This is a genomic window from Pantoea sp. JKS000250, from assembly GCF_003201065.1.
In the GTDB taxonomy this organism is placed as follows: domain Bacteria; phylum Pseudomonadota; class Gammaproteobacteria; order Enterobacterales; family Enterobacteriaceae; genus Pantoea; species Pantoea vagans.
Window position 1 is genome coordinate 395460 of the sequence record NZ_QICZ01000001.1, and the last position, 115343, is coordinate 510802.

The 115343-nt window shown below is 53.3% G+C and carries 107 protein-coding genes, 2 tRNA genes, 2 other RNA genes and 1 pseudogene (2 of these 112 cut by a window edge); 54 read left to right on the top strand and 58 right to left on the bottom strand.

Features of this window, described 5'->3' with window-relative positions:
* Both cls and BY447_RS02020 read left to right on the top strand, forming a co-directional pair.
* On the top strand, positions 1 to 753 hold the 3' portion of the coding sequence (gene cls, locus BY447_RS02015) for a cardiolipin synthase (RefSeq protein ID WP_110330366.1). It extends 708 nt beyond the left edge of the window; the window shows 753 of its 1461 coding nt (coding positions 709-1461); its start codon lies off the left edge, out of view; its stop codon occupies positions 751 to 753.
* 45 nt (positions 754 to 798) lie between these two features.
* Positions 799 to 1122 carry an HI1450 family dsDNA-mimic protein gene (locus BY447_RS02020; protein ID WP_003853921.1) on the top strand — a complete coding sequence of 108 codons (324 nt, stop codon included), beginning with the start codon at positions 799 to 801 and terminating at the stop codon, positions 1120 to 1122.
* Positions 1123 to 1165: 43 nt separating this feature from the next.
* Here the strand turns inward: BY447_RS02020 and oppF are convergent, their stop codons facing one another.
* The 7 genes from oppF to BY447_RS02055 form a co-directional block, all read right to left on the bottom strand.
* A complete protein-coding gene (oppF, locus tag BY447_RS02025) occupies positions 1166 to 2167 on the bottom strand; it encodes a murein tripeptide/oligopeptide ABC transporter ATP binding protein OppF (protein WP_013358039.1) in 1002 nt (333 codons plus the stop codon).
* On the bottom strand, positions 2164 to 3177 hold the full coding sequence (locus BY447_RS02030) for an ABC transporter ATP-binding protein (protein ID WP_013358040.1): 1014 nt from the start codon (positions 3175 to 3177) through the stop codon (positions 2164 to 2166). Before BY447_RS02030 ends, oppF begins: the two co-directional genes overlap by 4 nt.
* A gap of 11 nt (positions 3178 to 3188) precedes the next feature.
* On the bottom strand, positions 3189 to 4097 hold the full coding sequence (oppC, locus tag BY447_RS02035; RefSeq protein ID WP_013358041.1) for an oligopeptide ABC transporter permease OppC: 909 nt from the start codon (positions 4095 to 4097) through the stop codon (positions 3189 to 3191).
* Between the two features lie 14 nt (positions 4098 to 4111).
* Positions 4112 to 5032, bottom strand: a complete 921-nt coding sequence (oppB, locus tag BY447_RS02040; RefSeq protein WP_013358042.1) for an oligopeptide ABC transporter permease OppB — start codon at positions 5030 to 5032, stop codon at positions 4112 to 4114.
* Between the two features lie 92 nt (positions 5033 to 5124).
* Positions 5125 to 6765 carry an oligopeptide ABC transporter substrate-binding protein OppA gene (oppA, locus tag BY447_RS02045; protein WP_110330367.1) on the bottom strand — a complete coding sequence of 547 codons (1641 nt, stop codon included), beginning with the start codon at positions 6763 to 6765 and terminating at the stop codon, positions 5125 to 5127.
* 154 nt (positions 6766 to 6919) lie between these two features.
* Complete coding sequence (locus BY447_RS02050) at positions 6920 to 8545, bottom strand: ABC transporter substrate-binding protein (protein WP_110331899.1); 1626 nt, start codon at positions 8543 to 8545, stop codon at positions 6920 to 6922.
* Positions 8546 to 9126: 581 nt separating this feature from the next.
* Positions 9127 to 9774, bottom strand: a complete 648-nt coding sequence (locus BY447_RS02055) for a YchE family NAAT transporter (RefSeq protein WP_033783264.1) — start codon at positions 9772 to 9774, stop codon at positions 9127 to 9129.
* Between the two features lie 459 nt (positions 9775 to 10233).
* On the opposite strand from BY447_RS02055, the gene adhE reads away from it, so the two are divergent.
* Positions 10234 to 12921, top strand: a complete 2688-nt coding sequence (gene adhE, locus BY447_RS02060) for a bifunctional acetaldehyde-CoA/alcohol dehydrogenase (RefSeq protein ID WP_107319800.1) — start codon at positions 10234 to 10236, stop codon at positions 12919 to 12921.
* Positions 12922 to 12990: 69 nt separating this feature from the next.
* Here adhE and tdk read toward each other — a convergent pair whose 3' ends face one another.
* On the bottom strand, positions 12991 to 13611 hold the full coding sequence (tdk, locus tag BY447_RS02065; RefSeq protein WP_033783265.1) for a thymidine kinase: 621 nt from the start codon (positions 13609 to 13611) through the stop codon (positions 12991 to 12993).
* Positions 13612 to 14019: 408 nt separating this feature from the next.
* On the opposite strand from tdk, the gene hns reads away from it, so the two are divergent.
* Positions 14020 to 14430: a histone-like nucleoid-structuring protein H-NS gene (hns, locus tag BY447_RS02070; protein WP_033732837.1), complete on the top strand. Its 411-nt coding sequence runs from the start codon at positions 14020 to 14022 to the stop codon at positions 14428 to 14430.
* Between the two features lie 76 nt (positions 14431 to 14506).
* Here the strand turns inward: hns and BY447_RS02075 are convergent, their stop codons facing one another.
* The 5 genes from BY447_RS02075 to rssA all read right to left on the bottom strand — a co-directional run bounded on the left by BY447_RS02075 (position 14507) and on the right by rssA (position 20015).
* A complete protein-coding gene (locus tag BY447_RS02075; RefSeq protein ID WP_013358050.1) occupies positions 14507 to 15514 on the bottom strand; it encodes an NAD-dependent epimerase in 1008 nt (335 codons plus the stop codon).
* A 14-nt stretch (positions 15515 to 15528) separates the two neighbouring features.
* The gene (locus BY447_RS02080) at positions 15529 to 16869 is read right to left on the bottom strand and encodes a UDP-glucose dehydrogenase family protein (RefSeq protein WP_013358051.1); all 1341 of its coding nucleotides are present in this window, start codon (positions 16867 to 16869) and stop codon (positions 15529 to 15531) included.
* Positions 16870 to 16891: 22 nt separating this feature from the next.
* Positions 16892 to 17800: a UTP--glucose-1-phosphate uridylyltransferase GalU gene (gene galU, locus BY447_RS02085; RefSeq protein ID WP_013358052.1), complete on the bottom strand. Its 909-nt coding sequence runs from the start codon at positions 17798 to 17800 to the stop codon at positions 16892 to 16894.
* Between the two features lie 193 nt (positions 17801 to 17993).
* Positions 17994 to 19010 carry a two-component system response regulator RssB gene (rssB, locus tag BY447_RS02090; RefSeq protein ID WP_013358053.1) on the bottom strand — a complete coding sequence of 339 codons (1017 nt, stop codon included), beginning with the start codon at positions 19008 to 19010 and terminating at the stop codon, positions 17994 to 17996.
* 99 nt (positions 19011 to 19109) lie between these two features.
* Complete coding sequence (gene rssA / locus BY447_RS02095; RefSeq protein ID WP_013358054.1) at positions 19110 to 20015, bottom strand: patatin-like phospholipase RssA; 906 nt, start codon at positions 20013 to 20015, stop codon at positions 19110 to 19112.
* A gap of 96 nt (positions 20016 to 20111) precedes the next feature.
* Here rssA and BY447_RS02100 point away from each other — a divergent pair, with 96 nt between their 5' ends.
* The 7 genes from BY447_RS02100 (at position 20112) to xthA (ending at position 23139) form a co-directional block, all read left to right on the top strand.
* Positions 20112 to 20567, top strand: a complete 456-nt coding sequence (locus tag BY447_RS02100; RefSeq protein ID WP_110330368.1) for a YchJ family protein — start codon at positions 20112 to 20114, stop codon at positions 20565 to 20567.
* 56 nt (positions 20568 to 20623) lie between these two features.
* Positions 20624 to 21472: a formyltetrahydrofolate deformylase gene (gene purU / locus BY447_RS02105; RefSeq protein WP_003852258.1), complete on the top strand. Its 849-nt coding sequence runs from the start codon at positions 20624 to 20626 to the stop codon at positions 21470 to 21472.
* Between the two features lie 145 nt (positions 21473 to 21617).
* Positions 21618 to 21702, top strand: a tRNA-Tyr gene (locus tag BY447_RS02110).
* A 39-nt stretch (positions 21703 to 21741) separates the two neighbouring features.
* A tRNA-Tyr gene (locus BY447_RS02115) sits at positions 21742 to 21826 on the top strand.
* 40 nt (positions 21827 to 21866) lie between these two features.
* Positions 21867 to 21994, top strand: a non-coding RNA gene (locus BY447_RS02120) — RtT sRNA.
* Between the two features lie 40 nt (positions 21995 to 22034).
* Positions 22035 to 22162, top strand: a non-coding RNA gene (locus BY447_RS02125) — RtT sRNA.
* A gap of 170 nt (positions 22163 to 22332) precedes the next feature.
* Positions 22333 to 23139: an exodeoxyribonuclease III gene (gene xthA / locus BY447_RS02130; protein ID WP_033783267.1), complete on the top strand. Its 807-nt coding sequence runs from the start codon at positions 22333 to 22335 to the stop codon at positions 23137 to 23139.
* Positions 23140 to 23172: 33 nt separating this feature from the next.
* On the opposite strand, the gene BY447_RS02135 is transcribed toward xthA, so the two are convergent.
* The 3 genes from BY447_RS02135 to BY447_RS02145 all read right to left on the bottom strand — a co-directional run bounded on the left by BY447_RS02135 (position 23173) and on the right by BY447_RS02145 (position 26142).
* The gene (locus BY447_RS02135) at positions 23173 to 23484 is read right to left on the bottom strand and encodes a YnjH family protein (protein ID WP_003852760.1); all 312 of its coding nucleotides are present in this window, start codon (positions 23482 to 23484) and stop codon (positions 23173 to 23175) included.
* On the bottom strand, positions 23481 to 25397 hold the full coding sequence (locus BY447_RS02140) for a DNA topoisomerase III (protein ID WP_110330369.1): 1917 nt from the start codon (positions 25395 to 25397) through the stop codon (positions 23481 to 23483). The genes BY447_RS02135 and BY447_RS02140 overlap by 4 nt, the downstream gene beginning before the upstream one ends.
* 193 nt (positions 25398 to 25590) lie before the next feature.
* Positions 25591 to 26142 carry an NAD(P)H nitroreductase gene (locus BY447_RS02145; RefSeq protein WP_110330370.1) on the bottom strand — a complete coding sequence of 184 codons (552 nt, stop codon included), beginning with the start codon at positions 26140 to 26142 and terminating at the stop codon, positions 25591 to 25593.
* Positions 26143 to 26315: 173 nt separating this feature from the next.
* On the opposite strand from BY447_RS02145, the gene sppA reads away from it, so the two are divergent.
* The 3 genes from sppA to pncA all read left to right on the top strand — a co-directional run bounded on the left by sppA (position 26316) and on the right by pncA (position 29902).
* A complete protein-coding gene (sppA, locus tag BY447_RS02150; protein WP_110330371.1) occupies positions 26316 to 28178 on the top strand; it encodes a signal peptide peptidase SppA in 1863 nt (620 codons plus the stop codon).
* A gap of 85 nt (positions 28179 to 28263) precedes the next feature.
* Positions 28264 to 29277, top strand: a complete 1014-nt coding sequence (ansA, locus tag BY447_RS02155; RefSeq protein WP_033783270.1) for an asparaginase — start codon at positions 28264 to 28266, stop codon at positions 29275 to 29277.
* Between the two features lie 16 nt (positions 29278 to 29293).
* Positions 29294 to 29902, top strand: coding sequence for a bifunctional nicotinamidase/pyrazinamidase (pncA, locus tag BY447_RS02160; RefSeq protein WP_110330372.1), 609 nt, complete (start codon positions 29294 to 29296; stop codon positions 29900 to 29902).
* 30 nt (positions 29903 to 29932) lie between these two features.
* Here pncA and BY447_RS02165 read toward each other — a convergent pair whose 3' ends face one another.
* Both BY447_RS02165 and msrB read right to left on the bottom strand, forming a co-directional pair.
* On the bottom strand, positions 29933 to 30214 hold the full coding sequence (locus BY447_RS02165; RefSeq protein WP_110330373.1) for a YeaC family protein: 282 nt from the start codon (positions 30212 to 30214) through the stop codon (positions 29933 to 29935).
* A 4-nt stretch (positions 30215 to 30218) separates the two neighbouring features.
* Positions 30219 to 30629 carry a peptide-methionine (R)-S-oxide reductase MsrB gene (gene msrB / locus BY447_RS02170; protein ID WP_013358062.1) on the bottom strand — a complete coding sequence of 137 codons (411 nt, stop codon included), beginning with the start codon at positions 30627 to 30629 and terminating at the stop codon, positions 30219 to 30221.
* A 340-nt stretch (positions 30630 to 30969) separates the two neighbouring features.
* Between msrB and gapA the strand changes: the two genes are divergently transcribed.
* Positions 30970 to 31968 carry a glyceraldehyde-3-phosphate dehydrogenase gene (gapA, locus tag BY447_RS02175; protein WP_013358063.1) on the top strand — a complete coding sequence of 333 codons (999 nt, stop codon included), beginning with the start codon at positions 30970 to 30972 and terminating at the stop codon, positions 31966 to 31968.
* A 74-nt stretch (positions 31969 to 32042) separates the two neighbouring features.
* Positions 32043 to 32936, top strand: coding sequence for a D-hexose-6-phosphate mutarotase (locus tag BY447_RS02180; protein WP_110330374.1), 894 nt, complete (start codon positions 32043 to 32045; stop codon positions 32934 to 32936).
* A gap of 2 nt (positions 32937 to 32938) precedes the next feature.
* Here the strand turns inward: BY447_RS02180 and BY447_RS02185 are convergent, their stop codons facing one another.
* Both BY447_RS02185 and BY447_RS02190 read right to left on the bottom strand, forming a co-directional pair.
* Complete coding sequence (locus BY447_RS02185; protein WP_110330375.1) at positions 32939 to 33790, bottom strand: aldo/keto reductase; 852 nt, start codon at positions 33788 to 33790, stop codon at positions 32939 to 32941.
* 72 nt (positions 33791 to 33862) lie between these two features.
* Positions 33863 to 34612: a MipA/OmpV family protein gene (locus BY447_RS02190; protein ID WP_110330376.1), complete on the bottom strand. Its 750-nt coding sequence runs from the start codon at positions 34610 to 34612 to the stop codon at positions 33863 to 33865.
* A 420-nt stretch (positions 34613 to 35032) separates the two neighbouring features.
* Between BY447_RS02190 and yeaG the strand changes: the two genes are divergently transcribed.
* The 6 genes from yeaG to BY447_RS02220 all read left to right on the top strand — a co-directional run bounded on the left by yeaG (position 35033) and on the right by BY447_RS02220 (position 43783).
* Positions 35033 to 36967, top strand: coding sequence for a protein kinase YeaG (gene yeaG / locus BY447_RS02195; RefSeq protein ID WP_003852739.1), 1935 nt, complete (start codon positions 35033 to 35035; stop codon positions 36965 to 36967).
* Between the two features lie 89 nt (positions 36968 to 37056).
* Positions 37057 to 38331 (top strand): YeaH/YhbH family protein, encoded by a 1275-nt coding sequence (locus BY447_RS02200; RefSeq protein WP_110330377.1) that lies wholly within the window; start codon positions 37057 to 37059, stop codon positions 38329 to 38331.
* A 248-nt stretch (positions 38332 to 38579) separates the two neighbouring features.
* Positions 38580 to 40307 carry a potassium/proton antiporter gene (locus BY447_RS02205; protein ID WP_033783277.1) on the top strand — a complete coding sequence of 576 codons (1728 nt, stop codon included), beginning with the start codon at positions 38580 to 38582 and terminating at the stop codon, positions 40305 to 40307.
* A 78-nt stretch (positions 40308 to 40385) separates the two neighbouring features.
* Positions 40386 to 40619, top strand: coding sequence for a DUF1480 family protein (locus tag BY447_RS02210; RefSeq protein ID WP_013358069.1), 234 nt, complete (start codon positions 40386 to 40388; stop codon positions 40617 to 40619).
* A 376-nt stretch (positions 40620 to 40995) separates the two neighbouring features.
* Positions 40996 to 42462: an undecaprenyl-phosphate galactose phosphotransferase WbaP gene (gene wbaP / locus BY447_RS02215; protein ID WP_110330378.1), complete on the top strand. Its 1467-nt coding sequence runs from the start codon at positions 40996 to 40998 to the stop codon at positions 42460 to 42462.
* A 127-nt stretch (positions 42463 to 42589) separates the two neighbouring features.
* Positions 42590 to 43783 carry a multidrug effflux MFS transporter gene (locus BY447_RS02220; protein WP_110330379.1) on the top strand — a complete coding sequence of 398 codons (1194 nt, stop codon included), beginning with the start codon at positions 42590 to 42592 and terminating at the stop codon, positions 43781 to 43783.
* On the opposite strand, the gene dadX is transcribed toward BY447_RS02220, so the two are convergent.
* Positions 43776 to 44846: a catabolic alanine racemase DadX gene (dadX, locus tag BY447_RS02225; protein WP_110330380.1), complete on the bottom strand. Its 1071-nt coding sequence runs from the start codon at positions 44844 to 44846 to the stop codon at positions 43776 to 43778. The two genes, BY447_RS02220 and dadX, sit on opposite strands and share 8 nt — an antisense overlap.
* Positions 44847 to 44865: 19 nt before the next feature.
* Positions 44866 to 46167, bottom strand: a complete 1302-nt coding sequence (locus tag BY447_RS02230) for a D-amino acid dehydrogenase (protein ID WP_013358073.1) — start codon at positions 46165 to 46167, stop codon at positions 44866 to 44868.
* 504 nt (positions 46168 to 46671) lie between these two features.
* Between BY447_RS02230 and BY447_RS02235 the strand changes: the two genes are divergently transcribed.
* The gene (locus BY447_RS02235; protein WP_013358074.1) at positions 46672 to 48207 is read left to right on the top strand and encodes a SpoVR family protein; all 1536 of its coding nucleotides are present in this window, start codon (positions 46672 to 46674) and stop codon (positions 48205 to 48207) included.
* A 41-nt stretch (positions 48208 to 48248) separates the two neighbouring features.
* Here BY447_RS02235 and fadR read toward each other — a convergent pair whose 3' ends face one another.
* Positions 48249 to 48968 (bottom strand): fatty acid metabolism transcriptional regulator FadR, encoded by a 720-nt coding sequence (gene fadR, locus BY447_RS02240; protein ID WP_013358075.1) that lies wholly within the window; start codon positions 48966 to 48968, stop codon positions 48249 to 48251.
* A gap of 471 nt (positions 48969 to 49439) precedes the next feature.
* Between fadR and dsbB the strand changes: the two genes are divergently transcribed.
* Positions 49440 to 49970 (top strand): disulfide bond formation protein DsbB, encoded by a 531-nt coding sequence (dsbB, locus tag BY447_RS02245; RefSeq protein WP_013358077.1) that lies wholly within the window; start codon positions 49440 to 49442, stop codon positions 49968 to 49970.
* A gap of 71 nt (positions 49971 to 50041) precedes the next feature.
* Here dsbB and BY447_RS02250 read toward each other — a convergent pair whose 3' ends face one another.
* From BY447_RS02250 to BY447_RS02260, 3 genes are all read right to left on the bottom strand, one after another.
* Positions 50042 to 50488: a YcgN family cysteine cluster protein gene (locus tag BY447_RS02250; protein WP_013358078.1), complete on the bottom strand. Its 447-nt coding sequence runs from the start codon at positions 50486 to 50488 to the stop codon at positions 50042 to 50044.
* Positions 50489 to 50553: 65 nt separating this feature from the next.
* Positions 50554 to 51213: a fumarylacetoacetate hydrolase family protein gene (locus BY447_RS02255; RefSeq protein ID WP_110330381.1), complete on the bottom strand. Its 660-nt coding sequence runs from the start codon at positions 51211 to 51213 to the stop codon at positions 50554 to 50556.
* A 317-nt stretch (positions 51214 to 51530) separates the two neighbouring features.
* Positions 51531 to 51806, bottom strand: coding sequence for a YcgL domain-containing protein (locus BY447_RS02260; protein WP_110330382.1), 276 nt, complete (start codon positions 51804 to 51806; stop codon positions 51531 to 51533).
* A 155-nt stretch (positions 51807 to 51961) separates the two neighbouring features.
* Between BY447_RS02260 and minC the strand changes: the two genes are divergently transcribed.
* The 3 genes from minC to minE are packed head-to-tail and all read left to right on the top strand — an operon-like array spanning position 51962 to position 53794.
* Positions 51962 to 52675, top strand: coding sequence for a septum site-determining protein MinC (gene minC / locus BY447_RS02265; protein WP_013358080.1), 714 nt, complete (start codon positions 51962 to 51964; stop codon positions 52673 to 52675).
* A gap of 33 nt (positions 52676 to 52708) precedes the next feature.
* The gene (minD, locus tag BY447_RS02270; RefSeq protein ID WP_003852716.1) at positions 52709 to 53521 is read left to right on the top strand and encodes a septum site-determining protein MinD; all 813 of its coding nucleotides are present in this window, start codon (positions 52709 to 52711) and stop codon (positions 53519 to 53521) included.
* Between the two features lie 3 nt (positions 53522 to 53524).
* Positions 53525 to 53794 carry a cell division topological specificity factor MinE gene (gene minE / locus BY447_RS02275; protein WP_008925314.1) on the top strand — a complete coding sequence of 90 codons (270 nt, stop codon included), beginning with the start codon at positions 53525 to 53527 and terminating at the stop codon, positions 53792 to 53794.
* A 53-nt stretch (positions 53795 to 53847) separates the two neighbouring features.
* Here the strand turns inward: minE and rnd are convergent, their stop codons facing one another.
* The 7 genes from rnd to BY447_RS23330 form a co-directional block, all read right to left on the bottom strand.
* Positions 53848 to 54969 (bottom strand): ribonuclease D, encoded by a 1122-nt coding sequence (gene rnd / locus BY447_RS02280; protein WP_110330383.1) that lies wholly within the window; start codon positions 54967 to 54969, stop codon positions 53848 to 53850.
* A 98-nt stretch (positions 54970 to 55067) separates the two neighbouring features.
* Complete coding sequence (fadD, locus tag BY447_RS02285) at positions 55068 to 56744, bottom strand: long-chain-fatty-acid--CoA ligase FadD (protein WP_146210981.1); 1677 nt, start codon at positions 56742 to 56744, stop codon at positions 55068 to 55070.
* Between the two features lie 205 nt (positions 56745 to 56949).
* On the bottom strand, positions 56950 to 57546 hold the full coding sequence (locus BY447_RS02290) for a Slp family lipoprotein (RefSeq protein ID WP_110330385.1): 597 nt from the start codon (positions 57544 to 57546) through the stop codon (positions 56950 to 56952).
* Between the two features lie 60 nt (positions 57547 to 57606).
* Positions 57607 to 58305, bottom strand: a complete 699-nt coding sequence (gene tsaB, locus BY447_RS02295) for a tRNA (adenosine(37)-N6)-threonylcarbamoyltransferase complex dimerization subunit type 1 TsaB (protein WP_110330386.1) — start codon at positions 58303 to 58305, stop codon at positions 57607 to 57609.
* Positions 58306 to 58349: 44 nt separating this feature from the next.
* Entirely contained in the window at positions 58350 to 60266 is a 1917-nt protein-coding gene (locus BY447_RS02300) for an ATP-dependent DNA helicase (protein WP_013358086.1), read from the bottom strand.
* A gap of 249 nt (positions 60267 to 60515) precedes the next feature.
* Complete coding sequence (locus tag BY447_RS02305; RefSeq protein ID WP_110330387.1) at positions 60516 to 61253, bottom strand: carbonic anhydrase; 738 nt, start codon at positions 61251 to 61253, stop codon at positions 60516 to 60518.
* 644 nt (positions 61254 to 61897) lie between these two features.
* Complete coding sequence (locus tag BY447_RS23330; RefSeq protein ID WP_013358089.1) at positions 61898 to 62065, bottom strand: hypothetical protein; 168 nt, start codon at positions 62063 to 62065, stop codon at positions 61898 to 61900.
* 341 nt (positions 62066 to 62406) lie between these two features.
* On the opposite strand from BY447_RS23330, the gene BY447_RS02310 reads away from it, so the two are divergent.
* Both BY447_RS02310 and BY447_RS02315 read left to right on the top strand, forming a co-directional pair.
* On the top strand, positions 62407 to 62766 hold the full coding sequence (locus BY447_RS02310) for a hypothetical protein (RefSeq protein ID WP_061062632.1): 360 nt from the start codon (positions 62407 to 62409) through the stop codon (positions 62764 to 62766).
* Between the two features lie 68 nt (positions 62767 to 62834).
* Entirely contained in the window at positions 62835 to 63179 is a 345-nt protein-coding gene (locus BY447_RS02315) for a RidA family protein (RefSeq protein ID WP_013358091.1), read from the top strand.
* A 12-nt stretch (positions 63180 to 63191) separates the two neighbouring features.
* On the opposite strand, the gene BY447_RS02320 is transcribed toward BY447_RS02315, so the two are convergent.
* A complete protein-coding gene (locus tag BY447_RS02320; RefSeq protein ID WP_013358092.1) occupies positions 63192 to 63386 on the bottom strand; it encodes a YoaH family protein in 195 nt (64 codons plus the stop codon).
* A 110-nt stretch (positions 63387 to 63496) separates the two neighbouring features.
* Between BY447_RS02320 and pabB the strand changes: the two genes are divergently transcribed.
* The 4 genes from pabB (at position 63497) to BY447_RS02340 (ending at position 68762) form a co-directional block, all read left to right on the top strand.
* Positions 63497 to 64876, top strand: coding sequence for an aminodeoxychorismate synthase component 1 (gene pabB / locus BY447_RS02325; protein WP_110330388.1), 1380 nt, complete (start codon positions 63497 to 63499; stop codon positions 64874 to 64876).
* Positions 64860 to 65423, top strand: a complete 564-nt coding sequence (locus BY447_RS02330; RefSeq protein ID WP_110330389.1) for a CoA pyrophosphatase — start codon at positions 64860 to 64862, stop codon at positions 65421 to 65423. The genes pabB and BY447_RS02330 overlap by 17 nt, the downstream gene beginning before the upstream one ends.
* A gap of 186 nt (positions 65424 to 65609) precedes the next feature.
* A complete protein-coding gene (locus tag BY447_RS02335) occupies positions 65610 to 66974 on the top strand; it encodes an L-serine ammonia-lyase (RefSeq protein WP_110330390.1) in 1365 nt (454 codons plus the stop codon).
* A gap of 225 nt (positions 66975 to 67199) precedes the next feature.
* Positions 67200 to 68762: an EAL domain-containing protein gene (locus BY447_RS02340; RefSeq protein ID WP_033783287.1), complete on the top strand. Its 1563-nt coding sequence runs from the start codon at positions 67200 to 67202 to the stop codon at positions 68760 to 68762.
* A 136-nt stretch (positions 68763 to 68898) separates the two neighbouring features.
* On the opposite strand, the gene BY447_RS02345 is transcribed toward BY447_RS02340, so the two are convergent.
* Positions 68899 to 70491: a TerC family protein gene (locus tag BY447_RS02345; protein WP_110330391.1), complete on the bottom strand. Its 1593-nt coding sequence runs from the start codon at positions 70489 to 70491 to the stop codon at positions 68899 to 68901.
* A 509-nt stretch (positions 70492 to 71000) separates the two neighbouring features.
* Between BY447_RS02345 and manX the strand changes: the two genes are divergently transcribed.
* The 4 genes from manX (at position 71001) to BY447_RS02365 (ending at position 74238) form a co-directional block, all read left to right on the top strand.
* Complete coding sequence (gene manX / locus BY447_RS02350) at positions 71001 to 71963, top strand: PTS mannose transporter subunit IIAB (RefSeq protein WP_095707096.1); 963 nt, start codon at positions 71001 to 71003, stop codon at positions 71961 to 71963.
* Between the two features lie 63 nt (positions 71964 to 72026).
* A complete protein-coding gene (locus BY447_RS02355; RefSeq protein ID WP_033733019.1) occupies positions 72027 to 72827 on the top strand; it encodes a PTS mannose/fructose/sorbose transporter subunit IIC in 801 nt (266 codons plus the stop codon).
* A 15-nt stretch (positions 72828 to 72842) separates the two neighbouring features.
* On the top strand, positions 72843 to 73688 hold the full coding sequence (locus BY447_RS02360) for a PTS mannose transporter subunit IID (RefSeq protein ID WP_033783289.1): 846 nt from the start codon (positions 72843 to 72845) through the stop codon (positions 73686 to 73688).
* A 91-nt stretch (positions 73689 to 73779) separates the two neighbouring features.
* Positions 73780 to 74238: a DUF986 family protein gene (locus BY447_RS02365; protein WP_033783291.1), complete on the top strand. Its 459-nt coding sequence runs from the start codon at positions 73780 to 73782 to the stop codon at positions 74236 to 74238.
* On the opposite strand, the gene rlmA is transcribed toward BY447_RS02365, so the two are convergent.
* The 4 genes from rlmA to BY447_RS02390 all read right to left on the bottom strand — a co-directional run bounded on the left by rlmA (position 74235) and on the right by BY447_RS02390 (position 77335).
* Entirely contained in the window at positions 74235 to 75044 is an 810-nt protein-coding gene (gene rlmA / locus BY447_RS02370) for a 23S rRNA (guanine(745)-N(1))-methyltransferase (protein ID WP_033783292.1), read from the bottom strand. The genes BY447_RS02365 and rlmA overlap by 4 nt on opposite strands.
* Before the next feature lie 137 nt (positions 75045 to 75181).
* Positions 75182 to 75391, bottom strand: coding sequence for a transcription antiterminator/RNA stability regulator CspE (cspE, locus tag BY447_RS02375; RefSeq protein ID WP_003852684.1), 210 nt, complete (start codon positions 75389 to 75391; stop codon positions 75182 to 75184).
* Between the two features lie 648 nt (positions 75392 to 76039).
* Positions 76040 to 77044, bottom strand: a complete 1005-nt coding sequence (locus tag BY447_RS02385) for an MBL fold metallo-hydrolase (RefSeq protein WP_110330392.1) — start codon at positions 77042 to 77044, stop codon at positions 76040 to 76042.
* A gap of 18 nt (positions 77045 to 77062) precedes the next feature.
* Positions 77063 to 77335 (bottom strand): YebO family protein, encoded by a 273-nt coding sequence (locus BY447_RS02390; protein WP_013358106.1) that lies wholly within the window; start codon positions 77333 to 77335, stop codon positions 77063 to 77065.
* A gap of 212 nt (positions 77336 to 77547) precedes the next feature.
* On the opposite strand from BY447_RS02390, the gene BY447_RS02395 reads away from it, so the two are divergent.
* A complete protein-coding gene (locus tag BY447_RS02395) occupies positions 77548 to 77784 on the top strand; it encodes a YobH family protein (RefSeq protein ID WP_033732884.1) in 237 nt (78 codons plus the stop codon).
* A 30-nt stretch (positions 77785 to 77814) separates the two neighbouring features.
* On the opposite strand, the gene kdgR is transcribed toward BY447_RS02395, so the two are convergent.
* Positions 77815 to 78606 (bottom strand): DNA-binding transcriptional regulator KdgR, encoded by a 792-nt coding sequence (gene kdgR, locus BY447_RS02400; RefSeq protein ID WP_110330393.1) that lies wholly within the window; start codon positions 78604 to 78606, stop codon positions 77815 to 77817.
* Between the two features lie 186 nt (positions 78607 to 78792).
* Between kdgR and BY447_RS02405 the strand changes: the two genes are divergently transcribed.
* Positions 78793 to 80163, top strand: a complete 1371-nt coding sequence (locus tag BY447_RS02405; protein WP_110330394.1) for an MFS transporter — start codon at positions 78793 to 78795, stop codon at positions 80161 to 80163.
* A gap of 340 nt (positions 80164 to 80503) precedes the next feature.
* Here the strand turns inward: BY447_RS02405 and htpX are convergent, their stop codons facing one another.
* The 4 genes from htpX to BY447_RS02425 all read right to left on the bottom strand — a co-directional run bounded on the left by htpX (position 80504) and on the right by BY447_RS02425 (position 84987).
* Positions 80504 to 81385 carry a protease HtpX gene (htpX, locus tag BY447_RS02410; RefSeq protein WP_003852678.1) on the bottom strand — a complete coding sequence of 294 codons (882 nt, stop codon included), beginning with the start codon at positions 81383 to 81385 and terminating at the stop codon, positions 80504 to 80506.
* 244 nt (positions 81386 to 81629) lie between these two features.
* Positions 81630 to 83669: a carboxy terminal-processing peptidase gene (gene prc / locus BY447_RS02415; protein ID WP_013358110.1), complete on the bottom strand. Its 2040-nt coding sequence runs from the start codon at positions 83667 to 83669 to the stop codon at positions 81630 to 81632.
* Positions 83670 to 83688: 19 nt separating this feature from the next.
* On the bottom strand, positions 83689 to 84390 hold the full coding sequence (proQ, locus tag BY447_RS02420) for an RNA chaperone ProQ (protein ID WP_013358111.1): 702 nt from the start codon (positions 84388 to 84390) through the stop codon (positions 83689 to 83691).
* A gap of 96 nt (positions 84391 to 84486) precedes the next feature.
* Entirely contained in the window at positions 84487 to 84987 is a 501-nt protein-coding gene (locus tag BY447_RS02425; protein ID WP_013358112.1) for a GAF domain-containing protein, read from the bottom strand.
* A 214-nt stretch (positions 84988 to 85201) separates the two neighbouring features.
* Between BY447_RS02425 and yebS the strand changes: the two genes are divergently transcribed.
* From yebS to rsmF, 3 genes are all read left to right on the top strand, one after another.
* A complete protein-coding gene (yebS, locus tag BY447_RS02430; RefSeq protein ID WP_013358113.1) occupies positions 85202 to 86446 on the top strand; it encodes a membrane integrity lipid transport subunit YebS in 1245 nt (414 codons plus the stop codon).
* A complete protein-coding gene (locus tag BY447_RS02435) occupies positions 86415 to 89048 on the top strand; it encodes a PqiB family protein (RefSeq protein ID WP_110330395.1) in 2634 nt (877 codons plus the stop codon). Before yebS ends, BY447_RS02435 begins: the two co-directional genes overlap by 32 nt.
* Positions 89049 to 89129: 81 nt before the next feature.
* Positions 89130 to 90557: a 16S rRNA (cytosine(1407)-C(5))-methyltransferase RsmF gene (gene rsmF / locus BY447_RS02440; protein WP_199226915.1), complete on the top strand. Its 1428-nt coding sequence runs from the start codon at positions 89130 to 89132 to the stop codon at positions 90555 to 90557.
* Between the two features lies 1 nt (position 90558).
* On the opposite strand, the gene BY447_RS02445 is transcribed toward rsmF, so the two are convergent.
* From BY447_RS02445 to BY447_RS02460, 4 genes are all read right to left on the bottom strand, one after another.
* Positions 90559 to 91206, bottom strand: coding sequence for a metallophosphoesterase (locus BY447_RS02445; RefSeq protein ID WP_110330397.1), 648 nt, complete (start codon positions 91204 to 91206; stop codon positions 90559 to 90561).
* Positions 91207 to 91495: 289 nt separating this feature from the next.
* Positions 91496 to 91687 carry a DUF1272 domain-containing protein gene (locus BY447_RS02450; RefSeq protein WP_110330398.1) on the bottom strand — a complete coding sequence of 64 codons (192 nt, stop codon included), beginning with the start codon at positions 91685 to 91687 and terminating at the stop codon, positions 91496 to 91498.
* Between the two features lie 150 nt (positions 91688 to 91837).
* Positions 91838 to 93196, bottom strand: a complete 1359-nt coding sequence (locus BY447_RS02455; protein ID WP_110330399.1) for an MFS transporter — start codon at positions 93194 to 93196, stop codon at positions 91838 to 91840.
* A gap of 133 nt (positions 93197 to 93329) precedes the next feature.
* Complete coding sequence (locus tag BY447_RS02460) at positions 93330 to 95360, bottom strand: choline transporter (protein ID WP_013358119.1); 2031 nt, start codon at positions 95358 to 95360, stop codon at positions 93330 to 93332.
* A gap of 256 nt (positions 95361 to 95616) precedes the next feature.
* On the opposite strand from BY447_RS02460, the gene betI reads away from it, so the two are divergent.
* From betI to BY447_RS02500, 8 genes are all read left to right on the top strand, one after another.
* Positions 95617 to 96210, top strand: a complete 594-nt coding sequence (betI, locus tag BY447_RS02465; protein WP_013358120.1) for a transcriptional regulator BetI — start codon at positions 95617 to 95619, stop codon at positions 96208 to 96210.
* A 14-nt stretch (positions 96211 to 96224) separates the two neighbouring features.
* Complete coding sequence (gene betB / locus BY447_RS02470) at positions 96225 to 97697, top strand: betaine-aldehyde dehydrogenase (RefSeq protein WP_110330400.1); 1473 nt, start codon at positions 96225 to 96227, stop codon at positions 97695 to 97697.
* 23 nt (positions 97698 to 97720) lie between these two features.
* On the top strand, positions 97721 to 99403 hold the full coding sequence (gene betA, locus BY447_RS02475) for a choline dehydrogenase (protein ID WP_013358122.1): 1683 nt from the start codon (positions 97721 to 97723) through the stop codon (positions 99401 to 99403).
* 429 nt (positions 99404 to 99832) lie between these two features.
* The gene (gene mdtJ / locus BY447_RS02480) at positions 99833 to 100183 is read left to right on the top strand and encodes a multidrug/spermidine efflux SMR transporter subunit MdtJ (protein ID WP_095707088.1); all 351 of its coding nucleotides are present in this window, start codon (positions 99833 to 99835) and stop codon (positions 100181 to 100183) included.
* The gene (mdtI, locus tag BY447_RS02485) at positions 100170 to 100499 is read left to right on the top strand and encodes a multidrug/spermidine efflux SMR transporter subunit MdtI (RefSeq protein WP_095707087.1); all 330 of its coding nucleotides are present in this window, start codon (positions 100170 to 100172) and stop codon (positions 100497 to 100499) included. The genes mdtJ and mdtI overlap by 14 nt, the downstream gene beginning before the upstream one ends.
* 200 nt (positions 100500 to 100699) lie before the next feature.
* Complete coding sequence (locus BY447_RS02490; protein WP_110330401.1) at positions 100700 to 101842, top strand: acyltransferase family protein; 1143 nt, start codon at positions 100700 to 100702, stop codon at positions 101840 to 101842.
* A gap of 158 nt (positions 101843 to 102000) precedes the next feature.
* The gene (locus tag BY447_RS02495; protein ID WP_013358126.1) at positions 102001 to 102261 is read left to right on the top strand and encodes a hypothetical protein; all 261 of its coding nucleotides are present in this window, start codon (positions 102001 to 102003) and stop codon (positions 102259 to 102261) included.
* A 116-nt stretch (positions 102262 to 102377) separates the two neighbouring features.
* Positions 102378 to 102563 carry a hypothetical protein gene (locus BY447_RS02500; RefSeq protein WP_013358127.1) on the top strand — a complete coding sequence of 62 codons (186 nt, stop codon included), beginning with the start codon at positions 102378 to 102380 and terminating at the stop codon, positions 102561 to 102563.
* A gap of 96 nt (positions 102564 to 102659) precedes the next feature.
* Here the strand turns inward: BY447_RS02500 and BY447_RS23335 are convergent, their stop codons facing one another.
* The 3 genes from BY447_RS23335 to BY447_RS02510 form a co-directional block, all read right to left on the bottom strand.
* Positions 102660 to 102797, bottom strand: coding sequence for a hypothetical protein (locus BY447_RS23335; protein ID WP_013358128.1), 138 nt, complete (start codon positions 102795 to 102797; stop codon positions 102660 to 102662).
* Between the two features lie 215 nt (positions 102798 to 103012).
* On the bottom strand, positions 103013 to 104035 hold the full coding sequence (adhP, locus tag BY447_RS02505) for an alcohol dehydrogenase AdhP (RefSeq protein ID WP_033783306.1): 1023 nt from the start codon (positions 104033 to 104035) through the stop codon (positions 103013 to 103015).
* 289 nt (positions 104036 to 104324) lie between these two features.
* On the bottom strand, positions 104325 to 104540 hold the full coding sequence (locus BY447_RS02510) for a hypothetical protein (protein WP_110330402.1): 216 nt from the start codon (positions 104538 to 104540) through the stop codon (positions 104325 to 104327).
* Between the two features lie 1557 nt (positions 104541 to 106097).
* On the opposite strand from BY447_RS02510, the gene BY447_RS23340 reads away from it, so the two are divergent.
* Both BY447_RS23340 and BY447_RS02520 read left to right on the top strand, forming a co-directional pair.
* Entirely contained in the window at positions 106098 to 106274 is a 177-nt protein-coding gene (locus tag BY447_RS23340; RefSeq protein ID WP_003854585.1) for a hypothetical protein, read from the top strand.
* A gap of 525 nt (positions 106275 to 106799) precedes the next feature.
* Positions 106800 to 108797, top strand: a complete 1998-nt coding sequence (locus BY447_RS02520; protein WP_146210982.1) for a hypothetical protein — start codon at positions 106800 to 106802, stop codon at positions 108795 to 108797.
* A gap of 31 nt (positions 108798 to 108828) precedes the next feature.
* On the opposite strand, the pseudogene BY447_RS02525 reads toward BY447_RS02520, so the two are convergent.
* The 5 genes and pseudogenes from BY447_RS02525 to BY447_RS02545 all read right to left on the bottom strand — a co-directional run.
* A pseudogene (locus BY447_RS02525) lies at positions 108829 to 109479 on the bottom strand (phage portal protein); the annotation flags it as partial.
* Between the two features lie 146 nt (positions 109480 to 109625).
* Complete coding sequence (locus BY447_RS02530; protein WP_110330404.1) at positions 109626 to 110075, bottom strand: hypothetical protein; 450 nt, start codon at positions 110073 to 110075, stop codon at positions 109626 to 109628.
* A 17-nt stretch (positions 110076 to 110092) separates the two neighbouring features.
* The gene (locus BY447_RS02535; RefSeq protein ID WP_323859478.1) at positions 110093 to 110758 is read right to left on the bottom strand and encodes a hypothetical protein; all 666 of its coding nucleotides are present in this window, start codon (positions 110756 to 110758) and stop codon (positions 110093 to 110095) included.
* A 522-nt stretch (positions 110759 to 111280) separates the two neighbouring features.
* Positions 111281 to 111604 carry a phage repressor protein gene (locus tag BY447_RS02540; protein WP_110330405.1) on the bottom strand — a complete coding sequence of 108 codons (324 nt, stop codon included), beginning with the start codon at positions 111602 to 111604 and terminating at the stop codon, positions 111281 to 111283.
* 2 nt (positions 111605 to 111606) lie between these two features.
* Entirely contained in the window at positions 111607 to 111846 is a 240-nt protein-coding gene (locus BY447_RS02545; protein WP_110330406.1) for a hypothetical protein, read from the bottom strand.
* A 403-nt stretch (positions 111847 to 112249) separates the two neighbouring features.
* Here BY447_RS02545 and BY447_RS02550 point away from each other — a divergent pair, with 403 nt between their 5' ends.
* Both BY447_RS02550 and BY447_RS02555 read left to right on the top strand, forming a co-directional pair.
* Positions 112250 to 112519, top strand: a complete 270-nt coding sequence (locus BY447_RS02550; protein WP_110330407.1) for a hypothetical protein — start codon at positions 112250 to 112252, stop codon at positions 112517 to 112519.
* A gap of 303 nt (positions 112520 to 112822) precedes the next feature.
* Complete coding sequence (locus tag BY447_RS02555) at positions 112823 to 113146, top strand: hypothetical protein (RefSeq protein WP_110330408.1); 324 nt, start codon at positions 112823 to 112825, stop codon at positions 113144 to 113146.
* A gap of 27 nt (positions 113147 to 113173) precedes the next feature.
* Here the strand turns inward: BY447_RS02555 and BY447_RS02560 are convergent, their stop codons facing one another.
* Together BY447_RS02560 and BY447_RS02565 are read right to left on the bottom strand one after the other, a co-directional pair.
* The gene (locus BY447_RS02560; RefSeq protein WP_110330409.1) at positions 113174 to 114289 is read right to left on the bottom strand and encodes a colicin-like pore-forming protein; all 1116 of its coding nucleotides are present in this window, start codon (positions 114287 to 114289) and stop codon (positions 113174 to 113176) included.
* Positions 114290 to 114600: 311 nt separating this feature from the next.
* Positions 114601 to 115343: the 3' portion of a tail fiber domain-containing protein gene (locus BY447_RS02565; protein WP_110330410.1), read on the bottom strand. The gene runs 505 nt beyond the window's last position; the window shows 743 of its 1248 coding nt (coding positions 506-1248); its start codon lies beyond the right edge, outside the window; its stop codon occupies positions 114601 to 114603.

Genomic DNA, 115343 nt, shown 5'->3' on the forward strand with positions numbered 1-115343 from the left:
ACCGGCAGCATGAACCTGGTGGATCCGCGCTTCTTTAAACAGAGCGCGGGTGTGGGCCAGTGGATTGACCTGATGGCGCGTATGGAAGGCCCGGTCGCGACCGCGATGGGCATTGTGTTCAGCTGTGACTGGGAGATTGAGACCGGCAAACGTATTCTGCCACCACCGCCCGATCGCAACATCATGCCGTTTGAGCAGGAGAGCGGCCACACCGTGCAGGTGATCGCCTCCGGTCCTGGCTTCCCGGAAGATATGATCCATCAGGCACTGCTGACCGCGGTTTATTCCGCGCGTGAACAGCTGATAATGACCACGCCCTATTTAGTACCGAGCGACGATCTGTTGCATGCTATCTGTACGGCCGCACAGCGTGGCGTCAGTGTCAGCGTGATTGTGCCGCGTCACAATGACTCGCTGCTGGTCGGCTGGGCCAGCCGCTCCTTCTTCAGCGAACTGCTGGAAGCGGGCGTGAAGATCTATCAGTTTGAAGATGGGCTGTTGCACACTAAAAGCGTGCTGGTCGACGGACAGCTGAGTCTGGTGGGAACCGTCAATCTCGATATGCGCAGTTTATGGCTGAATTTTGAAGTAACGCTGGTGGTGGATGATGCCGGATTTGGCAGCGATCTCGCCTGTGTGCAGGATGACTATATCGCCCGCTCACGCCTGCTGGATGGCAAGCGCTGGGCAAAACGTGCGTGGTGGCAGCGCATCGTCGAACGACTGTTTTACTTCTTCAGCCCTTTACTGTAAAACGAGCCAGATTGTGTAAATGGCCGCAGGCCGACAGGACAGACTATGGATTTGAATAATCGCCTTACCGAAGATGAAACGCTGGAACAGGCCTACGATATTTTTCTCGAACTGGCCGTCGACAATCTCGACCCGGCAGACGTCATTCTCTTCAATCTGCAGTTCGAAGAACGCGGTGGCGCAGAGCTGTTTGATCCCTCTGAAGACTGGAAAGATCATGTCGATTTCGATCTGAACCCGGACTTTTTCGCCGAGGTGGTCATCGGGCTGGGTGAAGCGGATGGTGAGCCGATCACTGATGTCTTTGCCCGCGTGCTGCTGTGCCGCGAGAAAGATCACAAGCTCTGTCATATCCTGTGGCGCGAGTAAGCATCAGATAACAAAACGCCGGGCAATTGCCCGGCGTTTTGCCTTATAGCGGATCGACCTTCAGACAGGAGACCGCATGGTGGAAACTGCCTTCCAGCAACGGCCGGGTTTTCGCACACTCCGGGCCGGCAATCGGACAACGAGTGCGGAACACGCAGCCTGACGGCGGATTAATCGGCGACGGCAACTCCCCTTCCAGCAGCTGAATCTGCTTATTCTTTTCCAGATCGGGATCGGGAATCGGCACGGCAGACATCAGCGCACGGGTGTAAGGATGCTGCGGATTGCTGTAGACCTCGCTGTAGGTACCCAGCTCCACCGCATGCCCCAGATACATTACCAGCACACGGTCAGAGATATGCTTCACCACAGCCAGATCGTGGGCAATGAAGATGAGCGACAGCCCCATCTCACGCTGTAACTGCTGCAGCAGATTCACCACCTGCGCCTGAATCGAAACATCCAGCGCCGAGACCGGTTCATCGCAGATGATCAACTTCGGCTCCAGAATCAGCGCACGGGCGATACCGATACGCTGACACTGACCGCCCGAAAACTCATGCGGGTAGCGGTTGATCAGGTTAGGCAGCAGCCCCACTTTCATCATCATATTTTTGACGCGGTCTTTCACTTCCTGCCGCGCCATTTTCGGATGGTAGGTGCGCAGTGGCTCGGCGATGATATCGCCGATGGTCATACGCGGGTTCAGCGACGCCAGCGGGTCCTGGAATATCATCTGGATATCGCTGCGCGCTTTGCGCCACTCCTCTTCACTCTGGCCGAGCAGATCGCGGCCTAACCAGGCCACCCGACCTTCTGTCGCTTTAACCAGCCCGATGATGGCGCGCGCCAGGGTCGATTTACCGCAGCCAGACTCGCCTACCACGCCCAGCGTTTCTCCCTCATAAAGGCGCAGGCTGACGCCATCCACCGCCTTCAGGGTTTTTGACGGCTGCCAGAACCATTGCCTGCCATCTTTGATGTCGAAATGGACTTTGAGGTCGGCGATTTCCAGTAACACTCTTTTTTCAGCTACGGTGCTCATACTAACTCCTCCACCGGCTTAAAGCAGGCACGCAGACGGCCATCGCCAAACGGCTCCAGCGGCGGAGCCTGGGTGCAGATATCCATGGCGTGCGAACAACGCGGCTGGAACGGGCAACCCTGCGGCAGACGCAGCAGATTGGGTGGATTACCCGGAATGGTGGTCAGGCTCTCGCCCTCCGCATCCAGGCGCGGCACTGCATTCAGCAGACCGATTGAGTAAGGGTGCGCAGGCTGATAAAAGACATCGCGGGCGCGGCCATACTCCATGGTACGTCCGGCATACATCACCAGCACCTTGTCGCAGATCCCGGCTACCACGCCAAGATCGTGGGTGATCATGATAATGGCGGTGTTGAATTCACGCTTCAGATCGTTGAGCAACGTCATGATCTGCGCCTGCACCGTCACATCCAGCGCCGTAGTGGGCTCGTCGGCGATCAGCAGTTTTGGCCGGCACAGCAGCGCCATCGCGATCATCACGCGCTGACGCATCCCGCCAGAGAACTCATGCGGGTACATCTTCATGCGTTTGCGCGCTTCCGGCATTTTCACCGCGTCCAGCATTCTCACTGACTCTTCAAACGCCTGTGCGCTGTTCATTCCTTTGTGCAGCTTAAGCACTTCCATCAGCTGCTCGCCTACCCGCATATAGGGGTTCAGCGACGTCATCGGGTCCTGGAAGATCATTGCAATCTGTTCGGCGCGCAGTTTATTGAGCTGGTTCTCAGGCAGGTTCAGGATCTCTTTGCCGTTGAACATCGCCGAGCCGCCAATGCGGCCATTTTTTGCCAGCAACCCCATCAGGGCAAAGGCCGTCTGTGATTTGCCGGAACCCGACTCACCAACAATGCCCAGCGTCTCACCCGCGCGCAGCGAGAAGTTCAGGTCATTAACAGCGGTCACATCCCCATCGTGCGTGCCAAAGGTCACGCGTAAATCTTTGACCGTAAGTAGCTGTTCGCTTCCCGCGCGGGCCGCCATCGCTGGCTGAAATTCATGAATAGTCATCGGGAAACTCCTTAACGATCTTTCGGGTCGAGGGCATCACGCAGGCCATCGCCGATAAAGTTGAAACAGAACAGCGTCACCACCAGGAAGCCCGCCGGCCAGAGCAGCAGCCACGGCGACACCTCCATCGAGTTGGCGCCGTCGCTGAGCAGTGCGCCCCAGCTGCTTAAAGGTTCCTGCGTACCCAGACCCAGGAAGCTCAGGAAGGATTCAAACAGGATCATGCTTGGCACCAGCAGCGAGGCGTAAACCACCACCACGCCCAGCACGTTCGGCACGATATGGCGCACCACGATTTTCCAGGTTGATACCCCGCCGACATGGGCCGCTTCGATAAACTCTTTACGCTTCAGGCTCAGCGTCTGGCCGCGCACAATACGCGCCATATCCAGCCACGAAACCATGCCGATAGCGGCAAAAATCAGCAGGATGTTGCGACCAAAGAAGGTCACCAGCAGGATCACGAAGAACATAAACGGGAAGGAGTTGAGGATTTCCAGAATACGCATCATCACCGAGTCCGTTTTGCCGCCGAGATAGCCAGCAATCGAACCGTAAAGCGTACCCACGATCACCGCGATCAGCGCAGAGGCCACACCCACCATCAGCGAGATGCGACCACCAATCGCCACGCGCACCAGCAGGTCACGACCCGATGAATCAGTGCCGAACCAGTGGCCTGAAGTGGTATCCGGCGGCGAGGACATCATGGCCCAGTCGGTATCGTCGTAGGTGAACTGCGCCAGCATCGGCGCAAAAATCACGAACAGGGTAATCAGTAACAGCACCAGCAGGCTGATTGAGGCAGCACGGTTATGAATAAAACGACGACGCGCGTCCTGCCAGAGACTGCGCCCTTCTACTTCCAGCTTCTCACTGAACGCATCAAGAGCTTCGCTGTTTTTCTTACTTAACATCATGGCGAACTCCGCTATCAGTAACGAATTTTTGGATCGATAACGGCATAGAGCACGTCAACAATCGCGTTGAAGACAATGGTCAGCAAACCGACCAGAATGGTCAGGCTCATCACCAGTGAGTAGTCACGGTTCAGCGCACCGTTCACAAACAGCTGACCGATGCCCGGCAGACCGTAGATCGACTCAATCACCATCGAACCGGTGATGATGCCGACAAACGCCGGGCCCATGTAGGAGATCACCGGCAGCAATGCGGGCTTCAACGCATGACGCAGCACAATGCGGCGCAGCGGCAGGCCTTTGGCACGCGCGGTACGGATAAAGTTGGAGTGCATCACTTCAATCATCGACCCGCGGGTAATACGCGCGATACTGGCGATATACGCCAGCGACAGCGCCACCATCGGCAGCAGCATGTAGTTCCACTGCCCGCCATTCCAGCCGCCGCCCGGCAGCCATTTCAGGCTGATGGCGAACAGCAGGACCAGCAGCGGCGCGACCACGAAACTGGGTATGACCACGCCGGTCATTGCCACCCCCATCACCGCGAAGTCCCACAACGTATTTTGTTTGAGCGCGGCGATGACGCCAGCGGTTACGCCCAGCACTATCGCCAGCAGGAACGCGGCCAGGCCGAGTTTGGCAGAAACCGGGAACGCATGTGCGACCAGATAGTTGACCGAATAGTCTTTGTATTTAAACGACGGGCCGAAATCGCCGTGCGCCAGCTGCACAAGGTAATCGACATACTGCTTACCAATGGGATCGTTGAGGTGATACTTCGCCTCAATGTTGGCCATGACTTCGGGTGCCAGCGTACGCTCGCCGGTAAAGGGACTACCGGGGGCCAGGCGCATCATAAAGAAGGAGATGGTAATCAGGACGAACAGCGTCGGTAGCGCTTCAAGCAAGCGACGCAGGATGAATTTTAACATTGCCGTACCTACCAGGCTGTTGCTTCACAACATATAAAAAATTAAAAAAGGCGGCGCCAGACGCGCCGCCACTGCTGATAGCCTGAAAGCTATTAGTGTTTAATGATGTAGAAGTCTTTAGACAGCGTTTTATCCAGGGGATCTTTACCGGTGTAACCGCCGACATAAGGTTTCACCAGACGCGTATTCACGTAGTAGTAAACCGGTACGATGGTGTTGTCTTTATCCAGGATCTGTTCAGCCTTCTGATAGTCCGCTGCGCGGGCTTTGGCATCCGGCGCTTTGATCGCATCACGCACTACTTTGTCAAACTCATCGCTCTTGTAGTGCGATGTGTTACTGCTGCTGTTGGACACCATGGTGTTCAGGAAGGAGGTCGGCTCGTTGTAATCCGCACACCAGGCCGCACGTGAAACATCGTAGTTACCCTGATGGCGGGTATCCAGGAAGGTTTTCCACTCCTGGTTTTCCAGCTTGATGTTCACGCCGATATTTTTCTTCCAGATCGACGAGGCGGCAATCGCCAGCTTCTTGTGCAGATCGGAGGTGTTATACAGCAGGTTAAAGGTCAGCGGTTTGTCGGCGGTGTAGCCCGCTTCAGCTAGCAGTTTTTTCGCTTCGGCGTTACGTTTGTCCTGCGACCATGTGAACCAGTCTGGCGGCAGAATGTCCATGCCGTCAGTGGATGGCGGCGTGTAGCTGTAAGCCGGTTTCTGGCCCTGCGCCAGCACTTTATTCACCATGATGTCACGATCCAGACCCAGCTTCAGGGCCGCGCGCACGCGGGGATCGGTGAATGGCGCTTTCTGGTTGTTGATTTCGTAGTAGTAGGTGCAGAGGTAAGGATCGACGTGCAGCTCTTTACCATTGTCGCGCTGCAGCTTTTTAAACAGCTCAATCGGCAGATTGTTGTAGGTCATGTCGCTGCCGTTCTCAGAGAAGTAACGGTTAACGTCACTGACTTCAGAACTGATTGGCAGGTAGGTGACCTTGTTCAGCACGGTGTGTGCGTTATCCCAGTAGTTCGGGTTACGGACCAGGGTGATACGCTCGTTAATCACGTGCGCGTCCAGTTTAAAGGCACCGTTGCCGACCCAGTTCTGTGGCTGGGTCCACTGCTCGCCAAACTTCTCAATTGCCGGTTTATAAACCGGTGACATGACGGAGTTAATCAGCAGCTTATCAAAATAGGGAACCGGCTCGCTCAGGGTGACTTCCAGCGTGTGGTCATCAATGGCTTTTACGCCCAGATCGGTAATCGGTTTTTTCCCGGCGATGATGTCATCGACGTTCAGGATATGACCATACTGCGGATAGCTGGCGTACGGGGACGCCGTTTTAGGATCGACCAGACGCTCCCAGCTGTAGACGAAGTCCTGCGCGGTCACCGGCTCGCCATTGGACCATTTGGCATTTTTACGTAAGTGGAACGTCCACACTTTGAAATCTTTGTTTTCGTAACTTTCCGCTACGCCCGGGATCGGTTTACCGTTGCTGTCATTGACCAGCAGACCTTCGTAAAGGTCGCGCGCCACGTTGTCTTCCGGCACGCCTTCAATTTTGTGCGGATCGAGCGACTGGACTTCATCGCCATTGCCGCGAACCAGCTCCTGTTTTGCAGCCAGCTCAACGCCCGCAGGAACGGTTGCTGCGAAAGCCGCATTACCTGCCAGGGCACTCACTGCGGCGAAAACGCCCGCTGCAATCAGGCTTTTTTTCGTGATGTTGTTCATTATTACACTCCAGTTTTATTATCGTCACCGTGGCGATGCTCTGCCCCGGCGTCCCCCGTCTCCGGGCTCCCTGGCTTGTTCCCAGGGAGATTGACCCCAAAATGGTCTGTACGCTGATGCGTGTCCCGACTGTCTCGCCGAAGCGGCGATCAGATCAGTGTTGTTTGATGAAATAGTACTTCAGGTCTGTCATGTCCTGCGGGTCTTTGCCCGTAAAGCCGCCAACCCAGGGCTTTACCAGGCGCACACTTACGCGGTAGTAAACTGGCACAATTGGTGAGTCTTTGTCGAGTTGTGTTTCAGCCTGCTGATACAGGCCGGCGCGCTGCGCCTCGCTGCCCGCCGTCAGCGTTTCCGCCATTAAGCGATCAAAGGTCGCGCTGCTGTAAAATGCGGTGTTGATCGAGGCGTTACTGATCAACATGTTCAGGAAGGTGGAGGGCTCATTGTAATCGGCACACCAGGTGGCGCGCACCACGTCATACTGGGCCTGATGACGGGTCTCCAGCATGGTTTTCCACTCCTGATTCTGCAGCGTCACCTTCGCGCCCAGGTTTTTCTGCCACATCGATGCGGCCGCAATTGCCTGGCGTTTGTTCTGATCAGAGGTGTTATAGAGCAGCGTAAAGGTCAGCGGATGGCTGGCATCAAAGCCCGCCTCTGCCAGCAGCTTTTTCGCCGCCTCATTACGCTGCGCCTGTGTCCAGGTGAACCATTCAGGCGGGGATAGCTTAATATCAGCCGTAAAGGGTGGCGTGAGGCTATAGGCCGGAATCTGCCCCTGAGCCATGATCTTATTAGCTATCACCTCGCGATCGAGGGTCATTTTCAGCGCGGCGCGCACTCGTGCATCGGTGAACGGCGCTTTTTTGTTGTTAATTTCGTAATAGAAGGTGCAGAGCAGCGGGCTGACCTTTACTTCATCGCCCAGCTCTTTGCGCAGCTTGCCAAACATCTCCGGCGGCACCGCACTATTGGTAATGTCCGTTCCGCCGCTGCGGTAGCGATTGATATCACTGTTTTCAGAGGCGATCGGCAGGAAGGTCCCCTGCTCAATCACCGTATGCGCATTATCCCAGTAATGGGGATTACGCTTCACGACGATTTTTTCATTCACCACCCAGTCGCTCAGCGTATAGGCACCGTTACCGATGTAGTGAGCGGGACGGGTCCAGGCGTCGCCCCACTGCTTAATGGCTGGCGCATAAACCGGTTTCATCGCCGTATGCGCTAACATCGCCACCAGATAAGGCACCGGTTCACTCAGCGTAATCTGCAGGCGATGGGCATCCAGCGCTTTCACGCCCAGCTGGTCGGGTGATGCTTTACCGGCAAGGATGGCATCGATACTGGCAAAATGAGCGGCCTGTGGATAGCTGGAGTAAGGCGACGCCGTTTTCGGGTCTACCAGACGACGCCAGCTATAGACGAAATCAGCGGCAGTTACCGGTTCACCATTGCTCCACTTCGCATCGTCCCGCAGAGTAAAAATCCAGACTGTGGGTTGTGGATTTTCCCAGCTTTTGGCGACGCCCGGCACAACCTGACCAAAGTTATCGGTGTTTACCAGGCCATCCAGCAGGTTATGAATAACATTGGATTCCGGCACGCCTTCGGTTTTATGCGGATCCAGTGAGGAGACTTCGCTTCCGTTATTGATCACTATTTGCTGTTGCGCTGCCAGAACCATTCCAGGCGGAACCGTGGCGGCGTAAGCCGGAGAAAAAGCCGTGAACAAAAAGAGTGCGATTGCTGACCGCTGTTGTTGCAAGTTTTTCATCCCAATCATGCGAAACGCCAACCTTTAATTAAGTATCCCGATAGGCTTAAGCAAAAAGCGTTCTCACTTTGGACTTTCGGAGAAAAAAATTACGCTGGGCCAAAAATTATCAGAAGCCGCGAAGGGGCGCCAAAGCAAAATAGCTAAAATGTTAACTAATTCTCTTTTATCATGAGATGTCAGGCAGCGAAAGTGTTAATTTTCGTCCTGAAAATATTATATCGATATGAAAAATAGGCTATTTAGCTGGAAAACTGCTTCCAGGGCGTTATGGAGCCACAAAAAGTGTCTGTTTTGGTATTTGTATTGATAAAAACGGCAAGGACGTGATGAAATTCAGGCTGAGTATTGAAGCATGGGGATTTATCGGGTTAAGTGGAAATCAGATAGCAGATTGTCGTGTGAAAATAGTGACATTATTTTGCAAAAAAAAGTCTGTGAGCAACCCCGCAGTAACGGAATTTATAATCGTCTGTTTTTATTAAGCAGGATGAATAACTGCATTGTTATGGTGCAATAAAACGCTTTACTGCACCACTTCAGGTCACCCTTTCGCTTCGCTGCATGAAATAAGTGAGTATTTAGTTCAGTAAGCCGGGGAAAATCGACTTCAAACCGGTTACGACAAATTCAATGCCCAGCGCCATCAGTAACAGACCCATAATTCGGGTAATGACGTTAATACCGGTTTGCCCAAGAATCCGCACCATTAATGGCGCAGCCCGGAACAACAGCCAGCAGCAGAACGCAAAAATGGCAATCGCCAGCGTGAATCCCAGCAGATTTATCCAGCTGTGGTAGCGGGTACTCCAGACGATGGTCGAGCTGATGGCCCCTGGTCCCGCCATCAGTGGTAATGCCAGAGGTACTACACCCACGCTTTCACGAATCGCGGTTTCTGACTTCTCCTGTTTATTCTGCTTATCCTCGCCCAGCTTGCCGCTGATCATCGACATCGCAATGGTGACAACCAGAATGCCGCCCGCAATGCGGAACGAGTCAATCGAAATGCCAAACACACGCAAAATCGCATCGCCGAGGAAAAGTGACGTCCAGAGAATAATGGCAACGGCCAGATTAGCCGTAAGGTTGGTTTTGTTACGCTCCGCCACCCCCTGATAACGCGTCATGCTGATGAACACCGGAATAATGCCTACCGGATTGACCAGCGCAAAGAGCCCGACAAAAAATTTTATATAGCCTGATAGATCTAACAGCGCTGGATTCACAACATAACTCCGTACCACAGGGGGAAAACGCGCCTAATGTATGTGAAAACGTGCAGAGACGCCAGATGTGCGCCTGGCTATTTATCCTGATGAACAGCAAAGCATTTAGCGCTTTCCGCCAGAGATTAAAAAGTGGCTGGATTTAGCCACTACCATAAGGGCTAAGCGCAGGAGCAGACCGGCTTAACAGAAAAGCAGTAAAAAGGGGTGCTGAAAGGTGTCAGCTTGCGCTTAAATTGATCTGCATCAAAATTGACCTACCCCAAACCAGGTAATCTTTTCTTAACGGAAGTATAAGCGTCAGCGAAAGAAAGCTCTTTAACGCCAGCAGAAGACTCGTTCAGTAAACAGTTGAAAATCCACGCGTTACCTGCCAGCCAGTCACGTTATTTCAGCGTGACTATACTCAGGACGCAGGATTGTTTACTAAAAAAGTTTAACTTCCTTCAGGAGAACACCATGGCCGTAACCAATGTCGCTGAACTCAATGCACTGGTCGAACGTGTAAAAAAAGCCCAGCGTGAATATGCCAACTTTTCTCAACAACAGGTCGACGCCATCTTCCGTGCCGCCGCCCTTGCCGCCGCAGACGCCCGAATCCCGCTAGCTAAGATGGCCGTTGCCGAATCCGGTATGGGCATCGTCGAAGACAAAGTCATTAAAAACCACTTTGCTTCTGAGTATATCTACAACGCCTATAAAGATGAAAAGACCTGTGGCGTGTTGGCCACTGATGATACGTTCGGTACTATTACCATCGCCGAGCCGATTGGCCTGATTTGCGGTATCGTCCCGACCACCAACCCAACCTCAACCGCCATCTTCAAAGCGTTAATCAGTCTTAAAACCCGTAACGGCATTATCTTTTCGCCCCACCCACGCGCCAAAGACGCAACAAACAAAGCTGCCGATATCGTCTTACAGGCCGCCATTGCTGCCGGTGCGCCTAAAGACATTATCGGCTGGATCGATGCCCCGTCTGTTGAGCTGTCAAACCAGCTGATGCATCACCCTGACATCAACCTGATTCTCGCCACCGGCGGTCCGGGCATGGTGAAAGCGGCATACAGCTCCGGTAAACCGGCGATTGGTGTCGGTGCCGGTAACACGCCGGTAGTAATCGATGAAACTGCCGATGTGAAGCGTGCCGTTGCCTCCATTCTGATGTCGAAAACCTTTGATAACGGGGTGATCTGCGCCTCTGAACAATCTGTCATTGTGGTTGATTCAGTTTATGACGCCGTGCGTGAACGTTTCGCCAGCCATGGCGGCTACATGCTGCAGGGTGCTGAACTGAGCGCTGTACAGAATATCATCCTGAAAAATGGCGGCCTGAATGCGGCCATCGTGGGTCAGCCTGCCTTCAAAATTGCAGAGATGGCGGGTCTCAGCGTGCCACCGAGCACTAAGATCCTGATTGGTGAGGTAAAACTGGTGGATGAGTCTGAGCCATTCGCCCACGAAAAACTCTCACCTACCCTCGCGATGTATCGGGCAAAAGATTTCCAGGATGCCGTAGATAAAGCGGAGAAACTGGTCGCCATGGGCGGTATCGGTCACACCTCCTGCCTTTACACCGACCAGGATAACCAGACTGAGCGCGTGCACTACTTCGGCGACAAAATGAAAACCGCGCGTATTCTGATCAACACCCCTGCCTCTCAGGGCGGTATCGGTGACCTCTACAACTTTAAACTGGCGCCGTCTCTGACGCTGGGTTGTGGCTCCTGGGGCGGTAACTCTATTTCAGAGAACGTCGGTCCAAAACACCTGATCAATACCAAAACTGTCGCCAAGCGAGCTGAGAATATGTTGTGGCATAAACTTCCTAAATCCATCTACTTCCGTCGGGGTTCCCTGCCAATTGCGCTGGAAGAGGTGGCAACGGACGGCGCGAAACGTGCTTTTATCGTCACTGACCGCTTCCTGTTCAATAACGGTTATGCTGACCAGGTGACCCGCGTGCTGAAATCACACGGCATCGAGACTGAAGTGTTCTTCGAAGTTGAAGCTGACCCAACGCTGAGCATCGTACGCAAAGGTGCAGAGCAGATGAACAGCTTTAAACCTGACGTCATCATTGCGCTGGGCGGCGGTTCCCCAATGGATGCCGCGAAAATCATGTGGGTGATGTACGAACATCCGGAAACCCACTTCGAAGAGCTGGCATTACGTTTCATGGACATCCGTAAACGTATCTACAAGTTCCCGAAAATGGGCGTCAAAGCACGCATGGTTGCCATTACGACTACCTCAGGTACCGGTTCAGAAGTCACACCGTTCGCTGTGGTGACCGATGATGCGACCGGTCAGAAATATCCTCTGGCTGACTATGCATTGACGCCGGATATGGCGATTGTCGATGCCAACCTGGTGATGGATATGCCGCGTTCACTCTGCGCCTTCGGTGGTCTGGATGCAGTAACCCATGCGCTGGAAGCCTATGTTTCCGTACTGGCGAATGAATACTCTGATGGTCAGGCGCTGCAGGCACTGAAACTGCTGAAAGAGAACCTGCCCGCCAGCTATGCCGAGGGTGCTAAAAACCCGGTGGCGCGTGAACGCGTTCACAATGCCGCGACTATCGCCGGTATTGCGTTTGCCAACGCCTTCCTCGGGGTCTGTCATTCAATGGCACACAAACTGGGTTCAGAGTTCCATATCCCACACGGTCTGGCGAATGCCCTGTTAATCTCGAACGTTATCCGCTACAACGCGAATGACAACCCGACCAAACAGACCGCGTTCAGCCAGTATGATCGTCCACAGGCGCGCCGTCGTTACGCTGAGATTGCTGACCACTTAGGTCTGAGCGCACCAGGCGACCGCACCGCGCAGAAAATTGAGAAGCTGCTGACATGGCTGGACGAGATCAAAACTGAACTCGGTATTCCGACCTCAATCCGCGAAGCCGGTGTGCAGGAAGCGGACTTCCTGGCGAAAGTCGACAAACTGGCCGATGATGCGTTCGATGATCAGTGTACCGGCGCGAACCCACGCTATCCGCTGATTGCTGAGCTGAAACAGATTATGCTCGATACTTACTACGGACGTGAATTTGTCGAACCGTTCTCAAGTGTCGCCGAAGCCGTAGCTGAGCAGCCGGTAAAAGGCGTGAAAGTTGAGAAGAAAGTGAAAAAAGTCTGATAGACCGCCTTCTGACTTTCTGATAAAAAAACCCGCCCAGGCGGGTTTTTTATTGCCTGAATGACGCGGTTAATTCAGCGGAGTCTGTGCGCCGTGAATCGCCTGTAACGATCCCTGCTCTATCGCCTGTTTGTAATGCTTACGGCAGACGGAGATATAACGTTCGTTACCGCCAATGACCACCTGCTCGCCTTCACTGAACGGTTTACCTTCGCTATCCAGTCGCAGCACCATGCTCGCCTTGCGGCCACAGTGACAAATGGTTTTCAGTTCAACCAGCTTATCTGCCCATGCCAGCAGATACTGACTGCCCACAAACAGTTCACCGCGAAAATCGGTTCTCAGGCCATAGCAGAGTACCGGAATATCCAGATCGTCTACGACATCAGAGAGCGCTTTAACCTGTTCCCGGGTCAGGAACTGACTCTCATCAACCAGCACGCAGTGGATTGGCTGCGCAGCATGTTCGGCGGCAATGTCGCTGTAGAGTGCGGTTTCAGCATTGTAGAGCATGGCCGGCGACGAGAGTCCGATACGGGAACTCACCTGCCCGGCACCGAACCGGTTATCGATCTCAGCGGTGTAGACCAGCGAACGCATGCCGCGCTCCTGATAGTTATAGGAGGATTGCAGCAGTGCCGTCGATTTCCCTGCATTCATGGCAGAGTAATAAAAATAGAGTTGAGCCATAGGAGCGTATCTTCATCAGGACTTAACGGAATGGCGCGCATATTATCACAAAGTGCAGGTAATACGTTGCGCTGTAGCGGTAATTAAAGCGTAACGGCTGAGTGGTTATTCCTCTTCGTGCTTCACAGGGTGCCGGTTATGTACACTTCACGCTGGATAAGTTTTGCTTATTTTACCCGCAACAAAAGGAATGACATTTTTGTTACTACGCTAAATACATTAAATTTATTGCATATCAGACCCGCGGAAACTATTTTTTATTTGCCATTACCGTGGAATTTTGAAGGTGATTATTTTAATTACTCTGGCAATTATCGTTCTGAATATTTTTTTAAGATTGAAGTTATTTAATGTCACCACTACTATTAGCGGGCAACACAACTTTTCCCTTATTCAGAGACCAGGACAATGAGCGAAGCACTAAAAGTTCTTAATAATATCCGTACGCTGCGCGCCCAGGCCAGAGAGTATTCCGTCGAAACACTGGAAGAGATGCTGGAAAAACTGGACGTGGTGGTAAAAGAACGCCGCGAAGAAGAGTCACATTTTCAGGCAGAAAATGAAGAACGCACGCGTAAGCTTAATCAGTATCGTGAAATGCTGCTGGCGGATGGAATCGACCCGAATGAACTGATTAACACGCTGACCGCCACTCCCCGCGCTGCGGCAAAAGGTAAACGCTCAGTGCGTCCGGCCAAATATGGTTATACTGATGAAAAAGGCGAGTCCAGAACCTGGACAGGTCAGGGACGGACACCGGCCGTGATTAAAAAAGCGCTGGAAGAACAGGGTAAATCACTGGACGATTTTTTACTGTAATGCATACGGCTTCGCCGCTTAAGCGTTAGCCTGATAACCAATAAAAAAGGAAGCCGAAGCTTCCTTTTTCTGTTAATCAGACGCGGTAGAAATCGCGATACCAGTCAACGAAGTTTTTAACGCCCTCTTCGACCCCGGTCTGCGGTTTAAAACCAATGGCCTTATACAGCGCTTCGGTATCCGCACTGGTTTCCAGTACGTCGCCGGGCTGCATTGGCATCAGATTTTTCTTCGCCGTAATCCCCAGGGCTTTCTCAATCGCTTCGATATAGTTCATCAACGTAACCGGCTGACTGTTACCAATATTGTAAACCCGATAAGGCGCAGAGCTGGTTGCGGGTGAACCGGTTTCAACGGTCCAGTTATCATCCTGCTGCGGAATAACATCCTGCAGGCGGACAATCGCTTCAGCAATATCGTCAATATAGGTAAAGTCGCGTTTCATCTGGCCCTGGTTATAAACATCTATCGCTTCACCCGCAATCATTGCCCGGGTGAACTTAAAGAGTGCCATATCGGGACGGCCCCATGGACCGTAAACGGTAAAGAAGCGCAGTCCGGTCGTCGGCAACTGATAAAGATGTGAGTAAGTGTGCGACATTAACTCATTAGCTTTTTTGGTCGCCGCATATAAAGAAACCGGGTGATCAACGCTGTCTTCGGTTGAGAACGGCATTTTGCGATTCAGGCCATAAACTGAACTGGATGAGGCGTAGAGCAGATGTTCAATTTTATGGTGACGGCAGCCTTCAAGAATATTGAGGTGGCCGATCAGATTTGAGTCTGCGTAGGCATGGGGGTTTTCAATGGAGTACCTGACGCCAGCCTGAGCGCCAAGGTGAATAACGCGCTGGAATGTGTGCTGGTCGAACAGTGACGCAATTGCGTCACGGTCCGCCAGATCCATCTCAATAAATGTAAAACCGGAATCAGCTTTAATTAAATCGAGACGAGCATGCTTGAGATTTACGTCGTAATAATCATTCAGGTTGTCGATACCGACAACCTGGTGACCGGCGGCCAGCAGACGCTGACTGACATGAAAACCAATAAAGCCTGCGGCGCCGGTGACCAGAAAGTTCATAAATCCCTCGTTAATTATGCAGTTTGAATAGACGCTCCGCGGCCGATTGCATAATAAACGAAACCGCGTTTGCTGATACGCTCTGGATCATACAGGTTACGACCATCAAAAATCACGGCTTCTTTCAGTGCATTTTTGATAACGTCGAAGTCAGGCGCACGGAAATTTTGCCACTCCGTACAGATGACCAGACCGTCTGCGCCCTGCAGTGCGGCTTCTTTGGTCCCCATCAGCTTCAGATCGCTGCGGTGACCATAGATGCGCTGCGCTTCATCCATCGCTTCAGGGTCAAACGCCTGAACAGATGCGCCTGCTTCCCACAGCGTTTCCATCAGCACACGGCTGGAGGCTTCACGCATGTCGTCAGTGTTCGGCTTGAATGACAGGCCCCAGAGTGCAAACGTTTTACCTTTCAGATCGTCACCAAAATGACGCTTAATGAAGGTAGGCAGCTTGTTTTTCTGGTTGTCATTCACATCTTCCACCGCCTGCAACAGACGTGGCTGATAGCCAATAGACTCAGCGGTACGGATTAACGCCTGCACATCTTTCGGGAAGCAGGAGCCGCCGTAGCCACAGCCAGGATAGATAAAGTGGTAGCCAATGCGGGGATCAGAACCGATACCCTGGCGTACTTTCTCAATATCCGCGCCTAAACGTTCAGCCAGGTTAGACATCTCGTTCATAAAGCTGATTTTGGTTGCCAGCATGCAGTTCGCGGCATACTTGGTCAGCTCTGCGCTGCGGATATCCATCATGATCATGCGATCGTGGTTACGGTTAAACGGCTCATAGAGCTCGCGTAACAGTTCGACCACGTCGTCGTTGTCAGTACCGACAACAATACGCTCCGGACGCATACAGTCATTAACTGCTGCACCCTCTTTCAGGAATTCCGGGTTTGAAACCACATCGAAGGTGATGTTGGCGTCACGCGCTTTCAGCGCTTCCGTCATTACTGCACGAACTTTGTCTGCTGTGCCAACCGGAACGGTTGATTTGTCGATAACCACTTTGTGATCGTTCATATGCTGCGCAATGGTGCGCGCTACGGCGGTCACATATTTCAGATCGGCAGAGCCGTCTTCGTCCGGTGGTGTACCAACTGCAATAAACTGCATAACACCATGGTTTACGCCCAGCTCAGCATCAGTGCTGAACTTCAGACGACCCGCTTCGTAATTGGACATTACCAGCGGAGTTAAACCTGGTTCGAAAATAGGAATGATGCCTTTTTTCAGATTTTCGACTTTATTAGCGTCGACATCAATGCAGAGAACGTCATGTCCGACTTCGGCTAACACCGCAGCCTGAACCAGACCGACATAGCCGATACCAAATACAGTGACTTTCATCGAGTTATCCTGTGTTTATGAATTACTTTTTGTTGCCAACTGCGCCATCGAGCCATTCAGAGAAATCTTTGCCCAATACCGGATGACGAACACCGTACTCAACGAAAGCCTGCATGTAGCCCAGCTTGTTACCACAGTCATGGCTCACGCCTTTCAGGTGATAAGCTTCGACAGTCTCTTTTTCCATCAGCATAGCAATGGAGTCAGTCAGCTGAACTTCGCCGCCTGCACCCGGAGGCGTTTTCGCCAGCAGTGGCCAGATGTCTGAAGACAGCACATAACGACCTACAACGGCCAGGTTTGATGGTGATTCTGACGCTTTAGGCTTCTCAACTACACCGACCATAGGTGCGCTGTCGCCTGGGTTCAGTTCTGCGCCCTGGCAATCAACAACACCGTACGCGGTAACATCGGCAACCGGCTCAACCATGATCTGGCTGCGGCCAGACTCTTCATAACGGCTCAGCATCTCTGCCAGGTTATCTTTGGTTGGGTTGGATTCATATTCGTCGATGATGACGTCTGGCAGGATGACCGCAAATGGCTCATCACCGATCAGCGGGTGTGCACACATCACAGCGTGACCCAGACCTTTAGCGATGCCCTGACGGACCTGCATGATGGTAACGTGTGGCGGGCAGATAGACTGGATTTCATCCAGCAGCTGACGCTTAACGCGTTTTTCCAGCATTGATTCCAGTTCGAAGCTGGTATCAAAGTGGTTTTCGATGGCATTTTTTGATGAATGCGTAACCAGCACAATTTCGTTGATGCCAGCAGCGATACACTCGTTAACGACATACTGGATTAACGGCTTATCAACCAGCGGTAACATCTCTTTTGGAATCGCTTTGGTAGCCGGGAGCATACGCGTACCCAAACCCGCTACCGGGATTACCGCTTTTTTTACTTTGGTATTATTGGCAGACATTAAGATACCTCTCTCATAGGCCGTTCAAGTTAATACTTGATATGTCGGTTTAAAATCGGAAATGAGTATATCAGTTAGTATCGAACGGATTTATCCTGGAAGGGACCAAACCGTCGAAATTAAGACTATTACCCAACTGTAAAGCTAAACTCTGGCCCTGAGATCAGCACCAGAATCTCACTGTTTTTTGCACTTATTCTTCCGTGGACAGCATCAGCCGGATACGACCGCCCGCGCCCCAGACGTGGCACTGCCAGTTGTCTGCGCGTTGACTGATTTGATTAAGATGGGTGCTGCCCATAGTGCCAAGCGGGACACCATTACTGAGCTGAATCTGATGGGCATGAACATGAAGCGTGGCGTTTAATCCGGCTGAAACCAGAATCAGATTTTTTAAACCGCGATGATAGTAACCCACCAGCAGCGGGAACTGACCGCTCAGGTTCGCCTGGCGCAGCAGCAGATTGACTTGTCTGAGTAGTCCATTCAGCTCCGGCAGACGCTGTTTTTGGCCCGTAAGCTGCTCCTGCAGCAGGCCATTAAACAGAGCACGCAATAATAGCGCCGCCAGCACGCCGTTATCACCGGCGCGCGTCACGTCGAGACAGTAGAACGCCAGATCTTTATCGGAGAGTGCCGCGATATCAAGTACCAGCCCAGGCTGCTCGGCCATCGTCAGCTGACGATAGTTAATCCGGCAGTTAGCAATGGTCTGCTGCACCGGCGGCTGGAGTTGCTTGAGCAGCTTGGCGGCTGCTTTTGGATCGCGAACCAGCGCATCCCAGTCCTGGAAAAGCTGCTCATCCTCTTCCACCTTTGAGGTGAACATTGAGGGATAAAGGCACTCATAAACCGCTTCACGGAAGCGTTCGAAGTTTTTGAGTGGCTTAAGCAGCACATCCTGCACCCCAAGACGCAGTACGTGGGCGATATCGGACATATTTTCAGTGGCCGAGATGATCAGAATCGGCACGACATTGCCACGGGTACGAATATGCTCAACGAACTGGATGCCACTCATACGGGGCATTTCCAGATCGCAGATAATCAGGTCGACAGTATGCTGTTGTAGTTGTGCAATTGCTTCCAGACCATCTTCCGCTTGTAACGTCACAGCACCCATCGATAACAAAAATTGGTCCAGCAACGAACGGAAAACAGCCTCATCTTCGACAATGAGTATCTTTTTGCCGAGTAGTGGTTTTTCCATTCTTTCCCCCTGCGTACCAGATAATTCAATAGTGGTTCATAAAACGCAGTTGCGCCTTTCAGAATTGCCCGAAGTCACCGTTTTGAATGAACAACCTGATTATCTGCCACGGACCAGTGGTAATAGTTCATCCATTTTCTTCTCTACGGCGGCCCTGCCTGCCTCAATGGCCTCTTCAGCACGATGAAAGTCCAGCGTCGAAATTTGCGGACAGACCGGCTGTATCAAAACATCGGGCGGATCGCCTGCCATACGGTTTCGCTTAAGACGATTCTCCAGCACCTGGATAGAGGTAGACATAATCTCCATCGCGCCAGGTGACTGAGATGCACGGCGCTGAGTAAAATTCACCAGGCGCTGTCGCAACTTTCCACTCCAACTCAATGCCGCTGCGGCGGCTTCTTCTTCACTGTTCTGAGGTGTAACGGAAAAGAGATCCTGCTGCATTAAATGTGCGTCATGCTGTAAGTCAACGGCGATAACAATGTCTGCCCCCAGGGCACGCGTCAGTGAAATCGGCACCGGGTTCACGACGGCGCCATCCACCAGCCAATACCCATTGTAGCCCACCGGCGGTAATAAACCTGGCATACTGCAGGATGCGCGTACCGCCTGATGAAGATCGCCTTCAGTCAGCCAGAGCTCACGCCCCGTACTCAGGTTGGTCGCCACCACGCCGAAGGGTTTATTACAGTGCTCTATCGCATCATTCGGGATCAACTGACGGACATGGCTGAATACCCGCTCGCCGCGTAATAGTCCGCCGCGCTGCCAGGAGACATCCATCAGGCGAATTACATCCCAGTAGCGAAATGCGCTCACCCATTTCTGCATCAGCGGCAGACGGTTATTCACATAGGCAGACCCGACCAGTGCGCCGACTGAGCAGCCTGCAACAACGTCGATCTCAATGCCCGCACGTTCCAGCGCGTTAATCACGCCAATGTGCGCCCATCCCTTGGCCGCTCCAGACCCCAGAGCCAATCCAATTTTTACCTTTCTCATTTGTATCTGGTCCTGCCGTCAATACGTAGCGTCACAACGTGGGGTCAGCTAACATAGCGCGCTTGTGAAATCGACTCATCATTCCCGGGAGACAATGTGTCAGAAACCTGCCCATGTTGTAGCGGAGAGCAGTATAGCGTATGTTGCGGGCCCTTTCTGCAGGGTAACCAGATTCCTCTTACAGCTGAACAACTTATGCGATCCCGTTATTGCGCCTATGTTCAGCATAATGCGGACTATCTGGTTGAAACCTGGCATCCTGAGAAACGCCATCCGGCGCTGTCGGGGCTTTTATCTGAAAGTTTTCCAGGCACCGAATGGCTTAGCCTGAATGTAACCCGTTGTAATCATGGAAGCCATGAGAACGAAGCTTTCGTTACCTTTTTTGCGCGATACCGCGAGAAAACCAACATTCATACCATTCATGAGTGTTCACGCTTTCTTCGCGAGGATCAACGCTGGTACTATGTTGACGGAACAAAACCGCCCGTGGGGCGTAACGATCCCTGCCCGTGCGGCAGTGGCAAAAAATACAAAAAATGTTGTGGTTAAGCTGACGGCTACCCCAGCGGTTTACACCCTAATGCTTTGACAGGACTCTGATTGAGATGCAAGCGCAAACCATGCAAAGAAAAGTTTTACGAACCATTTGTCCCGATGCAAAAGGTCTGATCGCCAAAATCACCAATATTTGTTACAAGCACGAACTTAATATCGTGCAGAACAATGAGTTTGTTGATCATCGCACCGGGCGTTTTTTCATGCGCACCGAGCTGGAAGGGATTTTTAACGACAATACCCTGCTCGCCGATCTCGACAGCGCCCTGCCGCAGGGTTCCGTGCGGGAACTTCACAGTGCCGGTCGCCGTCGTGTAGTGATTCTGGTGACTAAAGAGGCACATTGCCTGGGCGATCTGTTAATGAAGAGCGCGTTTGGCGGCCTGGATATGGAAATTGCAGCGGTGGTGGGTAACCACGACACCCTGCGTTCACTGGTTGAGCGTTTCGATATTCCGTTTGTGCTGGTGAGTCATGAGGGGCTGACGCGGGAAGAGCACGATAACCGCATGGTAGAAGAGATTGACCGCTATCAGCCCGATTACGTGGTGCTGGCAAAATATATGCGCGTTCTGACGCCCGCTTTCGTGCAGCGTTATCCGAATCAGATTATCAATATTCATCACTCCTTCCTGCCCGCCTTTATCGGAGCCCGCCCTTACCATCAGGCTTATGAGCGTGGCGTGAAAATCATCGGTGCTACCGCGCACTACGTGAATGACAATCTCGATGAAGGTCCAATCATCATGCAGGATGTGATTAACGTCGATCACAGCTACACCGCGGATGAGATGATGCGTGCCGGTCGCGACGTAGAAAAGAATGTCCTGAGCAACGCTCTGTACAAAGTACTGGGACAGCGCGTGTTCGTTTACGGTAACCGTACGATTATTCTTTAATCAGTCAGGGCGCTGAATTGTCTGCAGATTCAGCGCTACGTGTAAAAAGTGGGCAAACAGTTGCGGTTTTGCCAGTGGGCGCTTTACACCCTTATCGCATTTGGTATGATGCGCCCCGCTTTACAGAGACAAAGATTCAGGCCATGGTGGGATTCCCGAGCGGCCAAAGGGAGCAGACTGTAAATCTGCCGTCACAGACTTCGAAGGTTCGAATCCTTCTCCCACCACCATCTGAATCTGAATCATCTTAAGCCACTTCAAATATCCCTGGTGGGATTCCCGAGCGGCCAAAGGGAGCAGACTGTAAATCTGCCGTCACAGACTTCGAAGGTTCGAATCCTTCTCCCACCACCATCTTGCATGTTGCAGACAATCCCAAACTAACTCAAAAGCTTCCTGTTCTGCGGGGAGAGAGATGAGAACCTTCGATCAAGGTTCGTGTCGAGCATCGCGAGACAACGCGCTTCAGCGCGGCCCGGAGGGTGAGGCGCAACGCGCCGAATAATCCTTCTCCCACCACCATCTTGTATATTGCAGATAATCCCAGACTAACTCAAAAGCTACCTGTTCTGCGGGGAGATGGATGAGAACCTTCGATCAAGGTTCGTGTCGAGCATCGCGAGACAACGCGCTTCAGCGCGGCCCGAAGGGTGAGGCGCAACGCGCCGAATAATCCTTCTCCAACCACCATCTTGTATATCGCACACGACTCCCAAAAAATATCTGAGCCCCTTGTTCTGCCTTACACCTCCTCACGTTTCTTACCCGCTTTCGCACAATCTCAGCCTGTTCTGCCATGACTTCTTCAATAAAAATCGCTACCATCTTTGCCCATTACTCGCTGAACAATGGTCGATCTCATGAAATTTGTTTCATTTAACATCAATGGGTTGCGTGCCCGCCCGCATCAGCTTCAGGCGCTTGTCGAACAGCATCAGCCCGATGTGATCGGTCTGCAGGAAACCAAGGTCCACGACGACATGTTTCCGCTGGAGGAGGTGGCAAAGCTTGGCTATCACGTCTTTTATCATGGACAGAAAGGCCACTACGGCGTGGCGTTGCTAACCAAAGCGCAGCCCGTTTCAGTGAGCCGGGGCTTTCCGGGCGATGACGAAGAGTCCCAGCGCCGCCTGATCATGGCGGAAATCCCCAGCCCGATTGGCGACATCACAGTGATCAATGGCTATTTCCCACAGGGCGAGAGTCGCGATCATCCCACCAAGTTCCCGGCTAAAGAGAAGTTCTATCGCGATCTGCAACGCCTGCTGACCGACGATCTGCCTGCCGATAAACCGGTTCTGGTTATGGGCGACATGAATATCAGCAGCACCGATCTGGATATTGGCATTGGTGAGGAGAGCCGCAAGCGCTGGCTGCGCACCGGCAAATGCTCTTTCCTGCCGGAAGAGCGTGAGTGGATGGATCGCCTGCTGGGCTGGGGACTGGTGGATACCTGGCGCGAGCACAACCCGGAGGTGGCGGACCGTTTCTCCTGGTTCGATTATCGTTCGAAAGGGTTTGATGATAATCGTGGCTTACGCATTGATTTAGTGCTGGCAAGTAAAAATCTGGCATCACACTGCGTTGAGAGCGGCATTGATTATGAGATTCGGGGCATGGAGAAGCCGTCTGACCACGCCCCCATCTGGTCAACCTTCCGCTTTTAATTAATGGTCGCGTGGCAGAACGCCACGCGACGGCTATTTCACTATTTTCCAGATCAGATTGTTGGTGCCAAGAGACTGTTCATCACGCGCGCACTGCAGCAGCACACCCTCAGATTTCACTACCGCGCCTTCTGTGTAGTTGCGGTTCTCAAAAATACAGCAGCGGAGACAGTCCTGCTGGCGTCTCTCTGACTGCGTCCAGGCTTCCGGCGGCATATCCACCACCACATCTGTGTTCACACCGTTGCTGCCCTGTTGTGGCATCGACTGATAACGACTGTTGGCCTGCACTGCGCTGGTCACCAGCGTCAGAGCCACGACCAGAAATACCGAATAATGCCTCATTCAGTCTCCTTCACTTTACGCTTGGTTTTGCGCACCGGACGTTTCTGTCCGGTGGACGGTAATCCCCGAAATGCATGCGCCGCAGGCTGCTGCCGCGCCTGCTGGATAAGGCCGGTTAAGGTCTGCACCAGCGGCTGCATAAACTCATCATAGCGGCAGGCCTTTTCGCTGATACGCGTCAGTGTCGATTCCCACTGCGCCGTCATATCCGGGCGCGCTGCCAGATCGGGCAGAGAGTGAATCAGGGCGCGTCCGGCATCCGTGGAATTGATGTAACGGCCCTTCTTCACCAGGAAGCCACGACGAAACAGTAATTCGATAATGCCGGCGCGTGTGGCTTCCGTTCCTAAACCATCGGTCGCACGCAGCACTTTCTTTAATTCTTTATCCTGAACGAAACGGGCGATGCCGGTCATTGCAGAAAGAATTGTCGCATCGGTAAACGGGCGTGGCGGCTGAGTCTGCTTCGCCAGCACCTCGCCACGCTCACATAGCAACGCATCACCCTTCGCTACCACCGGCAGCGGCATGCCGTCGTTCTCTTCATCCCGCTCTTTGCTGCCGAGCAGCGCGCGCCAGCCAGCCTCTGCGAGGAAGCGCGCTTTCGCCACAAACTTTCCGCCCGCAATATCAAGGTCGATGACACATTTACGGAATACCGCATCCGGGCAGAACTGCATCAGATACTGGCGCGCTACCAGCTCATAAATATGCTGTTCGTTTTCACTGAGCTTCACCGCGCTGCTTCGGGCCGTGGGAATAATAGCGTGGTGAGCATCGACTTTTTTATCGTCCCAGCAGCGGTTTCTGCGATCGGCGTTAAAGTCTGCTGGTGGGGTGAGCTGGGGCTGATGCGCCTGTATCGCCTTTAAAACCGCATGACGACCGGCAAAATGCTCTTCCGGCAGATAGCGGCTATCTGAACGCGGATAGGTAATCAGTTTGTGGGTCTCATAGAGCCGCTGACAGGTGTCCAGGACCGTCTGGGCACTCAGTCCGTACCGTTTTGCGGCCTCGATCTGCAGGCTGGACAGGGAGAATGGCAGCGGAGCGACGTCATTTTCGCGCTTATCGCTGTAAGCCGTGACGATGGCGGGCTGACCGGTGATACGCGCCACCACATGATCTGCGAGTGCGCGTTTGAGCAGCCGTCCCTCTTCATCCTGCCACGGCTCACAGGCTTCGCTGGGGATCCAGCTGGCAACAAATCTGGCACCATCAGGCGTGAGGATATGCGCTTTAACTTCGAAGTAGTCTTTCGGCAAGAAGTTTTCGATCTCCTCATCGCGCCGCACTACCAGCCCCAGCACTGGTGTCTGTACCCGGCCTACTGACAGCACACCATCGTAGCCGGCATTGCGTCCCAGCAGCGTCCAGGCGCGGGTCATATTGATGCCGTAGAGCCAGTCAGCCCGGGCGCGGGCCAGCGCAGAAACGCACAGCGGGATAAACTCGCGATTCTCACGCAGGCGATTTACGGCGCGATCCACTGCCTGAGGGTTAAGATCGTTGATCAGACAGCGCTGCACTTTACTGCGTTTTTCAGCGGGCAGGTTCAGGTAATCCAGCACCTCATCCACCAGCAACTGCCCTTCACGGTCCGGGTCACCGGCATGCACCACTTCACTCGCCTGCGCCAGCAGACCTTCAACCACTTTCAGCTGCTTCGCAACCGACGGACGCGGTTTCAGCTGCCATTTTTCCGGAATGATCGGCAGATCGTTCAGCGACCAGCGCGCGTAACGGCTGTCATAACTGTCGGGCTGCGCCTGCTCAAGAAGGTGTCCCACGCACCAGGTGACGATCTGATCGTTGCCGCAGGCAATAAAGCCATCACCGCGGCGATGCGGTTTCGGCAGCACATCTGCGATAGCACGCCCAAGGCTCGGTTTTTCCGCAATAAACAAACGCATTGAATCAGGACATCCTTAACATCAGGGGAACACAGTGATAACCGGTTGTTCGCTGTCGGTTGGAATCTCGCGGGCTATGTTAGCCTGGCAGGGCTTCGGGTGTAAGCATGACGCGCGGTGTTAGCGATCGTTCGTACAGGAACCGTGCAACAGGCAGGGCTGCAAAGCACCCTGCCGGAACCGGACAGGCAGATCAGAAGTAACGGACGAAAGGCGCAGTGTCTGGCGGGAGCACCGTAGTGCTGGATTTCAGTTGCGGGGTGCCCAGGTAGAGGAAGCCGACGATGGCATCCTGCTCGCGGCAGCCAAAACCCTGCCGGACCTGCTCGTCATCGGTCCAGGGACCGCTGCGCCAGATACCATTGTACCCCTGAGCAAGCGCCGCCATCTGCATCGCCATCACTGCACAGCTGGCCGAGGCGATCTGTTCCCAGCGCGGCACTTTGTGGTGCGCTTCGCAATGTGCCAACACTGTAATGATCATCGGTGCGCGAAACGGCGCCTGGCTCGCTTTGTTAATCGCCTTTTCATCCAGTTGATTATCACGTGCCGCCTTCTCCAGTAGCTGACTCATCCGGTCACGCCCTTCATTTTCTACAATGATGAAGCGCCAGGGTTGCAGCGTGCCGTGATCCGGGGCGCGCATGCCCGCCCGCAGGATATTTTCCAGTGCGTCACCCGCCGGTGCCGGCTCAGTCAGGCGTGAAGCCGAACGTCGGTTGACCAGTAACTCCAGTGCGTCCATGTTTCTCTCCCGATCTCTGTAATGTTGCCGTTATCCTGGCACAGGCAGTTTTTTTGTAACAGTGCGCAGTGATTTCCTGCTGACTTTTAACACGCCGCTCTTTAGGATGAGCTCGTCGGGGAAGTCTGGTCCGCGCGGCGGCCACTTCCTGCTACATATTTATGGAGAGTCTGATGCGCACATTGTGGCGAATAATTGCAGGTCTGTTCCGCTGGAGCTGGCGGGTATTGAATTTTATCAGGGAATTCATTCTGAATATTTTCCTGATTTTATTGATTGTGGTGGGTGTGGGGATCTGGCTGCAGGTCAGCGGTTCGGGCGGCAGTTCAGCGCCGATTCAGCAGGGCGCACTGAAAGTCGATCTCAGCGGCGTACTGGTGGATAAACCGTCGGTAAGCAACCGTCTGAATAAAATTGGCCGCCAGCTGCTGGGTGCCAGCAGTGACCGCTTACAGGAAAATTCGCTGTTTGATGTGGTCGATGCCATTCGCCAGGCAAAGGGCGACAGCAATATTAAAGGCATGGTGCTGGATTTACGCGAATTTGCCGGTGGCGATCAGCCTTCGCTGCAATATGTGGGTAAAGCGCTGCGTGAATTCCGCGACAGCGGCAAGCCAATTTATGCTCTGGGCGACAGCTACAGCCAGGCGCAATACTACCTTGCCAGCTACGCCACAAAAATCTATCTGTCGCCGCAGGGCACAGTGGATCTGCATGGCTTCGCCACTAACGGACTCTATTACAAAACCCTGCTGGAGAAGCTGAAAGTCACCTCACACGTCTTCCGTGTCGGGACCTACAAATCAGCGGTCGAGCCGTTCCTGCGTGACGACATGTCACCCGCGGCACGTGACGCTGATAGCCGCTGGGTAGGTCAGCTGTGGCAGAACTACCTGAATACCGTGGCGGCGAATCGCCAGCTGACGCCGGAACAACTCTTCCCGGGCGCAGCAGCGATCATTGCTGGTTTAAACGCGGTTAAAGGCGACACCGCGCAATATGCGCTGGATAACAAGCTGGTCGATGCCCTGGGTTCCCGTGCAGCAGCCGATCAGGAGCTGGTGAAAACCTTTGGTCTGGATAAGCAGAGCAACGATTACCGTAGCGTCAGCATCTATGACTACAGCGTGAAACCGGCCTCCTCGCAGCAGGATGGCAACATTGCGGTCGTCATGGCCAGCGGTGCCATCATGGATGGCGAAGAGACGCCGGGCAACGTCGGTGGCGACACGACAGCCGCTCAGATCCGCGATGCGCGTCTCGATCCAAAAATCAAAGCGATTATTCTGCGGGTGAACAGCCCGGGTGGCAGCGTGACAGCATCGGAAGCAATTCGTGAAGAGCTGGCGGCGGCCCAGGCCGCAGGTAAGCCGATTGTGGTCTCTATGGGCGGCATGGCGGCATCCGGCGGTTACTGGATCTCAACGCCTGCCAGCTACATTGTGGCGAACCCCAGCACGCTGACCGGCTCGATTGGTATCTTCGGCGTGATCAATACGCTGGAGAACAGTCTGGACAGCATTGGCGTGCACACGGATGGCGTCGCGACCTCCCCGCTGGCGGATATCTCCACCACCAAAGCGCTGCCAGCAGAAGTTCAGCAGCTGATGCAGCTGACTATCGAAAATGGTTACCGCAATTTTGTGGGTCTGGTGGCGAAGTCGCGTCATAAAACTCCAGAGCAGATTGATGCGATAGCGCAGGGCCATGTCTGGACCGGCAGCGATGCCAAAGCCAATGGTCTGGTGGATGCGCTGGGTGACTTCGATGATGCCGTGAAGAAGGCGGGCGAGCTGGCGAAAGTCAGTAAACCCATGCTGAGCTGGTATCAGGATGAACCGACCTTCCTGGATATGGTGCTGGGCCAGATGAACGCCTCGGTACAGGCCGTATTGCCGGATACACTGAAAACCTGGCTGCCTGCACCAATGCTGGATGTGATGAGTGCCATGAAAGCCCAGCCGGGTCTGTTCGACAAGCAGAACGATCCTCAGAACCGTTATGCCTTCTGCCTGAACTGCGGCGAAGTGCGATAAACCTCTCAGCCCGGCCGCTGGTCGGGCTGCTTTTCCCCGCTATTCCCCTTATACTGCGCGTTTTATGGCGAGTCTGAGTTCTCTAATGCAAAAGAAAAACATCTACGTAGCCTACACGGGCGGGACAATCGGTATGCAGCGCTCTGCGCAGGGCTATATTCCGGTCTCAGGGCACCTGCAGCAGCAGCTGGCGAATATGCCCGAGTTCCACCGCCCCGAGATGCCTGATTTCACCATTCATGAATATCAGCCGCTGATCGACTCATCCGACATGACCCCGGAAGACTGGCAGTTTATCGCCAACGATATCCGACAAAATTACGATCGCTATGATGGCTTTGTGATTCTGCATGGCACTGACACCATGGCGTTTACCGCTTCCGCGCTCTCGTTCATGCTGGAAAATCTGGCCAAGCCGGTGATCGTGACCGGGTCGCAGATCCCCCTGGCGGAGCTGCGCTCAGATGGTCAGCAGAATCTGTTAAATTCGCTCTATGTGGCGGCTAACTACCCGATTAGCGAAGTGTCTCTGTTTTTCAATAACACACTTTATCGCGGTAACCGTACGACCAAGGCCCATGCCGATGGCTTCAACGCCTTCGCGTCGCCGAACCTCTCTGCACTACTGGAAGCGGGCATTCATATTCGCCGCCTCAATACGCCACCTGCCCCATCCGGTCAGGGCGAACTGAAAGTTCACACCATTACGCCTCAGCCCATTGGTGTGGTCACCATCTACCCTGGAATTTCCGCCGACGTGGTGCGTAACTTCCTGCGTCAGCCGGTGAAGGCGCTGATTCTGCGTTCTTATGGCGTGGGCAATGCCCCGCAGAACAAGGAATTTCTGGCCGAACTTCAGCAGGCCAGCGAACGTGGTATCGTGGTAGTTAACCTGACCCAGTGTATTTCAGGCAAGGTGAATATGGGCGGATACGCCACCGGCAATGCGCTGGAAGAGGCTGGCGTGATTAGCGGATTTGACCTGACGGTAGAAGCCGCGCTGACCAAGCTACACTTTTTACTCAGCCAGGAACTCTCTGCCGATCAAATCCGTGCCAGAATGCAGCAGAATTTGCGCGGCGAACTGACTGAAGACTGAAACGGAGCGACATGTAATGAAGCGGGCACTCATCATTATTGATATTCAGAACGATTTTTGCCCCGGCGGCCCGATGGCAGTCCATGAGGGCGACCACACGGTCGAGGTGGCCAATCGCTATGCGCGGCTGTTCCGTGAAAACGGTGAATGCGTACTGGCACTGCAGGACTGGCACCCGGCCGATCACGGCAGCTTTGCCTCGGTTTCCGGTGAGCCGGTCTACACGCTGGGCGAGTTAAATGGTCTGGCACAAATCTGGTGGCCCGATCACGGCATTCAGGGCTCAGAAGGTGCCGACTTCCATCCCGGTCTGGATCGTTCACTGTTCGATGCGACGTTCCATAAAGGTGAAGATCAGGATGTCGACAGCTACAGCGCCTTTTTTGATAATGGCCACCGTCGTAAAACCGAGCTGGACAGCTGGCTACGTGAGCGTGGCATCACCCATCTGGTGATGCTGGGGCTGGCGACAGATTACTGTGTGAAATATAGCGTGCTGGATGCGCTGGAATTGGGGTATCACGTCGAGGTGGTCAAAGAAGGCTGCCGCGGCGTCAATCTGAATCCTGATGACAGTGAAATCGCCTTTGCTCAGATGACGGCTCAGGGCGCGATTCTGATTTAAAAATGGAGCTGGCATGACGCCAGCTTTTTTTTAGTGCAGGTGAATGCGGGTGACATCCGGGTCAATGCCGAACGCGTCTTTCAGCTCTTTTTTCGACTTCATCACCATCTCGCCGCCCTTAGCGATGGTCATATGCTGCGGCGCATCGTTGTGTCTTGCCTGCCACAGCATAACCAGTTGCAGGCAGTTGTCGCGCTGCTCCTGCGTCAGTGCCACGCCATCCGGCCATTTTCCAATCTCAACTGCTGTTGCCAGTCGTTCGTAGACTTCAGGTGTCATCGACGCAAGCATTGCTTCAAGTTGTTCCTTCATCGCCTTACCCTTTGGTCTGTTCGCCCTGCTCGTCAGTGAAATTCAGCGAGGCGGAGTTAACACAGTAGCGTTCACCGGTCGGTTGCGGACCATCGGGGAAGACATGCCCCAGATGCGCATCGCAACTCCCGCAGCGGATCTCAACACGCTGCATGCCATGAGAGTTGTCTTCGATATAGCGAATCGCATCATCATTCACCGGCTGGTAAAAACTGGGCCAGCCACAGCCTGAATCATATTTGGTCTCTGAGAGGAAAAGTGGCGCCTCACAAACCAGACAGTGATAAATCCCTTCCTGCTTGTTGTGGAGCAACGCGCCGCTGTAAGGCGGTTCCGTTCCGCGATGCTGAGTGACGTAGCGCTGCATTTCAGTCAGCTGCGCAATTTTTGCTTCGGGTGCGGTGTCTTTAGCCATTTTAGGATTCCGGGAAGTGCCATTCTGAAAAATTCGACTATTATTCTAACAAACGATCAACATTACTGGGTCTTTTTTTGTGCTCACCCTTTCATGCCGTTCACTGCAAAGCGTAATTGTGACTTCGATCACCTTTTATCCCGGGCATCCCTATATATTCGGCGATTGATTCGACGAAACGCGATAACATTGGCGGCGCGCAAGCGGTTGCGCATTGAATTATTCCTCTCAGGCGAATTGACCTGTCGCAACAATTGACACGATTCCGCTTGACGCCTGGTAAGGTTTTTGTAATTTTACAGGCAACCTTTTATTCACTAACAAATAGCTGGTGGAATATATGACTATCAAAGTAGGTATCAACGGTTTTGGCCGTATCGGTCGCATCGTTTTCCGTGCTGCTCAGAAACGTTCTGACATCGAAATCGTTGCTATCAACGACCTGCTGGACGCGGATTACATGGCGTACATGCTGAAGTATGACTCTACGCACGGTCGTTTCGACGGCACCGTAGAAGTTCAGGATGGCGCACTGGTCGTTAACGGTAAAAAAATCCGTGTTACTGCTGAGCGTGATCCGGCCAACCTGAAGTGGGATGAAGTGGGCGTTGACGTTGTTGCTGAAGCAACCGGTATCTTCCTGACCGACGAAACCGCGCGTAAACACATCACCGCAGGTGCTAAGAAAGTCGTTCTGACCGGTCCATCTAAAGATGACACCCCTATGTTTGTTCGTGGTGCAAACTTCGACAAATATGATGGCCAGGATATCGTTTCTAACGCTTCCTGTACCACTAACTGCCTGGCACCACTGGCAAAAGTCATCAACGATAAGTTTGGTATCGTTGAAGGTCTGATGACCACCGTTCACGCTACCACTGCGACTCAGAAAACCGTTGATGGCCCGTCTCACAAAGACTGGCGCGGCGGCCGTGGCGCATCGCAGAACATCATTCCTTCATCAACTGGCGCAGCAAAAGCCGTTGGTAAAGTTCTGCCAGAGCTGAACGGCAAACTGACTGGTATGGCATTCCGCGTACCTACCCCTAACGTTTCCGTTGTTGACCTGACCGTGCGTCTGGAAAAAGCGGCTTCTTACAAAGAAATCTGTGCTGCAATCAAAGCGGCTGCAGAAGGTGAGATGAAAGACGTTCTGGGTTACGTTGAAGATGACGTGGTTTCTACCGACTTCAACGGCGAAGTCCTGACTTCAGTATTCGATGCTAAAGCGGGTATCGCGCTGAACGACAACTTTGTGAAACTGGTTTCCTGGTACGACAACGAAACTGGCTACTCAAACAAAGTTCTCGACCTGATTGCGCTGGTTTCTGCTAAATAAGGCAGACAGACATCATTGAGATTAAGGGCGACTTCGGTCGCCCTTTTTTTGATCCGCACAGGAAGGAATCGAACATGCAAGATAAACTGTTTTCTCTGCCCGTGGTTACGCAGATCTCCCCTTACCTTTCGCAGCGTCAGGTTGGCGAATTACCGACGATTGTTGTCAGTCATCCAAAAGTACGGGCAGCGATCACGCTGCAGGGCGCGCACCTGATCGCCTGGCAGCCGAGTGGCGAAAAGCCGGTACTGTGGCTGAGCGACAAGAGTCTGTTTTCACCAGGCAAAGCGATACGTGGCGGCGTCCCAATCTGCTGGCCCTGGTTTGGTCCGGCAGGCGAACCGGCACACGGTTTTGCCCGGATTCAGACATGGAAGCTTACGGCGCATGATGAGAATGAAGATGGCGTAATGCTGACGCTGGTGCTTGAGAGCAACGCTCAGACGCTGAAACTGTGGCCACACGAATTTACCCTGATCGCCCGTTTCCGCCTGGGTCAGCATTGTGAGATTGAACTGGAAGCGCATGGTGACTTTGACGCCACGGCAGCCCTGCATAGCTACTTTACCGTCAGTGACATCAACGGCGTTGAGGTTTCCGGTCTGGGCAACAGCTATATCGACAAAGTAAATAACGGTGAGGTTGCCAGCAGTGATGGCAAACAGCGCTATCCGGGACGCATCGACCGTATCTTCACTGCAGCAGAAGATTGCTCGGTCATCAATGATACAGCCGGTGAGCGACAGATCGAAGTTTACCACCACCATCACAGTGACGTTGTCACCTGGAATCCGGGTGTGGAACTTTCCTGCAGCATGGCGGATATGGCGAATGAAGGTTATAAGACAATGGTCTGTGTAGAGACGGCCCGAATCAGTAAGCCGCTGCGCAGTGCGGGTGAAAAGCCGGCACGCCTGGCTACGACATTCCGTCTTAAGAAGAAAGTCGCAGCCAGCGACAAAACTTAGGGCTAAACGATATCCAGCGGTAATTTATGCTGTGGTGCTGGCCAGGCACGATCGATGAGCTGCAACTCTACATCGGTCAGTTCCACCTCCAGCGCCGCAGCATTTTCCTGAACGTGAACCACAGAACTGGCTTTGGGAATGGCAATGACGCCAGGCTGACGAATCACCCAGGCCAGCAGTAATTGCGCCACGCTGATGCCCTTCTGTTGTGCAATCTGATTCAGCACCACATCAGTAAACAGTGCGTCCCGCAACCGTCCAGCCTGTGCCAGCGGACAATAGGCCATCACCGGCACGCCACGCTGCTGACAGACGGGCAGCAGATCAAATTCAATACCGCGTGAAGCCAGATGGTAGAGCACCTGATTGGTCGCGCACTGATTGCCTCCGGGTTCGTCCCACAGTTCGGCCATATCATCAGTATCAAAATTCGAGACGCCCCAGTGACGAATCTTGCCCTGTTGCTGCAGGCGCTCCATGGCGCGCAGAGTCTCTTCCAGCGGGATATTACCGCGCCAGTGCAGCAGGTAGAGATCAAGGTAATCGGTCTGCAGACGGCGCAGGCTGCGTTCACAGGCTACAATGGCATCTACTTCGCCGGCATTCCACGGATAGACCTTCGACACCAGCAACGCTTTATCGCGACGCCCCAGCAGTGCCTGCCCGACCACCTCTTCAGCGCCGCCCTCTGCATACATTTGGGCGGTATCAATCAGCTGCAATCCACACTCAAGACCTGCCTGTAATGCCGCGACTTCACCGGCCCGCTGCGCCGGGTTTTCGCCCATATACCACGTGCCCTGACCGATTACCGGCAGGTCGCTGAAGCCAGCGAAGTTGATCGTGTTGCGCATTCTGCTCTCCCGCCTCATTCTGAAGCCCCATAAAAGAACAGAGGGCACTCGGTGCCCTCTTTCGGTGCGTTATCAGAAGGTGTAGCTGACACCTGTCCAGATCGTCGTCTGCCCGCTCTTATCAATCATCGGGCTGTCTTTGATTTCGCTGTCGAAGCGGGTGTAACGTCCCACCACGCCAACATTCCACTGCGCTGCAATCTGATAGCTGGCACTCAGCTCAACATAAGGTGACCAGCTGTCGTCCGGATTGTAACGACTGATGCCGGTACGTGCGCTTTCATGCGCGGAAACACCGTAATAATAACGGTTTTGATTGGCGCTATTCCACATGGCACCGATGCCAGGCGTCAGGCTGAAGTCGCCCATCTGGATGGGGTACAGGTAAGTCAGGTCCCAGATTATGCCGTTGCTGTTATTGAGCACGTCGCCCAGCAATGCCGTGCGGACAACCCCCCAGTCGGCGGTGTGGCGATAGGTTGCGCCACCCATCAGCGTCATGCGGCGCTTATCCAGCCCTTTCATATCGCCCAGATCGTTGTCGCTGGGTTTGTACTCCTGCGGTGAGCCCAGCAGCGTCAGCGAGAGCTGATTCTGAGGATCTTTCCACAGGTAGTAACCGCCCTGCAGGCTGCGGAACCAGAAGTCTTCACTCTCATAATTGATGACCGGAACCGGAAGATAACGGTCCTGTCCGCCACGATAAGGTGAGTCGGCATAGATGACCGATGCCCCTACAGAGAGCGGAGCGGCATTGGCGTGCGCCGCCAGTAAATAACAGGGTAAAAGTGCAACAAGCGTCTTAAATTTGAATTGGTTCACAATTTATTCATTCCATAAATATAACAATCAAACAGGAAGTCTAACGTTTTTTTACGGCTGGATTAACTTATATCGAAATCCTTTAAGCAACCAACAGATGAAAGTGGCACCAAAGGTTAAAAACAAGTTAAGTTAAAGCATCACCCATATGAACTCATCTCACAACTGACCCGAATTAGTCTTGATCTCCCCCTCATTCGCCCAAACCCATGGAGGAAATTTCCTAGAAGCCATCTACAGTTAGAATTAACAGCAGAGATTTTGTACGAGCAGAGTAACCACAAAAGTTGTGTATCCCGATAAAAAAGATCAGGTTGGCATAAGGGTTGCTGTACTCAACAGAGAATATCTTCCGGGAGCTGCTACAAGTCTTAAATTACGCTCCTTACCTGTGCTAAAAACGAAAGGACGGGCATCGCTATGAATATATTCGATCACTATCGTCAGCGTTATGAAGCTGCCAAGGACGAAGAGTTCACACTGCAGGAATTTCTTGCCATCTGTAAGCAGGATCGCAGTGCATACGCCAACGCTGCAGAGCGACTGTTAATGGCTATCGGAGAGCCAGTAATGGTCGACACTGCTCAGGAGCCACGCCTTTCCAGAATATTCTCCAACCGTGTGATGGGACGCTATCCGGCGTTCGAGGAGTTTTACGGCATGGAGGAAGCGATTGAACAGATCGTCTCCTATCTGAAACATGCCGCTCAGGGACTTGAGGAGAAGAAACAGATCCTCTATTTACTGGGTCCGGTGGGTGGCGGTAAATCTTCCCTGGCGGAACGGCTTAAGTCGCTGATGCAGCGGGTGCCCATCTATGTGTTGAGCGCTGACGGTGAACGCAGTCCGGTCAACGATCATCCTCTTTGCCTGTTCAATCCGCAGGAAGACGCGCATATTCTTGAAAAAGAGTATGGCGTGCCGCGCCGTTACCTCGGCACTATCATGTCGCCATGGGCTGCGAAACGCCTTCACGACTTTGGTGGCGATATTTCGCGGTTCAAAGTCGTAAAAGTCTGGCCGTCGATTCTGGAACAGCTGGCGATCGCCAAAACCGAGCCGGGTGATGAGAACAACCAGGATATCTCTGCGCTGGTGGGTAAAGTGGACATCCGTAAACTGGAAAACCACGCGCAAAACGATCCTGATGCCTACGGTTACTCTGGCGCACTCTGCCGCGCGAACCAGGGCATCATGGAATTCGTGGAGATGTTTAAAGCGCCGATTAAGGTGCTGCACCCACTCCTGACAGCAACGCAGGAAGGTAACTACAACGGCACCGAGGGGATTTCGGCGCTGCCGTTTAACGGCATTATTCTGGCGCACTCCAACGAATCAGAGTGGGTGACGTTCCGTAACAACAAGAATAATGAGGCGTTCCTTGACCGTGTTTACATCGTCAAGGTGCCCTACTGCCTGCGGGTCTCTGAAGAGATCAAAATCTACGACAAACTGCTTAATCACAGTGAGCTGGCAACCTCGCCCTGCGCTCCGGGCACGCTGGAAACGCTGGCACGCTTCTCTATCCTGTCACGACTCAAGGATCCTGAGAACTCCAGCATCTACTCCAAAATGCGGGTGTACGATGGTGAGAGCCTGAAAGACACCGACCCTAAAGCGAAGTCCTGGCAGGAGTATCACGACTACGCCGGTGTGGATGAAGGCATGAACGGCCTTTCAACCCGCTTTGCCTTTAAAATCCTGTCGCGGGTATTTAACTTCGATCACGCCGAAGTGGCGGCTAACCCGGTGCACCTGTTCTACGTGCTGGAGCAGCAGATTGAGCGCGAGCAGTTCCCGCAGGATCAGGCGGAGAAATACCTTGAGCACCTCAAAGGCTATCTGATTCCTAAATATGCTGAGTTTATCGGCAAAGAGATTCAGACCGCCTATCTGGAATCCTACTCTGAATATGGTCAGAACATTTTTGACCGCTACGTGACCTATGCCGACTTCTGGATTCAGGATCAGGAGTATCGCGATCCCGATACCGGACAGTTGTTTGACCGTGAATCGCTCAACGCGGAACTGGAAAAGATCGAGAAGCCTGCTGGCATCAGTAACCCGAAAGATTTCCGTAACGAGATCGTCAACTTCGTGCTGCGTGCCAGGGCACACAATAACGGCCGCAATCCGAACTGGACCAGTTACGAGAAATTGCGCACCGTGATTGAGAAGAAAATGTTCTCGAATACGGAAGAGTTGCTGCCGGTCATCTCGTTTAATACCAAGACCTCTACCGATGAGCAGAAAAAGCATGATGATTTTGTCGATCGCATGATGGAAAAAGGCTATACCCGCAAACAGGTTCGCCTGCTGTGTGAATGGTATCTGCGTGTGCGTAAATCGTCCTGATAAGAGTCTGTAAGCTTGCCGGTAAGTGATACCGGTCTGACAGGGTCGGGTTCGCCCGGCCTGCTTACAATGTAGTTTGGGGGAATACCATGGCCTATTTCATCGATCGCCGGCTTAACGGCAAAAACAAGAGCGCGGTAAACCGCCAGCGCTTCTTGCGCCGTTATAAGTCGCAAATTAAGCAGTCGATCTCCGAGGCCATCAATAAACGCTCGGTGACCGACGTAAGCAGCGGTGAGTCCGTCTCTATCCCGATTGACGATATCAATGAGCCGATTTTCCATCAGGGGCGCGGCGGCAACCGCCATCGGGTCCATCCAGGCAACGACCATTTTGTGCAGAACGACCGCGTTGAGCGTCCGCAGGGTGGCGGTGGCGGCGGCAGTGGTCAGGGCAATGCCAGTCAGGATGGTGAAGGTCAGGATGAGTTTGTCTTTCAGATATCGAAAGATGAGTATCTTGATTTGCTGTTTGAAGACCTCGCTCTGCCTAACCTGCGTCGCAACCAGCATCGTCAGCTGAATGAGTATAAGACCCACCGGGCCGGTTTCACCTCCAATGGCGTGCCGGCCAATATCAGCGTTGTGCGCTCATTGCAGAACTCGCTGGCGCGTCGTACGGCGATGACAGCAGGTAAACGCCGGATGCTGCATGAACTGGAAGAGACGCTGCAGGAAGTTGAGAACGCTGAACCGGCACAACTGCTGGAGGAGGAGCGGCTGCGCAGAGAGATTGCCGAGTTACGGGCGCGTATTGAACGCGTGCCCTTTATCGACACCTTCGATCTGCGCTACAAAAACTTTGAGAAGCGCCCGGAGCCTTCCAGCCAGGCAGTCATGTTCTGTCTGATGGATGTGTCCGGCTCAATGGATCAGGCGACTAAGGATATGGCCAAACGCTTCTATATCCTGCTCTACCTGTTCCTGAGCCGCACCTACAAGAATGTCGATGTGGTTTATATCCGCCATCATACGCAGGCTAAAGAAGTCGATGAACAGGAGTTCTTCTACTCTCAGGAGACCGGCGGCACCATCGTTTCCAGTGCGCTGAAACTGATGGATGAGGTGGTGAAAGAGCGTTATGACCCGGCGCAATGGAACATCTATGCAGCACAGGCCTCGGATGGGGATAACTGGGCTGACGACTCACCGCTTTGCCATGAAATTCTGGCGAAGCACATTCTGCCGGTCGTGCGTTACTACAGTTATATCGAGATCACCCGCCGGGCGCATCAGACCCTGTGGCGCGAGTATGAGCATCTGCAGGCGACGTTTGATAACTTTGCCATTGAACATATTCGCGAGCCGGAAGATATCTATCCGGTGTTCCGATCGCTGTTCCATAAACAGGCAACGGAAGCCTGATGCACTAAGCCGGCTAATCGCCGGCTTTTTTTATCTGCCGAATAACCTGATAAAACAGTCTGTTTTCTCCCGCTTGCCTGCCAACCCCCTCATTCTTCACATTAATCTGATTCCATATGCTGTTAAGCAATTCGTATAATACGCATTTTCACAATGACAACTCCTTGATAAAACATTATCTTTCAGAGATAGCATGGATATTTGTCATCAGTTGCCGCATCGCACTGCCATATCTCAGGAGACCGGGTTTGAACCACACTATTGTCTACAGTCTGTTTATCATCGGTTCCGTGCTGGTCGCATCAAGTATTCTGCTCAGCTCTTTCTCATCCCGGCTGGGTATTCCTATTCTGGTTATCTTCCTCGCACTGGGCATGCTGACCGGTATTGATGGTATTGGTGGCATCGCCTTTGATAACTATCCGGCAGCCTATCTGATTTCAAACCTGGCGCTGGCGATCATCCTCCTGGATGGCGGCATGCGAACTAAGGCCAGCTCGTTTAAGGTTGCGCTGGGGCCTGCGCTGTCGCTGGCAACCGTCGGGGTAATGATTACCGCGGGCTTAACCGGCGTGGTGGCGGCCTGGTTATTTAACCTCGATATGATGCAGGGCTTCCTGATTGGTGCCATCATCGGCTCTACGGACGCTGCCGCCGTCTTTTCTCTGCTGGGTGACAAAGGCCTGAATGAGCGAGTCAGCTCCACGCTGGAGATTGAGTCGGGCAGCAATGACCCGATGGCGGTGTTTCTGACCATCACCCTGATTGAGATGATCGAGCAGGGCCGCAGCGGCCTTGACTGGATGTTCCTGGTGCATCTGGTGCAGCAGTTTGGTCTGGGTATTGTGTTAGGCCTGGGCGGCGGCTGGGCGCTGCAGCAGCTGATTAACCGCATCAGTCTGGCCCCAGGGCTTTATCCGCTGCTGGCGCTGAGCGGTGGCATTCTGGTGTTCGCCCTGACCACGGTGTTAGAGGGCAGCGGTATCCTTGCGGTCTATCTGTGCGGCTTTTTACTGGGCAACAGCCCGATCCGCAACCGACACGGCATTCTGCAAACCTTTGATGGGATGGCGTGGCTGAGCCAGATTGGCATGTTCATTGTGCTGGGGCTGCTGGTGACGCCGTCTGATTTGTGGCATATCGCGGTGCCGGCGATGATCCTCTCGCTATGGCTGATTCTGGTAGCGCGCCCGTTATCGGTGTTTATTGGGCTGCTGCCGTTCCGCAGCTTCACCACGCGCGAACGTTTTTTTATCAGCTGGGTCGGCTTACGCGGTGCGGTGCCGATTATCCTCGCGGTCTTCCCGATGATGGCCGGATTAGAGAACGCCTCGCTCTATTTTAATATCGCCTTCTTCGTCGTGCTGGTCTCCCTGATGTTGCAGGGCACCTCGCTGGGCTTTGCGGCGAAAAAAGCCAAAGTGGTGGTGCCGCCGACCGCCTCGCCGATCAGCCGTGTCGGCCTGGATATTCATCCGGAAAATCCGTGGGAGCAGTTTGTTTATCAGCTCAGCGCTGACAAGTGGTGCGTGGGTGCCGCACTGCGTGACCTGCAGATGCCGCGCGAGACCCGCATCGCCGCCCTGTTCCGTGACAATGTGCTGATGCACCCCAATGGCGGGACACGGCTTAAAGAGAACGACGTCATCTGCGTGATTGGTCGTGAGCGCGATCTTCCGGCGCTGGGCAAGATGTTCAGCCAGTCACCGCCGGTTTCGCTCGATCAGCGCTTCTTTGGTGACTTTATTCTGGATGCCGAGGCCCGCCTGCGCGACGTTGCGCAGATTTACGGACTCGAGCTGGATGAGAGCACTAACGATCAGCAGTCACTGGGGCAACTGGTGCTGGCAATGCTGGGCGGCTCGCCGGTCGTCGGCGATCAGGTGGAGTGGAATCAGCTGACCTGGACCGTCGCAGAGAAAGAGGATAACCGCATCGTGAAGATTGGTGTCCGTCCGGCTGAAGAGAAGGAATAATCCTAATCATTCAGCCACGTTATTTTCTCTCAGTGCGCTAAGCTTAACTGTCTATGCCAGTTAAAACGGGAGAAATGAATGGGACACGTGGTTAAAATTGGTCGTTATGAGATTGTAGATGCCGATCTTGACAGTGAGAACGCCGACACCGTCAGTATCCCCTGTCACACCAATCCCGGCTTAATTACCCAACTCGATGGCTGGGATCGTGATACCAGCGTACCGGCCTGGATTGACGGGGAGCCAGTGAATCTGCAGATTGGCCACTATGATAAACAGCAGGACCGCTGGATTTTAAAGAAACCTGCCTGAGCCACTATCACTACCGCCAGTCATATGATTTGGCGGTAATTCCTAAAAAGCGTCTTAAACAGTTTGGTTATAACCGACCCCTTCCTTATTTTATTCAATAAAAACCTGCAGTTAGCGATTTAAAACTTTAATCACTTTTGATGTTTTCAGATTTTTTCCGTATTAACTCTGTCAAATAACTCCTGCATACTCATTCTCAATGCTGCAACATTTCGTGAGTACCATCACGCTTTAATCGTTACCTTTTTTGCAGCTGCACTGGCTGTACTGACTGCAACAGACTGAAAATTATTTTTTAATTTTTCAGAGGCCCACTCCTGAGCGCGTATTTGATTCTGATCAGGCCATCTTTTACTTGAGAAAGAGAGCAGGTTTTATGGCAAGTACATTGATAATGAATAGCCCGAGCCGCTCGTGGAGCGGAACGCGTAAAAATATCATCGTGAAATTCGCCCTGAGTTTTTCCGATCTGATTGCACTTAACCTGGCGCTGTTTTTATCTGCCGCGACAATACAGGGTATTTGGGGCGAGCTGGATACCTTTATTCCACCGCATCAGATTGAATATCGTTTTGTGGCGCAGTTTATTATGTCAGTGATGTGTACCGGCTGGTTCTGGGTACGACTGCGCCATTATACCTATCGCAAACCCTTCTGGTTTGAGCTGAAAGAGATCGTTAAAACATTATTTGTTTTCTCGCTGCTCGACCTGGCGCTTATCGCCTTCTCTAAATGGGACTTCTCCCGCATGGTGTGGGTCTTCAGCTGGACCTATGCCCTGCTGCTGCTGCCGCTGATACGCGCTCTGGTTAAACGTGCCATTAACAAGGCGGGCCAGTGGCAGAAAGAGACCATCATTATCGGTTCCGGCCGCAACGCCACTGAAGCGTATGCGGCGCTGCAGAGTGAAGAGATCCTGGGCTACAACGTGCAGGCCTTTATCTCGGTGGATGATGTTCCGGCTCAGCAGAGCGTGAATGGTGTGCCAGTGATCACCTGGAAAGATATTAACTGGCAGACCATTGACCGTGACAACGTGCAGTTTATTGTTGCTATGGAATATGAGCAGCAGCCGATGCGCGATCGCTGGCTGAAGTTCCTGTCGAAGATGAACTGCCGGTCAGTTTCGGTGATCCCGACGCTGCGCGGCGTGCCACTTTACGGCACGGACATGTCTTTCATCTTCAGTCATGAAGTGATGATCCTGCGCGTCAGTAATAACCTGGCGAAACACTCTTCCCGCTTCATGAAGCGTGCCTTTGATATTGTCGTCGCGTCGATGCTGCTGCTGTTCCTTGGCCCAATCTTCGCCCTGCTCTGCTATATGGTGAAGCGTGACGGCGGGAATGCAATTTATGGTCACGAGCGTGTGGGCCAGAATGGCAAAAAATTCAAATGTCTGAAATTTCGTTCCATGGTGACCAATTCCAAAGAGGTGCTGGAGAAATTGCTGGCGACCAGTGAAGAGGCCCGGATGGAGTGGGACAAAGATTTCAAACTGAAGAATGACCCGCGCGTGACCCGGATTGGCAGCTTCCTGCGTAAAACCAGCCTCGACGAATTGCCGCAGCTGTGGAACGTGATTCGTGGTGAGATGAGTCTGGTCGGCCCGCGTCCGGTCATCGAAGCTGAACTGGAGCGTTATGCCGGTGACGTCGACTACTACCTGATGGCCAAGCCAGGCATGACCGGCCTCTGGCAGGTCAGCGGACGTAACGATATCGACTATGATACCCGCGTCTATTTTGACTCCTGGTATGTTAAAAACTGGGCGCTCTGGACCGATATCGCGATCCTGTTCAAAACCGCAGGCGTGGTGCTACGCCGCGACGGTGCTTACTAAGAAAGACCCTGCGATGCCTGTTTACAGCAGGCATCGCACTTTCCGCACGACTTCCTCTATCTTTTTTGCCTCTGAATCATTACCCTCTGCGCTCGTTTTTTAACAGAACGTTTACCCTCTGGTTGTTATGCAAAAATTTACTCTGCTGTTATTAAGCCTGGTGCTGCTGGCACCTTTAGGCATCGATCTCTATTTGCCCACGCTGCCGCAAATCGCAGAAGGGCTGGATACGCCGGTCTCACTGGTACAGACCACCATTCCCCTGTTTCTGCTGGTGATGGGACTGGGACAACTGGTGACCGGTCCGCTGGTGGACAACTATGGCCGTAAGCCGATTGCCCTGCTGGGGCTGGGGCTCTACATCACCGGCAGCGCCATCGCCGCTACCGCGACCTCATTTCCGCTGTTCGTCGTGGCCCGTCTGGTGCAGGGCTGTGGCGTCTGCTGCAGCGCGGTAGTCGCCTTTAGCGGCGTGCGTGACCGACTCAGCGGTGATGATGCCGCCCGCGCCTATGGCTTCCTGAACGGCGCACTGAACATCGTCCCGGCTCTGGCCCCGCTGCTGGGCGGACTGCTGGCCAGCGCCTTCGACTGGCGCGCGCCATTCTGGTTCCTCTGCGCCTACGGCGTGCTGATTACGCTGCTGGTGATTATCTGGCTGCCGGAAACACGTCCGGCGGATACGCTGCGGGTGAAAGGCTTGCCGATTAAGCAGTACGCTGAAATCCTGCGCCAGCCGCGCTTCCTGGCCTTCGCCTTTGCCAATGCCGGTGCGCTGGGTATGGTGCTGACCTATGTGTCGCTGGCACCGCAGGTGTTAATGACCGAAGGCGGGCTGACGCCGATCCAATTCTCCTTTGCGTTTGGCGCTAACGGTTTCTGGATCATGTTTGTCAGCATGTTCGTGAATAAAGCGATTCGTAAAGCGGGTCGACCATTCTGTCTGGCGATGGGATTCTTCACCATGCTGCTGGGCGCGGTGCTGCTGGTGGCAGGGATGCAGATTTTCCCGGCGGAGATGCAGACGCACTGGGCGCTCTACATGTTCCCGGTCGCCGTGTCGGTGGCAGGACTGGCCTTTACGGTGGGGCCGGCCACCAGCTATGCGCTGGAGCCCTATCAGCAACAGGCGGGCGTGGCGTCCGCCCTGCAGGGCTTTATTCAGATGGCCGGTGGTGCGGCAGGCAGCCTGGTGATCGTCGCGCTGCCGGTGGCGGAGAAGCTGTCGCTGAGTCTGATGATGCTGCTGGGTGCAGCGCTGGCCTTTATCGCCTGGCGCTGCAGCAGAAAGATGCGCGGTAGCCTGACCGCGCTTAAATAACCGTGACCGGGACGCGGGGTGCCAGCGCGCACATCAGCTCGTACCCTACCGTTCCGGCCGCTTTTGCCACCTGATCGATTTTCACCTGCTCCCCCCACAGCTCAACAGATGAGCCGATGCCCGCCTGCGGACAGGGGGTTAAATCCACCGTAATCATATCCATTGAAACCGCGCCAACCACCTGTGTCATCACGCCATCGACGCAGACCGGCGTGCCGGTCGGGGCATGGCGCGGATAGCCATCGGCGTACCCACAGGCTACGACGCCAATCCGCTGCGCTGTGCTGGCGTGATAACGGTAGCCGTAACCGACGCCATCGCCCGCCTGTAACTGCTGAACCGCAATAATCTCACTGCTCAGGGTCATCACTGGCTTCAGGCCGCTGCCGGCAATGTCCTGCCAGTCACCGCTGGGCGACGCGCCGTACAGAATAATACCGGGCCGGACCCAGTCAAAATGCGCTTCAGGATGCCATAAGGTGCAGGCGGAATTCGAAAGCGACCGTGGGCAGTTCAGCCCCTCTGCCGCCTGCTCAACACGCTGCAGCGGTGCAATCAGGCCCTGCGGATTTTCGGCATCGGCAAAATGGGCCATCAGCGTCATCTCACCGACATTGCTCAGCGCCCGCAATTTCTGCCAGGCGCCAGAAACCTGCTCCGGGCGAAAGCCCAGCCGGTTCATGCCGCTGTTCATTTTGAGATAGATATCAACCGGCGCAGAGAGGCTGGCACTGGCCAGCGCCTTGATTTGCCAGTTACTGTGTACGCTGGTGGTCAGGCGATAGCGGTCAATCAGCTGAAGATCCTCTGGCTGGAAAAAGCCCTCCAGCAGCAGAATCGGTTTTTTCCAGCCCTGCTCACGCAGCAGAATGGCTTCTTCCATATTAAGCAGCGCAAAGCCGTCGGTGGCAGATAACGCTTCGCGTACGCGCTCAATGCCATGACCATAAGCATTGGCTTTCACCACTGACCAGACGCGGGATGCGGGCGCCGCCTGGCGAACAACAGTCAGGTTATGACGAAGCGCCTGCTGGTTAATGGTAGCGACAATCGGACGTGACATCCTTTCTCTCCCTGAATACTTAACGAGTTGCGTTGGCGTTACGCAGCGGCGATGAGGTCGCCGCGAAACCGGGTAAGTAGCGGAACACCGCTAAGTCATCCGCCGCAATGGCTGGCTTTTTACCGGAGATGAGATCGGCCAGCAACTGACCAGAACCACACGCCATCGTCCAGCCCAGCGTACCGTGACCGGTATTGAGATAAAGATTGGAGAGTGGCGTGGCACCGACAATCGGCGTACCGTCCGGCGTCATCGGACGCAGACCGGTCCAGAAACTCGCCTGCGCGAGATGACCGCCTTCAGGATAGAGATCACTGACCACCATCTCCAGCGTTTCCCGCCGCGCTTCGGTGAGTCTGGTGTTAAAACCAACAATTTCCGCCATCCCGCCGACGCGGATACGATCGTCAAACCGGGTCACCGCCACTTTGTAGGTCTCATCCAGAATCGTCGAAACCGGTGCAGCCTCAGGATTTTTAATCGGAATAGTGAGTGAGTAGCCTTTCAGCGGATAGACCGGAATATCAATGACGTTTTTCAGCAGTGCGGTCGAGTAGGAACCAAAGGCCACTACATAGCTGTCTGCCTTGATGATCTCCTCGCCGCACTTCACACCATAAATGCGATTGCCATCGCGCAGCAGGTGATCGACCGGGGTGTTAAAGCGGAAAACCACGCCCGCCTCTTCGGCCATTTTTGCCAGCCGCTGCGTAAAGAGCTGGCAGTCACCGGTTTCATCGTTAGGCAGGCGCAGTCCGCCAGTGAGTTTATGCTGGGTTGCCGCCAACGCTGGTTCCACGCGAGACAGCTCATGCGCCTCCAGCAGCTCATAGGGCACGCCCGCGTCGCGCAGTACCGCAATATCTTTACTGGCGCTGTCGAACTGCTGCTGCGTGCGGAAAAGCTGCAATGTGCCGCCCTGACGACCCTCATAGGCGATGCCGGTCTCAGCGCGCAACGCTTTCAGACAGTCACGACTGTATTCGGCAATCCGCACCATGCGGCTTTTGTTCTGCTGATAGTGGTTGATGTCGCAGTTGCGCAGCATGTGCCACATCCACTCCAGCTGGAAACTGCTGCCATCCAGCCGGATAGCCAGCGGCGCGTGGCGCTGGAACATCCACTTCACCGCTTTCAGCGGCACGCCAGGCGCCGCCCAGGGTGCGGCATACCCCGGTGAGATTTGACCCGCATTGCCTGCGCTGGTCTCCATCGCGGCTGCGGGCTGACGATCGATGACGGTAACCTGATGTCCGGCACGCGCCAGATACCAGGCGCTTGCCACGCCAACCACACCACTTCCAAGAATGACTACGTGCATAGCTCCCCCACCCGACATATAAAAGCATAATTCACTGTTCAGCAGATGATAGTCAGCGGATTTACACAGCGGACACCACCCCATAAATTCAGCATCTATTTCACATCTTTTTCACTTTTCAGGTAACTAAAATCTTGTCGCACGGCCAATTTCAGCGCTTTATGCGCCTTAATCCATAAACACAGAAATAAATGACAACGAAAGCAGTTAAATCTGCGCATGGCAGGAGAATCATTCAACCCCATACATTCTGCTTATAAACAGGATGATATTCCGCGCTTTGAAATAACGTTCGAATTAAAGGCTATTAAATTCTCTGCCGCACCTGTCTTAATGATTTTGTGCCAAAGAATTCGTTTGAGTTCGCATTTCGGATAAGCGACAGTGGGCTATCATTGTTGTGTTCGCTCAGTTTTTTTCGGGTTCCCTTTTTCAGGATGAAGCCTTAAATAACCAGAACGGGTTGTCTTTCGGGTCAGCCGGTTTGCAAAAAAGAGGTGCGCTATGACGACAATCTTTGACGAAGCCATCAGAGACAGCAAACGACTCAACGACGGACCAGACTGGACATTCGAACTGCTTGATGTCTATTTAGCAGAGATAGACCGGGTTGCTAAACTCTACCGGCTTGATACCTACCCGCACCAGATTGAAGTGATTACCTCAGAACAGATGATGGATGCCTATTCCAGCGTTGGCATGCCCATTAACTATTCACACTGGTCATTCGGTAAAAAGTTTATCGAGACCGAGCAGCGCTATAAGCATGGTCAGCAGGGTCTGGCCTATGAAATCGTTATCAACTCCAACCCCTGCATCGCCTATCTGATGGAAGAGAACACCATGACCATGCAGGCGCTGGTGATGGCACATGCCTGCTATGGTCATAACTCCTTCTTCAAAAATAACTATCTGTTCCGCAGCTGGACCGATGCCGGCTCGATTGTCGATTACCTGCTGTTCGCCAAAAACTATATCAGTGACTGCGAAGAGCGCTATGGCGTCGAAGAGGTCGAGCGACTGCTCGACTCCTGCCATGCCCTGATGAATTATGGCGTCGATCGCTATAAACGCCCGCAGAAAATCTCCCTTCAGGAGGAGAAGGCGCGGCAGAAAAGCCGTGAAGAGTATCTGCAGAGCCAGGTGAATACGCTATGGCGAACGCTGCCACGGCGTGAGAAAGAGACAGTGGCTTTTGAAGCGGCACGCTACCCTTCTGAGCCGCAGGAAAACCTGCTCTATTTTATGGAAAAAAATGCCCCGCTGCTGGAGTCCTGGCAGCGTGAGATCCTGCGCATTGTGCGCAAGGTGAGCCAGTATTTCTATCCGCAGAAGCAGACGCAAGTCATGAACGAAGGCTGGGCGACGTTCTGGCACTACACCATCCTTAATCACCTGTACGATGAAGGCAAAGTGTCGGAACGTTTTATGATGGAGTTCCTGCACAGTCACACCAACGTCGTCTATCAGCCGCCCTATAACAGTCAGTGGTACAACGGCATCAACCCTTATGCGTTAGGGTTTGCGATGATGCAAGATATCAAGCGGATCTGTCAGTCACCGACTGAAGAAGATCGCTACTGGTTCCCGGATATCGCCGGCTCCGACTGGCTGGAAACGCTGCATTTTGCGATGCGTGAGTTTAAGGATGAAAGTTTTATCAGCCAGTTCCTGTCGCCGAAAGTGATGCGTGATTTCCGTCTCTTCACCGTACTGGATGATGACCGCAACAACTATCTGGAGATCGCTGCCATCCACGATGAGGCGGGCTATCGTGCCATTCGCCAGCAGCTCTCTGCACAGTACAACCTGAGTAATCTTGAGCCTAATATTCAGGTCTACAACGTCGATCTGCGTGGCGATCGTTCACTGACTCTGCGCTATGTGCCACAGAGCCGTACGCCGCTCGATAAGAGTCGTCGCGAGGTGCTGAAGCATGTACATCGTCTGTGGGGATTTGATGTGATCCTGGAACAGCAGAACGAAGATGGCAGCGTCGAATTGCTGGATCGTAATCCGCCACGCGGTTCATCGCTCTGATGGGCTAAAAACGAAAAACCGGACGCGATGTCCGGTTTTTTTTATCGTTTATTGCCGAGGTCGTCTGGCAGGTTCTTCTGCATGCTGTGCCAGATTTCGCCGCTGCGGCGGCCATAGTTGCGCACCACCTCTACAATCTCATCCTGTCCTGGCTCTTTGTCGCACAAGGCCAGAAGAGTCAGATAGAAATCCCGCGCAACCTGGCGCGCTTCCGCACTGGAAAAGTAGTGACGACCCACTCGGGTATAGAGGCCTTTCAGGCCATTGAGGATCAGACCGTAAATCGGATTGCCTGATGCAAATGCCAGACCGCGAAACACCCGGTAGTCGAGCTCGGTATAAGCATCCGCCTGATCGGCCGCGGCACTTACCGTTTCCAGCACTTCACGCGCTTTGTCCGGATGATGGCGCAGCGCACGGCTGATAAAAATCGATGAAATGTTGCTGCGGACTGACAGCAGGTTGTCAATCAGCACCGGCACACTGTCGTGATCGAGGCGGGCGAGCGTTTCCAGAATATTAAGGCCGGAGGTCTCCCAGAAATCGTTCACACGCGTCGGTTTGCCGTGCTGAATCGTCAGCCAGCCGTCACGTGCCAGACGCTGCAGCACTTCACGCAATGTGGTGCGCGTTACCCCAATCAATTCAGAAAGCTCACGCTCAGCAGGAAGAATCGATCCGGGCGGAAAGCGACTGTTCCAGATGCTTTCAATAATATACTCTTCAGCAAATCCCGCTGGACTCTGAGCCTTTATAACCATAGCAATGTGTTCTCGTTGCTTTTCTAATCATGATGGGGACTCATCATACCAGACGCCCTATAGCGGATATAGCCTGCGTAACCATTAAAACCGGGCGCGGGCGCATATTTCAGACTGGCTGACGGCGAACGCTGCTGTTATAAGACGATGGCCGGATGCACGCTTTTCTGCGCCGGAACATTCAGTCTCAAAAGCAGCAAAAAATCATCCTGAAAGCACAGTATGCGGGTTCCGGATGGCCTGCACTTGCCGTTTCGCTTTCTGCCAATTGCAGCCGGGTTTTTCTCAACGTCGACATCCTGGCGCTGTTAACTGAGCAGGCATCAGCTTGAAGACCTCCGCTTATCCTCCTGTAACCTGCTCTGGATCAGAATCAGGTCATGTTTGCACACGATTTTTCCCTGTCCCTGGCTGGTTTGCCCGCGCTTTTGGTTTACACTGCGTGGCATTAACGTTTACAGGGAATGCAATATGTTGCGATATCTGAATCAATGTTCTCGTGGTCGGGGAGCCTGGTTATTACTGGCACTGACGGCGCTTGCACTGGAATTGACGGCACTCTTCTTTCAGCACGTGATGGGATTAAAGCCCTGCGTGATGTGTATTTATGAACGTAATGCGCTGTTTGGTGTGCTGGGCGCGGGTCTGGTCGGTGCGATTGCGCCGAAATCACCGCTGCGTCTGGGCGCTCTGGCATTATGGATCTACAGTGCCTGGGAGGGCCTGCGTCTCTCTTATGAACATACGATGATTCAGTTGCATCCAAACCCGTTTACGACCTGTGATTTTGCTGCCCGTTTTCCCAGCGGGTTACCGCTGGATAAGTGGCTGCCGTCGGTGTTTCTGGCCAGCGGCGACTGTGCAGAACGCAGCTGGACTTTCCTGACACTCAGCATGCCGCAGTGGATGATTGGGGTGTTTGCTGGTTATCTGCTGGTCGCCGTGCTGGTACTGATTGCTCAGCCTTTCAAACCTAAGCGTCGCGATCTCTTTGGTCGCTGACACGAAACGTGCTGAGATCGAAAAAGGCTGCCACTTGCAGCCTTTTTACGTTTCAGATGATACCGTGGCGTTTAGCCGTTACGATCGGGGCGATCAATAATATGATCTTCCCAGTCCCGCACTTCACTCTCCCGCACCGCAATATAACGCACCGAAATTCGCTGCGCATGCATCGCGGTTTTCGAACCGGCCCGCAGCGGATGCCAGACTGGCAATCCTTTGCCCTCACCCAGCAACCGGTAGGCGCAGGTGCGCGGCAGCCAGTTAAAGGTGGTCAGATTTTCGCGCGTCAGCTTGATGCAATCCTCTTCTAATTCGAAGCGGCGCTCATAGTTACGGCACTGGCAGGTTTTGATATTGAGCTGATTGCAGGCGACGTTGGTGAAGTAAATCTCATCCGTGTCAGCGTCCTGCAACTTGTTCAGGCAACACTGGCCACAACCATCACACAAGGATTCCCATTCCTCATCGCTCATTTGTGCCAGGCGTTTTTGTTGCCAGAAAGGGGTGTCAGTCATGATGATTTGTCCGGGTTGTGCCTGAAACGCACCTTATAAAGCCTATGCTGCGGTGATGCAAGTTTTTAGAGTACGCGCGTGCTGATGCCGTGACCCGCCAGCGACACTTCCAGCTTGTCACCCGAGCGCATCGGACCCACACCCTCAGGTGTCCCGGTCAGAATGACATCGCCTGCACGCAGCGTAAAATAGTGGCTCATATGGGCAATCAGCGGCAGAATTTTGTGAATCATATCTGCGGTGTTGCCGTGCTGACGCACTTCTCCGTTTACAACCAGCTTAAGCTCGACATTCTGTGGATCATCACTGAATTCGGCTACCGGGATGAAACCGGAGATGGGACAGGCGTTATCAAAGCCTTTTGATTTTTCCCATGGCTGGCCCGCTTTTTTCAGCCCGGACTGCAGGTCACGCAGCGTCAGATCCAGCGCCACGCCATAGCCTGCAATCGCTTTAGCCACGTGTTCTTCACTCGCCTGTTTCAGCGTTGCACCAATCAACACCGCCAGTTCGACTTCGTGATGAACTTCGCCAAAGGTGTCGGGAATGGAGAGCGGCTGGCGCAAATCACACAGCGCCGTTTCCGGTTTGATAAAGATTACCGGCTCGGTTGGCGTCGCACTGCCCATCTCTTTAATGTGTTTTGCATAATTACTGCCGACGCAAACCACTTTGCTGACCGGAAAATCTAACAGAGCGCCTTGCCAGTTATGATGCTGATACATGCTCATCCCCTGTTCAGGTTAGGTGTGATGCCAGCGCGGCTGGCGGGTTGATGTTTGCTGATGCATTGATCGAAATGCCAGCAACAGAGCGTGATAATAAGATCCTTTTAACCATCCGGGGTGCGGAATTTGTCAAAAAGCGTAAACGATGCCCCTGGCATGCTGAATAATCGTACAAATAAGGTGTGAAAATGTGGACTGGGTATTTAAACAGGGGTGAAACAGATAAGCTGCGCCGTTAATTTTGCGCAGCTTCAGAGCAATATTAACCCTGCAGTATCGCACCAACAGGATTTATATTTACAGAAGAATCCGAGTTAAAGTTTTTTATCGGCCTCTAAATGAATTTTTAGCAGACTTTCAATCGGCGGTGGAAGCTGTAAATAATAACCCTGCTCGCTCAATCCCTGCTTAACTTTATTGATATCCGCATTAGCCAGCCTGTCGCGGCCTGCCAGCTTTAGCACCATCGCCAGCTGCGGCTTGCCAAATCCTTTCAGCAATTCTTCCGGAACGCGCGAGAAATCGTCCTTTTTTTCAACATAAAGATAAGTCTGGTCACGTAACGGGCTTCTGTAGATCACACAAAACATATTTTTTACTCGAATTAACCGGCGTTGAGGCTTGTCTGAATATAGCTGTAACTATAACATGCTTGCAGAACTTCGAATATTCACCGTTAGCGCTTCAGCGATGATTTTATCATCGTCAGGTTAACGGTAGTGAAAACAGGACTGAGTCGGGACAGATGTCGCAAACGCCAATCGAATTCAAAGGTAGCAGTTTCACCCTGTCTGTCGTCCATTTGCATCACCATGACCCTGCGGTGATTCGCAAGGCACTCCAGGACAAGATTGACCAGGCTCCCGATTTCCTGAAAAACGCCCCGGTGGTGCTTAACGTCGCTACATTGAGTGCCGATGTTAACTGGAAACAGCTGCAGCAGGCGATTCTTGCTACCGGCTTGCGCATTGTCGGCGTAAGCGGCTGCAAAGATGAAGCACTGAAACGCATGATCGTGCGTGCAGGGCTGCCGGTACTGGCAGAAGGCAAAGAGGCCAGGCCGCGCGCCGAGGCACCGCAGCCGGCCCCCACTCCTGAACCGCAGCCGGTTGTAACCGAGACGGCAGCAGCGAAAACCCGCATCGTGAACACGCCGGTGCGCTCAGGCCAGCAGATTTATGCGCGTGACGCCGACTTAATTATCACCAGCAGCGTCAGTGCCGGGGCCGAACTGGTCGCCGATGGCAACATTCATATTTACGGCATGATGCGCGGTCGCGCCCTGGCAGGTGCCAGCGGCGATCGTAACTGTCAGATTTTCTGTACTAACCTGGCGGCCGAGCTGGTCTCGATTGCCGGGGAGTACTGGATCATGGATCAGATCCCACAAGAATTTTTTGGTAAAGCCGCGCGCCTGTGCCTGCAGGATGGCGCGCTGACTATCCAGACACTTAATTAGGCCCCTTTTCTTTTGTTAAGGAAATCAACATTTATGGCACGCATTATTGTAGTTACATCCGGTAAAGGGGGCGTTGGTAAGACCACGTCAAGCGCGGCCATCGCCACCGGTTTAGCGCAGAAAGGCAAAAAGACGGTCGTTATCGACTTTGATATCGGTCTGCGTAACCTGGATTTGATCATGGGCTGTGAGCGCCGTGTGGTCTACGACTTCGTTAACGTTATTCAGGGCGATGCCACGCTCAACCAGGCGCTGATTCGCGACAAACGTACTGAGCAGCTCTACATTCTGCCTGCATCGCAGACCCGCGATAAAGATGCGCTGACGCGTGAAGGTGTTGAGAAAGTCCTGAACGATTTAGCCGCAATGGAGTTTGATTTCATCGTCTGCGATTCACCGGCAGGGATTGAAACGGGCGCACTGATGGCGCTCTACTTTGCTGATGAAGCCATCATCACCACCAACCCGGAAGTCTCTTCTGTCCGCGACTCCGACCGCATCCTCGGCATCATCTCCTCTAAATCCCGCCGCGCTGAAAACAGTCAGGACCCGGTGAAGGAGCATCTGCTGCTGACCCGTTATAACCCTGGCCGGGTAAACCGTGGCGATATGCTGAGCATGGAAGATGTGCTGGAAATTCTGCGCATTCCTCTGGTCGGCGTGATCCCTGAAGATCAATCGGTGTTACGTGCCTCTAACCAGGGCGAGCCGGTGATTCTTGACGGCGAATCTGATGCTGGCAAAGCCTATGCCGATACCGTTGAACGGTTACTCGGTGAAGTACGCCCCTTCCGCTTTATCGAAGAAGAGAAGAAGGGTTTCCTGAAACGCCTGTTCGGGGGATAAACCATGGCATTACTTGATTTCTTTTTATCCCGGAAGAAGAACACTGCCAACATAGCCAAGGAACGGCTGCAGATTATCGTGGCAGAACGGAGAAGGGGCGACAGTGAGCCCCACTATCTTCCGCAACTTAAGCGCGACATTCTGGAAGTGATTTGCAGATATGTGAAGATCGATCCGGAAATGGTCACGGTACAGCTCGATCAGAAAGGTGATGACATCTCGATTCTGGAGCTGAACGTCACGCTGCCGGAAACGGATGAAGTGACTAAATGACGCTGACCGTTTCCTGAATTTCCCCTGCGCAGTGGCAGGGGAAATTTAACCGGTTAACACCCCGCGAGAATCTCTTCAATGCCGGGTTTCAGCAGTTCGCCCCGCCATCCGGTAAGTAGCTCCGGCTGACGTCCCTGTGGCTTCAGGCCCCAGTGCAGGCTTAGCACCTGATTAATCTGACGTCGCGATGCCAGTAACTCCTGGCTGAATCCGCTCTGCTCGCTCACCTGCTGCACCAGCGCCTTCATTGCCTTAAACACCTGCTTGTAGTGCGGATGGTCGATCAGATTACCCAGCGGAGCAGGCAGTTCATTCTCGTCAAGCGCCTCTGCTTCAGCCACCAGCGCCACCAGCGTTTTGCCATGGAAACGGATTTCGTGGCCTGACAGCCCCAGATGATCCAGCTCACCCAGAGAGCCTGGCATAAAGCGCGCCACTTTCCACAGATGCTCTTCACGCACCACAAAATTAACCGCCATATCCTTTTCACGCGCCAGCTTCAGACGCCAGGCCGCCAGCCGTTGCAGTGCCGCCAGCTGACGCGGACGCAGTTGCCAGGCGTTGGTGATATCCCGCCAGGCTTCATCCGGTGCCACACTGTCGAGACGGCGCTGACACAGGTTATCGCACTCACTGAGTGCCGCCGCCATGTTGCCGGCCTCTTCCGTGTTAATCATCAACTGACGGGCAATCGGCAGCAGATAGTGAACGTCTGCCGCCGCATACTCGCACTGACGCTGAGTCAGAGGGCGTGCCAGCCAGTCGGTACGTGATTCACTTTTATCCAGCTCGACCTGCGTGAAATGCGCCACCATGGAGGCAAAGCCCCAGGAGAGGGGCTGGCCGGAGAAGGCTGCCAGAATCTGGGTGTCGATCATCGGCGTCGGCAGCACGCCGAAACGGTGCAGGAAGACTTCCAGATCTTCTCCTCCGGCATGCAGGAATTTAGTCACGCTGGTGTCGGTCAGTAGCGCAATAAAGGGTGACCAGTCACGGATAATCAGCGGGTCAATCAGCACCAGCTGGTGATCGTCGAACAGCTGGATCAGGCCAAGCTGAGGGTAGTAGGTGCGGGTGCGGACGAATTCGGTGTCCAGTGCTACCGCTGCATGCTGGCGGGCTTTCTGGCACACGTCAGCCAGTTGTTCATCCTGGTCAATAAGGGAATAGTTCACGTCTGATTTCCACCGCAGCCAACAACGCGCGGCGCTCCATGTTAAACACAATAAAAACGCCGGACATGCCGGCGTTCAACCTCAATTTTGATACAGATTCAGTTCGCGCCGGGCTTCGCCTCGTCGCGCAGCTCACGTCGCAGGATCTTGCCTACATTGGTTTTGGGTAGCTCATCACGGAACTCAATGATTTTTGGCACCTTGTAACCGGTCAGCTGGCGTCGACAGTGATCGAGCACCTCTTCTTTGGTCAGCGACGCCTCTTTTTTCACGATGCAGACTTTTACTGCTTCACCTGACAGATCGCTGGGGACGCCAATTGCCGCGGCTTCACGCACTTTCGGGTGCTGCATCAGCACATCTTCAATCTCATTCGGATAGACATTAAAGCCTGAGACCAGAATCATATCTTTTTTGCGGTCTACGATGCGAATAAACCCTTCCTCATCAACGGTAACAATATCACCGCTGTGGAGCCAGCCATTTTTGAGCACTTCCGCTGTCGCTTGCGGATGCTGCCAGTAGCCCAGCATCACCTGCGGGCCGCTGATACAGAGTTCGCCCGGTTCCCCCGGCGGCACTTCGTTTCCGGCATCATCCAGAATGCGTACGTCGGTTGAAGGAACCGGCAGGCCGATACTGCCCGTGTGACAGTTGATGTCATACGGATTGACGGATACCAGCGGCGAACATTCGGTCAGGCCGTAGCCTTCCAGCAGATAGTGTCCGGTGAGCTTTTCCCAGCGCTCAGCCACCACTTTCTGCACCGCCATTCCGCCACCCGCAGAGAGACGCAGCGTTGAAAAATCGAGTTTATTGAACTGCTCATCGTTGAGCAGCGCATTAAACAGCGTGTTCACGCCGGTAATCGCTGTAAACGGCACTTTACTCAGCTCTTTAACGAAGCCGGGAATATCGCGGGGATTGGTGATCAGCAGATTCTGGCCGCCAAGCTCCAGGAAGAGCAGGCCATTCACGGTTAAAGCGAAGATGTGGTAAAGCGGCAGCGCGGTGACCACAAATTCTTTTCCGTCACGTAGTACCTTGCCGTAAGTCGCGCGAGTCTGCTCCAGGTTCGCCTGCATGTTGCGATGGGTCAGCATCGCCCCTTTCGCCACGCCGGTGGTGCCACCGGTGTATTGCAGGAAGGCGAGATCGTCATTCGAGACCGTCGGTCGCTGATAATTGAGCGTGGCACCCACTTCCAGTACCTGGCGAAACGAAATGGCGCCCGGTAAATGGTATTTCGGCACCAGCTTCTTCACATACTTAACGATAAAGTTAACCAATGTGGCTTTGATCGGTGCCAGCTGATCGCCCATCCGGGTCAGAATGACGTGCCGCACAGCGGTTTCCGCCACCACTTTTTCCAGCGTATGCGCAAAATTTGAGACGATCACGATGGCGCTGGCTCCACTGTCATTGAGCTGATGCTTCAGCTCACGCGGCGTGTAGAGCGGATTCACGTTGACCACCACCATACCGGCACGCAGCACACCAAACAGGGCCACCGGATACTGCAGTAGGTTAGGCATCATCAGCGCCACCCGGTCACCTGCTTTCAGGCCCAGCTGGTGCTGGAGATAAGCAGCAAAGGCACGGCTCTTCTCTTCCAGCTGACGATAACTCATCTTCTGACCCATGTTCAGGAACGCGGGTTGATCGGCGTAGCGTTTTGCGGCCTGCTCAAACAGATCCACCAGCGAGGTGTAACGATCTGCACTTATTTCGGCAGGCACATCTGCCGGGTAGCGTTTCAGCCAAACCTTATTCAAGGATCCACCCCGATAATTATGTTGTATTTCCATCGCTGCCTCGCCAATCTGGTTTGTTAACAATATTTTAACTGATTGTACCAGTTTGCCTGTTTCGGCATGTTGAGGTTGCGAAGTGCATCACTAAATTTCGTGCCGGGAAAACAGGCCAATAAAAAGCCCGGTAGCGAGCACCGCGACCGGGCTGGATAAATCATGTTTACACTTATTCGGTCAGGATGGTCTGCACCTCTGAAGGTCCGGTGTTAACCATTCCCCAGTAGGGATTAGGCCCCCAGTATCCGCCGCGATGACGGGTCGGACCATACCAGATCCAGGGATCCATCGGCTGTGGCGGTGCTGTTACCTGCTGGGCAATCCGCCAGCGCTGATAACCGCGCACATCGATGACCGCAAATTTGTAATCGGCCTCACCAATTTTACCCTGCTCCGTGCCCTTCAGGGTACCCAGCACGGTAACGTACTGGTTTCTGACATCCACTGGATCAACAAAACCGTGAATGTCAGCATAAATCCGGCCAACCGAGGCCGCACCCAGACGCGGTCTGGCGCTCTCATCCAGCGGCTGTGCCGCAATCTCAAGCCGGGTTTTGCCGTTCAGGTTAGTGACATTCACCACCTTGCCGCCAAAGCGCGATTCCTGCCCGACAAAGAGCGAGGGATCGCTCATCACCCGCAACAGATCCTGCTGCGGCTGAGGTGAGCTGCCCTGCAGCGTGTCAGGAATGGAGACACAGCCGGTTAACGCCAGCACACAGGTCAGCAGCAGACCTGAAAGCTCTTTACCACACATTGACGACATAGACGTTCTCCCGTTAGGTAAAGACTTAGACTGGACGTATAACAATAAGTTGCGTGGATTTTACCGGCCAGGTAATTTTTTCCAGGCAACTTCATTCCGCAGATAGGTCGGCTCCGCCGTCTCCGGCAGCAGCGTATTTCCCTGCGCCAGCGCCAGGCTCGCCAGTGGCAGCATATCCTGAGCGGCGGGCAGTGTAACGTCGCTGGCGTTCAGGGTCAGATCGTGCCCCTGCTGCAAGGCTGGATAGGCCTGCCAGCCGGTGCCGGCGGTCATCCAGTCGCCAGAAAGCGCCTGCATCCGGGCGAGTGCTGCCTCGGGTGACAGCACGCTTTCACTGGCCTCACCCTGCCAGGCACCCTGCTCATCACGCTGATATTCGGCCCAGTAAACCTCGCCCATCCGCGCATCGATAGCGGTTAAGACCCGGGTTGCCCCGTGCAGACGCCAGGCCCCTTCCGCCAGCGTCGCCAGAGTGGAAACGGCGATCATCGGCAGTGATGCGCCCAGTGCCAGTCCTTGCGCAATACCAATACCGATCCGCACGCCGGTAAAACTGCCAGGCCCCCGGCCAAAGGCAAGCGCGTCCAGTTCGGTCAGCTCCAGCTGCTGCGCCAGCAGCAGCTCCTCGACCAGCGGCAGAATACGCTGCGTATGATCGCGCGGAGCAATCTCGAATCGGGCATCAATCTGTTGCTGATTCAGCAAGGCGGCTGAACAGGCTTCTGTCGCCGTATCCAGCGCTAAAATTCGGGCTGACATGACTACCTCAGAAGAAAGAAAACGGCGCGCATCTTAGCATAAAATTATGCGTCTGGTTCGGGTTGCTGGCGGATAAAGGCGATGGCACGGGCAATGTCCCGTGTGCGCGGCGTCGGCGGCAGGCTGTTGAGAAACAGCGCGCCATAAGGTCGTGAGACCAGACGCTGATCGCAAATGACCAGCACACCACGATCGTCCGTATCACGAATCAGACGGCCTACACCCTGCTTCAGGGTGATTACCGCATCCGGCAACTGCACATCGGCAAAGGGATCGCCGCCGCGAATCCGGCAATCTTCCATTCGGGCTTTCAGCAATGGATCTTCCGGTGAGGTAAAGGGCAGTTTGTCGATGATCACCAGCGACAGCGCATCACCCCGCACGTCCACCCCTTCCCAGAAGCTGCTGGTCGCCACCAGCAGAGCATTGCCCTTCTCAATGAACTGCTTCAGTAACTGACCTTTGCTGGTTTCACCCTGTACGAGCACCGGCAGTGTCATCGAGGCGCGAAACTCTGCGGCCAGCTCTCGCATCATCAGATGCGAAGTACAGAGGAAGAAACAGCGGCCTTTATTGGCATCGATCAGCGGTTTCATCATCGCGGCCAGCTGGCGAGCGCCACCGGGACGGTTAGGTTCCGGAAGATTGCGTGGTACACAAAGCAGGGCCTGCTTCGCAAAATCGAACGGGCTGTTCAGAATCAGGCTCTTTGCCGCATTCACACCCAGTCGTTCGGCGAAGTGGGCCATTTTCTCATCTACCGCCAGTGTCGCCGAGGTGAAAATCCACGCCGCCTTGCGGTTATCCATTACCTCACGAAAACGTTCCGCTACCGAGAGCGGCGTCAGCGCCAGGATAAAGTGACGCGAGGTGCATTCATACCAGTAGCTGTAGCCCGGCTCGTTGATCGCCCGCAGCCGTTTTAACCGGCCACGATAGAGCGCGGCCCGCTCAAAGGCGGCATCCAGCAGGGCTGAACGCCCCAGAGAAAGTTTGATGACGTCGTAACAGAGCTCCAGCGCATCATCCAGCAGGGTGAACATACGCAGTATCTGATTATCGCTGAGCAGTTCGCGCAGATTTCCGCGATAGCCGGGATCGCCTAATGCAAGGCGGAAATCCTGCGCGCACTGCGCCAGGCGGTCAGCGGATTTCTGCAGCTGCTGAGCATCACGCACCTCGGTGCGGTAGGCGGTAATAATATCTTTGGCGAGATCGAGTAACTGACGGCTGGAGAGCTGCTGACCAAAATACTGACTGGCGATGTCAGGCAACTGATGGGCTTCGTCGAATATCATCACATCCGCTTCGGGAATCAGTTCACCGAAGCCGCCCTCTTTCACCACCAGGTCGGCAAGAAACAGGTGGTGGTTAACCACGACCACATCGGCGTCCATGGCGCGCTTACGCGCTTTAACCACAAAGCACTCTTTATAGCGCGGGCAATCGGTGCCGAGGCAGTTATCGTTGGTGCTGGTCACCAGCGGCCAGACCGGGCTGTCTTCGGTGACGCCCGCACAGCTGCTGATGTCGCCATCTTCCGTCTGTGATGACCAGCTGCGCAGCGTCACCAGGTCAGTCAGAGCCTGTACAGTGAGATCGCCGCCTGCCATAGATTGCTGTTCCATGCGTTCCAGACAGAGATAGTTGGAACGTCCTTTCAGTAAGGCCGTTTTTCCTTTGAACTTTAGCGCCTTGATCATCGTGGGCAGATCGCGGGCATAGAGCTGATCCTGCAGCGCTTTGGATCCGGTAGAGACAATCACTTTTTTACCGGCCCGCAAAGCGGGTGCCAGGTAAGCATAGGTTTTACCGGTGCCGGTGCCGGCTTCGACCACCAGTTCACCCTGCTGTTTTACGGCTTCAGATACCGCCTGCGCCATCTCACGTTGTGCTTCACGCGGCTTAAAGCCTGCGATCGCCAGCGCCAGAGCGCCATCCACTGCAAAATCGTCTGCCACATACCCTCACTAAGAACGGCAAAAACACTGTAATTATGTCAGTATTGGATTAACAAAGCAAAATCGAACACTATCAGATACTTATGATTTTCATGCCGATAGCAATGCCGTCTTAAGCCGCCCGAATTTACAGCTGACAGACACAGAAAAGGCGGCCCGAAGCCGCCTGAAAAGAACCCATCGCGTTGCCGGTATGCCTGAGGACATATCAGTCATTTGCGCAGGCTGAAGAAGCGCTAAAAGCCGTTATTACTGAACAATCATCCGGCCATTAAGATGCTGCAGCGGACGGTTATTGGTGGTTTGAAGCGCCTGCTTAAACGCGTCGAGCTGCGCCTGAGAGAGCGTAACCGGCTCTTTCAGCACCAGCCAGCGAATACCTTCGCTGCAGGGTGGCGTCGTGAGGGAACCACTGAAACGATAGTAGTGCAGGTCTGCCGGAAAGAGTGCGCGTAAATCTACCTGCCGGTTAATGTTTACCTGTTTGTTTTCCTGTTTCGGCATTGCGTCAATTAATGGCACCAGTGCCGGATTCTCTTTACCAACCTTAAACATCACCGCGACCACGGCCAAATCGCCATCCTCTTTGCTGTGAACAAAGTGGGCTTCAAGCGGAAACGTTTCTCCGTTAATCTGGTTTTCACTCGGCGTATGAAAATGATACTGACGCAGTGTGAATTTTTCACCATCCAGTACAAAGTCATCTTCCTCATCAACGGTTACCTGAATGGTGTGACCATTATTAATAACCTTCTCAGCGGATGTGTGATAAGCCAGATCAAGCGGCTGTAAATGTCCTTCGATCGGATTTGTAATATTAATGGGCGACTGTGACTTGCCTTCGTGACACATGTGGAAGTCGCTGGTCAGTTCACTCCAGTGCGCCGGACCGGCTTTGCCTTCATACGTCCAGTATGGCTCTGCGGCGCCTGCTGCGCTGACAGACGAAATCGCTATAACCAGACTTAACATTTTTAGTTGTTTCATTTTATCCCTGCTTAATAAGCTAATGTGCGGCAGGAATACTATTCCTCTCAGCTTTGCGTCAGCAAGATGACAAAATGCGGTTAATCAAAACAGGATTGAATAACGAGTCTATAATTTTTATCGATGTTAATTTAATAAATATCACTTGTAGAATTTATATTTCAAATAACGGTTTTCGCGATAATTAAAATGGATTACCTGCCTCAGGAAATAGACTCAGTAGTAAACCTGAAGAACAAATTGATCGGCAGGCTCAGAGATGAAACAGCGAAGAAAGAGGCGAATCGGTGCAGGCTACAGAAGTGAGAAACCGCAAAACTGCACGACTGGCGGTTTTGCGGTGTAAGCCTGAATCAGAAGAAAGGCACTTCGACAGATATCCCTTTCAGACGGTTAAACATCCTTTTCTGACGGATCGTCTTCCTCATCCTCTTCTTCATCTTCCGGATAGATCTCAGCATCATCTGGCAGCGGTTCATCATAATCAGGACGTTCAGACATAATTACCTCCGGTGATAAATAGCAGTGCTGCTATTTCAACTGAGCATAGTTAACCGGCACACGAGGCCGCACATTTTCCGCCTGAAATGTGAGCAAGGCGTGAAATTGCTGTAACAGTCTGAAAATGATCTGATTGCTTAGCGCTAATGGTGTATGTAAAGCGCGCCCGCCAGCATAATGACGAACAGTACCGCAAATGTAATCACGCCCTGCTTACTGCCTTTGGATAACCCCACAAACGCCGCAATAACAATAAACAGCAGCGTCAGTGCGCCAGCCATTACCCAAAACAGATACTGCGTATTCGCCATATTCTCATCCTCATCCTGTGGCGTTAACTTTGGCGGATTTATACCATTTCTAAACCATCAGCGCCCTCAATTCCGTGCCTTTGCCCGCCTGTTAACGTCATGGACTGGCAAGTAACCTTTGACACCTCATTCAATCCTGCCAGACCGACAGTGTGATGCAGTTATCAAATGCAGAGGAACGCAGAGAGGAAATAACCGCCCGGATTATAATGATTAAATCAGCTTACGGTTGGGATGTGGCACCCGCAGGCTGACGTGCTGAGACTGGTTTAACATTGCCATTCAGGCGGTGTTATGCAGATGGCCTTAACCCGACAGCCTGACTCAGGCGGAGGCATGTTATGAACTATTACCGCATCGGCTCTCTGGCTGGCGTGCTGCTACTTTGTGGCTGCCAGGCTCCCACGCCTGATCAGGCTCGTCTGCAGCCACCCGTTTTTCAGGGTCAAAGCACCCGTACCGTCCCTCAGCTCAGCGACTGTATTTATCGTGGCTGGTCCACCACCAGCGTTATTGCCCGGGATAACACCACTCACACCCAGCCTGCCGGCAGCGAGATCAGCGTCCTCACCTGGGAAGATTCTATTTTTGCGGATGTCTCACCCCATAGAAAAGGGGCGGAGGTGAAATATTTCACGACCTTCCGGATGTCCCCGGATGTGATGGCAGACAGACAGGCGATTGTTGAGCGCTGCCTGTAAGGCGTACGGGGGTGACAGCCATATCGGGAGTGTGCCAGGCTAATGCGCACTTAACCAGGGAGAAACCGATGAGTATTACCCGCATTGACCCGGAACATCGCATGTCCGAAGCTGTTATTCATAACGACACCATCTATTACACCAGCGTGCCTGAAAATCTGGAGGCTGACGCAGAAGCGCAGACCGCTAACGCGCTGGCGGTGATTGATGCCATTCTGACCCGGCTCGGCAGCGATAAAAGTAAGATCCTTGATGCCACGCTCTTTCTGGTGGATAAGGCTGATTTCCCCGCCATGAACCGGGCCTGGGACGCCTGGGTCTCACCGGGCAATGCGCCAGTGCGCTGTACGGTTCAGGCCGGGCTGCTGAATCCAAAGTACAAAATCGAAATTAAAATCATCGCTGCACGCTAAAGACGTCGGGTGTTATTCCTCTTCGTTTTCTTCATCTTCGTCGTCGAATAACGCCCGAATCTGTTCGCCCTTGTGATTCTGACGGATTTCCTGCGCCACCTGGGCGATCGCTTCACCGCTCGATAAACCACCCGTCATTAACTCCTGAATACGTTCGACGGCCTGCTGTTGCTGCTCATGTGAGAGAGCCGGTAATCCAATAAACATGTTCTACTCCTGCGTTGGGGCCGACAGTATCCCATGCGGAACTAACAGGTGCCAGTCGGGAAAAAATATGTCAGTCTGACCGCCTCTTTGCCTGCTGATTTGTCTGCCCGATGATTGTTGAAACCCTCACGCTTGATTATACCCCGGATGCGCTGACACAGCGTTTTGCCACCCTTGCCCATCTGCCGTGGGCGATGCTGCTCTCCTCCGCGCAGGCCAGCCACAGCGACAACCGCTTCGATATTCTGACGGCCGATCCCCACGCCACCCTGGTGACCCGTGGGCCGATCACGACCATCAGCGATGCAACCGGCACGTCCGAATCGGCCGCGGATCCCCTGCTGCTGGTGCAGCAACAGTGTGATGCGCTGGGCGTGACGCCTGCGGCCTGCGAAGCGCTACCGTTTCAGGGCGGCGCGCTCGGCCTGTTTGGTTATGATCTGGGCCGCCGGTTTGAGTTGCTGCCCCAAAAAGCCGCAGCCGATCTTACAACCCCGGACATGGCCGTGGGGATCTATGACTGGGCCTTGATTGCCGATCATCATCAGCAAACCCTGACGCTGGTGGCGTTAAATGACGCTCAGGCGCGCGCCGCCTGGCTGGCGCAGTGGCCCGCGCGTGAAGCCGTGCCTTTTTCACTGACCAGCGGCTGGCGTTCTAATCTGAGCTATGCCGATTACGCCGCGCGTTTTGCTGCGGTTCAGGCCTATATTCAGGCCGGTGACTGTTACCAGGTCAACCTGGCACAGCGTTTTCAGGCCGGTTATCAGGGTGATGAGTGGCAGGCGTTTACTCTGCTTAACGCGGCTAACCGCGCGCCGTTCAGCGCGTTTCTGCGCCTGCCGGAAAGTGCGATCCTCAGCCTGTCGCCGGAGCGCTTTCTGTCGCTGAATCAAAACCAGATTGAAACCCGACCAATTAAAGGCACCCGGCCACGCTGTGCCGATCCGATTGCGGATGCGCAACAGGCTGAGGCACTGCGTCATGCGGAGAAAGATCGGGCTGAAAACCTGATGATTGTCGATTTGCTGCGCAACGATATTGGCCGCGTGGCGCTACCCGGCTCGGTCACGGTGCCTGAACTGTTTGTGGTTGAACCCTTCCCCGCCGTCCATCATCTGGTCAGCACGGTGCGGGCGCAGCTGCCTGACACCCTGCAGGCCACCGATTTGCTGCGCGCCTGTTTTCCGGGCGGCTCGATAACCGGTGCGCCTAAGATTCGGGCGATGGAGATTATTGATGAGCTGGAGCCGCAGCGGCGCAATGCCTGGTGCGGCAGTATCGGCTATCTTAGCCTGTGTGGCCGGATGGATACCAGCATCACGATCCGCACACTGATTGCCGAAGGCCAGCAGCTTTACTGTGCCGCGGGTGGCGGGCTGGTGGCAGACAGCGATCCTGAAGCGGAGTATCAGGAAACGCTCGACAAAGTCAGCCGGATTTTACCGGCTCTGGAACAGACAGGAGGTTCAGTTGGCACTGACGCTTGAGGTTTTCCGCAACCGCTTTCTCCTGCAGCAGCCGGCCCGCAGCACGCAGCGTCTTTCCGGACGTCATGCCGCGGTGCTGGTGCCGGTTGTAGCCCGTCATGAACCGGGTCTGTTGCTGACGCAGCGCTCACACGCCCTGCGGAAACACGCCGGACAGGTCGCCTTTCCTGGCGGGATGCAGGATGACACCGATGCCTCGCTGATCGCCACCGCCCTGCGTGAGGCGCAGGAAGAAGTCGGTATCGATCCACAGCAGGTCGAGATATTAGGCGCGCTGCCCGCCGTCACCAGCAGCACCGGCTTTCAGGTAACACCAGTGCTGGGCATTATTCCGGCCGATCTGCGCTTAACGATTAATCCGGATGAGGTGAGCAGTGCCTTCGAGATGCCGCTGGCTGAGGCACTGCAGCTCAGCCGCTATAGCGCGCTGGAGGTGCATCGGGCGGGTGTACGCCATCCAGTCTGGCTGTCGCGCTATCAGGATTATCTGGTGTGGGGCATGACAGCAGGGATTATCCGTTCACTGAGTACACAGATCGCCTTCTGAGACCTTTCTACTTCTTTTTCCCCCTTCCAGCCCGTTAGCGAGCTGCCGGGCTGAGCTATAATTTTTTCTATCAGTTTTGATAAGTTTATTTCATGCGAAAAGCTGCTCTTTTCCGGTGCATGACCATTACTATGGGCGCCATAAACTGCCCCGGCAGACTGAGAATAAATGTGAGGAGTGTCACCTGTGATTAGTGTTTTCGACATGTTCAAAGTGGGCATTGGCCCCTCGAGTTCGCACACTGTCGGCCCGATGAAAGCGGGTAAACAATTTGTGGATTTGCTCTGCGAACAGGGAAAGCTGCAGGAGGTCACCCGGATCGCCGTGGATGTTTACGGTTCTCTGTCGCTGACCGGCAAAGGGCATCACACGGATATCGCCATTATTATGGGTCTGGCTGGCGAATCGCCGAACACGGTAGATATCGATGCCATTCCCGCATTTATTAAAGATGTTGAACAGCGTGAGCGTCTGCTGCTGGCAAAAGGCGCGCATGAAGTTGATTTCCCGCGCGAAGGCGGCATGGTGTTCCGCAGTGAGAACCTCTCACTGCATGAAAATGGCCTGCGCCTGCTGGCATTTGCGGGCGACCTGCTAATCCTGTCGAAAACCTACTACTCCGTGGGCGGTGGGTTCATTGTGGATGAAGAGCACTTCGGTCAGTCGGCACTGGATGAGGTCTCTGTGCCCTGGCCGTTCCACTCCGCCAAAGATTTGCTGGCGCACTGTCGCGAAACCGGCCTGTCGCTGTCGGGCCTGGTGATGAAAAATGAGCTGGCACTGCACAGCCGCGACGAGATTCATGCCTATTTCACCAACATCTGGCAGACCATGCAGGCCTGTATCGATCGCGGTCTGAATACTGAAGGCGTATTGCCAGGACCGCTGCGCGTACCCCGTCGTGCCGCCTCCCTGCGTCGCCTGCTGACCTCCTCCACCAAGCACTCCAGCGATCCGATGATTGTTATCGACTGGATCAATATGTTTGCGCTGGCGGTCAACGAAGAGAATGCCGCAGGTGGCCGTGTGGTCACGGCGCCGACGAACGGTGCCTGCGGTATCGTGCCTGCGGTGCTGGCTTACTACGATCACTTTATCGAGCCGGTGACGCCCGATATTTTCCTGCGCTATTTCCTCGCCTCGGGCGCCATAGGCGTGCTGTACAAAATGAACGCCTCTATTTCGGGTGCGGAAGTGGGCTGCCAGGGTGAAGTGGGTGTCGCCTGTTCGATGGCGGCTGCCGGTCTGGCAGAGCTGCTGGGGGGTAGCCCGGAACAGGTGTGTGTCGCCGCTGAAATTGGCATGGAGCATAATTTGGGACTGACCTGCGACCCCGTGGCCGGTCAGGTTCAGGTTCCCTGCATTGAACGTAATGCTATCGCCTCGGTTAAAGCCATTAACGCGGCGCGTATGGCACTTCGTCGCACCAGTGAACCCCGCGTCTCGCTGGATAAGGTTATTGAGACCATGTATGAGACCGGCAAGGATATGAACGCGAAATACCGTGAAACTTCCCGTGGCGGTCTGGCGATTAAAGTTCAGTGTGATTAAGCGAAACGTTTAATCGCATAAATAACGTGCAAACGTAATAAAATCCGCATCCTGCGCTATCTCAGCGCAGGTTTAAACGGTAGAGTGTTTTCCGCGCAGCCGTCCGGTCTGCGCAGCTTTCCAGACCCGCTTTTCTGCATTCCGGCCTCAATATTGACCTGGCCGTGCCGATACTAACCCCGTTATTTTTTGCTTTTTTCTGGCTTTTTGGGAAGGTGGATACTGATGTTTATGGCCCAGCAATTTGTTGGACAATTCAGACGCAAGCGTTTGCTGATCGCACTGTCAATCGCCACCGTGGTGCTGATATTAACGCTGGCCTTTCGCTACATCGAAGAGAAGTCACGTATTGAACAGCAGGCGATGGATTTCGCCGACAAAGCGATTATGCGGTTTGACCGGATGTTTTCACCGCTGGAGGTTTCAGCCAATAATACGCTGGGGCTGGTGGGCGTTCCCTGTCAGGACGTGCGTTTTCCGCTCGTCGAAAAAATCTCCTCTCTGCAGACGGTACGTGCCATTCTGCTGGTCGAAAACGACATGCTTTACTGCTCCAGTATTTATGGCCCGCGCACTATCCCTTTCAGCCAGACTTATCCTGACCTTGCCTTCAACAGCCAGCGTATGACCCTCTCAACCGATCAGTATCTGCTGAAAGGCTCGCCGGTTTTACTGCTGTGGACGCCAAAAAGCCTGGATAACCGTTCGGGAATATTGCAGGTTATCAACATTGAAATGATGAGTAACTACCTGCTGGAGCCTCAGTTGCCCTGGGTTGAACGCGCTGTGTTTAATGTTAATGGTGAGAGCCTGGAGTATGGCAATCCGCTGATAGAACCAACGGTGCCGGCAGATGATGAAGTGAGTTACGAGCAGGGTTCGCTGCGCTACCCGTTTACGCTCACCCTCTATGGCCCTTCGCCGACACGGCTGGCGCTGGCGACACTTCCCTCACAGCTGCCGCTGGCGCTGCTGCTGAGCCTGCTGATGGGCTACATTATCTGGCTGGCAACGGCAAATCGCATGAGCCTCAGCTGGCAAATCAGCTATGGCATTACGGCCCGTGAGTTTATGGTCTATTGCCAGCCGCTGATCAACAGCAAAAGCGGCGAGTGTGACGGGATAGAATTGCTGCTGCGCTGGCATAACGCCCGCCAGGGCTGGATCGCACCGGATGTCTTTATTCCGCTGGCCGAGCGCCAGAACCTGATCAAGCCGCTGACGCGCTTTGTGCTGAACGAGGTGGTGAGAAAGCTGCCGCAGTTGCCCGATGATCCCGCCTTTCATATCGCCATCAATGTGGCCGCCACTCATTTTCGCGACCGCGCCATTCTGGAAGATCTGCAAAACCTGTGGTGGCCTGCCAGTCCGGTGCCGCAACTGGTGGTGGAACTCACTGAGCGGGATGCCCTGCCGGTCGTCGATCAATCGGTGATTGCACAACTGCACGACATTGGCGTCCGGCTGGCGATTGATGACTTTGGCACCGGTCACAGCTCGCTCTCCTACCTGAAAGATTTGCAGCCAGACGTGCTCAAAATCGACAAGATTTTCACAGCGGCTATCGGTACGGATGCCATTAACGCCACGGTAACGGATATGGTGATTTCGCTGGCCCAGCGCCTGAATATCAGTCTGGTAGCAGAAGGGGTAGAAACGGCTGAACAGGCGGATTATCTGCGCGAACGCGGGGTGGATCATCTGCAGGGCTACTATTTTGCCCGCCCGATGCCGCTGGAAGACTTTCCAGCCTGGCTGACGCTGCATCAGGCTGATGCCCGCCGTTAACTGCCGCGTCAGCGCCGCGCCGCCCTGATACGACTCCCCGCACATAAAAAAACAGCCGCGGCGTTTCAGCAGCGGCTGTCAGAGAGATTCAGCGCGGCCGGTGATACCGGCAGCGCCTCGGTGACAACGTGAAGCGTTACCCCTCTTCTTCCTCGTCATGCGGTTTATCTTTGGTGACGCGCACCAGATCGATACGGTAATCCGTCGCTTCGATAATCTGGAAGTGCAGCGGCGTGATATCAATCACCTCGCCGGGAAGCGGTAACTGCCCTTTCTGCTCAATCAGCAGGCCCGCCAGCGAGGCGTGATCTTCTGTTGGATCGACCAGCTCATGGAAGTCGAGTAACTGCTGCAGCGAGTGCAGATCGGTTCCGCCTTTCACTAACCAGCCATCGCCATCTGCAACAATATCAGGCGTTTCATCTTCATCCGGGAATTCACCCGCAATCGCTTCCAGCACGTCCAGCGGGGTAATCAGACCCTGCACCACGCCAAACTCATTGGTGACAATCACGAAGCTGCCTTTGGCACGACGCAGCACGCCAAGCAGGTTGATCGGATCCAGCGTCTCCGGCACCACAATGGTTGGTGTATTCGCTGCGAAGGTCGCCACATCCACACCCCTCTCCAGCGCCACCAACAGCTCTTTGGCGCGCACCACGCCAACAATTTCATCCAGTTCACCCCGGCAGACCGGGAACAGGCTGTGAGGCGTATCCAGCAGCTGACCGCGAATCTCATCTACCGGACGATTCGCATCAACCCAGGAGATATCACCGCGTGGCGTCATAATGCTGCGAATCGAGCGGGAAGCCAGCGTCAGCACGCCATTAATCATGTAACGCTCTTCATCTTTAAACGCTTCCTGCGGCATCGCTTCCGTCAGCGCCGACTCTTCACTGGTGCTGGTGTTACTGCTGCTATTGCCATGGCTGGCCGTCTGAGCACGGTTACGGCCGCCCATCAGGCGCAGAATCGCCTCTGCGGTGCGCTCACGCATCGGACGATTTGACTGATGGCGAATAAAGTTACGACGTGCAATCTGGTTGAACAGCTCAATCAGAATCGAGAAGCCAATCGCCGCATAGAGGTAGCCTTTCGGAATATGGAAACCGAAGCCTTCTGCCACCAGCGACAGGCCGATCATTAACAGGAAGCTCAGACAGAGCACCACCACGGTCGGATGCGCGTTAACAAAGTTGGTTAACGGTTTAGACGCCAGCAGCATCACACCCATGGCAATCACCACGGCAGTCATCATCACCGGCAGGTGGTTCACCATACCCACGGCGGTAATCACTGCATCCAGTGAGAAGACCGCGTCCAGCACTACAATCTGCAATACCACTGCCCAGAAACTGGCATATCCCCGATTTGCGGAACCGTCAAGCTGACGGTTCTCCAGCCTCTCGTGTAGCTCCATGGTCGCTTTAAACAACAGGAAGAAACCACCGAACAGCAGGATTAAATCTCGTCCGGAAAAGCTGAAACCGCCTACGCTGAAGAGAGGCGTGGTCAGCGTGACAATCCAGGAGATCAGCGACAACAGGCCCAGACGCATCACCAGCGCCAGCGACAGGCCAATAAGACGTGCTTTATCACGCTGCTTTGGCGGCAGTTTGTCGGCCAGGATAGCAATAAACACCAGGTTATCGATACCGAGTACGATTTCCAGCACGATAAGCGTCAGTAAACCCGCCCAGATTGAGGGGTCGAATAAAAATTCCATTATTTATGACTCCAGAACAGGGAACAGATCGAGCCGGTGCCTGTCAGCGCAGCGAAACGTGACATCCGGGTAGTCGGGAAAGCGGTGAAAACGCCGCGAGGCGAAAGGTGACGCGCCAGCAGGCGCAAAGAACAGATTAAGCGACGTCGGTGACGATCCATAAAGGTGGGCTGAAGCCCGTTACTCCTGAGTAATAAACAGAACGTTAATGTATCAGGTCGGTAAATTGCGTCAAAAAATTTTCTTATTTTTACAATCTGCATAACGGATGATCGGGCGCATAAAAAAGGTAAAGCGCCACCTGACGGGGTGAATAGCTGACAGACATCACATAATTTATTTTTTCGATCACTAAAATAAATCGCGACTTTACCGCCTTGATGAAGTTAACCCCTGTTTTTTCGGCGCTATATCAGAAAGTCGAACGACCGGGTTAAACAGATAATCAAAACATGTCTCAATACAGTTCATTTACTCAGATGAGCATCTCTAGCGAACGGAGGTAGCACGTGACCATTGCGATAGTAATTGGTACACACGGCTGGGCAGCGGAACAACTGCTGAAGACAGCAGAAATGCTGTTAGGCGAGCAGGAGAATATCGGCTGGATAGACTTTGTCCCCGGTGAAAATGCAGAAACGCTGATTGAAAAATATCAGGCACGACTGGCAGAACTGGATACGAGCAAGGGGGTTCTTTTTCTGGTCGATACCTGGGGCGGCAGCCCGTTCAATGCGGCCAGCCGCATTGTTGTCGACAAGCCACACTATGAGGTCATCGCCGGGGTCAATATTCCGATGCTGGTCGAAACCCTGATGGCGCGCGATGACGATCCCGGATTTGACGAACTGGTCGCCGTGGCGGTGGAGACCGGTCGTGAAGGGGTCAAAGCCCTGAAAGCCAAAGAAGAAGCGCCGGCACCGGCTGCGGTGAAACCGGCCGCTGCGGCACAACCGGCTAAGCCAATGGCGCCTGGTGATCACATGAAGATCGGGCTGGCGCGCATTGACGACCGTCTGATTCATGGACAGGTCGCGACGCGCTGGACTAAAGAGACTAACGTTCAGCGTATTATCGTGGTCAGCGATGAAGTGGCCAACGATCACGTGCGCAAAACCCTGCTGACGCAGGTCGCGCCACCCGGCGTGACGGCCCATGTGGTGGATGTCGACAAAATGGTGCGGGTGTGGAACAACCCGAAGTATGGTCAGGATCGCGTCATGCTGCTGTTTACCAACCCCACCGATGTCCTGCGCGTAGTTGAACAGGGTGTCGATATTAAAACGGTCAACATCGGCGGGATGGCGTTCCGCCAGGGGAAAACCCAGGTCAATAATGCGGTCTCGGTTGATGAAAAAGATATCGCCGCATTCCGCAAACTCAATGAACGCAATATTGAACTGGAAGTGCGTAAAGTTTCCAGCGATCAAAAACTGAAAATGATGGATCTGATTGCGAAAGTAAACGCGTAACAGAAGCACTTCTGCGCCTGCGTTTCCGGGCTCCTGATTATCCTGCTGAGGACAAGAAGTATGATGGAAATTACCTCGCTACAAATTATTTTGATTTTTATTGTCGCCTGTATTGCCGGTATGGGGTCGATTCTGGATGAGTTCCAGTTTCACCGCCCACTGGTCGCCTGTACGCTGATTGGTATCGTACTGGGTGATATGAAAACCGGTATTATCATCGGCGGTACGCTGGAGATGATTGCACTGGGCTGGATGAACATCGGTGCGGCGGTTGCCCCTGATGCCGCCCTCGCCTCTATCATCTCCACTATCCTGGTCATCGCTGGCGGTCAGAGTGTGGGTGCCGGTATTGCACTGGCGATTCCGCTGGCTGCCGCCGGACAGGTGCTGACCATTATCGTGCGTACGCTGACCGTAGCCTTCCAGCATGCGGCTGATAAAGCTGCCGAGAAAGGCAACCTTACGGCCATCTCCTGGATCCATGTCTCTGCCCTGCTGTTACAGGCGATGCGTATCGCCATCCCGGCGCTGATTGTGGCGATTTCGGTCGGCACCAGTGCCGTTCATGCGCTGCTGAGTTCCATTCCTGAAGTCGTCACCAACGGCCTGAATATCGCCGGTGGCATGATTGTGGTGGTCGGTTACGCGATGGTCATCAATATGATGCGCGCAGGCTACCTGATGCCGTTCTTCTACCTCGGCTTCGTTACCGCGGCCTTCACCAACTTCAACCTGGTGGCGCTGGGCGTCATTGGCGTGGTGATGGCGGTGCTCTACATTCAGCTCAGCCCGAAATATAACCGTGTGGCGGGCGCACCCACGGGTGCTGCAACCGCAAACGATCTTGATAACGAACTCGATTAAGGAACAGGTGATCACATGGTTGATATGACGAAAGTTGAAAAGAAACTGACCCCCGGTGATGTCCGCGCCGTCTTTCTGCGCTCTAACCTTTTCCAGGGTTCATGGAACTTTGAGCGTATGCAGGCGCTGGGCTTCTGCTTCTCAATGGTGCCGGTCATCCGCCGTCTCTATCCTGAGAATAACGATGAGCGCAGGCAGGCGATAAAACGTCATCTGGAGTTTTTCAATACCCATCCTTATGTCGCCGCGCCGGTACTGGGCGTTACCATGGCGATGGAAGAGCAGCGTGCCAACGGCGCACCTATCGACGACGGTGCGATTAACGGCCTGAAAGTCGGGCTGATGGGACCGCTGGCCGGTGTTGGCGACCCGATCTTCTGGGGTACGGTACGTCCGGTGTTTGCCGCACTGGGTGCCGGTATTGCCATGAGCGGCAGTCTGCTGGGTCCGCTGCTGTTCTTTGTACTGTTTAACCTGGCACGTCTGCTGACCCGCTACTACGGCGTGGCGTATGGCTATCGCAAAGGGATCGACATCGTCAGCGACATGGGCGGCGGTTTCCTGCAGAAGCTCACTGAGGGCGCCTCGATTCTGGGGCTGTTTGTCATGGGGGCGCTGGTCAACAAGTGGACGCACGTCAACATACCACTGGTGGTGTCGCGCATTACTGACTCAACCGGCAAAACCACCGTCACTACGGTACAGTCAATCCTCGATCAGCTGATGCCAGGCATTGTGCCGCTGCTGCTGACCTTTGGCTGTATGTGGCTGTTACGCCGTAAAGTGAATGCGCTGTGGATTATCGTCGGCTTCTTTGCCATCGGTATCTTTGGTTACTGGATCGGCCTGCTCGGTCTGTAATTTCATCCTGCCGGGAGCCTCTGCTCCCGGCTTTTAAGCGTGGTGAGCTGAGCCACAACTGGCTGAGCTCACCCTGTTTGAGGTAGAAGTGATGTCCTTAACTGACGCGTTGATTGCGTGTTGTATCGCCGCCCTGATGGGATTTGCTGTTTACCATGAGGCGATTCTGCCGCGTCGGCACGGGCCGACCCGCTTACGGGTAACGCTGCGGAGGCAACATAAACTCGATAGCCTGATTTTCATCGGCCTGCTGCTGATTTTGCTGTGGAACAATGTCAGTCATCACGGCCCACAGCTCACCACCTCACTGCTGATGGTGCTGAGTTTTCTGGCGTTCTGGCTCTTCTGGCTGCGCAAACCGATGCTGCTGATGAAAAATGAGGGATTGTTTTACGCCGGTGTCTGGATCGATTACCGGCGGATTCAGGGCATGAATCTTTCTGAGGATGGCATTCTGGTGATTCAGCTGGAGCAACGCCGTCTGCTGATTGCCGTGCAGCAACTCGACGACCTGGAGCGCATCTACACTACGCTGGTCGAGGCGCGCTAGTCGCGCTGCCACATTGTCAGGGTAAAATCAGCATCGCAGCTGAACTGCTCACTCTGCTGCAGCGTTTGCCAGACGTCTTCACGCGCCCGCCAGGCAAAGGGCGTCATCTGCAGCAGTGTCGTCGCGGCTGCGCCGGTTAATGCCATCGGATAACGCAGGGCATGCTGCGCTACCTGCCGGAAGCCAGGATAATCTTTCTGTTCCGGCACATGTAGCTGCACTTCGCGGTAAATCAGCGCTTTGAACTGCTGCAGATGATGCGGGCCTGGCGTGACCGTCAGCACCATGCCACCCGGCTTCAGCACGCGAGCCAGTTCTGCTTCATTGCAGGGTGCGTAGATGCGTACAATCGCATCCAGGGACTGATCGGCAAAGGGTAAGCGCTGACTGGAAGCCACGCAGAAACGTACTGCAGGATAGCGCTTAGCCGCCAGCCGGATGGCCATTCTGGCAACATCCAGGCCATAAATCTCAGCGTCTCCGTCCGCCGCCTCCGCCAGTGCGGCGGTGTAGTACCCTTCACCGCAGCCGATATCCAGGATTTTGCACTCCGGCTGATTCAGCACCGGCGCAAGCAGGCTGACTACCTGCTCACGTAGCGGCTGATAATAGCCTGCCTCAAGAAATTCCCGTCGTGCCTGCATCATCTCTGCACTGTCACCCGGTTCACGCGATCGTTTATGCTGAACGGGCAGCAGATTGACATACCCTTCTTTCGCCTGATCGAACTGATGGCGGTTTTCACAGCACCAGCTGCGGTCGGTGAGGGTCAGTGGAGAGTGACAAAGAGGGCAAATCAGGGACATAGGGTGCTCCGGCATCAGATAACGCGGCGCAGTGTAACCTTAACGTTTACGCATCGGAAGCATAAAGAAAGCCCCGACTGAAGAGCCAGGGCTTTAAGATTCCATGTCAGGGTGCATTGCACCGAGGTGGAGTCGAATCAGATAGCAGTGACGTTAACAGCTGCAGGGCCTTTCTGGCCGTCCTGAATTTCGAACTCAACGCTCTGGCCTTCAGCCAGGGTTTTAAAACCGTTGCCCTGAATAGCAGAGAAGTGTACGAACACATCTTTGCTGCCGTCAGCAGGAGTGATAAAACCAAAACCTTTAGACTCGTTGAACCACTTAACCTGACCTTTAATCTTTGCCATTTTGCAAATTCCTTTAGATGTTTATTTAGCCCGAAGGCTGTCTTTCAGAAAAACCAGAGACATTACTGCATGAGGCACTAATTAAGGTTCGGCAAGGAAGCGGTATTCAACGTCAACGTCTTTACTCGTACTTCTTTACTGAAGATGCCATGCATAAACAGAACTGTACCTCGTTTAACCCACGAATTGTTATCACATATCCCAAAAATAATGGCAAGCCATTTTTAAAGCCCTGGCGCGCCTGCGCACATATTTGCCAGAAGGCTCACATTGCCTGTTCCGTGGGGTTTACAACTGCACCTGCGAATAAAGTACGCGGGCAGCCAGCGCCCTCTCCTGCCTGTGTTGCCAGGCTTAACCTGATGGAGACCATAAGAAATTAATATTTCACAAATATGGCAATGGCGAAATGAATAAGCGAAACGGTAACCGCGGCAGATATCAAAGATCGGGCGTCAATCCTGTACAGCGACTTTTATTTCGTACAAATAACGCTTTTTTTGCACCAAAAGCAGGAGCCAGCCATTAGCCTTGCTCCAAATAAAAGCAACGATGCGGATTTTCCTTATTAAAGATTTAACTTTCGATTTGAAAAATTGATGTCTGATAAAAAACCTCCGGCTTGTATTTATACCGGAGGCTTTAGGATTATTCCTGGCTGCAATTATTCAGACTGCGACCTTCGCCTATTCGCCAGGGGGCGAAGCGGCCGTTATGTTCGTCTGCCCGCTGTAGCGCATTCGCCAGCTCCTGGGGTGGCGCATCCAGCGACTCATCGGCCAGCTCAAACACGCCCCAGTGAATAGGCAGCGTCAATGGCCTGCCTGCCGCCTGCCATAACGCCACCGCCTGATCGGGATCCATATGCTGGCTTGCCATGAACCATTTAGGTGCATACGCGCCAATCGGCAACGCAGCCACGCGGAACGGGCCAAGCCGGGCCGGAATCTCCAGCAGGCTATCGCTATAGCCACTGTCGCCCGAAAACCAGAAACGCAGGGAGGCAGAGCGCACGACCCAGCCGCACCAGAGCGAACGGTTGCGATCGCGTGGGGTTCGCATACTCCAGTGACGGGCTGGCACCGCATCAAAACAGAGGTCGCCGAGCGTTACCTGCTGCCACCAGTCGATCTGGTGCACCTGTTTCACGCCCTGCGCTCTGCACCATTTCGCCAGTCCCAGCGGCACAATAAAGGTCGCCTGCGGAAAATGCCGGATAATCGCTTTAACCGTCGGTTTATCCAGATGATCGTAATGGTTGTGTGAAATCAGCACGACATCAAGCTGCGGCAGATCAGCGATGCTGATGGGCGCGGGCGTTTTACGCTGTGGCCCCGCAAACGCCAGCGGTGAGGCGCGTGGTGAGAGCGCCGGATCGATCAGGATATAGTGTCCATTGAGCCGTAACAGGACGGCAGCATGTCCCAGCCACCAGATACGATCGTCACTGCCGCTGATATCCGCGGGCTGCCACCATTGCCTGGTGAAGGCCGCATAACCCTGCTGGGGTGGCGCAGGGAGCGCCTGTGCTTTACGCTCCCTGCGCCAGCGTTTCAGGTCACCCGGTTTTCGCTGTTCCGGTTCAGGATTACGGAATCCCTCTGGCGTGTGATGCGCTTTGCTGCTGTCATACCACGGATTTTTCCCGGCCATTCCGCCTCTCTGCTGTGATTAACGTTCCGGGATTAACCGGATAAAGTCGCGCTTCTCCCGATCGTCATCGGTTTTTGTATTTTCTGCCCCAGGCTGCATCTCAATCAGGCGGCGCAGCAGCTGATTCTGCTTCTTCTGCTCTTCCAGTAAGGATTCCAGTAAACGGATTTGCTCACCCGCGCGCACGCTGGCCCGGTTAACAAAGAACCAGGCGATAAACGCCACAATCAAAATAATGACCAGCAGGCCATAGCTGACCAGGGGGCCCGGATTTGCGGCTAACTCATTCATAACTGCCTCGTAAAACTCAGTGGAAACGCCAGAACATGGCAACCGCCTATTCTACCTGTAGCCATCGCAAAAGATAATGGGGGAGACAGCAATGCAGAATTTGCCGTTTCAGTTATCTCTGATCGATCCCACCAGAAAAGCGAGGCATGCTGATATCATCATAACCAGCAGCACCAGGTGGCGCGCTGAGTTATCTTTCACAAGGAGACACAATGAAACTGTTTATTCGCACAATAGGCTTGCTGGCGGTGATCTGGCTGGCAATGCTGCTTACCGGCTATGGCGTGTTAACCGGTAGCACTAAAAATGCTGCCGGACTTGGCCTGCAGTGCAGCTATCTTACCGCTCGCGGCGTTATCAGCGCGCAGTATCTGCATACCGACAGTGGCGTGGTGGGCGTGACGGATTGTCCGTTGCTGAAGAAAAGCGGAGAAGTGATCGATAACTAGTGATAAAGCGGGCCGGATGGCCCGCTTTATTCAGAATGGGTAGTCGTGATAGCCCATTTCTGCTGAAAGCGTACGCGCCGCCCGATGCAACATCGCCACATAATCCTGGCGGGCATCTTCCGAAAAGCGAATGGTGGGAAACGAGATGCTGAGTCCCGCAATCACCACGCCAAACCGATCAAACACCGGCACGGCAAGGCAGCGTAATCCCTCTTCCTGCTCTTCATTATCTTCGCCGTAACCCTGCGCTTTGACCTGATCCAGCGTCGTAATCAGCGCCTCGGCGCTCAGCAGCGTATTGGCCGTGCTGCGTTTGAACTCCACATCCCGCAGAATTTCCTCAACATCGCTGCGATCACGCCAGGCGAGCAGGACTTTACCAATCGCGGTGGTATGCAGCGGGTTGCGACGGCCAATGCGCGAATACATGCGCAGATTGTAAAGTGAGTCGATTTTATGGATGTAGACAATGCTGTCCTCTTCCAGTGCCCCCAGGTGAATCGTCTCTTTGGTCAGACGCGACAGCTCACGCATCTGCACATCCGCGCTGCGGATTAAATCGACGTTCTGTAGCGCTTTGGCACCCAGTTCAAACAGCTTCAGCGTCAGTGAGTACTTCTCGCTTTCACCTTCCTGCGTGACATAGCCCAGCAACTTCATGGTCTGCAGAAAACGGTAGACAGTACTTTTTGACATCATCACGCGCTGCGCAAGCTCGGTTATACCGTGATCGCGCTCTTCACCCAGCGCCTGCAGAATGCCGAACACTTTAAGTACCGAAGAGACGGAATCGGGCTGTTTATCATTTTCAGCAGAGGACATCACGCACCTTATTAGCCTGTTTCAAAAAAAATGGAACGGACTGTCAGTATAGAGGGATGCACAGGACGGCAGCAATGCTTTAACCATTAAGTCATATTTTAAGACAGTTTTTTATCCATCTGATCGCTGCATTTCAGCGCTGATTTCATTAGCATGATGATATTCACCCTCTTTAGTAATTAACTTATGACACTCTCTCCTCCTCAGGATGGATTACCGACGCGTCAGCGCTATATGGCTATCGTCACTATTGCGCTGGGCCTGACCATGGCGGTATTAGACGGCGCGATTGCCAACGTCGCGCTGCCGACTATTTCGCGTGAACTGAATGCCAGCCCGGCGCAGTCCATCTGGATTGTGAATGCCTATCAGATTGCGATTATCGTCTCGCTGCTGTCACTTTCGTTTCTGGGCGACATGCTGGGTTATCGCCGCGTCTATCAGGCTGGCCTCGCGCTGTTTATTGCAACCTCGTTGTTCTGCGCCTTTTCGACCACGCTAACCATGCTGACTTTTGCCCGTGTGCTGCAGGGGTTGGGCGGCGCAGCGCTGATGAGTGTGAATACCGCGTTAATACGCATTATCTATCCGCAGCGCTATCTGGGACGCGGCATGGCAATCAACTCGCTGATCGTGGCCGTATCAACCGCGGCTGGCCCGACGGTAGCGGCAGCGATACTCTCGGTAGCCAGCTGGAAATGGCTGTTTCTGATTAATGTCCCGCTGGGGGCCATTGCCCTCTGGCTGGCGCTGCGAACCCTGCCTGATAACCCGCAGAAAGCCACCACACAGAAATTCGATGTGCCCAGTGCAATCATGAATGCCCTGTTCTTTGGCCTGATCATCTCCGCTCTGAGCGGCTTTGCCCAGGGACAGAGTCATCTGCTGGTGCTCTCCGAGGTCGTTGCGCTGCTGGTCATTGGCTGGTTCTTTATTCGTCGTCAGCTCAATATGGCAGTGCCGCTGCTGCCGGTTGATCTGCTGCGTATCCCGATTTTCAGCCTGTCGATGGGAACGTCGGTCTGTTCGTTCTGTGCCCAGATGCTGGCGATGGTCTCACTGCCCTTCTTTCTGCAGAACGTCCTGCAGCGTAATGAGGTGGCGACCGGGTTGCTGCTGACGCCCTGGCCGCTGGCAACGATGGTATTTGCGCCGATTGCCGGCCGTCTGATTGAACGGGTGCATGCCGGGTTGTTAGGGGGAATCGGACTGGCGATGTTCGCGCTGGGACTGTTCCTGCTCGCCTGGCTGCCGGTAAATCCGGGTGATGGCGATATTATCTGGCGCATGATGCTATGCGGTGCCGGCTTCGGGCTGTTCCAGTCACCCAACAACCACACGATTGTCACCTCCGCGCCACGTAATCGCAGTGGCGGTGCCAGCGGCATGCTGGGTACTGCGCGTCTTCTGGGGCAGAGTATGGGTGCCGCGCTGGTCGCACTGATGTTTAATCTGTTTGATGAAAGTGGGACGCACGTTTCGCTGCTGCTTGCAGGGAGCTTTGCCGCCGTGGCGGCGCTGGTGAGCGTGTCGCGCATGACGCAGACCCGGGCCTGATAGCATTAAAGAAAGGCGAACTCATGACAGAATGTGACCCGATTCGCTGTATGGTCGAGCCTGCACAGGGAACCCTGTCAAATCGGAAAGACTACTGTCATCCATGACGATCAGCCCGCCCCATTGCGCACCTCATCCCTAAGTTGCGACCGTAAACGGTCCAACGCTTTGCGTTGTTTAAAAACGCTCCCGGCGTTTTTGTCCAGGCGTCGGGACGCTTTCCTCCTCTGCCAGGGTTCCCTGCTCGTTGAGCTAAGATATTGCTGTCAGATTCAATCTGATGCTGATTTCTTAAACAGAAAAGGCGACCCGCGGGTCGCCTTGTTTGCTCTGCTTAGCGCTACTTCAGATACTGACCGCTGCGCAGGGCTTCAATACGCTTGTCTAACGGCGGGTGTGACATGAACAGCTCGCTGAACGATTTGCCCTTACCGTTGATGCAGAACGCCATCATGCTGCTCGGCTCCTGCGGTTCGTAGCTGGTTTTCAGACGCTGCAACGCCGCAATCATCTTCTCACGACCGACCAGCTTCGCTGAACCGGCATCGGCGTGGAACTCACGATGACGGGAGAACCACATGGTGATGATGCTGGCGAGAATACCAAACACCAGCTCCAGCACCATCGACACCGCAAAGTAGACCAGCGGATTGCCGTTGCTGCTCTCCTCACCATCACGGTTGCCGGACATAAAGCCCGCCGCAATCTGCGCCAGAATACGTGAAACGAAAATCACGAAGGTGTTCACCACACCCTGAATCAGCGTCATGGTGATCATGTCACCGTTAGCGATGTGCGACACTTCGTGAGCCAGCACCGCTTCCGCCTCATCACGGCTCATGTTCTGCAGCAGACCGGTTGAGACAGCCACCAGTGAGGCGTTGCGACGCGCACCGGTCGCAAAGGCGTTGATATCAGGTGCGTGATAGATCGCGACCTGTGGCATCGCAATACCCGCCTGCTGGGCCTGACGGCCAATGGTATCCACCAGCCAGCGCTCAGTTTCATTGCGTGGCTGTTCAATCACTTCACCGCCAACCGAACGCAGTGCCATCCACTTCGACATCAGCAGTGAAACAAACGCACCGCCGAAGCCAAACAGGCCTGCCATGATCATCAGGCCCTGAACACTGCTTGACTGGATCCCTGTCAGGCTGAGAATCAGCCCGAATACCAACATCACAGCCAGGTTGGTCATCAGGAAAAGAGCAATACGCATCATTTTTGTTAATCTTCCTCAGTAGTTCACGCGCCTATACGCGGATACATATCCTATGAGCATTGTGCGGCTTTTCAAGCGACCTTAACGTTTAAGTGCCTAAAAAGACATAACTTTACATTCTGACACGTCTGCCGGGCGGCGCGGCCTGCAGACGGGTTCACCATCGCTAATCATTGGTTACCGGAAACTTTTCCGGGGGCAAAAAAAAGCACCGCAGAGCGGTGCTTTTTCTGACAACAGCGGATTATTTCGCTGCTGGCGCGTCTGGCTGGGATTTCTCCAGTTGCGCAAGATCGTTAGCGATCTTCACCGTCTCATCGAGATACGGATCCGGCTCTTTATAATCTTTCGGCAACTCATCCAGGTTCTTCAGCGGTTTCTTGCCTTCGGCCTGATAGCGCGCATTGATTCGCTCCAGACGTGACGCATCATCTTCGTGGTTCTCTTTCTCGCGCTGAGCAAGATTGAGTGACACGATGTTGCGCTTATCTTTCAGGGCATTGTAACGGGCAATGTCCTTCATAATGTACTGGAACTCGCGATCCTGAGCGATACGGTCAGCATGCTGCTTCGTCAGCTGCGCAACCAGCGGTTTAACATCACCGGTTTTGGTATAGGTGGCCGCTTTGATGCTGTCCCATGGCAGGGCGTTATCTTCAAATTTCTCACCGGTTTCAGCCGCTTCAACGCCGGTTGGCATCAGCAGATCCGGCGTGACGCCTTTACGCTGTGTGCTGCCGCCGTTAATGCGATAGAACTTCTGGATGGTGTAAGAAACGGAGCCTAACGCTGGCCACTCCGGACGTAACATCTGATCGTAGATGCGATTCAGCGAGCGATACTGCTGAACGGTGCCTTTACCAAAGGTTGGCTCGCCGACAATCACTGCACGACCGTAATCCTGCATCGCGGCAGCAAAGATCTCAGAAGCAGAGGCGCTGAAGCGATCGACCAGCACCACAAGCGGACCTTTGTAGTAGACCACGCCGTCGTTATCGCTGTCTTCACGCACCCGACCATTATTGTCGCGAACCTGCACCACCGGACCACTCGGAATAAACAGGCCGGAAAGCGAGACCGCTTCGGTCAGCGCGCCGCCGCCGTTGGTACGCAGATCGATCACCACGCTATCGACGTTCTGTTTCTGCAGTTTCTGCAGCTGAACTTTCACGTCGTCGGTGAGACCGACATAGAATCCAGGAATATCGAGAACGCCCACTTTCTGCTTGCCGACATTTTTGATGGTCAGTTTAACCGCGCGATCTTCCAGACGGATTTTCTCACGCGTCAGCGTCACAGTTCGGGTTTTGGTGCCCTTACCGGCGGGCAGAACTTCCAGGCGCACTTTGCTGCCCTTGGGTCCTTTGATTTTTGCCACGACATCATCCAGACGCCAGCCGATAACATCTTCCATCGGCTTGCCTGGCTGACCGACACCCACGATGCGATCGCCCACGGTGATGGCTTTGCTTTTCGCTGCCGGACCGCCTGCGACCATCGAGTTGATTACGGTGTAGTCGTCGTCCATCTGCAGTACCGCGCCGATGCCTTCCAGTGACAGGCTCATCTCGGTATTGAACTGCTCGGTGTTACGCGGCGACAGATAGCTGGTGTGCGGATCGATTTCGCGGGCGAAAGCGTTCATCACCAGTTGGAAAACGTCTTCACCGTTGCTCTGGGCCAGACGACGGATCGCGAAGTTATAACGCTTGGTCAGAACGTCGCGGATCTCGTTATCGTCTTTGCCTGCCAGCTTCAGACTCAGCTGGTCATATTTAACCTTGGCATCCCAGAGCGCGTTCAGTTCAGCCTGATCTTTCGGCCAGGGCGCTTTGGCGCGGTCAATGTCGATGGTGTCATTGCCGCTGAAATTCATCGGACGCGCCAGCACCGTCAGCGCATACTGATAGCGCTCAAAACGGCGTTTCTGCGCCAGATTATAAATATCGTAAAAGAGATCCAGCTTGCCACTGCGCAGCTCATCGCCGACGGTGGTTTTTTTGCTGGCAAACTGCGCCACATCTGACGCCAGCAGCACATTGTGGCTGTAGTCGAGCATGTTCAGGTAGCGATCAAAAATTTTCGCGGAAAAGTTCTGATCCAGATCGAACTGGCGGTAGTGGGAACGGGTAAAGCGCGACGTGACGCGCTCACTGACCGTCGGATCCTGCGGGTCTTCGTGAAGCTGGGGAATCTGATCGGCGCGGGTAATATTCTCTGCGCCGAAGGTTGGGCCTGCTAACAGCAGGCCCGCAATAAGTCCAACTTTAAAAAGGGTGTTCATGCCGGGGTTAGCCTCCGTTTCAGAACTGCAAGTGTTCTGCGCGCACAATCATTGCCATGCCGGAAGCGAGCTGGACCCGAACGCCGTCTTTTGATACTTCAAGAACGGTAGCGTCCATCGCACTTTTGCCTGCTTTAACTTTAATACTCTGGCCGGGTTGCAAAGTTGAGGTATCAGTGATGGGTCGGGCTTCCTGCTCCGGACGTGGGGCTGGCTTGCGATGCTGTGAGGCGGTCGCACGCGGAGCAGTCGTCTGCGGACGGGGTTTACGCGCAGCATCGGCTTCTGCAGGCTTACGTGGCGCGGGCTTGCGTGGACGACGCGGTGCGGCGCCCTCTTCGCTTTCGCCTGCTTCACGGCGTGCAGCACGCTGCTGGTCACGCTGCGCCTGAACGCGCGCTTTGGCTTCTTCCAGCTGCTTGCGGGCATGCTCAACGTGCTGCTCATCCAGCACGCCACAGGCGTTGCCGTCAAGATCGACACGAATCGCACCGGCTTTGATGCCGTACAGATAACGCCAGCTTGACGTATAAAGACGCAGCGCGGAACGCAGCTGTGTTTTGCTCAGACCCATTTCGCCCTGAACACGCTCGACCAGATCCTGAAAGATACCGATTTTGAGCGGACGCGCTTCACCTTCAGCGCTAAAGCAGTGCGGAAAGCGCTCCGCCAGAAAAGTGATGACTTCTTTACTGCTATTCAACTTAGGTTGATTTTCCATGAAATTTCCTGATTACAACGGGTTTGCCGACCAGCGCAGGCATGAACAGGCGACATTATAATGACAACATCGCTAAATGCCATGTGATCCAGTCGATTAGCTGCGCGTCAGCTGCAGATATTTTTCTAAGTCGCTGTTCGCAAGCACTTCACAAAGCCCATCGGTCAGTGTGACCAGTCCCGCTTCGTCGTCGCTGTCAAAGCGATTGTACTCCACGCTGTCGATGTCCAGCACCCCAACCACAGTGCCATTCACTTTCAGAGGAATCACAATCTCAGCATTGCTGGCAGCATCGCAGGCAATGTGGCCCGGGAAGGCATGCACATCATCTACGCGTTGCACTTTTTCTTCTGCCAGCGCCGTGCCACACACACCTTTACCGACCGGAATACGCACACAGGCGATTTTGCCCTGGAACGGGCCCAGCACCAGCGTATCGGCTTCCGTTAGCAGGTAGAAACCTGCCCAGTTCACGCCATCGAGACGTTCGTACAGCAGCGCGCTAAAGTTTCCCATCGCGGCGAGGAACGCCGTTTCTCCCGCCAGCAAGGCGCGCATATCGCGATTCAAATCGGCGTAAAAGGCAGTTTTGTTCATTATTTAACCGTTACCAATGACATCTGAACGGGGCAAAAGAAACCGTTCGTTAAAAATAAGTTTTAAATATCCAGAGCCACAAGGTGAATCATAGCGTTAGTTGCTATACCCTTAGCATTCTGTGGATCGAAGCGTGATGCCCGAGACAGGCACACAGACAATGTCTTAATGACCGATATCTGTTCCCTCTGAAGAGCGAAAATTGCATCACCCTATGAAAATTCACGCTATCAGCCAGACATTGCCTCACGCACGTTATCAGCGTTGCCCGCAATGCGATACCCTTTTTTCCTTACCGGATGTGAAAACGCATCAGTCGGCACACTGCCCGCGCTGCAACGCTGAGATTCTCAGTGGACGCGACTGGCCAATGACCAGACTGATGGCCATGGCCGCCACCATGATCGTGTTAATGCCCTTCGCCTTTTCCCTGCCGCTGGTGGATATCCGGCTGCTGGGTATGCGCATCAATGCCAGCGTACTGGAAGGGGTGATTCAGATGACCCAGCAGGGTGATGTGCTGACCGCTTCGATGGTGGCGTTCTGCACTATTGGCGCGCCGGTAACGCTGGTGGCCGGTATCTGTTATCTCGGTATCGGTCATCGTCTGGGCATGAACCTGCGGCCCGTATTGATCATGCTGGAGAAGCTCAAAGAGTGGGTGATGCTCGACATCTATCTGATCGGCATCGCCGTGGCATCCATCAAAGTGCAGGACTATGCTTCGCTGGAGATTGGCTATGGGCTGGCGGCTTACATTGCCCTGACGGTGCTGAGCGTGCTGACCATGATCCATCTGAATATGGAGCAGCTGTGGGAGCATTTCTACCCGCAAAGCCCCGGCAATATGGCCCGTGACGACATGCAGGTCTGCCTCAACTGTCACAACACCGGCCTACCTGACGAACGGGGGCGCTGCCCGCGCTGCCACACGCCGCTCGACTTCCGACGCCGCCACAGCCTGCAGAAATCCTGGGCCGCGCTCATCGCGTCGATCGTGCTGCTGATACCCGCGAACCTGATGCCCATTTCCGTGGTTTACCTCAACGGTTCCCGGCGCGAGGACACCATCTTCTCCGGCATCCTGGGGCTGGGTGAAGGCAACATTCCGGTGGCAGCGATTGTGTTTATCGCCAGTATTCTGGTGCCCTTTACCAAAGTACTGGTCATGCTGACCCTGCTGCTCAGCATTCATTTCCGCTGTGAACAGGGACTGAGAACCCGCATCCGGTTGCTGCGTTTTGTGACCTGGGTTGGCCGCTGGTCCATGCTCGATCTGTTTGTCATTTCATTAACCATGTCGCTGGTCAATCGTGATCAGCTGCTGGCTTTTACCATGGGACCGGCTGCGCTGTTTTTTGGCGCGGCCGTCATCCTGACCATTATGTCTGTTGAGTGGCTGGACAGCCGCCTGCTCTGGGATGCACATGCAACAGGAAACGCCGACTACACCGACTAACGCAACGCTGCGTAATAAGCGAAAAATTTCGCCCTTCTGGCTGCTGCCAGTCATTGCGATGCTGATCGCCTGCTGGCTGCTCTGGACCAATTATCAGGAGCGAGGCACCACTATCACCATCAATTTCCAGACGGCGGATGGTATCGTGCCGGGTCGTACCCCGATCCGTTATCAGGGCGTGGAAGTGGGCACCGTGCAGGGCATTAATCTCAGCGACGATTATCGCAGCATCCAGATTAAAGCCAGCATCAAAAGCGACATGCGCGACGCGCTGCGTGAGGATACCCAGTTCTGGCTGGTGACGCCCAAAGCCTCACTGGCGGGCGTCTCGGGTCTGGATGCGCTGGTCGGCGGTAACTATATCGGGATGATGCCAGGTAAAGGTAAACCCAGCGAGGCCTTTACCGCGCTGGATACGCAACCGAAATATCGGGTCAATACTGGCGAGCTGATGATCCATCTGCATGCGCCCGATCTCGGCTCGCTCAATACCGGCTCGCTGGTCTACTACCGCAAAATTCCGGTTGGCCGGGTTTACGACTACAGCATTGATAATAAAGCCGATGGCGTGGCAATTGATGTGCTGATTGACCGTCGCTTTATCAAGCTGGTGAAGACCAACAGCCGCTTCTGGAACGTATCGGGCGTCAATGCGGACGTCAGCCTGAGCGGGGCTAAAGTCCAGCTGGAAAGTCTGGCGGCGCTGGTTAATGGCGCGATTGCGTTTGACTCACCGCAGGGGGCTGAAACCGCCAAAGCGGAGCAGAACTACCGGCTCTATCCCGATCTGGCGCACAGCCAGCGCGGCGTACAGATCACGCTTGACCTGCCCAACGGTAAAAATCTCAAGGCCGGCAGCACGCCGCTGATGTACCAGGGCCTGGAGGTCGGTACGCTGACTAAACTGAATCTGCTGGATGGCGGCAAGGTGACCGGCGAGCTGACGATTGATCCTTCTGTAGTTGGCCTGATGCGCAGCGGCACCCGCATCGAGATGCACAGCCCTAAAATCAGCCTGACCGATACCAGCCTCAGCGCACTGCTGACTGGCAATACGCTGGAACTGGTGCCGGGTGAAGGCGAACCGCAGCAGCACTACACCGTGCTGGCGTCCAATGAGACTCTGCTGCAGAAACCCAACGTGCTGACGGTAAAACTCAGCGCACCGGAGAGCTACGGCATCGATCAGGGCCAGCCGCTGATGCTGCACGGTATGCAGATTGGTCAGGTGATGTCGCGTTCGCTGGATGAAAATGGCGTCAATTTCGTTGTCGCGGTCAATCCTGAAAACCGCAATCTGGTGCATGGCGACAGCAAATTTATCGTCAACAGTCGCCTCGATGTGAAGTTCGGCCTTGATGGCATGCAGGTATTAGGTGCCAGCGCCCGCGAGTGGGTGGATGGTGGCATCCGGCTGGAGCCGGGCAAAAAAGGCGAGCCGAAAACGGCCTATCCGCTGTTTGCTGATGCGGAAAAAGCGGACGAAGGCATTACCGGCGATGGCCCGTCCACGACGCTGATGCTGACCGCCAACAGCCTGCCTGACGTACAGGCCGGTTCGGTCGTGCTTTACCGTAAATTCCAGGTGGGCGAGATTGTCAAAGTGACGCCGCGCGCTGACGCTTTTGATATCGCGGTGCACATTCAGCCGGAATATCGCAAGCTGCTGACCAGCGAAAGCGTGTTCTGGGCTGAGGGTGGCGCACGCGTCAGCCTGAACGGCAGCGGCCTGACGGTGCAGGCCTCGCCGCTTAACCGTGCGCTGAAAGGCGCAATCAGTTTCGACAATATGAGTGGTGCGCAGTCGGTCAAAGGGGCTAAACGCATGCTCTACTCCTCTGAAACCGCTGCCCGCGCGGTGGGTAGTCAGATTACGCTGCACACCTATGACGCCAGCAAACTCTCTGCCGGAATGCCGATTCGTTATCTCGGTATCAACGTTGGTCAGGTGGAATCTCTGTCGTTAAGCAAAGATAACAATCAGGTCGTGGCGAAAGCCGTACTTTACCCTGAGTATGTGAATGATTTTGCCCGCCTCGGCAGCCGTTTCTCGGTGGTTTCACCGGAGATTTCCGCTACCGGCGTGAATCATCTGGAGACCCTGTTACAGCCGTACGTCAACGTTGATCCGGGCAAAGGCGGTGCCGCACGCACCTTTGAATTGCAGGAGAGCACCATTACCGATTCGCGCTACCTGAATGGCCTGAACATTTATGTTGATGCCACCGAGGCAGGTTCCCTGTCGCTGGGTACGCCGGTGCTGTTCCGGGGTGTGGAAGTGGGTACCGTCACCGGCACGTCACTGGGGAATATGGCGGACCGCGTGCAGATCGCCCTGCGCATCAGTAAGAAGTATCAGCATCTGGTGCGGAACAATTCGGTGTTCTGGCTGGCGTCCGGCTACAACCTCGACTTCGGTCTGGTGGGCGGCGTGGTGAAAACCGGGACCTTCCAGCAGTTTATTCGCGGTGGCATTCAGTTTGCGACGCCACCGACGGTGCCGCTGGCACCGCAGGCCAACCCGGATAAACACTTCCTGCTGCAGGATGAAGCGCCGAAAGAGTGGCGTAACTGGGGAACGGCGATTCCGTCTCCGCGTTAATTTACTCTGAACGGGCAGCCTGGCTGCCCGTTTTCTTTCCTCATGGTACACTGCCGCCTTTGCCTTAACTGGAATGTGCCCGTGTCAGATGCGTCTTCGTTTTTCCCCGCCGATTTTCTCTCATTAATGCGTCAGAGCCTGCCCGATGAGGCGAGCTTCACGCAGTTCATCGCTTACAGTCAGCAGCCCCTGCGCCGCAGTGTTCGCGTCAATACCCTGAAGATCAGCGTGGCCGATTTTCTGAGCCAGACGGCGGGTTATGACTGGCAGCTGACGCCGGTGCCGTGGTGCGAAGAGGGATTCTGGATCAGCCGGGAAGATGAGAGCCTGCCGCTGGGCAGCGTGGCTGAACATCTCAGCGGCCTGTTTTACATCCAGGAAGCCAGCTCCATGCTGCCGGTAACCGCCCTGTTTGACGCCCAGCCAGAGGTCAGCGCCGTGATGGATATGGCAGCGGCACCGGGTTCTAAAACCACCCAGATTGCGGCGCGGATGGGCAATCAGGGCGTTATCCTGGCAAACGAATTCTCCTCCAGCCGGGTAAAAGTGCTGCACGCTAATATCAGCCGCTGCGGCGTCAGCAACAGTGCGCTGACGCACTTTGACGCGCGGGTCTTCGGGCCAGCGCTGCCGGAACAGTTCGACGCCATCCTGCTGGACGCTCCCTGCTCCGGCGAAGGAGTGATCCGCAAAGATGCAGATGCGCTGAAAAACTGGTCGCTGGCGAGCACCGAAGAGATCGCCGCGACCCAGCGCGATCTGCTCGACAGTGCTTTTCACGCATTAAAACCTGGCGGCACGCTGGTTTATTCAACCTGCACCCTGAATCAGATTGAGAATCAGCAGGTGATTGACTGGCTGTTGCAGCGCTATCCGGATGCGGTTGAGGTCGTGCCGCTCGACGGGCTGTTTGAGGGTGCCGAACGGGCCGCGACGCCCGAGGGCTATCTGCATGTCTTCCCGCAGATGTTCGACAGCGAAGGCTTTTTCGTGGCGCGTCTGCGTAAAACCGCATCAGTCGAGCCCTTACCGCTGCCGGGCTACAAAGTCGGCAAGCTGCCCTTCTCCCATCTCAGCCGTAAGCTGGAAAGTGAGATCGTACAGGCCGCCGCTGCTGTCTCTATCAAATGGGATGAGTCACTGGAGCTCTGGCAGCGAGATAAAGAGATCTGGCTGTTCCCTAAGGCCGTTACCCCGCTGCTGGGCAAAGTGCGCTTCTCGCGCATTGGCCTGAAGCTGGCAGAAACCTTTGCCAAAGGCTATCGCTGGCAACATGAAGCGGTGATAGCACTGGCGCAACCTGATGCGACGCAGACCTTTGAGCTCACGGCGGCAGAAGCAGAAGAGTGGTATCGCGGCCGCGATATCTATCCGGAAACTGCCCCGGCAAACAATGAGATGATTGTGACCTGGCAGCAGCAGCCGCTGGGGCTGGCGAAGAAAGTCGGCAGTCGCATCAAGAACAGCTATCCACGCGAACTGGTGCGTGACGGCCGCCTGTTCCGCTGAGTCACTTTAGTTGCAGCATCGTCAGATGATTGCCAAACACTGCGCCGGTATCGATGTAATGCAGATTGGCAATCGTCAGCGGCTGTTTCAGCGGAGTATGACCGAAGTAAAAGGCATCTGCGCCAGGGATGCCCGCCTGCTCACCTGACTCCATCTCCTCCAGTCGCTGACGGCTCCAGACCACCTTTTGCCAGTCGAGTGGCTTATTCAGCGCGTATTCCCGTGCCGGATAGTCCGCATGAGCAATCACAACAGTGCGCTCACCCAATTGCAGATGCAGTATCAGCGGCAGTTCACGACAGTGCCGCAACGCGTGCCGTGCCGCGATTAACGCTGCGCCCCGCAGCCGAAAGAACCAGTCGCCCCCGTTCATCTGCCAGAGCGCCATGTCCTGTCCCTGTAACGCCGACACCGCCATCTCCTCATGATTGCCGCGCACGCAGCGAAACCAGGGCTCCTGCAGTAGCGCCAGACAGCCCAGGCTGTCGGGCCCGCGATCGATGATGTCGCCAACCGAAATCAGTAAATCCTGCTGCGGATCAAACTGATGCTGTTGCAACAGCGCATCAAGTTCGCGGCGGCAGCCATGCAGATCGCCAACGACCCAGATCCGTCGCCATGCTGCGCCATTCAGGCATTCATAATACATCGGTGCATGTGCCTCTCTGTGCTGAAAGTACCCTAAGAGTATAAGAGCTGACGGAGAACAGGAGTGAGGAGAGAGAAAGCAGGGTGTGACAGAAAAGGCGTCACACTGTCGGGAATGAAAGATTCGCCGGGCCTGAAAAGTACGTCCCTCCCGGCGCTTATCTCCGGCACTCAGTTAAGGTGGTAGCTCTGTCAGGGACGAAATTCATCATAACGACATCGGGCCGCGCAGGCTATTCTGCCTCTGACGTATTCGTCGTCATTTGAGATCGGCTGCGCATTTTAGCCAGTTATTTCTGTAGCTTCTCTGCCGGACGCACCGGACGGCGCACCAGTTCACCACCGCAGTTGGGACAAACATGCGCGAAGTGCTCATCGCAGTCAGCGCAGAAGGTGCATTCAAACGAGCAGATGCGTGCCGCCAGAGAGGATGGCGGCAGATCGACGTCGCAGCGTTCACAATTAGGGCGCAGTTCGAGCATGGTGTGACTCCTGAAGAAACGGGTTACCCAGCATCGCCGCTGCTGGCCCGAATGTCGAGCCAGCGACCGGACAGAAGTGAGCCAGATCCGGACATCATACATTTACCCTCCGTAGAGAGGGGCGAACAACGTGATGCCCTGTCGCGGCTATTAATGACGCTGATCTTCGCGAACATCACCGGGATGATCATCGGGCAACACCTCTTCATCAGCCGTATCAGCATCCTCATCGCTCTCCACTTCCGGTTCCTGACCGCCCATTGACGCATGAATCACCTCCTCTTCCAGCGTCGGGATCAGCGCGGCACCCAGTGGCGAGGTCGCCAGACTGTCAGGCATGACCACGTGCGGCAACGGCACTTCGGTTGTCGGAAGCGGGCCTGGCGCACGGACAAAACTCAGTCCGCCAATCACCAGCGCACAGAGCGCAAAGAAGAGATAAAGCATATTGCTGCCCAGCGGCTGCATCAGCGCACCCACCACCAGCGGGCCGATACTGGCACCAATACCAAACGCCATCAGCAGACAGGCGGTTAACGACACGCGGCGCTCGGCGGCAACCTGATCGTTGGCCAGCGCCACCTGCAACGGATAGAGCGCGAACTGCATCATGCTGGCGGCAAAGGCGATGCCGATCATCCAGTCAAACGTCAGATGCGGCAGCAGGATCAGCGGCACGCAGATGACGGCAAACAGCATCGCAATGATGAATAACAGCCGCTGACGATCGTAGCGGTCAGAAAGCCAGCTCAGCGGAAACTGCGACACCAGCCCGGCAAAGATCGTAAGACTCATAAAATAGCCGGTCTGGCTGGTGGTAAAGCCTTTGCTGCTGCCATAAACCGGTGCCAGGCCATAGAACGCGCCAATCGCCATGCCGGTCACCAGGGTGGTGCCGAGCAGTTTGGGAATGGTGCGGATAAAATAGCCCAGCTCCATCGGCGCCGGTGTCATGGGCCGGACGTGAGTGCGGGTGGTCAGCGCAATCGGCACCAGACAGAGCGCGAAACAGAGCGCCACAATCAGCAGTGTGCTCACCCCAAACCCCGATTGCAGGCTCAGTATCACCTGTCCGCCACTGAGCCCAAGGTAGGTGGCGACCATATAGAGTCCGAAAATCATGCCGCGCTGGGACGATTCCGCCTGATCGTTGAGCCAGCTCTCCAGCACCATGTACTGGCACATCATGCAGAGTCCGATAATCAGACGCAGAAAGACCCACAGCGGAATAAAGTCAGTCAGACCGTGACCCACCACAGAGGCGGTAATAATCCCGGCGCAGGCCACATAGGCGCGGATATGGCCGACGCGGGCGATCAGGTTGTGCCCCACCTTGCCGCCAATCACCAGCCCGATATAGTTTGCCGCGATAATCGCACCAATCAGCGCGCCGTTAACCTGCTCACTGGCCAGCCGCAGGGAGACATAGGTGGTCAGCAGACCGGAACCGAGCAGCATCAACAGCGTGGTGGTGTAGAGCGGCAGAAACGTACTGAATATTTTTCCCATATGACTCCCTGTCTATACCCTTCAGGCATCAGGCCAGCAAAGCCCTAAAGATAGACGATATCGGCAGGCGACGGCGTGTAACAACTCGTCGATGGCAAAAAAAGCCCGCCAGCACACTGCTGGCGGGCCTGGTTTACACGCTCGGGAAGCTGATATTGCTGCCCGGCGCTTCACGGTTGAGATGGATGAAGTTCAGGTGTCGCTCATACTGATCCAGTATGTCGATGATCACCTGCTCTTTGCTGTAATCCATCAGGTCGTTACCCTGGCTGCCCTCCATCAGGAAGGTTTCCAGTCGGTAGTAGGTCGACTTACCGCTGCGGGCGCGATAGGTAAAGCCCGGAATCGAATATTGCTGCGGCCAGACCTGATAAATGAAGTCCTGCTCTTCGCCCAGATGGACGCGCAGATCCAGATAGCCAATCGGGTTCGCCTCATCTGCTTCGACGCTTTCCAGCGTGACGCGGGCATCACGCAGTTCCAGCTCTTTCGCCACTTCCTGCATCGCCGGGAAAATGGTCTTTTCCATCATCTGCTGAGTATAACGCGAGCCAGGGTAGTTCATCAGGCGTGACAGACGCTTCTTCCAGGTCAGACGGTCGGTCGCATGTGCCAGATAGGGCGCGGTGTCGCGCGTCGCGCTGGCCCGGCGGTGATCCTCAATCTTCAGCGATTTAAACAGACCCGCCATCACAAAGAAGATCACAAAGCTGAACGGCAGTCCCATGATGACCGTGGTGTTCTGCAGGGCAGTAATCCCGTTAGTCATCAGCATGCTCAGCGTCAGCACCCCAATCGCCACGGACCAGAAGATGCGCAGCCAGTTCGGCGCATCGCTGTTAATGTCTTTCAGCCGCGAGGTGAAGTTACCCAGCACCAGCGAACCGGAATCCGCCGAGGTAACGTAGAACAGCATCCCGGTGATGGTGGCAACCGATGCGCTGAGTTTGAACGCCGGATACTGCGCCAGCAGGCTGTAGAAGCCGCGCTCCGCATGGTTCATCACTTCCTGCGCAAATTCCGTATTGCCGTGAATGATCTGGTACAGCGCGGCGTTACCGAATACGGACAGCCACAGCAGCGTAAAGGTAAACGGAATAATCAGCGTGCCCAGTACGAACTCACGGATAGTACGACCGCGTGAGATACGCGCCAGGAACAGGCCGACAAACGGTGACCAGGCCACCCACCACGCCCAGAAGAAGAGCGTCCAGCTGTTCATCCATTGAGTCGGGCGATCAAAGGCAAAGGTATTGAGCGTCATGCCCATGAAGCGGTTGATGTAATCGCCGACGTTCAGCACCAGCGCATTCAGCAGGAACTCCGTGTTGCCGAAGAACAGCACAAACAGAATCAGGCCCAGCGCCATGATCACGTTAAGTTCGGAGAGGAAACGAATCCCTTTATCCACACCCGACGTTACAGAGATAGTGGCGATCACCACGGAGAGGACAATCAGCGCAGTCTGCGCGGTCAGGCCTTCCGGGATATCAAACAGCACTTTCAGGCCGTAGTTGAGCTGCACGACCCCAATGCCGAGCGTAGTGGCGATACCAAAGATGGTGCCGACCACGGCTGCGATATCTACCGTGTGACCTATCGGACCATAGATGCGTTTACCGAAGATGGGATAGAGCGCCGAACGAATAGTCAGCGGCAGGTTATAACGGTAGCTGAAGTAGCCCAGCGCGATGCCCATCAGTGCATACATCGACCAGCCGGTCAGTCCGTAGTGGAACAGCGTCCAGACCATCGCCTGGCGGGCGGCTTCCAGCGTCTGCCCTGCTCCTTCCGGCGGCTGCATATATTGCGTCACCGGTTCGGCGACCGAGAAGAACATCAGGTCGATGCCGATCCCGGCGGCAAACAGCATGGCGGACCAGCTGAGCACACTGAATTCGGGTTTGGAGTGCTCCGGCCCGAGCTTAATAGAGCCAAAGCGTGAGCAGGCCATATATAGCACAAAGACAATATAGAGGGTGGCAGCCAGCATGTAGTACCAGCCGAAGGTGGCGGAAACCCAATTGACCGCCTTGAGGATCCAGCTCGCGGCCAGTTCACTGTAGAGAATCGTCACAAGTGAAAACGTCAGAATCAATCCGGCAGAGGTATAAAATACAACGGGATTGAGTCTGTCTTTTTCACCGGCAGGTGGATTATTCATCAATTACCTCTGGTTAATATCCTGAAAATACGCAATGGATAACGTTTGCCGCTCACGGGGTTTTCAGGCCGTGCGGCCTCATCTCGTTCTGTCACTTCCTGTTTAAGCGCAGCGGCTGGTAAAGAGCTTAGCACTCATTACCGTTTCGCTTACGCTACATTTAAAGAACACTACCCTAACAAATTTTCTTTTTATATTGAACGTGCAATCAAAAAAAGATTTAATAGGGGCTCGATTTGAGGGTGGAGCTGGAGCTATGCCAAAGGTAGGGATGCAGCCGATACGTCGTCGGCAATTGATTGATGCGACCCTGAGCACGATTAATGAGATGGGGATTAATGATGCCACGATTGCCCAGATCGCCCGTCGGGCGGGGGTCTCTACCGGCATCATCAGTCACTACTTCAAAGACAAGAACGGTCTGCTGGAAGCCACGATGCGTGACGTGACGCGTCAGCTGCGCGAGGCGGTGCTGACGCGGCTGAAACCGCTGGCCGATGCCTCCGCAGAACAGCGGCTGTGCGCCATTGTCGACGGGAATTTTGATGAAACCCAGGTGCACACCGCAGTAATGAAAGCCTGGCTCGACTTCTGGTCGAGCAGCATGCATCAGCCCCAGCTCAACAGACTTGAGCGGGTCAGCAGCCGTCGGCTCTTCTCAACGCTGGTGGTCGAATTCCGTCGTGAACTGCCACTGGATAAAGCACGCCTGGCCGCACACGGCCTGGCGGCCCTGATCGACGGTCTGTGGCTGCGCGCCGCGCTGAGCGGTAAGCCATTCGATCCCGCTATCGCCCTCACACTGACCACCCAATTCATCCGTCAGCAACTGGCTGGCGAGCACGAATAACGGAAGGAGAAAACATGTCCCGATTCACCGAGCAGAAACTCTACATCGATGGCGCTTATGTTGCCGCAGCGTCTGGCGAAACGTTCCAGACGATCAATCCGGTCAACGGCGAAGTCCTGGCAGAGGTTCATGCCGCCGGCCAGGACGATGTCAATCGCGCCGTTGCTGCCGCCAGAAAAGGCCAGAAGGTCTGGGCCGCGATGACCGCCATGGAACGTTCACGCATCCTGCGTCGCGCCGTCGATATTCTGCGTGAGCGTAATGATGAGCTGGCAGAGCTGGAAATGCTCGACACCGGTAAGCCTTACAGCGAAACCTCCGCGGTCGATATCGTCACCGGTGCCGACGTGCTGGAATACTACGCGGGTCTGGTTCCGGCGCTGGAAGGTCAGCAGATCCCCCTGCGTGAAACCTCCTTTGTTTATACCCGCCGCGAACCGTTGGGCGTGGTCGCCGGTATCGGTGCCTGGAACTACCCGATTCAGATCGCCCTGTGGAAATCTGCGCCCGCGCTGGCTGCGGGTAACGCGATGATTTTCAAACCCAGCGAAATGACCCCGCTTACCGCCCTGAAGCTGGCGGAAATCTACACCGAAGCGGGCCTGCCGGATGGCGTGTTTAACGTGCTGCCGGGCATCGGTTCGGTCACCGGTCAGCTACTGACTGAGCATCCAGGCATCGATAAAGTTTCCTTCACCGGCGGCGTTGTCAGCGGTAAAAAAGTGATGGCCAATGCAGCGGGTTCAACGCTGAAAGAGGTCACCATGGAACTGGGCGGTAAATCACCGCTGATCATCTTTGATGATGCCGATCTCGATCTGGCCGCTGACATCGCCATGATGGCGAACTTCTACAGCTCCGGTCAGGTCTGCACCAACGGCACCCGCGTCTTTATTCCTGCAAAACTGCAGGCGGCGTTCGAGGCCAAAATCAGCGAACGCGTTGCCCGTATTAAAGCAGGCAATCTGCGTGACCCGGCCACCAACTTTGGTCCGCTGGTCAGCTTCAGCCATCGCGACAACGTGATGCGCTACATCGAGTCCGGCATTGCTGAAGGCGCACGCGTGCTGTGCGGTGGTAAACGTCTGACCGGTGGCGATTTCGATCAGGGTGCCTGGGTCGCACCAACCGTGTTCACCGACTGCCGTGATGAGATGAAGATTGTCCGTGAAGAGATCTTCGGACCGGTGATGTCGATCCTGAGCTACGAAACCGAAGAAGAAGTGATCCGCCGCGCCAACGACACCGAATTCGGTCTGGCCGCCGGACTGGTGACGCAGGACCTTAATAAGGCACACCGTGTGATTCATCAGATCGAAGCCGGTATCTGCTGGATCAATACCTGGGGCGAGTCCGCCGCAGAGATGCCGGTGGGCGGCTACAAGCACTCCGGCATTGGCCGCGAGAATGGCCTGATGACGCTGCAGAGCTACACCCAGGTGAAGTCAGTGCAGGTTGAGCTGACGCGTTTTCAGTCAGTCTTTTAATCACTTAACCTGAGGAACGACGAATGGAATTTGATTACATTATTATTGGAGCCGGATCCGCAGGAAACGTTCTGGCGACCCGCCTGACCGAAGAAAGCAATGTGAGCGTTCTGTTGCTGGAAGCGGGCGGCCCGGATTACCGTTTTGATTTTCGCACCCAGATGCCTGCGGCCCTTGCCTTCCCGCTGCAGGGAAAACGCTATAACTGGGCGTATGAAACCGAGCCAGAGCCTTACATGAACAACCGCCGCATGGAGTGTGGTCGCGGCAAAGGTCTGGGCGGTTCATCACTGATTAATGGCATGTGTTACATCCGCGGCAACGCGATGGATCTGGACAACTGGGCCAGCGAGCCGGGGCTGGAGAACTGGAGCTATCTGGACTGCCTGCCCTACTACCGTAAAGCGGAGACCCGTGATATCGGCCCGAACGATTTCCACGGCGGCGATGGCCCGGTGTGCGTTGCAACCCCGAAAGCGGGCAACAACGTGCTGTTTGAAGCGATGATTGAGGCGGGCGTGCAGGCGGGCTATCCGCGCACCGACGACCTGAATGGTTACCAGCAGGAAGGTTTCGGTCCGATGGATCGTACCGTGACGCCAAAGGGTCGTCGTTCCAGCACCGCGCGTGGCTATCTCGATATGGCCAAAGGCCGCACTAACCTGAAGATCATTACGCATGCTACCACCGATCGCATCATCTTTGACGGCAAGCGCGCGGTCGGCGTGGAGTATCTGCAGGGCGATAGCAACACCATTAACAAAGTCACCGCTCGCCGTGAAGTGCTACTGTGCGCGGGCGCTATCGCCTCGCCGCAGATCCTGCAGCGTTCTGGCGTGGGTTCGCCTGAGCTGCTGAAGCAGTTCGACATCCCGCTGGTGCATGACCTGCCGGGCGTGGGTGAAAACCTGCAGGACCATCTGGAGATGTATCTGCAGTATGAGTGTAAAGAGCCGGTTTCTATCTATCCTGCCCTGAAGTGGTGGAATCAGCCGAAGATCGGTGCAGAGTGGATGTTTAACGGCACCGGTATCGGCGCCAGCAACCAGTTTGAAGCAGGCGGCTTTATCCGCAGCCGCGAAGAGTTCACCTGGCCGAACATTCAGTATCACTTCCTGCCGGTGGCGATTAACTACAACGGGTCTAACGCCGTTGATGCTCACGGTTTCCAGTGTCACGTCGGCTCAATGCGTTCGCCAAGCCGCGGTCATGTGCGCCTGAAGTCACGCGATCCGCGTCGTCATCCGGCCATTCTGTTTAACTACATGTCACATGAGCAGGACTGGCACGAGTTCCGCGATGCTATCCGCATTACGCGCCAGATCATCAACCAGCCAGCGCTGGATAAGTATCGTGGCCGTGAAATCAGTCCGGGCCTGGATTGCCAGACGGATGAGCAGCTGGATGAGTTCGTGCGCAACCACGGTGAAACCGCCTATCACCCGTGCGGTACCTGTAAGATGGGTAACGATCCGATGGCCGTCGTGGATGGCGAAGGACGTGTGCATGGATTGCAGGGATTACGCGTGGTGGATGCGTCGATTATGCCGCTGATCATCACCGGTAACCTGAATGCCACCACCATCATGATTGGTGAGAAGATTGCCGATAAGATTCGTGGACGCGATCCGTTGCCACGCAGCACTGCCTCTTACTATGTCGCGGGTGACGCGCCGGTTCGCACCGTGCCGCAGCGCGCAGAGTAATTAGTGACAGCGTCACTTAACAATCGCCGGGCACGCTGTTGCCCGGCTTTTTTTATGCAGGGTTTAACGGCCCCCCTTTTCCATACATCCTTTTACATAACCTTCTTTTTTCAAACCATCAAACCTTAACCTGCGTCAAATAAAGCAGCATCTGCTGTTGATTTCATGATGTGCAGAATGCTATAAATCCGGCGTGTATTTAACCGGAGGCACTATCCGTCCACTGATGAGAAGCAATAATGTGGATGCGTTGTAAATTTTATGAGCAGAATGTTCATGTCACATCTTACCCCCACCTTCCTTTCTGGCTGGAACGTCGCCGATCAGCACTGGCGTAACGCCCTGTAGTCCCCTCACCACTTCGACACTGTTCTGAGTCTGCCCCGTGTATTGTGGCAGGTCGTCATTTATCGTTGCTGGAGAGCATCCATGTGCGCCTGGATTTTATTATCACTCGCTATTGTTACTGAAATTATTGGTACCCTTTTCATGAAGTGGTCCAGCGTTAATGGCAGCCATTCAGGCTACCTGATGATGCTGGGCATGATTGCCTGTTCCTATATTCTGCTGAGTTTCGCCATCAAACGTATCGCGCTGGGCGTGGCTTATGCCCTGTGGGAAGGTATCGGCATCATGCTGATTACCTTATTCAGCGTGCAGCTGTTTGGTGAAGCGCTGTCCGCGCTGAAAATCTGCGGGCTGGTGACGCTGATCGTCGGGATTGTGTTGATCAAGACCGGCACCCAATCATCAGCGGAGGTTAATCATGGTCATGGCTGATTTTGTGCATGCCGCCTGGCTGGCGCTGGCGATCATGCTGGAGATTGCCGCTAACATATTCCTTAAATACTCTGATGGATTTAAGAAACCGCTGCACGGCGTGCTGTCACTCTGCTGTGTCCTTCTCGCGTTCAGCGCACTGGCTCAGGCGGTCAAAGGTATCGATCTGTCGATTGCCTATGCCGTCTGGGGCGGTTTTGGCATCATCGCCACGGTTGCGGCCGGATGGGTGCTGTTTGGCCAGCGGCTGAACCGCAAAGGCTGGGCCGGTCTGACCCTGCTGCTGGCCGGTATGATCCTGTTAAAGCTGGCCTGATGGATCCCCGTAATCAGTAATCCAGGTTAAGGGTGTGTCACCGCACGCCCTTAACTTACTGTGCTTTACCTCCCTTTCCCGATTGATTTTTCTCTCTTTCCTGTGCTCGGAATCCTCTTACTTTTGTAAAGGGCCGTTTACATATCTTTTGCCTTAAGGCTTAGTGAGCGCCAAAAGCCGGATAAAAACGAGGAAAAGTTATGTCTGCAACACGAGGTTGGTCAACGGAGCTGGAAGGATTACGCGGCATTGCCTCTCTCTGGGTTCTGGTTGGCCATATCAGCTTACTGGTTCATTGCCACATCACGCTGATTTCATCACCGGGCATCGGGGTCGACCTGTTTATTCTGTTATCGGGTTATCTGATGGCGAAAAACTATGTCGAACGCCAGCAGAAGGAGCCATGGCAGAGCGCGAAGACGATTAAGAAATTCTGGATCCGCCGCTTCTTCCGTATCGCCCCGCTCTACTATCTGCTGTTAATCATCGCCCTGATTTATGGCCCGTGGTTTGGTGAGATGCGTGACACCATTGCGCATTTCTATTCCGGCACCGCCACGGAGTCGTCGCGTTACAACGACCAGTCACTGGCAAACATCCTGACTCACTTCAGCTTCCTGTTCGGCCTGCTGCCCGAGTATGGGTTTAACACCGTGCTGCCAGACTGGAGCATTGGGCTGGAGATGCAGTTCTATCTGCTGTTCCCGTTCATCATGCTGGTCACGCTCCGCTTTGGTTATGCCGCCTCGCTGATTGGCATCATGGCGCTCTGCTGCGCCGGTCGCTATGTGCTGGCCGATTATTATGAAGCGTTTGAGATGCCTTCGATGATCCTGATTAAGCTAAACATGTTCCTGGCTGGCATGCTGCTGGCCGAAGCGATTCGCCGTAAATCCCTGCTCTATGTTGCCTTTGCGCTGCTTGGCCCGGTCGTCACCGTAGCGATTGGCATGGACGCGATTAAGCTGCAGGTAATTATGGAGGCGCTGATGATCGTCGGTATGGCGGCAATTCTGTGGCAATACCCGCAGGGCAGCATGATGGCCCAGCTGATTGCCCTGCCGCGTAAGCTGCTGAACAACCGCCTCAGCACCTGGCTGGGTGACGTCTCGTTCTCAGTCTATCTGCTGCACCTGCTGATTGTGATCCCGCTGATCGCCCTGCTGCTCACTCACACCGACATTGAGTATAAGAGCGATATGACACGCTTCCTGATTGTCTGCGTTTCCGCTATCCCGGTAACCTATGCGCTGGCTTCTTTACTCTATAAGTATGTTGAGAAGCCCGGCATTCAGATGGGTAAGCGCGTGCTGAAGCCGAAGCTGGCCGATCAGACCAGCTAAGTTCGCTAATAATCATGATTAAGCCCCTGACTGGGGCTTTTTTTGCCTCTGGCGCTCGTTATCAGCCCTTCACAGGCATTGATGACGCGCCGTCGCCAGCATGCCTGCTGAGGTGAACTACACTTTCCCGGTTAGCAATCTGACGCAAAGGAGAGAACATGAGCATTCAGCATCTGCTGCTATCCAGTGACGGTGGCGCGGTGATTATTGAAGCAGAACAACTCGAAAGCGAGCTGGTTATCCCACCCCATCTGCAGACCCTGAGCGGCGGTGAAGCTGACAGTGATACCGGCCATCGGGTGGCGGTCACAAAGCATTACTGTAAGGGACGCTACTATGCGGTTGCCCTGGATCGCCATGCGGCCAGTAATGAAATCGATGACGTGATTGACCTGCTGCATCCTGCCCCGCTGGATTAGCCTTTGTCGGCCACGCTGCCTTTAACGGCATGTTCCGCTGAGAAACTGCCTTAAAAACGGCCTGTGCATGCACTACCGCCACGCGGCATCACCATTTTCAGAAGAGGAAGAGCATCATGGAAAAAAAGAAGTGGTTTGTTTCCTATGTGATTAAGCCAAAAGGTGAAAATCATGTTACGACGCACGCCTTTATTGAAGGTGACAATGTTGAGGAGGCGCTCGAAGCCTTTATGTTTGAAACCAAAAAAAGCCTGTCGCTGGAAACTGAAGAGCTAACGCTGCTGTCGGTAAGTCTGGTGTAACCTCTGATTAACTTCGCGTTCGCGGGGTTTTTTCTGCCCTGTATGAGGGTTATTTTCTATTTATTATACTTATAGTTTCCCTGGTGCGGCACTCAGTTACTTAGTGGGATAAGGCCAGGCGTGATCCATGCCCATGGATGACATCAGGCCGGTCACAGCCAGATACGCCAGTATCAGGACAAACAGTACAATTGCAGCAATTTCAATGGATTTAAGTAAGTGGTGCTTTGCCATAAATAACCCTCCTTCAGTTGTGTGTAATCAAGACCTCACCTCATAAACTATAATGTTACCGGTAAAGTGCAAGTAAAAATCACATAATGAAACATAAAGCCGCGCTTATTAATGTTTGTGGAGAATACGCGTTAAGGCTTTCACGTGGCAGGACCAGGCGCTGCAGGCATAAAAAAGCCCGCAATGCGCGGGCCTTAGTGACGATCAGTTGGGTGCTAACTGGCAGACTGACCGGTAAAGTCGATCACCATCCTGCCGCGGATTTTGCCGTGAATCATCTCATCGAAGATGGCATTGACCTCACCAATCTTCCTTTTAGTTACCTTGGGCACCACCTTGCCTTCTGCCGCAAACTGGAACGCTTCCGCCAGATCGTTGCGCGTTCCGACCAATGATCCCACCACCTGGATGCCATCAAGCACCAGTCGCGGGATATTCAGGCTCATCGCTTCCGGCGGCAATCCGACTGCTACGACCCGACCTCCGGCTCTGACCGCATCCACCGCCGAGTTAAAGGCCGCTTTGGCGACGGCTGTGACCACAGCCGCATGCGCCCCACCGGTTTTCTCCTGAATAAAGCGTGCCGCATCTTCGCTGGCAGAGTTGACGACCAGATCGGCACCCATCTCTTTCGCCAGTGCCAGCTGTCCGTCACTGACATCAATCGCAATCACTTTGGCGTTAAAGACGTTTTTCGCATATTGCAGCGCCAGGTTACCCAGCCCGCCAAGGCCATAAATTGCCAGCCACTGCCCCGGTTTAACCTCTGATACTTTTACCGCTTTGTACGTAGTGACACCGGCGCAGGTGACGCTACTGGCGGCGAAAGGATCGAGCCCATCGGGAACTTTAACCGAGTAGTCAGCAACAACAATACACTCTTCAGCCATACCGCCATCGGCGGTATAACCGGCATTGATGACGTCTCTGCAGAGCGTTTCGTTACCGGAATTACAATATTCACAGTGCCCGCAGCCCTTGAAGAACCAGGCGACGCTGGCGCGATCGCCCGGCTTGAGCGAGGTGACATCCGGCGCGACCTCCTCAACGATGCCGATCCCTTCATGACCCAGTGTGACACCGGTCTTGTCACCAAAATCACCGTTCTTCACATGCAAATCGGTATGGCATACACCACAGCATTCCATCCTGAGCCGCGCTTCGCCGGTTTTGAGAGGACGCAGCGTCTTCTCAACCACTTCAACCTGGTGTTCACTATTAGCAATTGCCGCTTTCATAAACATTCCTCCTTTTGACTGGAGATTAAGAATAAGCCAAACGGAGATGATGACAAGATGACAGGTAAGCTTTGGGTGCTTGCTGCGAGAGTTGTTGTGACTTTTGCGAGTGGGGTCGGTTTTTTAGGGATTGTGTTTAGCGGCAACGCTTCGTCAGGCTTACGTTCTCTGTCGGGTAGAGATGAAGCGCGCTTACTGAACAATTTGGTCAGGTGAACATTGCCCGTGAAAAGGGGCGATTAAGCCCCAGTCGCTTCAGAAGATTTCGTACTGATTGCTCAAACGTCTCTTAAGAGTGCCAGCGGTGGATGCCACTGTCAGCGGGTGGCGGCCCCATATGCTGAGCGGCACTATCCGGCGCTGGCGGTGGTCCCATATGCTGAGAAGCGTTGTTTGCGGGCGCAGCCGGCCCGGCGTGATGGCTCCAGCTGGTGTTGTTATGCTGGCTTTCATGATGACGATGCCAGTCAGAAGATGGGCCACGGTGATGACCACCATCAGCCATCACACAACCTGACATTGCGGCACTTGCCAGCGCTAGAATCACACAAGGAATAACTTTTTTTATGAACATAACTGACCCTGGTTAAATATCACTGGGGCAGGTTACGTCCCGGTTTTTATACGGTGGGTAAACGTTAGAAGGGGTTTGGGGAGGATGTTGGGGGAGGTTGATTGAGGTCAATTTTGGGGATGAAATGGGGAAATAAAAGGCTATTTTCTGCGATTCTGCTGGCAGGTTGGCGTATGCGGCATTGAGCATTAACTGGAGCTTAGACAAGGATAAGGACAGCGCACTATTGATTAAAATGATTGATATTTGAACATATAAAAACGACTGAGAGTCTGATTAACAAATACGCTTTGCAGTTCTCAATGCGAGACATCCAGCTTATTTAATCAACTAAATGGAAGCTAAAAAACCTTCTATTAGCTAATTACTTTCCTCACGCTTTTATAACTACCAATTAAAATGGGATTACTAAAAATCCCTGCATACACCTAATACCATCGATTGTATTTTATATACACACATGAAACGACGATCACCCATGTTATGCTAAGAAACGCAGCATGTTCTGGAATAAACCTGATAAATATATACAACCCTGCCACAATTACAGCAATAGGTACTAAATAGAAAAAAGACTGTGTCAGCCATAAAAACACACGCTTCATTTTTTCAATATCTCATTTAAAGCATCTTTTTTTCTTCGTTGTTATCCACTTAATTTACCTGACAAAGTGAAAGGGTTATCTTGATTTCAATAAATTATAAGCATACAGAATGTCAGAAGGAACATCCATTCAGACGGGGCCAAATACGTTAACGCCCAAGCAGGCCAGTTTGTACGCCGTGACGAGCTGGCAGTGCGCGCCTGGTGTCAGGCAAGCGAAGACTAAAATGAGTACGGCAGGAAACCGTGTGCATCAAGGCCGTTTATGCAATTGAAGTCGGTGACGACACCCAGATCTTAACCCGTCTTATGCAATCGAAGATCGTTCCGATACGTGACGTTGAATTGGGTTTTTGAATTTGAGGACGCGTCCGCGTCCTCTCGGAGTTCTGTCAATAACTGTACGGAGCCAGGAGATTCTGAAGCTGCTATTGATTTCACAAAACCTCCTACTCGCGCCGAGCGTAGAAGGATTCTTAAGCGATTAAGAGAAAAGCCAGCGCAGGAGCAACCTGAGCCGGACAAATATCACTCTGAACGGAGTCATTGCGCAGAACGTGAGGCGTTGAAAAAGAGTTTCTTTGAGATATCCAAGTTAACACTGTCCGACGGTGAAGCTGTGCGCATGATGAAAGGCCACACAATCAAGATTGGAGAGCTTTCTTACTGGAGCGGAACAAGCGGCTATCTGTTCCATAGACGTCGCATAAATGCCGCCCCATTAAAGCGCTTCAATGCACTAGCGAGAAAAAGAGGCATACAGTTGCCTGATTAATAAAACGGCAGTCGGACTAATCTGAGCCTTACGATTGTTTACGATTTTAGTTCATCATGATACTGTTTATACATACAGTATATTTTGACTAGAAGGAGTTAATCATTTGATGAACATCGATAATCTAAGTGAAACGGTTGCACGCATTCAGTTCATTGCTGACGTATCGCTGATCGCACATTGCAAAGAAGATGAACTAAAAATGGCACTGTCGATGATCAGTGACATGGCAGGGACAATCGACACCGCTATTTTCGAAGCCGCTATATACTGTCAGGCAGAATGATTAAGACCTCCTTCCCTACCCTTCACTAGCCACCTTTCAGGTGGCTTTTTGCTGCTGCATACAAGTGCATATGGTTGCATGAATCTGCATGATCGAAACTGGATCGCTAAGCGTCTGTAAGACCAGAGCTGGCGCGTTCAGAGGTTGTACATGCACATGCATGAAAAGCGATGCATAAAGCGGGCAGGCGTGGCGGGGATAGCATTGCGCGCGAGGGGGCAAACATGTATGCGGAGGCTGCGTCTATAGCACAGAGGTGGGAGCAAACTACCGAATTTAAAAGGGGTAGGGTGTACTGAGTATACCTTTTATAAGTCGTCTGATTGCAATTCATGGCATTGATGCACTTGGATAAAATCAAGGTACTTTCTCAAATATGCAGTAGTTTACCTCTTAATGTAGAGGTGTAGACTGATGATTTCACTTGAAAAAAGGAATGTTATTTTATAAGTTCACAAACGATAATTGTAAAAAAAGTATGTTCTTATAATTTCATGCGAAAATTACCCCTCTAAAGGACTAACGGTGATGGATGTACAAAATTTTAGAGATTTATGTGACGAGGTTTCAAGTAACCAGTATGATTCGTGTATTAGTACTAATGAATGCTATGAAAGAATAAAAGAATATTGTGCGGGGAAAGGTTGGAATATTAGAAAGGATTGCGTATCCTTAAGAAAGCATTTGATTTTTGAACACATTAATAGCAGTAAGGAAATTAGGCCCTACTTTGATTTTTTTAGTATTGTATGGGATGCGTCCAATTTCGAAGTTAAATCTAAATTCAATGCTACGAATGAGGATTGGCTTAATGTTTTGAAATTATGTTGGCAGGCAAGAGAATCATCACACTACTTTCATTCAACTTATGATCACCTCGGCTTAAGCAATAAATTGGTCGATTTCTCATATGCATGGAAAAAATTAATTTTAAGAGGGGTGAAATATTCTCGGGTAAAAGATGATTATTATATAAGTGAGGAGTCATTTGGTGTCATAGAGGAGATTATAGATGACTATATTTCAAGAGTTGGGGGAGTGAGATGCCTGGATTTTACATTTCGAATGTTGTCAGGGATATACGATACCAATCAAGAGCGTTATCTCTTATATAGAAAGACCACCCAAGGAATGGATGTGATTGAACCAGAATATCCATGGGGTTATATCATAGCTTTATCCGTCAAGAATGTTGAAAAGAAAGGGCGGGATTCATCAGTAGTTGCAATTGAAACATACAAATCTTTTATTGAGTTCCTCAAAGATATAGTCACTACATTCGAAATACAGCCATATGTAGTTTGGGAATCGATTTATGTCGATCCTGAAAGGATTATTCACTTTCTCCAAGAAAATGTGCTCTATGATAACTTAATATCTTTCTTTCAGTTTAAGAGTGTTTATGCTCTGGAAATATTGGATTATTTATCGCAATGCCATGATGACATGAGTGCAACAAGTTATGGCGTAAGCCTTAAAAAAATATTTAGCGTTGCTAAGCAATTAATAATATCTAGCGACAATCTAAATTTAAAAGAGATACACCCGCTTGAATTGAAAGAAAACGCGCGTGTTAGTATGCGAAACTTGTTAATTTGCATTAATAAAATTTTCAAGCCGGACAGTAATCAAAAACTATCTTTCCCTCCTTCAAGCGAACAGATCGATCACGTATTGAAACCAGTTGTTGAGCTAAATGGTAGAGAAATTATCTTACCGTCGTGCATAACATCTCTAGCGATACTTAATGCGACTATCAAACAAATTAGTTTCCCAAATAACAAGTTCAATAATGCGATAGATAGTAAAATTGGAAAATACCTTGAGCGATTTTTGATTGAGCGATTCGAAAATAGTGGTATAAAGGTTTATAGTGGGGATTTTATATCTTTAGATAGAAAAACAAGTGGTGATTGCGATCTTTTTATCGCATCACCAAAAGCTAACTACATTTTTGAACTTAAAAAGAAATCATTAACTAGAAAGGCTATGTCTGGTGAGGATTTCAGTTTAATCAGAGATCTTGGTGATAGTGTTATGAGATCGCAATCTCAATGCGCAAAGATAGAGTACGTGCTTTTAACTGATAATCAATTAACTTTGAAAGACGATAGAGGCGAGCACCTTATCAAGTACAATGGAATGCCGGTTCAGAAAATTTCCGTAAGCCTGAACGACTTTGGTGCCCTTCAGGATAAAACAGTCTTTAACACCATTTTAAGGTTGTCCACTCAAACAGTTTTCAGTTCCACAGACCCTGTTATTGATTTGTCGTTGGTTAACTGGAGGAAGTACCTCAAGATATTCATGGATTATAATAGTTTGTTAGAACCATTGAGAAATGACAACGTTCCAGCATTTATAGATAATTCATTCATGAGTTTGCCGCAATTAATGACAATTCTTGATGGCTGTTGCAATGTTGAGTCATTCGATAAAGAGTATGGATTTTCTAGAACTATATCATATTCTACACGGGATTTTTACAAAGAATATTCAGAGAAAAGAAAGCTTTTAAACTGAATGGTAGGCCGCCAGTTGCGGCCTTTTAATATCAAAAAGAATAATCTTTAAAGGTAACGACTTGTTCGCCCAGCCAGTTATTGATTTCCTTCAGACGTTCCTGCAGTGGTGTCAGCTCGTTACGGACAAATACCTGAGACGCTTTCACCGCATCCCCGAATCCCCCGGAGTTGTCCGGGATAATTCCCATCATCTGCGGCGGTACGCGGTGCGCACTTAACAGGTCGTCGCGGCTGGCTTTCTTGATGTTAAAAAAATCGTCTTTCGTAGCGACTTCACTGAGCGGCAGAATCTTGATCCCGTCCGGCTTTCCGTTCGGTGCGTACATGAACAGGTTGCGGAAGTTACCCAGCCCTTTCGTGTCGCGCATCGCCTGGCGCATCCGGTCAACGTCGCTACTGCTCTGCGCCGCGTCGGTCATATACAGGATGTAACCGGCGTGCGCGCCGTTCTGATAATACTTGCGGCGGAACAGCATCGCCGCCTCATTCAGCCAGGCGGAGTTAGGCGCGCTGAGATATTTCGGCAGGCCGTAAAGCTCCTGATTAAAATCCGGCGCCAGCAGGTGAAACACGCTGCCGGCCGAAAATTCGTGCGGCTCTTTCCAGTCATCAACAAACCATTAAACGCCATCCTTAACGCCTCTGCGGGTGAATTTGGCCGGGATGGTTTCAAAGCGTAGCGAGATTGAAGCCATAATGTCGCTATTCAGATCCATCGGCGAGCTTTGATGTACGTCTGCTTACAGGCTTTTTGCCAGTCAGTGAACGCTGACCGGCGACTGATCTGCACTCATTTTTGATCAGAACCACAATCAAAAATAAAACGTCAGCCTGGTTTACCGGGCCATTCAATCATCTCATCAAGCCTGGAAAGGATGCCGGGGAAATAGCTTTCATCAATAGCGAATCCCCCTTTTACCTGCACACTATCCGCATGTGCCTCAGGACGAAGAACATACTCAATGACCACAACATCATCACCTTTTACCTTCCTGAGCAGCATATTTAACTGATTTAAGTCACTATGAAACTCAAAAGGTTCTATTTCCAGTTGCTCAATAACAGCCCCATAGTGGGCAGCAAACTGCTCCTTCAGTTGTTTAAGTCCTCCAACAGTAAATTCAGTCTGATACTGTATTCTCACACCAGTGACAGAAAACTCAACAAAGGACTTAATCCAGTCCCAATGATGATTAACCGGATCGACGTCGTTTTCGACGACCCGTTCAAAAGGAGACACCGCAAAAACGAATTCTTCATTTCTGATATCAAACATATGTACGTTCCTGTCGGTTAATCAAAATACTTAAAATGCGTTATCGTCCAGTCTGCTACCCTTACCACAACCTCAAGCGTGTACTTCTTATACTCAGTGATATTTTTCTTACGATGTAATTTATACATTTTCGTTTCATAACGATACATCCCCTCTCCTTTGCGAGGATCGGCCATGCGTTTGCCATAGCGGATAGCTTTTTCCTGTATATGTAATGGAACATAGCGACCCGGTTCATACATGTGCCTCGCCGCTGTTTTGGTCATTTTCAGGTTACGCGCTGATAAACCCGTTTTTAACCTGGCACGCAGGAACATTATTGTTGTTTGGCTGAGTCTGGCACTTACAGCAGTTCGGGTACCAGCCTCCAATAATGCGCGGCCAGCGCGAAAAATTCGAAATACGCCAAACGCAAGAAGCATTATATCTGCAGGATCAATCAGTGGTGTTTCGAGAGGTGCCTCTTCAAGTCGAACAAAATGCCCCTGCGCATCGTATATCTGCCAGAGACCGGGAGCCTGAGCCACAGAATAACCAATACACATGCCGCTGGACTCATCCAGTACGGGCTGTGCGTTTCGTGGCAGCCCACGTGGTCTCAATTCAAAAAATACGTTGGCCGATAGCGGTGACTGAAATGTGTAATATCTGCCAGGGTCTGTGATTGCAACCCCTGCATTCATTATCGTTCCCTCATTTTTATCTGACTTAATATAGCGCCACAGGAAAGTAGAGCGGTCATTAAAGAGTCATTGCACACTAATCATTCAACAAACCTCAATCAAATGGGCTGTATAACACGTGCCTTATGCTCATAGCTGAGCTTTGATCAGGAGTGCAACAGGCGGCACATTATCAGCACAATCTCACTTAATAAGGGATAAAAAAAAGCCCGTGTTAACTTGTGCTAACAAGGAAAATGGCGAGGACATATTGGAAGAAGATCTTGCAGCAAAGTTGAAAATAAGACAGCGGAAAGCAGATTAACCTATTGATTCAAAATATATTAATCGAAGCATAGCATTAACCAAAAAAAGACCGAATACGATTCCTGTTTGCGAAATATAGGGGTTTTTCTGTTATTTAACAGTAGGTTGAATAACAAAAACACCCATTTTGATGGTTGCAATGCTTACCAATGCACTCTTTCAAGATCAAACACTTGCAAGTAAATTCGTTTCCGGTTCGGGAAATTTTCGGTATCGCTAAATCGTCGGCCTGCTTGGCTCATGCACAGACACTACCTCTGCCGTCACCTTCCCCAGCACTATAATCCCTTCCAGCCCTTCTCCGTCGATCGTCTCACCATCCAGAGTAATAATGCCCGTCCGGAACAGTCTTCCCAGCTGCGGAAACTCACCGAGCTGGAATGCAACTTTGTCGCCAGGATTTGGCTTCACGGATTTGTCGGCCAGCACGAACCCGTCCGGCGTCTCAATCAGGATCATGTTGTTGCGGTGAGGCATCAGGATGTCGTTCAGGTCTATGCGCTTTTCAATGTAGTCACTTGCAGGTGATGGAAATCCCATAGCTACCTCACGTATCCCATATTGCGGAGCGCGTAAGTCTTGTTTTCACTCTGCTCCGTGACCAGCTCGAAGAAGAAGCTCTGGTAGTACCGTATCCAACGATTGCACTCCTGCAACGTCCAGACGTGGTTCACGTCGTCCAGGTTCTTCTGGAATGCCGCTGTAGTGACTATCTGCCGCCCCATGCTGTCTTTTTTTATCGCAGCCATAAAGGCACCGTTTATGTCGCTCTCTCTTGCCATGCTAAATCCTCCTCTGATAAATACTGTATGAATAAACAGTAATATCGATCGGTGGATTTGATCAAGGCAGAACGTGGAGCAAAATTGTAAAGCTGCTGAGAGTGCTGGCTTTATAGTTTCTGGTGGGCTTGATTTGAGTTAAAACTGGCTGAATACACAGATGTGAAAAAATACAGCAGTTAAGCTGATCTTTTTATTGAGGTTTTTGTACTGCCTGGATATTATCCCGATGTTGTGCGGTTAAATAGTGATCTGCACATAAGGGAAGGCCCCTAACTGGTGAGACAGTTAAGGGCCGCAAAAACAGTCAGTGCTTGAATGTTTTCTTGAGATCTCGCCAAAGAGACTATCTCAAGCGAGATCCCGTGTAAAGCGTTCGGCACCTTATTTTTAAAGGTGCTTTATGAAAGAGATTTGCAAACAAAGTCATCGCCGCAACCAGATGTTTGAGGTTCTTCCTGAGAACCAGGGCCAGACTGGACGTCATAAATGCGCTGGATGTGCATATGATTTAGGTAAATGGCACGCAATGATTGGTGTCCCTAAAGCAGGTGATGATGGCGTACTAAGCGAACTGGCCGAAAGCCAGGCAAGTTATGTTCGTCATAAGAATGCCTTCACAGCATATCTAATGGGCTATGATGATGGCCTGAAGCTACGAAGCGTTGCGTAAAGTATCAACCCGGCCACTGCGCCGGGTTTTTTGTGCCTGCTGCACCCAGCGACTACCCTTACCTGACCCACTCCATACCCTGCTCAGACAGGAGATGAACCTAAATTACCTAAGATGTATTGGTCTGAGAATGCTGCAGCATACATATCTAGCAACAGAGTGTGGTCATAGTCTTAATGAGCGTGATTTTGAGTGTTGTGGGTCATTGTTGTAACATCTAATTTCATATTGATTAGCGCACAGTTGGCATGAACTTAGGAAAATTATGGAAGTATTAAAATAAAATCTAAAAAAGGAAATCAAGTGAACGCAAAAAAATATACGGTACATTTTTTATTTGGATTGATGATGCTGGCTTTGTTTGCTTATCCATGGCTTAAAAATCCGATGGTGCCAAGAAATCAGATTATGGCCTCGATAGCATTAGCCAACTGTTTTCTTTACCCTTTTGCCAAGTCAGTACTTGAAGATTTAGTTATGCGAATTGGTGGGAAAGGAGTGCGGAAGAAGAGTGTCTTAACCATCGATCCAGTTGGCAACAGTAAAATCAGAGCACTGCATTGGATTTTTAGTTTTGTTTTCGCAATACCAATATGTTTGCTCGCGTTGCTATGCATGAAGAAATAGGCTGGTTTCCAGCCTATTTCTTTTAGATTATAAACCCAGCTTCGCGTTAATTTTGTTCATCAGCGCATCATCAATCAAGGAGCTGGTTAACGCTATCATAAGTCCCATAGCGAGAACTCCAACAGGCGTACCTGTAAGAATACCGAAGGTGAATGCAACCGCGACAGTAGCCACTTTACCAGCTGTGAGCGCTTCAATCTTAACAAGCGCCGGACGCCAGTTATCCGTTTCAATGGCTTTAACAATCTCTTGTACCGTGGCGTATACATCGGTTGCAGTACCATAGTACCCAAACCCTTTACTATACTTCGCCAGCTGCGTTGCATAAGAGGTATAGTCAAGAGATTTCAGTGCATTAGCAATAGCATTACGATCAGCCACGCTGAATTTCGCACCAAGCGAACCTTTGTAATTGTTAAACGCCGCGAGTGCTTCATCTACATTACGCAGGGTTTTACCTTTAGCTTGCTCTGCAAATTCCTGCGCAAGTTCGGAGGCCTGCTGCCCGAACCTATTCGTAATTTCAGCCATGAAATCTGCAGTAGACTTAACAGCATCTGCAACAGATGTATTTTGCTGTGCGCGCCCCTGAATTGTATAGTCGATAAGAGCCAGTTCTTTTTTAGCATCTACAGTTGCTTGTTTAGCTTTAGTAATTCGGGTACCGGCTTGTGTGCTATTTGCTAAAGCGTAATTGTTGGCGATGATCTGCCTTAATGCTGCCACTCGCGCAGCAGATACATCCCCTTGGTAACTTGCTGTAGCGTTAGGAGTACCTGCACTATTGTTAACATTATTGCCATTGCCGCCATTGCCTGGAGACGGTGGAGGAAAACCAAAATCTACGCCATAAGCATCTCCTAAGCTATAGGAGGTAATGGCAAGAACATGTCCATCTTCTCTTAAAAAGTAAGATACAAATTGTTTCGGATCCAAGCCGAAACCGCGAGCCATATTGTCCCCCACGCTTTTATTTAGTGCTTGAGAGAGAACAGGGTCGGTCATGCCATTGCTACTACCGCTACTGCCATTGTTATTACCTGCGTTGCCATGACTGCCACCACCAGGTGCTGGCTCACTACCGCGTTCTTTACTCCAGCCTGTGCCGTCCCCAACACCGCCACCATAATTAAATCCGGGCATAATTATCTCCTTCTCAATTCGTAAAGGTTAAAACTGCTTTTTACTTAACAACTACAACAGCTGTAAGCAATTTAAAAAGCAAAAATACTGTACATATAAACATGTTTATCCATACAGTATTTTGATGATAGGCCTCAAGAATTCTTTCGTCAACCTCGAAAGATCAAAAAGTTAGAGAATTATTATTTTTCTGACTGGATGTGGCACATTTGAAATTTGGCAGGCCACGAATGAGTTGCGAGATATGAGTTTGTAACGATTTTTAATGCTTTCAGCTTCCAAGCAGCCTAATGTTAGTTAGGTCTAAAACTTTAGTTATGCTGCTCATCTAAATATTTCAGCCTGACACCCATAGCTTTGATAATTTCTGAATGCTCGTCGATGAGTTTCTGCTGCGAATGACATACAGTCAGGAGTAGACCAAGCTGTTCCAGCGGGTCCAGGGATTTCTTGCCATCAGAGTTTGTGATTACGCCTTCTGGCAGGAGTTCTTCAAACTCCTGAGCAATTACTCCATACTTATGCGAAGAGCCAACCTGTTTACCTTCTGCAATGAACATCTCACCTGTAATGGGGTCTGGTGACTGATAGGTGAAGGTTTTATCTTTGAATTTATATGCTACCGGTCGTATCTTGCGAATAATCTCTAATGCCAGCTTTTCATCAGCATCTTCAATTTCTTCTTTCAGGGTTTTATCTGAGTCAAAAAAATTAATACCTTTGGCGGCTCCATCAACCTTAACTTCAAGATAGGTGCTGTTTACTGCTGAAAAGGCTCTTACACGGCCACCCACTGAAAATGATCCATTGGGTGCATACAAAAGCCCATCAACAGTAAACTGAAAATTTGCATTCTCAACAGTATTAGATGAATTCACTATACGGATATTAAACCCGCCGGTTCCACTCCCCCGGTTCACTACAATAGAACCCTTACCTGTAGAGTTATCCTCATTCCAGACAAGATGTGCCCCTTGTTGCGCCATATTTGCGCCATTTGACGTTGCCGAGACACCGTTTCTAGCAACGATAGTTGTGCCAGTTAAACTGCCAG

What these genes read in the sequence shown, in the direction of transcription:
- sppA (WP_110330371.1), top strand. Translation starts at nt 26,316, where the DNA reads ATGCGCACATTGTGGCGAATAATTGCAGGTCTGTTCCGCTGGAGCTGG.
- wbaP (WP_110330378.1), top strand. Translation starts at nt 40,996, where the DNA reads ATGGCAAGTACATTGATAATGAATAGCCCGAGCCGCTCGTGGAGCGGA.
- BY447_RS02230 (WP_013358073.1), bottom strand. Translation starts at nt 46,167, where the DNA reads ATGCACGTAGTCATTCTTGGAAGTGGTGTGGTTGGCGTGGCAAGCGCC.
- msrB (WP_013358062.1), bottom strand. Translation starts at nt 30,629, where the DNA reads ATGGCTAAAGACACCGCACCCGAAGCAAAAATTGCGCAGCTGACTGAA.
- dadX (WP_110330380.1), bottom strand. Translation starts at nt 44,846, where the DNA reads ATGTCACGTCCGATTGTCGCTACCATTAACCAGCAGGCGCTTCGTCAT.
- BY447_RS02180 (WP_110330374.1), top strand. Translation starts at nt 32,043, where the DNA reads ATGCAAGATAAACTGTTTTCTCTGCCCGTGGTTACGCAGATCTCCCCT.
- BY447_RS02185 (WP_110330375.1), bottom strand. Translation starts at nt 33,790, where the DNA reads ATGCGCAACACGATCAACTTCGCTGGCTTCAGCGACCTGCCGGTAATC.
- BY447_RS23330 (WP_013358089.1), bottom strand. Translation starts at nt 62,065, where the DNA reads ATGGCGAATACGCAGTATCTGTTTTGGGTAATGGCTGGCGCACTGACG.
- BY447_RS02200 (WP_110330377.1), top strand. Translation starts at nt 37,057, where the DNA reads ATGGCCTATTTCATCGATCGCCGGCTTAACGGCAAAAACAAGAGCGCG.
- BY447_RS02445 (WP_110330397.1), bottom strand. Translation starts at nt 91,206, where the DNA reads ATGTATTATGAATGCCTGAATGGCGCAGCATGGCGACGGATCTGGGTC.
- BY447_RS02490 (WP_110330401.1), top strand. Translation starts at nt 100,700, where the DNA reads ATGTCTGCAACACGAGGTTGGTCAACGGAGCTGGAAGGATTACGCGGC.
- adhE (WP_107319800.1), top strand. Translation starts at nt 10,234, where the DNA reads ATGGCCGTAACCAATGTCGCTGAACTCAATGCACTGGTCGAACGTGTA.
- galU (WP_013358052.1), bottom strand. Translation starts at nt 17,800, where the DNA reads ATGTCTGCCAATAATACCAAAGTAAAAAAAGCGGTAATCCCGGTAGCG.
- kdgR (WP_110330393.1), bottom strand. Translation starts at nt 78,606, where the DNA reads ATGTCCTCTGCTGAAAATGATAAACAGCCCGATTCCGTCTCTTCGGTA.
- dsbB (WP_013358077.1), top strand. Translation starts at nt 49,440, where the DNA reads ATGTTGCGATATCTGAATCAATGTTCTCGTGGTCGGGGAGCCTGGTTA.
- fadR (WP_013358075.1), bottom strand. Translation starts at nt 48,968, where the DNA reads ATGGTTATAAAGGCTCAGAGTCCAGCGGGATTTGCTGAAGAGTATATT.
- oppF (WP_013358039.1), bottom strand. Translation starts at nt 2,167, where the DNA reads ATGAGCACCGTAGCTGAAAAAAGAGTGTTACTGGAAATCGCCGACCTC.
- BY447_RS02250 (WP_013358078.1), bottom strand. Translation starts at nt 50,488, where the DNA reads ATGACTGACACCCCTTTCTGGCAACAAAAACGCCTGGCACAAATGAGC.
- pabB (WP_110330388.1), top strand. Translation starts at nt 63,497, where the DNA reads ATGATTGTTGAAACCCTCACGCTTGATTATACCCCGGATGCGCTGACA.
- BY447_RS02235 (WP_013358074.1), top strand. Translation starts at nt 46,672, where the DNA reads ATGACGACAATCTTTGACGAAGCCATCAGAGACAGCAAACGACTCAAC.
- minD (WP_003852716.1), top strand. Translation starts at nt 52,709, where the DNA reads ATGGCACGCATTATTGTAGTTACATCCGGTAAAGGGGGCGTTGGTAAG.
- BY447_RS02030 (WP_013358040.1), bottom strand. Translation starts at nt 3,177, where the DNA reads ATGACTATTCATGAATTTCAGCCAGCGATGGCGGCCCGCGCGGGAAGC.
- mdtJ (WP_095707088.1), top strand. Translation starts at nt 99,833, where the DNA reads ATGTGCGCCTGGATTTTATTATCACTCGCTATTGTTACTGAAATTATT.
- BY447_RS02020 (WP_003853921.1), top strand. Translation starts at nt 799, where the DNA reads ATGGATTTGAATAATCGCCTTACCGAAGATGAAACGCTGGAACAGGCC.
- BY447_RS02305 (WP_110330387.1), bottom strand. Translation starts at nt 61,253, where the DNA reads ATGAAACAACTAAAAATGTTAAGTCTGGTTATAGCGATTTCGTCTGTC.
- BY447_RS02545 (WP_110330406.1), bottom strand. Translation starts at nt 111,846, where the DNA reads ATGGCAAGAGAGAGCGACATAAACGGTGCCTTTATGGCTGCGATAAAA.
- BY447_RS02395 (WP_033732884.1), top strand. Translation starts at nt 77,548, where the DNA reads ATGAAACTGTTTATTCGCACAATAGGCTTGCTGGCGGTGATCTGGCTG.
- purU (WP_003852258.1), top strand. Translation starts at nt 20,624, where the DNA reads ATGCAAGCGCAAACCATGCAAAGAAAAGTTTTACGAACCATTTGTCCC.
- rlmA (WP_033783292.1), bottom strand. Translation starts at nt 75,044, where the DNA reads ATGTCCCTGATTTGCCCTCTTTGTCACTCTCCACTGACCCTCACCGAC.
- BY447_RS02165 (WP_110330373.1), bottom strand. Translation starts at nt 30,214, where the DNA reads ATGAAGGAACAACTTGAAGCAATGCTTGCGTCGATGACACCTGAAGTC.
- BY447_RS02455 (WP_110330399.1), bottom strand. Translation starts at nt 93,196, where the DNA reads ATGGGAAAAATATTCAGTACGTTTCTGCCGCTCTACACCACCACGCTG.
- BY447_RS02450 (WP_110330398.1), bottom strand. Translation starts at nt 91,687, where the DNA reads ATGCTCGAACTGCGCCCTAATTGTGAACGCTGCGACGTCGATCTGCCG.
- yeaG (WP_003852739.1), top strand. Translation starts at nt 35,033, where the DNA reads ATGAATATATTCGATCACTATCGTCAGCGTTATGAAGCTGCCAAGGAC.
- BY447_RS02290 (WP_110330385.1), bottom strand. Translation starts at nt 57,546, where the DNA reads ATGTCGTCAATGTGTGGTAAAGAGCTTTCAGGTCTGCTGCTGACCTGT.
- adhP (WP_033783306.1), bottom strand. Translation starts at nt 104,035, where the DNA reads ATGAAAGCGGCAATTGCTAATAGTGAACACCAGGTTGAAGTGGTTGAG.
- oppA (WP_110330367.1), bottom strand. Translation starts at nt 6,765, where the DNA reads ATGAACAACATCACGAAAAAAAGCCTGATTGCAGCGGGCGTTTTCGCC.
- mdtI (WP_095707087.1), top strand. Translation starts at nt 100,170, where the DNA reads ATGGTCATGGCTGATTTTGTGCATGCCGCCTGGCTGGCGCTGGCGATC.
- BY447_RS02320 (WP_013358092.1), bottom strand. Translation starts at nt 63,386, where the DNA reads ATGTTTATTGGATTACCGGCTCTCTCACATGAGCAGCAACAGCAGGCC.
- BY447_RS02365 (WP_033783291.1), top strand. Translation starts at nt 73,780, where the DNA reads ATGTCCTTAACTGACGCGTTGATTGCGTGTTGTATCGCCGCCCTGATG.
- BY447_RS02340 (WP_033783287.1), top strand. Translation starts at nt 67,200, where the DNA reads ATGTTTATGGCCCAGCAATTTGTTGGACAATTCAGACGCAAGCGTTTG.
- prc (WP_013358110.1), bottom strand. Translation starts at nt 83,669, where the DNA reads ATGAACACCCTTTTTAAAGTTGGACTTATTGCGGGCCTGCTGTTAGCA.
- BY447_RS02310 (WP_061062632.1), top strand. Translation starts at nt 62,407, where the DNA reads ATGAACTATTACCGCATCGGCTCTCTGGCTGGCGTGCTGCTACTTTGT.
- BY447_RS23335 (WP_013358128.1), bottom strand. Translation starts at nt 102,797, where the DNA reads ATGGCAAAGCACCACTTACTTAAATCCATTGAAATTGCTGCAATTGTA.
- yebS (WP_013358113.1), top strand. Translation starts at nt 85,202, where the DNA reads ATGAAAATTCACGCTATCAGCCAGACATTGCCTCACGCACGTTATCAG.
- BY447_RS02140 (WP_110330369.1), bottom strand. Translation starts at nt 25,397, where the DNA reads ATGCGTTTGTTTATTGCGGAAAAACCGAGCCTTGGGCGTGCTATCGCA.
- pncA (WP_110330372.1), top strand. Translation starts at nt 29,294, where the DNA reads ATGAAGCGGGCACTCATCATTATTGATATTCAGAACGATTTTTGCCCC.
- rssB (WP_013358053.1), bottom strand. Translation starts at nt 19,010, where the DNA reads ATGGAAAAACCACTACTCGGCAAAAAGATACTCATTGTCGAAGATGAG.
- BY447_RS23340 (WP_003854585.1), top strand. Translation starts at nt 106,098, where the DNA reads ATGAACATCGATAATCTAAGTGAAACGGTTGCACGCATTCAGTTCATT.
- BY447_RS02540 (WP_110330405.1), bottom strand. Translation starts at nt 111,604, where the DNA reads ATGGGATTTCCATCACCTGCAAGTGACTACATTGAAAAGCGCATAGAC.
- ansA (WP_033783270.1), top strand. Translation starts at nt 28,264, where the DNA reads ATGCAAAAGAAAAACATCTACGTAGCCTACACGGGCGGGACAATCGGT.
- BY447_RS02145 (WP_110330370.1), bottom strand. Translation starts at nt 26,142, where the DNA reads ATGGACGCACTGGAGTTACTGGTCAACCGACGTTCGGCTTCACGCCTG.
- tsaB (WP_110330386.1), bottom strand. Translation starts at nt 58,305, where the DNA reads ATGTCAGCCCGAATTTTAGCGCTGGATACGGCGACAGAAGCCTGTTCA.
- BY447_RS02550 (WP_110330407.1), top strand. Translation starts at nt 112,250, where the DNA reads ATGAAAGAGATTTGCAAACAAAGTCATCGCCGCAACCAGATGTTTGAG.
- gapA (WP_013358063.1), top strand. Translation starts at nt 30,970, where the DNA reads ATGACTATCAAAGTAGGTATCAACGGTTTTGGCCGTATCGGTCGCATC.
- BY447_RS02495 (WP_013358126.1), top strand. Translation starts at nt 102,001, where the DNA reads ATGAGCATTCAGCATCTGCTGCTATCCAGTGACGGTGGCGCGGTGATT.
- BY447_RS02510 (WP_110330402.1), bottom strand. Translation starts at nt 104,540, where the DNA reads ATGGCTGATGGTGGTCATCACCGTGGCCCATCTTCTGACTGGCATCGT.
- BY447_RS02560 (WP_110330409.1), bottom strand. Translation starts at nt 114,289, where the DNA reads ATGCCCGGATTTAATTATGGTGGCGGTGTTGGGGACGGCACAGGCTGG.
- BY447_RS02535 (WP_323859478.1), bottom strand. Translation starts at nt 110,758, where the DNA reads ATGAATGCAGGGGTTGCAATCACAGACCCTGGCAGATATTACACATTT.
- betA (WP_013358122.1), top strand. Translation starts at nt 97,721, where the DNA reads ATGGAATTTGATTACATTATTATTGGAGCCGGATCCGCAGGAAACGTT.
- cspE (WP_003852684.1), bottom strand. Translation starts at nt 75,391, where the DNA reads ATGGCAAAGATTAAAGGTCAGGTTAAGTGGTTCAACGAGTCTAAAGGT.
- htpX (WP_003852678.1), bottom strand. Translation starts at nt 81,385, where the DNA reads ATGATGCGTATTGCTCTTTTCCTGATGACCAACCTGGCTGTGATGTTG.
- minE (WP_008925314.1), top strand. Translation starts at nt 53,525, where the DNA reads ATGGCATTACTTGATTTCTTTTTATCCCGGAAGAAGAACACTGCCAAC.
- oppB (WP_013358042.1), bottom strand. Translation starts at nt 5,032, where the DNA reads ATGTTAAAATTCATCCTGCGTCGCTTGCTTGAAGCGCTACCGACGCTG.
- BY447_RS02210 (WP_013358069.1), top strand. Translation starts at nt 40,386, where the DNA reads ATGGGACACGTGGTTAAAATTGGTCGTTATGAGATTGTAGATGCCGAT.
- BY447_RS02260 (WP_110330382.1), bottom strand. Translation starts at nt 51,806, where the DNA reads ATGTTTTGTGTGATCTACAGAAGCCCGTTACGTGACCAGACTTATCTT.
- BY447_RS02500 (WP_013358127.1), top strand. Translation starts at nt 102,378, where the DNA reads ATGGAAAAAAAGAAGTGGTTTGTTTCCTATGTGATTAAGCCAAAAGGT.
- BY447_RS02460 (WP_013358119.1), bottom strand. Translation starts at nt 95,360, where the DNA reads ATGAATAATCCACCTGCCGGTGAAAAAGACAGACTCAATCCCGTTGTA.
- BY447_RS02220 (WP_110330379.1), top strand. Translation starts at nt 42,590, where the DNA reads ATGCAAAAATTTACTCTGCTGTTATTAAGCCTGGTGCTGCTGGCACCT.
- BY447_RS02405 (WP_110330394.1), top strand. Translation starts at nt 78,793, where the DNA reads ATGACACTCTCTCCTCCTCAGGATGGATTACCGACGCGTCAGCGCTAT.
- BY447_RS02530 (WP_110330404.1), bottom strand. Translation starts at nt 110,075, where the DNA reads ATGTTTGATATCAGAAATGAAGAATTCGTTTTTGCGGTGTCTCCTTTT.
- xthA (WP_033783267.1), top strand. Translation starts at nt 22,333, where the DNA reads ATGAAATTTGTTTCATTTAACATCAATGGGTTGCGTGCCCGCCCGCAT.
- betB (WP_110330400.1), top strand. Translation starts at nt 96,225, where the DNA reads ATGTCCCGATTCACCGAGCAGAAACTCTACATCGATGGCGCTTATGTT.
- minC (WP_013358080.1), top strand. Translation starts at nt 51,962, where the DNA reads ATGTCGCAAACGCCAATCGAATTCAAAGGTAGCAGTTTCACCCTGTCT.
- BY447_RS02135 (WP_003852760.1), bottom strand. Translation starts at nt 23,484, where the DNA reads ATGAGGCATTATTCGGTATTTCTGGTCGTGGCTCTGACGCTGGTGACC.
- BY447_RS02315 (WP_013358091.1), top strand. Translation starts at nt 62,835, where the DNA reads ATGAGTATTACCCGCATTGACCCGGAACATCGCATGTCCGAAGCTGTT.
- BY447_RS02425 (WP_013358112.1), bottom strand. Translation starts at nt 84,987, where the DNA reads ATGAACAAAACTGCCTTTTACGCCGATTTGAATCGCGATATGCGCGCC.
- hns (WP_033732837.1), top strand. Translation starts at nt 14,020, where the DNA reads ATGAGCGAAGCACTAAAAGTTCTTAATAATATCCGTACGCTGCGCGCC.
- BY447_RS02345 (WP_110330391.1), bottom strand. Translation starts at nt 70,491, where the DNA reads ATGGAATTTTTATTCGACCCCTCAATCTGGGCGGGTTTACTGACGCTT.
- BY447_RS02435 (WP_110330395.1), top strand. Translation starts at nt 86,415, where the DNA reads ATGCAACAGGAAACGCCGACTACACCGACTAACGCAACGCTGCGTAAT.
- BY447_RS02080 (WP_013358051.1), bottom strand. Translation starts at nt 16,869, where the DNA reads ATGAAAGTCACTGTATTTGGTATCGGCTATGTCGGTCTGGTTCAGGCT.
- betI (WP_013358120.1), top strand. Translation starts at nt 95,617, where the DNA reads ATGCCAAAGGTAGGGATGCAGCCGATACGTCGTCGGCAATTGATTGAT.
- BY447_RS02385 (WP_110330392.1), bottom strand. Translation starts at nt 77,044, where the DNA reads ATGGCCGGGAAAAATCCGTGGTATGACAGCAGCAAAGCGCATCACACG.
- BY447_RS02255 (WP_110330381.1), bottom strand. Translation starts at nt 51,213, where the DNA reads ATGTATCAGCATCATAACTGGCAAGGCGCTCTGTTAGATTTTCCGGTC.
- BY447_RS02390 (WP_013358106.1), bottom strand. Translation starts at nt 77,335, where the DNA reads ATGAATGAGTTAGCCGCAAATCCGGGCCCCCTGGTCAGCTATGGCCTG.
- BY447_RS02075 (WP_013358050.1), bottom strand. Translation starts at nt 15,514, where the DNA reads ATGAACTTTCTGGTCACCGGCGCCGCAGGCTTTATTGGTTTTCATGTC.
- BY447_RS02360 (WP_033783289.1), top strand. Translation starts at nt 72,843, where the DNA reads ATGGTTGATATGACGAAAGTTGAAAAGAAACTGACCCCCGGTGATGTC.
- BY447_RS02355 (WP_033733019.1), top strand. Translation starts at nt 72,027, where the DNA reads ATGGAAATTACCTCGCTACAAATTATTTTGATTTTTATTGTCGCCTGT.
- oppC (WP_013358041.1), bottom strand. Translation starts at nt 4,097, where the DNA reads ATGATGTTAAGTAAGAAAAACAGCGAAGCTCTTGATGCGTTCAGTGAG.
- rssA (WP_013358054.1), bottom strand. Translation starts at nt 20,015, where the DNA reads ATGAGAAAGGTAAAAATTGGATTGGCTCTGGGGTCTGGAGCGGCCAAG.
- proQ (WP_013358111.1), bottom strand. Translation starts at nt 84,390, where the DNA reads ATGGAAAATCAACCTAAGTTGAATAGCAGTAAAGAAGTCATCACTTTT.
- tdk (WP_033783265.1), bottom strand. Translation starts at nt 13,611, where the DNA reads ATGGCTCAACTCTATTTTTATTACTCTGCCATGAATGCAGGGAAATCG.
- BY447_RS02050 (WP_110331899.1), bottom strand. Translation starts at nt 8,545, where the DNA reads ATGAAAAACTTGCAACAACAGCGGTCAGCAATCGCACTCTTTTTGTTC.